At 63.2% G+C, this 109909-nt stretch carries 117 protein-coding genes and 3 tRNA genes (2 of these 120 cut by a window edge); 75 read left to right on the top strand and 45 right to left on the bottom strand.

Annotated features, from left to right (window positions below; all coding sequences use genetic code 11):
- The 10 genes from mlaD to hisD form a co-directional block, all read left to right on the top strand.
- Window positions 1-460, top strand: the 3' portion of a protein-coding gene (gene mlaD / locus LPA35_RS21300) for an outer membrane lipid asymmetry maintenance protein MlaD (protein WP_121507448.1). Its footprint begins 29 nt before the window's first position; the window shows 460 of its 489 coding nt (coding positions 30-489); its start codon lies off the left edge, out of view; its stop codon occupies window positions 458-460.
- A complete protein-coding gene (locus tag LPA35_RS21295) occupies window positions 457-1251 on the top strand; it encodes a VacJ family lipoprotein (RefSeq protein ID WP_228898795.1) in 795 nt (264 codons plus the stop codon). Before mlaD ends, LPA35_RS21295 begins: the two co-directional genes overlap by 4 nt.
- A 175-nt stretch (window positions 1252-1426) precedes the next feature.
- Window positions 1427-2071, top strand: a complete 645-nt coding sequence (locus LPA35_RS21290) for a phospholipid-binding protein MlaC (RefSeq protein ID WP_228898793.1) — start codon at window positions 1427-1429, stop codon at window positions 2069-2071.
- A gap of 9 nt (window positions 2072-2080) precedes the next feature.
- Window positions 2081-2353, top strand: a complete 273-nt coding sequence (locus LPA35_RS21285; protein WP_055399248.1) for an STAS domain-containing protein — start codon at window positions 2081-2083, stop codon at window positions 2351-2353.
- A gap of 58 nt (window positions 2354-2411) precedes the next feature.
- Window positions 2412-3350: an ABC transporter ATP-binding protein gene (locus tag LPA35_RS21280; protein WP_055399246.1), complete on the top strand. Its 939-nt coding sequence runs from the start codon at window positions 2412-2414 to the stop codon at window positions 3348-3350.
- The gene (locus LPA35_RS21275) at window positions 3347-4102 is read left to right on the top strand and encodes an ABC transporter permease (protein ID WP_228898792.1); all 756 of its coding nucleotides are present in this window, start codon (window positions 3347-3349) and stop codon (window positions 4100-4102) included. The genes LPA35_RS21280 and LPA35_RS21275 overlap by 4 nt, the downstream gene beginning before the upstream one ends.
- Window positions 4103-4115: 13 nt before the next feature.
- Window positions 4116-4358, top strand: coding sequence for a BolA family protein (locus LPA35_RS21270; RefSeq protein WP_015012677.1), 243 nt, complete (start codon window positions 4116-4118; stop codon window positions 4356-4358).
- A 97-nt stretch (window positions 4359-4455) separates the two neighbouring features.
- Window positions 4456-5730, top strand: coding sequence for a UDP-N-acetylglucosamine 1-carboxyvinyltransferase (murA, locus tag LPA35_RS21265; RefSeq protein WP_228898790.1), 1275 nt, complete (start codon window positions 4456-4458; stop codon window positions 5728-5730).
- Between the two features lie 2 nt (window positions 5731-5732).
- Complete coding sequence (gene hisG / locus LPA35_RS21260; protein ID WP_121508815.1) at window positions 5733-6380, top strand: ATP phosphoribosyltransferase; 648 nt, start codon at window positions 5733-5735, stop codon at window positions 6378-6380.
- 19 nt (window positions 6381-6399) lie between these two features.
- Window positions 6400-7782 (top strand): histidinol dehydrogenase, encoded by a 1383-nt coding sequence (gene hisD, locus LPA35_RS21255; RefSeq protein ID WP_228898788.1) that lies wholly within the window; start codon window positions 6400-6402, stop codon window positions 7780-7782.
- Here hisD and LPA35_RS21250 read toward each other — a convergent pair.
- Window positions 7769-8179 carry a DUF2917 domain-containing protein gene (locus LPA35_RS21250; protein WP_108497075.1) on the bottom strand — a complete coding sequence of 137 codons (411 nt, stop codon included), beginning with the start codon at window positions 8177-8179 and terminating at the stop codon, window positions 7769-7771. The two genes, hisD and LPA35_RS21250, sit on opposite strands and share 14 nt — an antisense overlap.
- 151 nt (window positions 8180-8330) lie before the next feature.
- Here LPA35_RS21250 and LPA35_RS21245 point away from each other — a divergent pair, with 151 nt between their 5' ends.
- The 9 genes from LPA35_RS21245 (at window position 8331) to LPA35_RS21205 (ending at window position 15321) form a co-directional block, all read left to right on the top strand.
- The gene (locus LPA35_RS21245; protein ID WP_108497076.1) at window positions 8331-9785 is read left to right on the top strand and encodes a PLP-dependent aminotransferase family protein; all 1455 of its coding nucleotides are present in this window, start codon (window positions 8331-8333) and stop codon (window positions 9783-9785) included.
- 60 nt (window positions 9786-9845) lie between these two features.
- A complete protein-coding gene (locus tag LPA35_RS21240; RefSeq protein ID WP_015012682.1) occupies window positions 9846-10070 on the top strand; it encodes a hypothetical protein in 225 nt (74 codons plus the stop codon).
- A gap of 14 nt (window positions 10071-10084) precedes the next feature.
- Window positions 10085-10537, top strand: a complete 453-nt coding sequence (locus LPA35_RS21235; RefSeq protein ID WP_142148205.1) for a PIN domain-containing protein — start codon at window positions 10085-10087, stop codon at window positions 10535-10537.
- Window positions 10534-11655, top strand: a complete 1122-nt coding sequence (gene hisC / locus LPA35_RS21230) for a histidinol-phosphate transaminase (RefSeq protein WP_121422433.1) — start codon at window positions 10534-10536, stop codon at window positions 11653-11655. Before LPA35_RS21235 ends, hisC begins: the two co-directional genes overlap by 4 nt.
- On the top strand, window positions 11652-12290 hold the full coding sequence (gene hisB / locus LPA35_RS21225) for an imidazoleglycerol-phosphate dehydratase HisB (protein WP_121422434.1): 639 nt from the start codon (window positions 11652-11654) through the stop codon (window positions 12288-12290). The genes hisC and hisB overlap by 4 nt, the downstream gene beginning before the upstream one ends.
- A gap of 51 nt (window positions 12291-12341) precedes the next feature.
- Window positions 12342-13019 (top strand): imidazole glycerol phosphate synthase subunit HisH, encoded by a 678-nt coding sequence (gene hisH / locus LPA35_RS21220; RefSeq protein ID WP_055399227.1) that lies wholly within the window; start codon window positions 12342-12344, stop codon window positions 13017-13019.
- Window positions 13020-13084: 65 nt separating this feature from the next.
- A complete protein-coding gene (gene hisA / locus LPA35_RS21215) occupies window positions 13085-13825 on the top strand; it encodes a 1-(5-phosphoribosyl)-5-[(5-phosphoribosylamino)methylideneamino]imidazole-4-carboxamide isomerase (RefSeq protein ID WP_121422435.1) in 741 nt (246 codons plus the stop codon).
- A 123-nt stretch (window positions 13826-13948) separates the two neighbouring features.
- Window positions 13949-14749, top strand: coding sequence for an imidazole glycerol phosphate synthase subunit HisF (hisF, locus tag LPA35_RS21210; protein ID WP_055399223.1), 801 nt, complete (start codon window positions 13949-13951; stop codon window positions 14747-14749).
- A complete protein-coding gene (locus LPA35_RS21205) occupies window positions 14746-15321 on the top strand; it encodes a hypothetical protein (protein WP_228898785.1) in 576 nt (191 codons plus the stop codon). The genes hisF and LPA35_RS21205 overlap by 4 nt, the downstream gene beginning before the upstream one ends.
- A gap of 8 nt (window positions 15322-15329) precedes the next feature.
- Here LPA35_RS21205 and LPA35_RS21200 read toward each other — a convergent pair whose 3' ends face one another.
- A complete protein-coding gene (locus tag LPA35_RS21200) occupies window positions 15330-15572 on the bottom strand; it encodes a hypothetical protein (protein ID WP_228898915.1) in 243 nt (80 codons plus the stop codon).
- Here LPA35_RS21200 and hisI point away from each other — a divergent pair.
- The 8 genes from hisI to tatC all read left to right on the top strand — a co-directional run bounded on the left by hisI (window position 15562) and on the right by tatC (window position 20027).
- On the top strand, window positions 15562-15960 hold the full coding sequence (gene hisI, locus LPA35_RS21195; RefSeq protein ID WP_176889144.1) for a phosphoribosyl-AMP cyclohydrolase: 399 nt from the start codon (window positions 15562-15564) through the stop codon (window positions 15958-15960). The genes LPA35_RS21200 and hisI overlap by 11 nt on opposite strands.
- Before the next feature lie 20 nt (window positions 15961-15980).
- Entirely contained in the window at window positions 15981-16355 is a 375-nt protein-coding gene (locus tag LPA35_RS21190; protein WP_055399375.1) for a phosphoribosyl-ATP diphosphatase, read from the top strand.
- On the top strand, window positions 16352-16738 hold the full coding sequence (locus LPA35_RS21185; protein ID WP_121422438.1) for a hypothetical protein: 387 nt from the start codon (window positions 16352-16354) through the stop codon (window positions 16736-16738). Before LPA35_RS21190 ends, LPA35_RS21185 begins: the two co-directional genes overlap by 4 nt.
- Window positions 16731-17795, top strand: a complete 1065-nt coding sequence (locus LPA35_RS21180) for a patatin-like phospholipase family protein (protein ID WP_228898783.1) — start codon at window positions 16731-16733, stop codon at window positions 17793-17795. The genes LPA35_RS21185 and LPA35_RS21180 overlap by 8 nt, the downstream gene beginning before the upstream one ends.
- 164 nt (window positions 17796-17959) lie before the next feature.
- Window positions 17960-18316: a histidine triad nucleotide-binding protein gene (locus LPA35_RS21175; protein WP_055399213.1), complete on the top strand. Its 357-nt coding sequence runs from the start codon at window positions 17960-17962 to the stop codon at window positions 18314-18316.
- A 106-nt stretch (window positions 18317-18422) separates the two neighbouring features.
- The gene (gene tatA, locus LPA35_RS21170; protein ID WP_055399211.1) at window positions 18423-18665 is read left to right on the top strand and encodes a Sec-independent protein translocase subunit TatA; all 243 of its coding nucleotides are present in this window, start codon (window positions 18423-18425) and stop codon (window positions 18663-18665) included.
- Window positions 18666-18708: 43 nt separating this feature from the next.
- Entirely contained in the window at window positions 18709-19170 is a 462-nt protein-coding gene (tatB, locus tag LPA35_RS21165) for a Sec-independent protein translocase protein TatB (RefSeq protein WP_055399209.1), read from the top strand.
- A gap of 62 nt (window positions 19171-19232) precedes the next feature.
- Window positions 19233-20027: a twin-arginine translocase subunit TatC gene (gene tatC, locus LPA35_RS21160; protein ID WP_121422440.1), complete on the top strand. Its 795-nt coding sequence runs from the start codon at window positions 19233-19235 to the stop codon at window positions 20025-20027.
- 224 nt (window positions 20028-20251) lie between these two features.
- Here the strand turns inward: tatC and LPA35_RS21155 are convergent, their stop codons facing one another.
- Complete coding sequence (locus LPA35_RS21155) at window positions 20252-21403, bottom strand: S1C family serine protease (RefSeq protein WP_055399373.1); 1152 nt, start codon at window positions 21401-21403, stop codon at window positions 20252-20254.
- 122 nt (window positions 21404-21525) lie between these two features.
- On the opposite strand from LPA35_RS21155, the gene LPA35_RS21150 reads away from it, so the two are divergent.
- The gene (locus LPA35_RS21150) at window positions 21526-22287 is read left to right on the top strand and encodes a Nif3-like dinuclear metal center hexameric protein (protein ID WP_228898781.1); all 762 of its coding nucleotides are present in this window, start codon (window positions 21526-21528) and stop codon (window positions 22285-22287) included.
- Window positions 22288-22382: 95 nt separating this feature from the next.
- Window positions 22383-23411: a 4-hydroxythreonine-4-phosphate dehydrogenase PdxA gene (pdxA, locus tag LPA35_RS21145; RefSeq protein ID WP_228898780.1), complete on the top strand. Its 1029-nt coding sequence runs from the start codon at window positions 22383-22385 to the stop codon at window positions 23409-23411.
- 182 nt (window positions 23412-23593) lie between these two features.
- Here pdxA and mscL read toward each other — a convergent pair whose 3' ends face one another.
- Window positions 23594-24025, bottom strand: a complete 432-nt coding sequence (gene mscL / locus LPA35_RS21140) for a large conductance mechanosensitive channel protein MscL (RefSeq protein ID WP_055399204.1) — start codon at window positions 24023-24025, stop codon at window positions 23594-23596.
- A gap of 145 nt (window positions 24026-24170) precedes the next feature.
- Here mscL and petA point away from each other — a divergent pair, with 145 nt between their 5' ends.
- The 6 genes from petA (at window position 24171) to LPA35_RS21110 (ending at window position 28417) form a co-directional block, all read left to right on the top strand.
- A complete protein-coding gene (petA, locus tag LPA35_RS21135; protein ID WP_055399203.1) occupies window positions 24171-24767 on the top strand; it encodes a ubiquinol-cytochrome c reductase iron-sulfur subunit in 597 nt (198 codons plus the stop codon).
- Window positions 24768-24778: 11 nt separating this feature from the next.
- The gene (locus tag LPA35_RS21130) at window positions 24779-26191 is read left to right on the top strand and encodes a cytochrome bc complex cytochrome b subunit (RefSeq protein WP_121422443.1); all 1413 of its coding nucleotides are present in this window, start codon (window positions 24779-24781) and stop codon (window positions 26189-26191) included.
- Window positions 26192-26210: 19 nt separating this feature from the next.
- On the top strand, window positions 26211-26969 hold the full coding sequence (locus LPA35_RS21125; protein WP_055399199.1) for a cytochrome c1: 759 nt from the start codon (window positions 26211-26213) through the stop codon (window positions 26967-26969).
- 109 nt (window positions 26970-27078) lie between these two features.
- Window positions 27079-27690, top strand: coding sequence for a glutathione S-transferase N-terminal domain-containing protein (locus tag LPA35_RS21120; protein ID WP_007854512.1), 612 nt, complete (start codon window positions 27079-27081; stop codon window positions 27688-27690).
- Between the two features lie 48 nt (window positions 27691-27738).
- Complete coding sequence (locus LPA35_RS21115; RefSeq protein WP_055399369.1) at window positions 27739-28290, top strand: ClpXP protease specificity-enhancing factor; 552 nt, start codon at window positions 27739-27741, stop codon at window positions 28288-28290.
- Window positions 28291-28341: 51 nt separating this feature from the next.
- A tRNA-Thr gene (locus tag LPA35_RS21110) sits at window positions 28342-28417 on the top strand.
- Window positions 28418-28463: 46 nt separating this feature from the next.
- On the opposite strand, the gene LPA35_RS21105 is transcribed toward LPA35_RS21110, so the two are convergent.
- Window positions 28464-28763 carry a hypothetical protein gene (locus LPA35_RS21105; RefSeq protein WP_055399197.1) on the bottom strand — a complete coding sequence of 100 codons (300 nt, stop codon included), beginning with the start codon at window positions 28761-28763 and terminating at the stop codon, window positions 28464-28466.
- A gap of 31 nt (window positions 28764-28794) precedes the next feature.
- On the opposite strand from LPA35_RS21105, the gene LPA35_RS21100 reads away from it, so the two are divergent.
- From LPA35_RS21100 to LPA35_RS21080, 5 genes are all read left to right on the top strand, one after another.
- Window positions 28795-29778: a M23 family metallopeptidase gene (locus tag LPA35_RS21100; RefSeq protein WP_228898777.1), complete on the top strand. Its 984-nt coding sequence runs from the start codon at window positions 28795-28797 to the stop codon at window positions 29776-29778.
- A 137-nt stretch (window positions 29779-29915) separates the two neighbouring features.
- Window positions 29916-32669 (top strand): preprotein translocase subunit SecA, encoded by a 2754-nt coding sequence (gene secA, locus LPA35_RS21095; RefSeq protein WP_228898765.1) that lies wholly within the window; start codon window positions 29916-29918, stop codon window positions 32667-32669.
- Between the two features lie 95 nt (window positions 32670-32764).
- Window positions 32765-33994: a bifunctional glutamate N-acetyltransferase/amino-acid acetyltransferase ArgJ gene (gene argJ, locus LPA35_RS21090; RefSeq protein ID WP_228898762.1), complete on the top strand. Its 1230-nt coding sequence runs from the start codon at window positions 32765-32767 to the stop codon at window positions 33992-33994.
- Between the two features lie 56 nt (window positions 33995-34050).
- On the top strand, window positions 34051-34923 hold the full coding sequence (locus LPA35_RS21085) for an ATP-binding protein (RefSeq protein WP_228898761.1): 873 nt from the start codon (window positions 34051-34053) through the stop codon (window positions 34921-34923).
- A complete protein-coding gene (locus LPA35_RS21080; RefSeq protein WP_121508813.1) occupies window positions 34916-35386 on the top strand; it encodes an NUDIX domain-containing protein in 471 nt (156 codons plus the stop codon). The genes LPA35_RS21085 and LPA35_RS21080 overlap by 8 nt, the downstream gene beginning before the upstream one ends.
- A 95-nt stretch (window positions 35387-35481) precedes the next feature.
- On the opposite strand, the gene LPA35_RS21075 is transcribed toward LPA35_RS21080, so the two are convergent.
- The 8 genes from LPA35_RS21075 to LPA35_RS21040 all read right to left on the bottom strand — a co-directional run bounded on the left by LPA35_RS21075 (window position 35482) and on the right by LPA35_RS21040 (window position 42249).
- On the bottom strand, window positions 35482-35700 hold the full coding sequence (locus tag LPA35_RS21075) for a DNA gyrase inhibitor YacG (RefSeq protein WP_228898759.1): 219 nt from the start codon (window positions 35698-35700) through the stop codon (window positions 35482-35484).
- 51 nt (window positions 35701-35751) lie between these two features.
- Complete coding sequence (gene zapD, locus LPA35_RS21070) at window positions 35752-36507, bottom strand: cell division protein ZapD (protein ID WP_055399185.1); 756 nt, start codon at window positions 36505-36507, stop codon at window positions 35752-35754.
- Between the two features lie 85 nt (window positions 36508-36592).
- Window positions 36593-37213: a dephospho-CoA kinase gene (gene coaE / locus LPA35_RS21065; RefSeq protein ID WP_228898758.1), complete on the bottom strand. Its 621-nt coding sequence runs from the start codon at window positions 37211-37213 to the stop codon at window positions 36593-36595.
- A gap of 3 nt (window positions 37214-37216) precedes the next feature.
- Window positions 37217-38095 (bottom strand): A24 family peptidase, encoded by an 879-nt coding sequence (locus LPA35_RS21060; RefSeq protein WP_228898757.1) that lies wholly within the window; start codon window positions 38093-38095, stop codon window positions 37217-37219.
- The gene (locus LPA35_RS21055; protein ID WP_228898753.1) at window positions 38095-39312 is read right to left on the bottom strand and encodes a type II secretion system F family protein; all 1218 of its coding nucleotides are present in this window, start codon (window positions 39310-39312) and stop codon (window positions 38095-38097) included. The genes LPA35_RS21060 and LPA35_RS21055 overlap by 1 nt, the downstream gene beginning before the upstream one ends.
- Window positions 39313-39329: 17 nt before the next feature.
- On the bottom strand, window positions 39330-41069 hold the full coding sequence (gene pilB / locus LPA35_RS21050; protein WP_228898751.1) for a type IV-A pilus assembly ATPase PilB: 1740 nt from the start codon (window positions 41067-41069) through the stop codon (window positions 39330-39332).
- A 133-nt stretch (window positions 41070-41202) separates the two neighbouring features.
- Window positions 41203-41279, bottom strand: a tRNA-Pro gene (locus tag LPA35_RS21045).
- Between the two features lie 40 nt (window positions 41280-41319).
- On the bottom strand, window positions 41320-42249 hold the full coding sequence (locus tag LPA35_RS21040; protein WP_228898900.1) for a polyprenyl synthetase family protein: 930 nt from the start codon (window positions 42247-42249) through the stop codon (window positions 41320-41322).
- Between the two features lie 226 nt (window positions 42250-42475).
- Here LPA35_RS21040 and rplU point away from each other — a divergent pair, with 226 nt between their 5' ends.
- A complete protein-coding gene (gene rplU / locus LPA35_RS21035) occupies window positions 42476-42787 on the top strand; it encodes a 50S ribosomal protein L21 (RefSeq protein ID WP_005794184.1) in 312 nt (103 codons plus the stop codon).
- Between the two features lie 15 nt (window positions 42788-42802).
- A complete protein-coding gene (gene rpmA, locus LPA35_RS21030) occupies window positions 42803-43060 on the top strand; it encodes a 50S ribosomal protein L27 (protein ID WP_008905145.1) in 258 nt (85 codons plus the stop codon).
- 3 nt (window positions 43061-43063) lie between these two features.
- On the opposite strand, the gene LPA35_RS21025 is transcribed toward rpmA, so the two are convergent.
- Entirely contained in the window at window positions 43064-43363 is a 300-nt protein-coding gene (locus LPA35_RS21025; RefSeq protein ID WP_228898913.1) for a hypothetical protein, read from the bottom strand.
- Here LPA35_RS21025 and cgtA point away from each other — a divergent pair.
- Both cgtA and proB read left to right on the top strand, forming a co-directional pair.
- The gene (cgtA, locus tag LPA35_RS21020; protein ID WP_228898899.1) at window positions 43292-44302 is read left to right on the top strand and encodes an Obg family GTPase CgtA; all 1011 of its coding nucleotides are present in this window, start codon (window positions 43292-43294) and stop codon (window positions 44300-44302) included. The genes LPA35_RS21025 and cgtA overlap by 72 nt on opposite strands.
- Window positions 44303-44395: 93 nt before the next feature.
- Window positions 44396-45535, top strand: a complete 1140-nt coding sequence (proB, locus tag LPA35_RS21015) for a glutamate 5-kinase (protein WP_121507427.1) — start codon at window positions 44396-44398, stop codon at window positions 45533-45535.
- 113 nt (window positions 45536-45648) lie between these two features.
- On the opposite strand, the gene LPA35_RS21010 is transcribed toward proB, so the two are convergent.
- On the bottom strand, window positions 45649-46317 hold the full coding sequence (locus LPA35_RS21010; protein WP_055399169.1) for an RNA pyrophosphohydrolase: 669 nt from the start codon (window positions 46315-46317) through the stop codon (window positions 45649-45651).
- Window positions 46318-46409: 92 nt separating this feature from the next.
- Between LPA35_RS21010 and LPA35_RS21005 the strand changes: the two genes are divergently transcribed.
- Both LPA35_RS21005 and LPA35_RS21000 read left to right on the top strand, forming a co-directional pair.
- Window positions 46410-48152, top strand: coding sequence for a proline--tRNA ligase (locus LPA35_RS21005; protein WP_121507426.1), 1743 nt, complete (start codon window positions 46410-46412; stop codon window positions 48150-48152).
- Window positions 48149-48850: a lytic transglycosylase domain-containing protein gene (locus LPA35_RS21000; RefSeq protein ID WP_218298702.1), complete on the top strand. Its 702-nt coding sequence runs from the start codon at window positions 48149-48151 to the stop codon at window positions 48848-48850. The genes LPA35_RS21005 and LPA35_RS21000 overlap by 4 nt, the downstream gene beginning before the upstream one ends.
- A gap of 135 nt (window positions 48851-48985) precedes the next feature.
- On the opposite strand, the gene LPA35_RS20995 is transcribed toward LPA35_RS21000, so the two are convergent.
- The 6 genes from LPA35_RS20995 to hemA all read right to left on the bottom strand — a co-directional run bounded on the left by LPA35_RS20995 (window position 48986) and on the right by hemA (window position 55511).
- Window positions 48986-50344, bottom strand: a complete 1359-nt coding sequence (locus LPA35_RS20995) for a hemolysin family protein (RefSeq protein ID WP_228898748.1) — start codon at window positions 50342-50344, stop codon at window positions 48986-48988.
- Window positions 50345-50515: 171 nt separating this feature from the next.
- A complete protein-coding gene (locus LPA35_RS20990; RefSeq protein ID WP_055399161.1) occupies window positions 50516-51523 on the bottom strand; it encodes an AAA family ATPase in 1008 nt (335 codons plus the stop codon).
- Between the two features lie 155 nt (window positions 51524-51678).
- Window positions 51679-52002, bottom strand: coding sequence for a Grx4 family monothiol glutaredoxin (gene grxD, locus LPA35_RS20985; RefSeq protein WP_055399159.1), 324 nt, complete (start codon window positions 52000-52002; stop codon window positions 51679-51681).
- A gap of 61 nt (window positions 52003-52063) precedes the next feature.
- Complete coding sequence (gene prmC, locus LPA35_RS20980) at window positions 52064-52915, bottom strand: peptide chain release factor N(5)-glutamine methyltransferase (protein ID WP_228898741.1); 852 nt, start codon at window positions 52913-52915, stop codon at window positions 52064-52066.
- Window positions 52916-52988: 73 nt separating this feature from the next.
- Entirely contained in the window at window positions 52989-54077 is a 1089-nt protein-coding gene (gene prfA / locus LPA35_RS20975; RefSeq protein ID WP_121507422.1) for a peptide chain release factor 1, read from the bottom strand.
- Window positions 54078-54191: 114 nt separating this feature from the next.
- Window positions 54192-55511: a glutamyl-tRNA reductase gene (gene hemA / locus LPA35_RS20970; RefSeq protein ID WP_228898739.1), complete on the bottom strand. Its 1320-nt coding sequence runs from the start codon at window positions 55509-55511 to the stop codon at window positions 54192-54194.
- A gap of 72 nt (window positions 55512-55583) precedes the next feature.
- On the opposite strand from hemA, the gene LPA35_RS20965 reads away from it, so the two are divergent.
- Together LPA35_RS20965 and LPA35_RS20960 are read left to right on the top strand one after the other, a co-directional pair.
- Window positions 55584-55862 carry a hypothetical protein gene (locus tag LPA35_RS20965; RefSeq protein ID WP_057228849.1) on the top strand — a complete coding sequence of 93 codons (279 nt, stop codon included), beginning with the start codon at window positions 55584-55586 and terminating at the stop codon, window positions 55860-55862.
- Between the two features lie 151 nt (window positions 55863-56013).
- Window positions 56014-56982, top strand: coding sequence for a tripartite tricarboxylate transporter substrate binding protein (locus tag LPA35_RS20960; protein WP_228898736.1), 969 nt, complete (start codon window positions 56014-56016; stop codon window positions 56980-56982).
- A gap of 111 nt (window positions 56983-57093) precedes the next feature.
- On the opposite strand, the gene ugpQ is transcribed toward LPA35_RS20960, so the two are convergent.
- The 6 genes from ugpQ to ugpB form a co-directional block, all read right to left on the bottom strand.
- Entirely contained in the window at window positions 57094-57879 is a 786-nt protein-coding gene (ugpQ, locus tag LPA35_RS20955; RefSeq protein WP_228898735.1) for a glycerophosphodiester phosphodiesterase, read from the bottom strand.
- On the bottom strand, window positions 57876-58244 hold the full coding sequence (locus LPA35_RS20950) for a VOC family protein (RefSeq protein WP_228898734.1): 369 nt from the start codon (window positions 58242-58244) through the stop codon (window positions 57876-57878). The genes ugpQ and LPA35_RS20950 overlap by 4 nt, the downstream gene beginning before the upstream one ends.
- Before the next feature lie 4 nt (window positions 58245-58248).
- Entirely contained in the window at window positions 58249-59259 is a 1011-nt protein-coding gene (locus LPA35_RS20945) for a sn-glycerol-3-phosphate import ATP-binding protein UgpC (protein WP_055399144.1), read from the bottom strand.
- 61 nt (window positions 59260-59320) lie between these two features.
- Window positions 59321-60172, bottom strand: a complete 852-nt coding sequence (gene ugpE / locus LPA35_RS20940) for a sn-glycerol-3-phosphate ABC transporter permease UgpE (protein ID WP_121422465.1) — start codon at window positions 60170-60172, stop codon at window positions 59321-59323.
- Window positions 60173-60174: 2 nt separating this feature from the next.
- Window positions 60175-61056: a sn-glycerol-3-phosphate ABC transporter permease UgpA gene (gene ugpA / locus LPA35_RS20935; RefSeq protein ID WP_228898733.1), complete on the bottom strand. Its 882-nt coding sequence runs from the start codon at window positions 61054-61056 to the stop codon at window positions 60175-60177.
- Window positions 61057-61176: 120 nt separating this feature from the next.
- A complete protein-coding gene (gene ugpB / locus LPA35_RS20930) occupies window positions 61177-62493 on the bottom strand; it encodes a sn-glycerol-3-phosphate ABC transporter substrate-binding protein UgpB (RefSeq protein ID WP_055399138.1) in 1317 nt (438 codons plus the stop codon).
- Window positions 62494-62790: 297 nt separating this feature from the next.
- Between ugpB and serA the strand changes: the two genes are divergently transcribed.
- The 14 genes from serA (at window position 62791) to nudB (ending at window position 79331) form a co-directional block, all read left to right on the top strand.
- Complete coding sequence (gene serA, locus LPA35_RS20925) at window positions 62791-64020, top strand: phosphoglycerate dehydrogenase (RefSeq protein ID WP_228898732.1); 1230 nt, start codon at window positions 62791-62793, stop codon at window positions 64018-64020.
- Between the two features lie 72 nt (window positions 64021-64092).
- On the top strand, window positions 64093-68019 hold the full coding sequence (locus LPA35_RS20920; protein WP_228898731.1) for an FAD/FMN-binding oxidoreductase: 3927 nt from the start codon (window positions 64093-64095) through the stop codon (window positions 68017-68019).
- A gap of 163 nt (window positions 68020-68182) precedes the next feature.
- Complete coding sequence (locus tag LPA35_RS20915) at window positions 68183-68614, top strand: HIT family protein (RefSeq protein WP_228898729.1); 432 nt, start codon at window positions 68183-68185, stop codon at window positions 68612-68614.
- 80 nt (window positions 68615-68694) lie between these two features.
- Window positions 68695-69117, top strand: a complete 423-nt coding sequence (locus LPA35_RS20910; protein WP_121507416.1) for a gamma-butyrobetaine hydroxylase-like domain-containing protein — start codon at window positions 68695-68697, stop codon at window positions 69115-69117.
- 214 nt (window positions 69118-69331) lie between these two features.
- Window positions 69332-70063: a bifunctional demethylmenaquinone methyltransferase/2-methoxy-6-polyprenyl-1,4-benzoquinol methylase UbiE gene (gene ubiE / locus LPA35_RS20905; RefSeq protein ID WP_228898726.1), complete on the top strand. Its 732-nt coding sequence runs from the start codon at window positions 69332-69334 to the stop codon at window positions 70061-70063.
- A 36-nt stretch (window positions 70064-70099) separates the two neighbouring features.
- Complete coding sequence (locus LPA35_RS20900; RefSeq protein ID WP_228898725.1) at window positions 70100-71113, top strand: Tim44 domain-containing protein; 1014 nt, start codon at window positions 70100-70102, stop codon at window positions 71111-71113.
- Between the two features lie 54 nt (window positions 71114-71167).
- Entirely contained in the window at window positions 71168-71779 is a 612-nt protein-coding gene (locus tag LPA35_RS20895; RefSeq protein ID WP_228898722.1) for an SCP2 domain-containing protein, read from the top strand.
- On the top strand, window positions 71776-73341 hold the full coding sequence (gene ubiB / locus LPA35_RS20890) for a ubiquinone biosynthesis regulatory protein kinase UbiB (protein ID WP_121507412.1): 1566 nt from the start codon (window positions 71776-71778) through the stop codon (window positions 73339-73341). The genes LPA35_RS20895 and ubiB overlap by 4 nt, the downstream gene beginning before the upstream one ends.
- Window positions 73342-73512: 171 nt before the next feature.
- Window positions 73513-74964 carry a sodium:solute symporter family protein gene (locus tag LPA35_RS20885; protein WP_121422475.1) on the top strand — a complete coding sequence of 484 codons (1452 nt, stop codon included), beginning with the start codon at window positions 73513-73515 and terminating at the stop codon, window positions 74962-74964.
- 89 nt (window positions 74965-75053) lie between these two features.
- The gene (locus tag LPA35_RS20880; RefSeq protein WP_228898720.1) at window positions 75054-75398 is read left to right on the top strand and encodes an FmdB family zinc ribbon protein; all 345 of its coding nucleotides are present in this window, start codon (window positions 75054-75056) and stop codon (window positions 75396-75398) included.
- A 9-nt stretch (window positions 75399-75407) separates the two neighbouring features.
- Entirely contained in the window at window positions 75408-76031 is a 624-nt protein-coding gene (locus LPA35_RS20875) for a DUF502 domain-containing protein (RefSeq protein WP_055399363.1), read from the top strand.
- Between the two features lie 40 nt (window positions 76032-76071).
- The gene (gene aspS / locus LPA35_RS20870) at window positions 76072-77874 is read left to right on the top strand and encodes an aspartate--tRNA ligase (RefSeq protein WP_121507410.1); all 1803 of its coding nucleotides are present in this window, start codon (window positions 76072-76074) and stop codon (window positions 77872-77874) included.
- Window positions 77875-78029: 155 nt separating this feature from the next.
- Window positions 78030-78845, top strand: a complete 816-nt coding sequence (locus LPA35_RS20865) for a CsgG/HfaB family protein (RefSeq protein WP_369801375.1) — start codon at window positions 78030-78032, stop codon at window positions 78843-78845.
- An 18-nt stretch (window positions 78846-78863) separates the two neighbouring features.
- Window positions 78864-79331: a dihydroneopterin triphosphate diphosphatase gene (nudB, locus tag LPA35_RS20860; RefSeq protein ID WP_228898719.1), complete on the top strand. Its 468-nt coding sequence runs from the start codon at window positions 78864-78866 to the stop codon at window positions 79329-79331.
- Window positions 79332-79378: 47 nt separating this feature from the next.
- Here the strand turns inward: nudB and LPA35_RS20855 are convergent, their stop codons facing one another.
- Window positions 79379-80227, bottom strand: coding sequence for a LysR family transcriptional regulator (locus LPA35_RS20855; RefSeq protein WP_228898898.1), 849 nt, complete (start codon window positions 80225-80227; stop codon window positions 79379-79381).
- 3 nt (window positions 80228-80230) lie between these two features.
- Here LPA35_RS20855 and LPA35_RS20850 point away from each other — a divergent pair, with 3 nt between their 5' ends.
- A complete protein-coding gene (locus tag LPA35_RS20850) occupies window positions 80231-80653 on the top strand; it encodes an aldolase/citrate lyase family protein (protein ID WP_370641485.1) in 423 nt (140 codons plus the stop codon).
- 32 nt (window positions 80654-80685) lie between these two features.
- Here LPA35_RS20850 and LPA35_RS20845 read toward each other — a convergent pair whose 3' ends face one another.
- Window positions 80686-82446 (bottom strand): tetratricopeptide repeat protein, encoded by a 1761-nt coding sequence (locus LPA35_RS20845; protein ID WP_121422485.1) that lies wholly within the window; start codon window positions 82444-82446, stop codon window positions 80686-80688.
- Window positions 82447-82622: 176 nt separating this feature from the next.
- On the opposite strand from LPA35_RS20845, the gene LPA35_RS20840 reads away from it, so the two are divergent.
- The 8 genes from LPA35_RS20840 to LPA35_RS20805 all read left to right on the top strand — a co-directional run bounded on the left by LPA35_RS20840 (window position 82623) and on the right by LPA35_RS20805 (window position 89168).
- Window positions 82623-83360, top strand: a complete 738-nt coding sequence (locus tag LPA35_RS20840; RefSeq protein ID WP_055399101.1) for an endonuclease/exonuclease/phosphatase family protein — start codon at window positions 82623-82625, stop codon at window positions 83358-83360.
- A 133-nt stretch (window positions 83361-83493) separates the two neighbouring features.
- The gene (gene clsB, locus LPA35_RS20835; RefSeq protein ID WP_228898715.1) at window positions 83494-84732 is read left to right on the top strand and encodes a cardiolipin synthase ClsB; all 1239 of its coding nucleotides are present in this window, start codon (window positions 83494-83496) and stop codon (window positions 84730-84732) included.
- 197 nt (window positions 84733-84929) lie between these two features.
- A complete protein-coding gene (folE, locus tag LPA35_RS20830) occupies window positions 84930-85658 on the top strand; it encodes a GTP cyclohydrolase I (protein WP_055399357.1) in 729 nt (242 codons plus the stop codon).
- Between the two features lie 2 nt (window positions 85659-85660).
- Window positions 85661-86083 (top strand): BLUF domain-containing protein, encoded by a 423-nt coding sequence (locus LPA35_RS20825; protein ID WP_055399097.1) that lies wholly within the window; start codon window positions 85661-85663, stop codon window positions 86081-86083.
- Between the two features lie 248 nt (window positions 86084-86331).
- Window positions 86332-87213: a DMT family transporter gene (locus tag LPA35_RS20820; RefSeq protein ID WP_228898714.1), complete on the top strand. Its 882-nt coding sequence runs from the start codon at window positions 86332-86334 to the stop codon at window positions 87211-87213.
- Complete coding sequence (locus tag LPA35_RS20815; protein WP_228898713.1) at window positions 87210-88058, top strand: DUF429 domain-containing protein; 849 nt, start codon at window positions 87210-87212, stop codon at window positions 88056-88058. Before LPA35_RS20820 ends, LPA35_RS20815 begins: the two co-directional genes overlap by 4 nt.
- An 86-nt stretch (window positions 88059-88144) precedes the next feature.
- Entirely contained in the window at window positions 88145-88363 is a 219-nt protein-coding gene (locus tag LPA35_RS20810; protein WP_228898712.1) for a hypothetical protein, read from the top strand.
- A gap of 133 nt (window positions 88364-88496) precedes the next feature.
- Complete coding sequence (locus LPA35_RS20805; RefSeq protein ID WP_110959857.1) at window positions 88497-89168, top strand: histidine phosphatase family protein; 672 nt, start codon at window positions 88497-88499, stop codon at window positions 89166-89168.
- Window positions 89169-89576: 408 nt separating this feature from the next.
- On the opposite strand, the gene LPA35_RS20800 is transcribed toward LPA35_RS20805, so the two are convergent.
- From LPA35_RS20800 to LPA35_RS20765, 8 genes are all read right to left on the bottom strand, one after another.
- Entirely contained in the window at window positions 89577-90923 is a 1347-nt protein-coding gene (locus LPA35_RS20800; protein WP_228898711.1) for a tetratricopeptide repeat protein, read from the bottom strand.
- Window positions 90924-90946: 23 nt separating this feature from the next.
- Window positions 90947-91555: a hypothetical protein gene (locus LPA35_RS20795; RefSeq protein WP_228898708.1), complete on the bottom strand. Its 609-nt coding sequence runs from the start codon at window positions 91553-91555 to the stop codon at window positions 90947-90949.
- A 103-nt stretch (window positions 91556-91658) separates the two neighbouring features.
- A complete protein-coding gene (locus tag LPA35_RS20790) occupies window positions 91659-93062 on the bottom strand; it encodes an amidase (RefSeq protein WP_228898706.1) in 1404 nt (467 codons plus the stop codon).
- Window positions 93063-93323: 261 nt separating this feature from the next.
- Window positions 93324-94814: an ABC transporter substrate-binding protein gene (locus LPA35_RS20785; protein ID WP_228898704.1), complete on the bottom strand. Its 1491-nt coding sequence runs from the start codon at window positions 94812-94814 to the stop codon at window positions 93324-93326.
- 102 nt (window positions 94815-94916) lie between these two features.
- Window positions 94917-95792, bottom strand: a complete 876-nt coding sequence (locus LPA35_RS20780; RefSeq protein WP_055399079.1) for an ATP-binding cassette domain-containing protein — start codon at window positions 95790-95792, stop codon at window positions 94917-94919.
- Window positions 95789-96829 (bottom strand): ABC transporter ATP-binding protein, encoded by a 1041-nt coding sequence (locus tag LPA35_RS20775; RefSeq protein ID WP_121423058.1) that lies wholly within the window; start codon window positions 96827-96829, stop codon window positions 95789-95791. The genes LPA35_RS20780 and LPA35_RS20775 overlap by 4 nt, the downstream gene beginning before the upstream one ends.
- 33 nt (window positions 96830-96862) lie before the next feature.
- Window positions 96863-97735, bottom strand: a complete 873-nt coding sequence (locus LPA35_RS20770; RefSeq protein ID WP_055399077.1) for an ABC transporter permease — start codon at window positions 97733-97735, stop codon at window positions 96863-96865.
- A 7-nt stretch (window positions 97736-97742) separates the two neighbouring features.
- Entirely contained in the window at window positions 97743-98705 is a 963-nt protein-coding gene (locus LPA35_RS20765; protein WP_055399075.1) for an ABC transporter permease, read from the bottom strand.
- Between the two features lie 208 nt (window positions 98706-98913).
- Here LPA35_RS20765 and LPA35_RS20760 point away from each other — a divergent pair, with 208 nt between their 5' ends.
- On the top strand, window positions 98914-99171 hold the full coding sequence (locus tag LPA35_RS20760) for a YfhL family 4Fe-4S dicluster ferredoxin (protein WP_055399073.1): 258 nt from the start codon (window positions 98914-98916) through the stop codon (window positions 99169-99171).
- Window positions 99172-99283: 112 nt separating this feature from the next.
- On the opposite strand, the gene pth is transcribed toward LPA35_RS20760, so the two are convergent.
- The 7 genes from pth to LPA35_RS20725 form a co-directional block, all read right to left on the bottom strand.
- Window positions 99284-99892, bottom strand: coding sequence for an aminoacyl-tRNA hydrolase (gene pth / locus LPA35_RS20755; RefSeq protein ID WP_055399071.1), 609 nt, complete (start codon window positions 99890-99892; stop codon window positions 99284-99286).
- A 157-nt stretch (window positions 99893-100049) separates the two neighbouring features.
- On the bottom strand, window positions 100050-100685 hold the full coding sequence (locus LPA35_RS20750; protein WP_055399069.1) for a 50S ribosomal protein L25/general stress protein Ctc: 636 nt from the start codon (window positions 100683-100685) through the stop codon (window positions 100050-100052).
- 171 nt (window positions 100686-100856) lie between these two features.
- The gene (locus tag LPA35_RS20745) at window positions 100857-101831 is read right to left on the bottom strand and encodes a ribose-phosphate pyrophosphokinase (protein ID WP_055399067.1); all 975 of its coding nucleotides are present in this window, start codon (window positions 101829-101831) and stop codon (window positions 100857-100859) included.
- 46 nt (window positions 101832-101877) lie between these two features.
- Window positions 101878-101954, bottom strand: a tRNA-Gln gene (locus LPA35_RS20740).
- Window positions 101955-101984: 30 nt separating this feature from the next.
- Window positions 101985-102842: a 4-(cytidine 5'-diphospho)-2-C-methyl-D-erythritol kinase gene (gene ispE, locus LPA35_RS20735; protein WP_228898703.1), complete on the bottom strand. Its 858-nt coding sequence runs from the start codon at window positions 102840-102842 to the stop codon at window positions 101985-101987.
- A gap of 30 nt (window positions 102843-102872) precedes the next feature.
- Window positions 102873-103364 (bottom strand): lipoprotein insertase outer membrane protein LolB, encoded by a 492-nt coding sequence (locus LPA35_RS20730; protein WP_228898702.1) that lies wholly within the window; start codon window positions 103362-103364, stop codon window positions 102873-102875.
- Between the two features lie 44 nt (window positions 103365-103408).
- Window positions 103409-105187 carry a tetratricopeptide repeat protein gene (locus LPA35_RS20725; protein WP_228898701.1) on the bottom strand — a complete coding sequence of 593 codons (1779 nt, stop codon included), beginning with the start codon at window positions 105185-105187 and terminating at the stop codon, window positions 103409-103411.
- A gap of 29 nt (window positions 105188-105216) precedes the next feature.
- On the opposite strand from LPA35_RS20725, the gene mutM reads away from it, so the two are divergent.
- From mutM to mutY, 3 genes are all read left to right on the top strand, one after another.
- Entirely contained in the window at window positions 105217-106032 is an 816-nt protein-coding gene (mutM, locus tag LPA35_RS20720) for a bifunctional DNA-formamidopyrimidine glycosylase/DNA-(apurinic or apyrimidinic site) lyase (protein WP_228898700.1), read from the top strand.
- A gap of 106 nt (window positions 106033-106138) precedes the next feature.
- Entirely contained in the window at window positions 106139-108100 is a 1962-nt protein-coding gene (locus LPA35_RS20715; protein ID WP_055399056.1) for a dynamin family protein, read from the top strand.
- The gene (gene mutY / locus LPA35_RS20710) at window positions 108097-109167 is read left to right on the top strand and encodes an A/G-specific adenine glycosylase (protein WP_228898699.1); all 1071 of its coding nucleotides are present in this window, start codon (window positions 108097-108099) and stop codon (window positions 109165-109167) included. Before LPA35_RS20715 ends, mutY begins: the two co-directional genes overlap by 4 nt.
- 27 nt (window positions 109168-109194) lie before the next feature.
- Here mutY and rapZ read toward each other — a convergent pair whose 3' ends face one another.
- A protein-coding gene (gene rapZ, locus LPA35_RS20705; protein WP_121422498.1) for an RNase adapter RapZ crosses the window boundary here: on the bottom strand, window positions 109195-109909 show its 3' portion. Its footprint extends 149 nt past the window's final position; 715 of the gene's 864 nt are visible here — the last part of the coding sequence; the start codon falls outside the window, past its right edge — the gene reads right to left on this strand; it ends in the stop codon at window positions 109195-109197.

The raw sequence follows: 109909 nt of genomic DNA, 5'->3' as shown, positions 1-109909 counted from the left end.
TGGGCTGTTCGTGATGCTGGGGGCCGTGGCGCTGGTGTTTCTGGCGCTCCAGTCCGCCAATTTGCTGAGCCTGAATTTCCAGTCCGGCTACCGCATCACGGCGCGTTTTGACAACATCGGCGGGCTCAAGCCCCAGGCTGCGGTGCGCGGTGCGGGCGTGGTGGTCGGGCGTGTGGAGTCCATCACGTTCGACGACAAGACCTACCAGGCGCGGGTGACGCTGGCGATGGAAAACCGCTACGCTTTCCCGAAGGACAGCTCCCTCAAGATTCTCACCAGCGGCCTGTTGGGTGAGCAGTACATCGGTATTGAGGCCGGGGCGGACGAGAAGAACCTTGTTGCGGGCGACATGGTCACCGCGACCCAGTCTGCCGTGGTGCTCGAAAACCTCATTGGACAGTTTCTCTACAGCAAAGCCGAAGACGGCGGTAAGCCCGCAGGGGCAGGTGACAAGAAATGAAGAACTTTGAAACAACCACCCTGCCCACCGGCTCCAAGCAGCAGGGCTTGCCACGTGCGCTGGGCGGTTCGGCGCTGCTGTTGGCCGGTGCGCTGCTTTCGGGCTGTGCCACCGTGGCCAATCCTGACCCGCGTGATCCGCTGGAATCCTACAACCGGAGCATGACCAACTTCAACGAGCAAGTTGATGCCATGGTGCTCAAGCCGGTAGCGATTGCCTACCAGGACATCGCGCCCGCCCCCGTGCGCACGGGGGTGAGCAACTTTTTCGCCAACATCGGCGATGTCTGGTCGTTTGTGAACAACGTGCTGCAACTGCGCGCGGAGGCTGCCGCCTCGACGTTCATGAGGGTCAATGTCAACACCTTCATGGGTCTCGGCGGGGTGCTCGATATCGCCAGTGAGCTGGGCATAGACCGCTACAAGCAGGACTTTGGCCTGACGCTGGGCCGATGGGGCGTGGGAACTGGCCCATACCTGGTGCTGCCGGTTCTCGGCCCGTCCACGGTGCGCGACACCTTTGCGCTCCCGGTGGACATGAAGGGCAACGTGGTGAGCTATGTGGACCCGGTCTCGGCCCGGAACACGCTGTATGCACTGCGGGTGGTGGACACGCGCGCCAATCTTTTGCGGGCAAGCTCCGTCCTCGACAGTGCCGCGCTGGACAAGTACAGCTTCACGCGGGACGTTTTCCTGCAGGTGCGCAGCCAGGCTGGTGAGCCCCAGAACAACAAGGACTCGGACGGCAAAGACGGCAACGACGGCGTATTGCCGCAAGAGCCTCCCCGTTGAGGTGATTTCCAGAGGGCTGCCCGCCGATGGCGGCCATAGCGCGGGCGATCGTGTTGCACTTGCTTGCACACCGCAACGCCCGCGACGCATGCGTTGTTTCTGCGGCCACCACAATGCAACACGGGCATGCCGGATGGCGGCTCATGACTGAATGAGAAAGTAGAGGATAGAGGACATGATGAACCGACGTTCCCTGGGCCACCTGGCACTGTGTGCTGCCGCCGTGGCAGCGCTGGGCTTGCCGCTGGCCGCTCTGGCGGCAGACGAAGCGCCGGACGCGATGATCAAGCGCCTGTCCACCGACGTGCTCAACACTGTGAAGTCCGACAAGGCGATTCAGGGCGGCGATCTGACCAAGGTGATCGCGCTGGTGGACAAGACCGTGATGCCCAACGTCAACTTTCGCCGCATGACCGCCGCTGCCGTGGGGCCAGGCTGGCGCCAAGCCACGCCCGAGCAGCAAAAACGCCTGCAGGACGAGTTCAAGATCTTGCTGGTGCGCACCTACGCGGGTGCGCTGGCGCAGGTCAACGACCAAAGCATCCAGGTCAAGCCCCTGCGCGCTGCGCCCGAAGACAAGGACGTGCTGGTGCGCACCGAAATCGTGGGCCGTGGCGACCCCATTCAGCTGGACTACCGCCTCGAAAAAACCCCTGGCGATGGCGCTGGCTGGAAGATCTACAACCTGAATGTGCTGGGTGTCTGGTTGGTGGAAACCTACCGGGGCCAGTTTGCCCAGGAGATCAACGCCAAGGGCATTGATGGCCTGATCGAGACCCTGGCTGCGCGCAACAAAGCCAACTCCACCGCCAAGGGCTGAGCCTCCTCCATGCTGGTTCTCCCCCCCGAGCTGACCCACCGCCAAGCCACAGCCTGCCTGCAGATGCTTCTGCAGGGGCTGCGCGTGCACCGTGAAAGTGGTGTGGTGGTGGATGCGAGCGCGATGACGGTGTTTGACAGCTCGGCCCTGGCCGTGCTGCTGGAATGCCGGCGTGAGGCGCTGTCCGTGGGCAAGACCTTTGCCGTGCAGGGGTTGCCCACGGCGCTGCGCGGCATGGCGGGCTTGTACGGCGTTGGCACCTTGCTCACGCCCGTGTCCTGAGGGTGCATACCCTCCGCCATAACGCAGTTCGGGGCAAGGCCGTAAAATCAGGGGCTTCATGCCCGCAGTCTCCTTCCAAGCAATCTCCAAGACCTTTGCCACGCCCAAAGGCCCTTTTCAGGCACTGAACCAGGTCAACCTGGACATTGAGGAGGGCGAGTTCTTCGGACTCCTCGGCCCCAACGGTGCCGGTAAAACCACCCTGATCAGCATCCTCGCGGGCCTGGCGCGCGCCAGCAGCGGCCGTGTGCTGGTGCAGGGCAGCGACGTGCAGGCCGACTTCGCCGAGGCGCGCCGCAAGCTCGGTGTGGTGCCGCAGGAACTGGTGTTCGACCCCTTCTTCAATGTGCGCGAATCGCTGCGCATCCAGTCCGGCTATTTCGGCGTGAAGAACAACGACGCCTGGATCGACGAGCTGCTGGAGAACCTGGGCCTTACCGACAAGGCCAACGCCAACATGCGGCAACTCTCGGGCGGTATGAAGCGCCGCGTGCTCGTGGCGCAGGCGCTGGTGCACAAGCCGCCCATCATCGTGCTCGACGAACCCACGGCCGGCGTGGACGTGGAGCTGCGCCAGACGCTGTGGCACTTTGTCGCGCGCCTGAACAAGGAAGGCCACACGGTGTTGCTGACCACGCATTACCTGGAAGAAGCCGAAGCCCTGTGTGGCCGCATTGCCATGCTCAAGTCCGGCCAGATCGTGGCGCTGAACCGCACCAGCGAACTGCTGCAGGCGGCTTCAGGCAGCATCCTGCAGTTCAAGACCGATGCGGCTTTGCCACCCGCCCTGGCGATGGCGGCGCGTGTCACCGGTCGTATCGTGCAACTGCCCGCGCACGACGCCGCAGAGATCGAAAGCCACCTGGCAGCGCTGCGCGTAGCGGGCGTGGAGGTGCATGACATGGAGATCCGCAGGCCGGACCTGGAGGATGTGTTCTTGCAGGTGATGTCCGGTACATCTGCGTCCAACATCCCACTCGAAGGTGTCGCGCTATGACCGGCTGGCAGACCCTGTTCTACAAGGAAGTCCTGCGGTTCTGGAAGGTCAGCTTCCAGACCGTTGCCGCGCCGGTGCTCACGGCCGTGTTGTACCTGCTGATCTTCGGCCACGTGCTCGAAGACCATGTGAAGGTCTACGACCGCATCAGCTACACCGCCTTTCTGGTGCCCGGCCTCGTGATGATGAGCGTGCTGCAAAACGCCTTTGCCAACAGCTCGTCGAGCCTGATCCAGAGCAAGATCATGGGCAGTCTGGTGTTTGTGCTGCTCACGCCGCTGTCGCACTGGGCCTGGTTTGTGGCCTATGTGGGCTCGTCCATGGTGCGCGGGCTGGTGGTGGGGCTGGGTGTGTTCATCGTCACGCTGGCTTTTGCGCGGCCAGAGTTTGCGGCGCCGCTGTGGATACTGGTGTTTGCGTTGCTGGGCGCGGGCCTGCTGGCCACGTTGGGGCTGATTGCGGGGCTGTGGGCCGACAAGTTTGATCAGCTCGCCGCGTTCCAGAACTTCGTGGTCGTGCCCATGACGTTCCTCTCGGGTGTGTTCTATTCCATCCAGTCGCTGCCCCCGTTCTGGCAGACCGTGAGCCACCTGAACCCGTTTTTCTACATGATCGATGGTTTTCGCTATGGCTTCTTCGGCCAGAGCGACACCTCGCCCTGGCTCAGCCTCAGCATCGTGGGCATCGCCTGGCTGGCCGTGAGCTTTCTCGCCGTCCACCTGCTGCGCACCGGCTACAAAATTCGCAACTGATTCCGAGCCCAACATGACCGCTGACCAACTCAAAGACATCATCACCGCTGGCCTGGCCTGCGAACACATCACGCTGGAGGGCGATGGGCGCCACTGGTACGCCACCATCGTCTCGGCCGAGTTCGAGGGCAAGCGCGCCATCCAACGCCACCAGCGCGTGTACGCCACGCTGGGCGCGAAAATGCATACGGATGAAGTTCACGCGCTGTCGATGAAGACCTTCACCCCCGCCGAGTGGGCGGCGCAAGCGCAGTGACGCTGCCTGCCTGGGTACTCATTTATTGATAGCTGTTAACGCTTGATAGATAAGCGCTAAGGGCCATTTTCATTCATATTTTGGTTGTTAGATAGAGATGGACAAACTCCTGATTCGCGGCGGACGCACCTTGCAAGGCGAGGTGCTGGTCTCTGGCGCCAAGAACGCCGCCTTGCCGGAGTTGTGTGCCGCGCTGCTCACCGCCGACCCGGTGACCCTGCTCAACGTGCCCCAGCTGCAGGATGTGAGCACCATGCTCAAGCTCATCCGCAATATGGGCGTGACCGCAGAGCGCGCCGACGACGGCACGGTGCGCATCGACGCCAGTGCGCTCAACACGCCCGAGGCGCCGTACGAGTTGGTCAAGACCATGCGCGCCTCGGTGCTGGCGCTGGGCCCGCTGCTGGCCCGCTTTGGCGAGGCCACGGTGTCGCTGCCCGGCGGTTGTGCCATCGGTTCGCGCCCTGTGGACCAGCACATCAAGGGCCTGGCCGCCATGGGTGCCGAGATCGTGGTCGAGCACGGCTACATGATCGCCAAGCTGCCTGCGGGTTGGACGCGTTTGAAGGGCGCGCGCATCACCACCGACATGGTCACCGTGACCGGCACCGAGAACTTCCTCATGGCCGCTGCGCTCGCTGAGGGCGAGACAGTGCTGGAAAACGCCGCACAAGAGCCCGAAATTTCGGACCTGGCCGAGATGCTGATCGCCATGGGCGCGAAGATCGAAGGCCACGGCACCAGCCGCATCCGCATCGAGGGCGTGGACCAACTGCACGGCTGCACCCACCGCGTGGTGGCCGACCGCATCGAGGCTGGCACCTTCCTCTGCGCTGTGGCAGCCACGGGCGGTGATGTGATGCTGCGCCATGGCCGCGCCGACCACCTGGATGCGGTGATCGAAAAGCTGCGTGAGGCCGGTGCCACCGTGCAAGCGGTCGAGGGCGGTATCCGCGTGCAAAGCGCGGGCGGCGCCACGCTCAAGGCCCAGGGCTTTCGCACCACCGAGTACCCCGGTTTCCCCACCGACATGCAGGCCCAGTTCATGGCGCTCAACTGCATTGCGCAGGGCACGGCCACGGTGACCGAGACAATTTTTGAAAACCGCTTCATGCATGTCAATGAGCTGGTGCGGCTGGGTGCCAAGATCCAGACCGATGGCAAGGTGGCGGTCATCGAAGGCGTGCCCCGCCTGTCCGGCGCCACCGTGATGGCCACCGACCTGCGTGCATCGGCCAGCCTCGTCATTGCCGGCCTGGTGGCTGATGGCGAAACCGTGGTGGACCGCATCTACCACCTGGACCGTGGCTACGACTGCATGGAATCCAAACTGCGCGGCATTGGCGCCGACATTGAAAGAGTGAAAGCATGACGATGATCACCCTGGCGCTTTCCAAGGGCCGCATCTTTGACGAAACCCTGCCGCTTTTGGCCGCCGCAGGCATCGAGGTGCTGGAAGACCCCGAAAAATCGCGCAAGCTCATCCTGCCCACGAACCAGCCCAACGTGCGCGTGGTGCTGGTGCGCGCCACCGACGTTCCCACGTATGTGGAATACGGCGGCGCCGACATCGGCGTGACCGGCAAGGACACCCTGATCGAACACGGTGGCCAGGGGCTGTACCAGCCGCTGGACCTGCAGATTGCCAAGTGCCGCGTGAGCGTTGCCGTGCGCAACGACTTCGACTACGAACGGGCCGTCAAGCAGGGCTCGCGCCTGAAGGTCGCCACCAAGTACACGTCGATTGCGCGTGACTTCTTTGCCACCAAGGGCGTGCATGTCGACATGGTCAAGCTTTACGGCAGCATGGAACTGGCGCCGCTCATCGGCCTGGCCGATGCCATCGTCGACCTGGTGTCCACCGGCAACACGCTCAAGGCCAACCACCTGGTGGAGGTGGAGCGCATCATGGACATCAGCTCCTACCTCGTTGTGAACCAGGCCGCGCTCAAGCTCAAGCAGGCACCGCTGCGCCGCATCATTGATGCGTTTGCCTCGGCCATCCCTGCCCCCAAGAACTGAACCAACCTTTGAACGCACTATGACTTTGGTAGCTGCTCCCGCCCGTCTGTCCACCGCTGCGGCCACTTTTGAGGCTGATTTTGCAGCCCGCCTGCATTGGTCTGCCGACACCGACGCGGCCATCGAGCAGCGCGTGGCCGACATCCTGGCCGACGTGCAAAAGCGCGGCGATGCGGCGGTGCTGGAATACACCGCCCGCTTCGACGGCCTCTCGGCACCGAACATGGCCGCGCTGGAGCTGACCCAGGCCGACTTCAAGGCCGCGTTTGACGCCATCCCCCAGGCCCAGCGCGACGCGCTGCAGGCAGCCGCCAAGCGCGTGCGCAGCTACCACGAGGCGCAGAAGAAGGCGTCGGGAGAGAGCTGGAGCTACCGCGACGAGGACGGCACGCTGTTGGGCCAGAAGGTCACGCCGCTGGACCGCGTGGGCATCTACGTGCCCGGCGGCAAGGCCGCCTACCCGTCGAGCCTGCTGATGAACGCCATCCCGGCCCACGTAGCGGGAGTGCAGGAAATCATCATGGTCGTGCCCACCCCCGTGCGTGGCAGCGTGGCGACCGGCGGAACGGGCGAGGGCACCTCGACGAAGGGCGAGCGCAACGAGCTGGTGCTGGCCGCCGCCTACGTGGCCGGTGTGACCCGCGCCTTCACCATCGGCGGCGCACAGGCCGTGGCCGCGCTGGCCTACGGCACGGCCACCGTGCCCAAGGTGGACAAGATCACCGGCCCCGGCAACGCCTACGTGGCCAGCGCCAAGAAGCGCGTGTTCGGCACCGTGGGCATCGACATGATCGCAGGCCCGAGCGAGATTCTGGTGCTGGCCGATGGCACCACGCCGCCCGACTGGGTGGCGATGGATCTCTTCAGCCAGGCCGAGCACGACGAGCTGGCCCAGAGCATCCTGCTGTGCCCCGACGCCGCCTACCTCGATGCCGTGCAGGGCGAGATCGACCGCCTGCTGCCCACCATGCCGCGCGCCGAGATCATCGCCAAGAGCCTCACCGGCCGGGGCGCACTGATCCTGACGAAGGACATGGAAGAAGCCTGCGCGATCAGCAACCGCATCGCACCGGAACACTTGGAAGTGAGCAGCACCGACCCACACCGCTGGGAGCCTTTGCTGCGCCACGCGGGCGCGATCTTTCTGGGCGCCTACACCTCCGAAAGCCTGGGCGACTACTGCGCAGGCCCCAACCACGTGCTGCCCACCAGCGGCACGGCACGCTTCTCCTCCCCGCTGGGCGTGTACGACTTCCAGAAGCGCAGCAGCATCATCGAGGTGAGCGAAGCTGGTGCCCAGGTGCTGGGCACCATCGCCGCCGAGCTGGCCTACGGCGAGGGCTTGCAGGCCCACGCGCAGGCGGCCGAGATGCGGCTCAAGGCTGGAGTCAAGCCGCGCTGATCGCCCCCCGGGGCAGGGCACCCTGTGTGGGTGCCGACGCCTTGGGCTGAGATGCGGCGGGTGCAGGCGGACAGGCGGCTCCTGCCACCGCCCGGTGTTGTGCCCAGTTCAGCCGCGCGGGCCGGTGGCCTTCGGCACTGACCCGCAGTCGCACGGGTCCGGTGAAGGACAGGCGCTGGCCGGCCTCCAGAAAGTAATCCTCCAGTAGACCATCACAGGTCACCCAGACGCGGCCTTGTTCGACTTCGAGCAGGGCAATGTCGCCTGCGCGGAAGTCCAGCACCTGGACAGCCTGCAAGGGCGGCAGCGGCTGGCGCTTCCATTGCAGCGTGAGAGGAACCGCAGGCTGGCTGGGCAGTGCGGGCGACGGTGGGGTGGGGGTGTGCAGCGTGTTCATGCCTTCACTGTGCGGCCACCTGCGATGCGCCACCAGCCACAGGCCTGCACAATCTGGGCCAGTACAGAACAGCAAACCAACCCATCTGTACTGGTCGTACTGGGATGCCTCTGTACTGTCTATCGACCAGAGGGCCAGTACAGAATGCAGCATGGCCACCGATGACGCACCCCCGCTGTACCTTCAAATCGCCGAACAGCTCGCGCAGCTGATCCGCAATGGCACGCTCGCGCGCGGCGAAAAGCTGCCGTCGGTGCGTGAGCTGGCGCGCCAGCACGGCGTGGCGCAGACCACGGTGGTGCAGGCCTACCACTGGCTCGAAGATGCGCGCCTGATCACCGCGCGCCCGCGCTCAGGCTTTTTTGTGGCGGCGCGGCCGGTGAGCCTGCCCGAGCCCAGCACACCGCGCCCGATGCGCCGCCCGCGCGAGGTGTCGGTGGACTGGCTGGGCCAGCGTATCCTGGGGCGCAACCAGCCGGTGGACATGATCTCGTACAGCAGCGGCACGCCCGGCCCCGAGCTGTTCAACCCCGACCGCGTGCGCCGCGCCGTGGTGCGCGCCGCGCAGCGCCACCGCAACCTGCTGTGCACTTACCCCGGTTCGTCGGGCCATGAGGACGCGCGCCGCGCCCTGGCGCGCTATGCCGTCAGCCTGGGCTGCAGCCTGGACCCCGAGAACATCGTGATCACCGGCGGCTGCATGGACTCCATTGCGCTGTGCCTGCGCGCGGTGACGCAGCCGGGCGACGTGGTGGCGCTGGAGTCACCCACGCATTTTTCGTTTCTGGAGGTGCTGCAGGGCCTGCACCTCAAGGCGCTGGAGATTCCCACCCACCCGCGCAACGGACTGTCTCTTGATGCGCTGCAGCTCGCGCTGGACACCCAGCCCGTCAAGGCCGTGATGGTGGTGCCCACGCTCAGCAACCCGCTGGGCAGCTGCATGCCCCAGGCCGAGCGCAGGCGCCTGGTGCAGATGGCGGCGCGGCACGACATGGCGGTCATCGAGGACGCGATCTACAACGATCTGGTCGAGGTGGACGAGATGCGCCGCACCGTCAAGTCGTACGACACCACAGGCCATGTGATGTTGTGCGACTCGTTCTCCAAGACGCTGGCGCCGGGCCTGCGCCTGGGCTGGCTGGAGGCCGGCCGCTGGGCCGACAAGCTGCGCGCCATCAAGGACCTGCAGGCGGGTGGCCAGTCCGCCGTGCTGGAGCTGGCCCTGGCCGACCTCATCACTCAGACGGGCCACGCCGCCGCCATGCGCCAGCTGCGTGCGGCCGTGGCGGCGCGCATGGATGAGGTGCGCCACGTGATTGCCGCGCACTTCCCGCAGGGTACGCGCGTGAGTGACCCGCCCGGCGGCCTGCTGCTGTGGCTGGAGCTGCCTCGCGCGCTCGATTCCGTGCAACTGCACGAGGCCTGCCTGGCCCGGCAGATCCTGATCGCACCCGGCACGGTGTTCAGCGCCAGCGGGCGGTTCCGCAACTGCCTGCGCATTGGCGTGGGCGGCGACTGGTCGCCTGCCCATCTGGAGGCGCTGCGCACCGTGGGTGACATGGCGTGCCAGATGCTGCAGGGCGGGGCACAGCGCAAGGCGGCTTGATTGTGGTGTTTTAATCAACACGAAATTCGTGGTACACGAAGTTCGTGTAATATTTAGTCCATGAAAAACATCACCGTGACCATGGACGACACCGTTGCCGAATGGGTCCGCGTGGAAGCCGCCAAGCGCGGCAGCAGCGTCTCGCGCCTGCTCGGTGAATGGCTGGCCGAAAAGATGCGCCAAGAAGACGCCTACGCACAGGCCATGCGCGAGGCACTTGGGTTTGAATCCTGGGGCGCGTCCAGCGGGCCCTATGTGCCGCGCGAAACCCTGTTTCTGCGCTAAACCGGGCAAAACGCATGGCCACCGTCCCCATCTTTGTCGATACCGAAATCCTGCTCGCCAGCGTGGACGACCGCGATGCCGGGCGCCAGGCGCGGGCGCGTGAATGGATCAGCTTTTGCTGGCAGACGCGCAGCGGCCGCATCAGCTCGCAGGTGCTCAACGAGCTGTACAACCAGGCCATCCAGCGTTTTGATGGCCCCCACGTGCTGCAGCAGGTGCGCGCCCAGGTGCGCCGCCTGCGCGTGTGGCTGCCGCCGCACCTCGACTCCTACACGGTGGACGGCGCCTGGGACCTGCAGGACCGCTACCGCCTGGGCTACTGGGATGCGCTCATCCTCTCGTCCGCCCATCAGCAGGGCTGCCGCTACCTGCTCACCGAAGCGTTGCCACACGACCAGCCGATGGACGCCGTGCGGCCGATCAACCCTTTTCTTGTCACCCCCAACGAACTGGACACCACCGAATGACTACTCCTGCGTCGTCTCCTCTCCAAGCCCTGGCCCGTATCCGCCCCGACGTGCGCGCCATGCACGCTTACGGCGTGCAGCCCTCCACCGGCATGCTCAAGATGGACGCGATGGAGAACCCGTTCCGCCTGCCCGCGCACCTCCAGGCCGCGCTGGGCCAGCGCCTGGGCGCGGTGGCGCTCAACCGCTATCCCGGCGACCGCCTGCTGGACCTCAAGGCCGCCCTCGCCAAATATGCAGGCATGCCCGAGGGCTACGGCGTGGTGCTGGGCAACGGGTCGGACGAACTCATCACCCTGCTGGCCCTGGCCTGCGCCCAACCCGGCACGGGCCAGCGCGCCACCATGCTCGCGCCCATGCCGGGTTTTGTGATGTACCCGCTGTCCGCGCAGCTGCAGGGTCTGGACTTCGTTGGCGTGCCGCTCACGCCCGACTTTGAGCTGGATGAGCCCGCCATGCTGGCGGCCATCGCCCAGCACAACCCCGCCATCACCTACATCGCCTACCCCAACAACCCCACGGCCACACTGTGGGACGAGGGCGCGGTGCAGCGCATCATCGACGCCGCGGGCGCACAGGGCGGTATCGTGGTCATGGACGAGGCCTACCAGCCCTTTGCCAGCCGCACCTGGATCGACCGCATGCGCGCTGAGCCCGCGCGCAACGCGCACGTGCTGCTCATGCGCACGCTCAGCAAGTTTGGCCTCGCAGGCGTGCGGCTGGGCTACCTCATCGGGCCCTCGGCGTTCGTGAGCGAGATCGACAAGGTGCGCCCGCCCTACAACGTGAGCGTGCTCAACTGCGAAGCCGCCCTGTTTGCTCTGGAACACGCCGAAGTTTTCGCCGCCCAGGCGGCGGAAATCCGTGCCGAACGCACCACGCTCATCGCAGCCCTGCGCCAGATGCCGGGTGTCGAAAAGTGCTGGGACAGCGAGGCCAACATGGTGCTGATCCGTGTGGCGGATTCCGCCAAGGCCTACGAGGGTATGAAAAACCGCAAGGTGCTCGTCAAGAACGTTTCTACAATGCACCCATTGCTGGCCAACTGCCTGCGCCTGACGGTAGGCAATGCCGAAGACAACGCGCAGATGCTGGCCGCACTCCAAGCCTCCCTATGACTTCCTCCGCACTCGTACCTTCCGCCCCATCGGCCGACCCGATGGCCGACCGCATCGCCGAGGTCAGCCGCAACACCGCCGAAACGCGCATCAGTGTGCGCATCAACCTCGACGGCACCGGCCAGGCGAAGCTGCACACCGGCATCGGCTTCTTCGACCACATGCTCGACCAGATCGCCCGCCATGGGCTGATCGACCTCGACATCGACTGCGAGGGTGACCTGCACATCGACGGCCACCACACCGTGGAAGACGTGGGCATCACGCTGGGCCAGGCTTTTGCGCGCGCCGTGGGCGACAAGAAAGGCATCCGCCGCTACGGGCATGCCTATGTGCCGCTGGACGAAGCGCTATCGCGTGTGGTGGTGGATTTCTCGGGCCGCCCCGGGCTGCACATGGATGTGAAGTTCACCTCCGGGAGCATCGGCCAGCTCGACACGCAACTGGTGTTCGAGTTCTTCCAGGGCTTTGTGAACCACGCGGGCGTCACGCTGCACATCGACAACCTCAAGGGCGTCAACGCACACCACCAGTGCGAGACCATCTTCAAGGCGTTCGGGCGCACGCTGCGCGCGGCGCTGGAGCGCGACCCGCGCTCGGCCGGTGTCATCCCCTCCACCAAGGGTTCGTTGTGAAATTTTGGGTTAAATCAGGCGCTATCGCTTGATGGATAAGCGCTAGTAGCTATGAATATGGAAGCAAAAACAGTGGCGGTCGTGGACTACGGCATGGGCAACCTGCGCTCAGTGTCGCAGGCCGTGCAGGCCGCCGCCGAGGGCACGGGCTGGACCGTGGTCGTCACCCAGCGCCCCGAAGACGTGCGTGCCGCCCAGCGCATCGTGCTGCCAGGGCAGGGCGCCATGCCCGACTGCATGCGCGAGCTGCGCGAGTCCGGCCTGCAGGAATCGGTGCTCGAAGCCGCTGCCTCCAAGCCAATGTTCGGCGTGTGCGTGGGCATGCAGATGCTGCTGGACCATAGCGCCGAGGGGGATACGCCGGGCCTGGGCCTCATCCCTGGCGATGTGCTCAAGTTTGACCTGGCAGGCCGCACCCAGCCCGACGGCAGCCGCTTCAAGGTGCCCCAGATGGGCTGGAACCAGGTGCGGCAGATGCCCCACGCCCACCACGGCGGCGGCGTGCACCCGGTGTGGGCTGGCGTGCCGGACAGCAGCTACTTTTACTTTGTGCACAGTTTCTACGCCGTGCCGCAAAATCCTGCCCACTGCGCAGGCCAAACGGACTACGGCGGTTTGTTCGCCGCCGCCATTGCACGCGATAATATTTTTGCGACCCAGTTTCACCCGGAGAAAAGCGCGGAGCATGGCTTGGCCCTGTACCGCAATTTTCTGCACTGGAATCCCTGATCCCTTAACCGCCACCCGTTCGGGCCGAGCTGCGTCTCGCCCTTTTTCACCCGAACTCCACCACCATGCTGCTCATCCCCGCCATCGACCTCAAAGACGGCCACTGCGTACGCCTCAAACAAGGCGATATGGACCAATCCACCACCTTTGGTGAAGACCCCGCCGCCATGGCGCGCAAATGGGTGGATGCCGGTGCACGCCGCCTGCACCTGGTGGACTTGAACGGTGCGTTTGCGGGCGTGCCCAAGAACTACAGCGCCATCAAGTCCATTCTGAAAGAGGTGGGCGACGACATTCCCGTGCAGTTGGGCGGCGGTATCCGCGACCTGGACACCATCGAGAAATACATCGACGGCGGCCTGCGCTACGTGATCATCGGCACGGCTGCGGTCAAGAACCCCGGTTTTCTGAAGGACGCCTGCAGCGCCTTCGGGGGCCACATCATCGTGGGGCTCGACGCCAAGGACGGCAAGGTCGCTACCGACGGCTGGAGCAAGCTCACCGGCCACGAGGTCGTGGACCTGGCCAAGAAGTTCGAGGACTGGGGCGTCGAATCCATCATCTACACCGACATCGGCCGCGACGGCATGCTCTCGGGCATCAACATCGACGCCACGGTGAAGCTGGCCCAGGCTTTGAGCATCCCCGTGATCGCCTCGGGCGGCCTGTCGAACATGACCGATATCGAGCAGCTGTGCGCGGTGGAGAGCGAAGGCGTCGAAGGTGTGATCTGCGGCCGCGCCATCTACAGCGGCGACCTCGACTTTGCTGCGGCGCAAGCGCGTGCCGACGAACTGAACGGCTGAAACCGATCACCCCCTGAGCGGCTTCGCCGCTTCCCCCAGGGGACGACGCCAGTGGCCTGGCGAAGTCAGTTCCACGGCGTCTGCTGGCCTCGGTAGCGCCTAATCAACGAATCGCTCACTGACATGCTCGCAAAACGAATCATTCCCTGTCTTGACGTCACCGGAGGCCGTGTGGTCAAGGGCGTCAATTTCGTCGAGCTGCGCGACGCAGGCGACCCGGTCGAAATTGCCGCGCGCTACAACGCGCAGGGCGCTGACGAGCTCACCTTCCTCGATATCACCGCCACCAGCGATGGCCGTGACCTCATCCTGCACATCATCGAGGCCGTGGCCAGCCAGGTGTTCATTCCACTCACCGTGGGTGGCGGCGTGCGCACTGTGGAAGACGTGCGCAGGCTGCTCAATGCGGGTGCCGACAAGACCAGTTTCAACTCGGCCGCGATTGCCAACCCTGACGTCATCAACGCCGTGTCTGCCAAGTACGGTGCTCAATGCATCGTGGTGGCCATCGACGCCAAGCGCCGCTCGGCCGAGGATGCGCAGCGCCTGGGCGCCAACGGTCAGCCCGTGGGTGCGGGCTGGGACGTGTACAGCCACGGGGGGCGCAAGAACACCGGCCTGGACGCCATTGCCTGGGCCACTGAGATGGCGCGGCGCGGTGCGGGCGAAATCCTGCTGACCAGCATGGACCGCGACGGCACCAAGGCAGGCTTTGACCTGGAGCTGACCCGCGCAGTGAGCGATGCGGTGAGCGTGCCCGTGATCGCCTCGGGCGGGGTGGGTAACCTGGACCACCTGGCCGACGGCATCCAGACCGGTGGTGCCGACGCGGTGCTGGCCGCCAGCATCTTCCATTACGGCGAATACACCGTGGGCCAGGCCAAGGCCCGCATGGCCGAGCGCGGCATTCCGGTGCGTCTGTGACGACGCCATTCGCGGGCGCGCGTTGGGCGCTGGTGGTGGCCTTGGCGGCCACGGCACTGCCCGCTGCGGCGCAGCAGGTGCCGCCCCCGTCGTATGCGAGTTTTTCCGAGCGCCTGCCCTGTGTGCACCGCATTGGCCGCTGCTTTGACGCGACCATCGGCGGCAAGCCGGTGGAGGTGATTGCCGACAAGGCCGAATTCGAGAAGCTCCAGGCCCTGCTCCAGACGCTGAACAGCAATGTGCGTGACGTGCACTGGATCGTGCGCGAACCCGTGTTGGGCACGCTCGCGCTGGACGTGGAAACCCGCGCCAACACGCTGGGTTTGCCGCTGGTGGGCGATGAGAAGGAAGAGCCCGATGTCACCATCTATGCCCTCGACGGCCAAGATCTGGAGAGCGAATCGGAGCTGGTAGCACAGCAAAGCGTGCGCGTGAATGGCCAGCCCGTGATGACGCAGCAGGAAACCCTCACGCAGGATTTTCTGCCCCCGGGGCGCTATGCGTTTGCCATCAAGTACCTGGGCCGCAAGAACTGGGATCGCAAGTGGGTGTTTTTGACCGTGGCAAAGTAAATCTTCGATCAAAAGTGGTTCTGGCGCTGAGTGTGAAAGCGCTGATAGCTATTGTTTTTGTAGTCAGATTTACGCGCTGCGCAGTGCTGCAATTGGCTGCAAGCTGCCCGACGATGCATCTGTTTTTTCATTGAACTCTCATTTTGATAGCTGCTAGCGCTTGATGGATAAGCGCTAGAGGCAAAAATGACCTCAAAACCGCTCGCCCGGCAGGCGGGCTGGTCATTCAAATCACCGACAATCCCGCCCATGAACTGGCTCAACGAAGTGAAATGGGACGCGCAGGGCCTGGTGCCCGTGATTGCGCAGGAGCAGGGCACGGGCGACGTGCTGATGTTTGCCTGGATGAACCGCGAGGCCCTTGCCAAGACGGCAGAACTCGGCCGCGCCGTGTACTTCAGCCGCTCGCGCAAGAAGCTGTGGTTCAAGGGCGAAGAGTCCGGCCACGTGCAGACCGTGCACGAGATCCGCCTGGACTGCGACAACGATGTGGTGCTGCTCAAGGTCACCCAGCTCGGCCACGAGCCTGGTATCGCCTGCCACACAGGCCGCCACAGTTGCTTTTTCAGCGTGCTCAAGGACGGAGCCTGGCACGCGGTCGATCCGGTCTTGAAAGACCCTGAATCCATCTACAAGTAATGGCAATGGACGACAAGACCATGAGTTCCAACGATTCCCTCGCACGCCTTGCCGATGTGATTGAAAGCCGCAAGCCTGCCAACGGCGGCGATCCCGACAAGAGCTATGTCTCGCGCCTGCTGCACAAGGGGCCGGATGCGTTCTTGAAGAAGATCGGCGAGGAGGCCACCGAAGTCGTCATGGCGGCCAAGGATGTGGACCACGGCGCCGACAAGTCCAAGCTGGTTTACGAAGTGGCCGACCTCTGGTTCCACTCCATGGTGGCCCTGGCCCACTATGGCCTCACGCCTGCCGATGTACTGACCGAGCTGGAGCGCCGCGAGGGCACCAGCGGCATCGAGGAAAAAGCCTTGCGCAAGGTGGTTGCGCGCACTGCCGAAGAAGGGGCCCCATGAACGACATCATCGACGTGCAAAGCAATGAGCAAAAGGCCCAGGGCCTGAAGAACATCGGCTGGGTCAGCTATGTGCTGCACCTCATCGTGGCCGTGGGGGCTGTGCTGCCAGGCGCGCAGGCCAGTGCGCTGTTGCTGGTCATTGCGCTGGTGATTGACTTGGTCAAGCGCAGCGATGCCGAGGGCACCTGGCAGGCCAATCATTTCTCCTGGCGCATCCGCTCGACGATCTGGGCTGGTGTTCTGTATGTGGTGACCGCGCCCCTGTGGCTGCTGCTGATTGCGCCGGGCTGGATTGCCTGGGGGCTGATCTCGCTGTGGTTCCTGTACCGCATCGTGCGCGGCATGCTGGCCATGAGCAAGAACCAGGCGGTGGATGCCTGAACCGACGGCGTCCCTGTCGCACCTGTCATCCCTGCCACGGCTGAACCTGGCCCTGCAGGGTGGGGGCTCCCACGGTGCGCTCACCTGGGGTGTGCTGGATGCCTTGCTGGAGGATGGCCAGTGGCAGTTTGATGGCGTGAGCGGCACCAGTGCTGGCGCGATGAATGCCGTGGCCATGGCGCACGGCTTTGCCAAAGCCGCACAGGAGCACAAAGACCCCCACGAAGCGCACCTGGCTGGTTGCGTCCAGGCGCGTGAAACGCTTGCCCGGCTGTGGGAGGGCGTGGGCACGCTGGGCAGCCTGATGTGGGGCTCGCCCCTGTCGGCCGCCAACCCCATGATGGGGCTGATGCGCCAGTGGCTCTCGCCCTACCAGACCAATCCGCTCGACATCAACCCGCTGCGCCGCCTGCTGGAGCGCGAGGTGGACTTTGACCTGCTGTGCACTGTGCGCCGCGCCAGCGCTGCGGCGGGCGGGCCCAAGGTGTTTGTGTGCGCCACCAACGTGCGCACCGGGCGCGGCGAAATCTTCTCTGGCCCCCGGCTGAGCGCGGATGCCGTGATGGCGTCGGCCTGCTTGCCAGCGCTGTTCAAGGCCGTGGAAATCGACGGTGAGCATTACTGGGACGGCGGCTATTCGGGCAACCCTGCGTTGCACCCGCTGATCTATCAGACCGAGACCTCCGACATCCTGCTCGTGCAGATCAACCCCATCGAACATCTGGATCTGCCCCACTCAGGCCAGGAAATCATGGAGCGCATGAACGAAGTCACCTTCAATGCCAGCCTGCTGGCCGAGTTGCGCGCCATCGAGTTCGTGCGCCGTCTGCTGGCCGAGGGCAAGCTGGATGCGCGCCGCTACAAAAGCGTGCGCATGCACCGCATCGACGGCGGCGCCGTGCTGGCGCCCTTTGGCGCAGACAGCAAGGCCCGTGCGGACATGGCCTTTGTGCGCAAGCTTTTCGCCCTCGGCCGCACGGCCGGGCAGGAATGGCTGCACGCGCACCGCAAGGATGTGGGTGTGCGGCCCACCATCAATATCGCTGAAAATACATGAAGCCCCCCTGTGCCGCCTACGGCGCCTTCCCCCTTGGGGGACGCCACCCGTGGCCTGGCAAAGCCAGTTCCACGGTGGCACTGGCTTCGCGCGCGCCGGTTGCGACCGCTTTGGATGGCGAGCAGCGCCTGGTGACCTGTTAATTTTGTACTGACATTTTCCTCATGCACGATCCGAACTGCCTCTTCTGCAAAATCATCGCAGGCCAGATTCCTTCGAAAAAGGTCTATGAAGACGAAGAAATTTTCGCCTTCCACGACATCCACCCCTGGGCGCCGGTGCACTTTCTGATGGTGCCCAAGCTGCATATCCCTTCGATGGCGCAGGTCACCGAGGAACACGCGGGTGTGCTGGGGCGCATGATGGCGCTGGCGCCGAAGCTGGCAATGGAGCAGGGCTGCAACCCGTACCCGGAGGGTGGCTTTCGCGTCGTGGTAAACACGGGGCTTGAAGGTGGGCAGGAAATCCACCACCTCCATATCCATGTGATGGGCGGTCCCCGTCCGTGGCTCAAAGGCTGAACCAGGCTGACGGGTCGTGCAGGGAGATTCCCGCAGTTCTGCTTGGGCGGTGAACTCCTGTCACGCCCCCCGTCTAAAATGATTGCAATTCGTTAGGAGATATTCCATGGGCTCTTTTTCCATCTGGCACTGGCTGATCGTGCTGCTGATCGTCGTCATGGTGTTCGGCACCAAGAAGCTCAAGAACATGGGCTCCGATCTCGGGGGCGCCGTCAAGGGCTTCAAGGACGGCATGAAAGACGGTTCGGCCGACGCGGCTGCCACCACCACCCCACCCGCGGGCCAGGTTGCCAACAACCCTGCGACCGACAAGACCACCATCGATGTCGAAGCCAAGCAAAAGAGCTGAGCGGGCTGTTCCCGCTGGCACCCGCACGCTTTGCGCTTGATCCATGATTGATATTGGCCTGTCCAAGATGGCGCTGATCGGCGCGGTGGCTCTTATAGTCATCGGGCCCGAGAAGCTCCCCCGTGTGGCCCGCACGGTGGGCACCCTGCTGGGCAAGGCCCAGCGTTACGTGTCCGATGTGAAGGCCGAGGTCAACCGGTCCATGGAGCTCGACGAGCTCAAGAAAATGAAGGACACGGTGGAGAACGCCGCACGCGATGTGCACAACTCCATCCAGACCAGCGCCAGCGAGTTCGAAAAGGACTGGGCCGAGGCTACCGACACCGCCAGCTCGGCGTTGCAGGACCAGACCGCCGTCGTGCCGGCTTACAAACACCCCGGCAAGAACTGGCGCCTCAAGCGGGGTGCGGTGCCCCAGTGGTACAAGGCCCGAAGCGGTGTGCGCACCAAGGCACAGTCCGGCGCGGCCCGTGTGGCGCGTTTCCGTCCCCGTAAATTCCATTGATGCAGCAGCCACCAGCGCACCGCGCGCTGCATGGGCGGCCCTGACGCCCACGAAAACCCAACATGTCCGAAACCCCTTCCAAAGAAGACGAGCTGGCCGGTACCGAGCAGCCGTTTGTGCAGCACCTGATGGAGCTGCGCGACCGGATGGTCAAGGCCATCATTGCCATCGCGATTGCGGCGGCGATTTTGTTCTTCTTCCCTGGCCCCGGCGCGCTGTATGACTTTCTGGCGGCGCCGCTGGTGGCCCACCTTCCCAAGGGCGCCACGCTGATCGCCACGTCGGTGATCTCGCCGTTCATGGTGCCGCTCAAGATCTTGTTGATGTCGGCCTTTTTGCTGGCACTGCCGTTTGTGCTGTGGCAGGTGTGGGCCTTTGTGGCGCCTGGCCTGTATTCGCACGAAAAGAAGCTGGTGCTGCCGCTCGTGATCTCCAGCACGCTGCTGTTCTTCATCGGGGTGGCGTTTTGCTACTACCTGGTGTTTGGCCAGGTGTTTGCGTTTATCCAGAGCTTTGCGCCCAAGAGCATCACCGCCGCGCCAGACATCGAGGCCTACCTGAGCTTTGTGCTGTCGATGTTCCTGGCGTTTGGCTTGTCCTTCGAGGTGCCGATTGCCGTGGTGGTGCTGGCCCGCATGGGCATCGTGAGCGTGCAGAAGCTGCGGGAGTTTCGTGGCTATTTCATCGTGATCGCCTTTGTGATCGCTGCCATCGTCACGCCGCCCGATGTGGTGTCGCAGCTGTCGCTGGCGATCCCCATGTGTCTGCTGTACGAGGTGGGCATCTGGGCGGCGCAGATCTTCATCAAGCACACCAAAGCCCCGGAAGAGGGTAGCGAGCCCGCCTCCAACGCCTGAAGGTTGAGTTTCTCGTGAAAATTGGCTCTAGCGCTTGTTGGATAAGCGCTCCAAGCTATATTTTTAATAGCTGACGGGTTACATCAGCGGCCATGTCGCAGTGTTCTGCGCGCAGCCCCTAAAAACTGGCGCGTGCCCAATACCAGTGCCACCGCGGAACCGGCTTTGCGAGGCCGCTGGAGGCGTCTCCCTTTGGGGAAAAAGCGCAGCGGCTCAGAGGGGGCTTACCGCCTCACATTGCGCTGAGGCTTGGGGCGCACGCCGGGGTTGATGCTCAGTTCCACCATCTTGTCGCCACGCTGCACGTTGAATGGTGCCGCAGTGCCGGGCTTGAGCCCCGCCACGGCGGTCAGCAACTCGGACACATTGCTCACCTTCCTACCTTCAACCCGCACGATCACATCGCCGGGCCGCATGCCCGCCTGGGCGGCGGGGCCGTCCTGCAGCACGCCGGTGATGATCACGCCCTCGGTGGCTTTCACGCCGAAGGTTTCTGCCAGTTCGGGTGAGAGTTCGTTGGGCTCCACGCCAATCCAGCCGCGTGTGACCTGGCCGTCCTGCACGATGCCATCCAGCACCATGCGGGCCGTAGACACAGGGATTGCAAAGCCGATGCCCATGCTGCCGCCCGAGCGCGAGTAGATGGCCGTGTTGATGCCCATGAGGTTGCCATTCACGTCCACGAGAGCGCCGCCCGAGTTGCCAGGGTTGATGGCCGCATCGGTCTGGATGAAGTTCTCGAAGGTGTTGATCCCGAGCTGTGTGCGGCCCAGCGCGCTCACGATGCCGCTGGTCACCGTCTGCCCCACGCCAAACGGGTTTCCGATGGCCAGCACCTGGTCGCCCACGGCGAGTACGTCCGAGTTGCCCAGCACGATGACGGGAAGCTTGTCGAGTTCGATCTTGAGGATGGCCAGGTCGGTGTCGGGGTCGGTGCCGATCACGCGGGCGCGGGCGCGGCGGCTGTCGGTCAGTGTCACTTCGATCTCGTCGGCGCCCTCCACCACGTGGTTGTTGGTCAGGATGTAGCCGTCGGGGCTCACGATCACCCCGCTGCCCAGCCCGGCCTGCGCCTGGGCACCCTGGTCGCCAAAGAAGAACTGGAACCAGGGGTCGTTGCTGCGCGGATGGCGCACGGCTTTGCTGGTGTTGATGCTGACCACCGCCGGCGCCGCCTGGCGCGCCGCAGCGCTGAAGCTGCCCGCCGCAGGTTGCGCATTGGCCGGGGCAGGGGGTGCTTCGAGCAGCGCAATGCCCGCGCCGGAGCGTGTGGTGGCGCCCCGGCCCAGCCAGCTCGGCTGCAGGGTGGCGACAACGAAGTAGGCCGCAACGAACACCGTGACGGCCTGCGAGAACAACAGCCAGATGCGTTTCATGAAATTCTGTACAGGTGATGGGCTGGAGAAGGGGCGGCGGGCGGTGTGCATGCCACGGCTGCCTCCCGGAGAAAAGCATTGTCCCCCATGTGTGGGCGTGGGCCACGCGCGACAATAGCTGCATGAGCATTTCCCGCACCGAACTTTTGCAGGCGTTTGACAGCCTGCTGCAACCCGAGCGCTTCAAGGACTATGGCCCCAACGGCTTGCAGGTGGAGGGCAAGGCCGAGATCAGCCGCATCGTCAGCGGCGTGACGGCCAGCCGCGCCCTGATCGACGCGGCCATTGCTGCCCAAGCGGATGCCATCTTCGTGCACCATGGCCTGTTCTGGCGCGGGCAAGACGGCCGGGTGACGGGCTGGATGAAGCAGCGTTTGCAGTTGCTGCTCGCGCATGACATCAACCTGTTTGCCTACCACCTGCCGCTGGATGCCCACCCGGAACTGGGCAACAACGCCCAGCTAGGCCGGGTGCTGGGGCTCGTGGCCGACGCGCGGTTTGGCGAGAACGATCTGGGCTTTGCCGGGCCTGCCGCGTTTGCCGATGGGCAGGCCCTGGCCGACCATGTCGCGCAGGCCCTGGGCCGTCCCGTCACCTGGGTGCCGCCGGAAGGCGCTGCTGCGCAGCGGCCAGTCTGCCGCGTGGCCTGGTGCACAGGAGGCGCGCAGGGCTATTTCGAGGCGGCGATTGCGGCTGGGGCCGACGTGTTCATCACCGGCGAGATTTCCGAGCCCCAGGCACATCTGGCCCGCGAGATGGGGGTGGGTTTTATCGCCGCAGGGCACCACGCGACCGAGCGTTATGGGGCGCCTGCGGTGGCGGCGCAGGTTGCAGGGCGGTGGGGTCTGGGCCACCAATTCATCGAGATCGACAATCCTGCCTGATCGCTGGTAGCCTGGGTTTTTAGCTATAAAAATAATAGCTATTTGCGCTTATCAATAAAGCGTTAGGGTCACTTTTTATCTGAAATCAAACTTCCATGAAGCCTCTCGCCATTACCCAGGGTGATCCTGCCGGCATCGGCCCCGAAATCGTGGCCAAGGCCTTTCGCGATGCTTCGGCCGATATGCACGGCTGTTTTGTGGTGGGCGATGTCGCCACCTTGCGGCGTGCGGCCCAGGCCATCGTGCGGCCCGGCGTGCCCATGGTACCCGTGGCACAGATTGCTGAGCCCGCCGACGTGCTGGACGTGCCGCCCCGCTGTGTTCCGGTGTTGCAGTTGCCAGGCATTCCTGGCCCGCAGCCCTGGGGGCAGGTTAGCGCCGCCGCTGGCCGTGCCGCCGCAGACAGCGTGGTCTGGGCCGTCCGCGCGGCGCTGCGGGGCGAGGTGGCGGGGCTGGTCACGGCGCCCTTGCACAAGGAGGCCTTGGCGGCAGCGGGCGTGGCATTTCCGGGCCACACTGAGCTGCTGCAGGCCGAGGCCGCCGCGCACCAGGGGGTATCGCTGGCGCAAATGCCCGTGCGCATGATGCTCGCCAGCGACGAGCTGCGCACGGTGCTGGTCAGCATCCACATGTCGCTGCGCGATGCCATTGCGGCGGTCACCACGGACAACGTCCTGCAGACGTTGCAAATCACGCACGCTGCCCTGGTGCGCAGCCTGGGGCGGGCGCCGCGCATCGCGGTGGCGGGGCTCAATCCCCACGCGGGCGAGGGCGGGCTGTTCGGTAGCGAGGAAGCCGAGGTAATTGCGCCGGCCATCGCCGCTGCGCGCGCGCAGGGGCTGGATGTGCAGGGCCCCTTCGCTCCTGACACGGTGTTCATGCGCGCGCGCAGTACGCCCCATCGCGCTGGAGAGTTCGACGTGGTCATTGCCATGTACCACGACCAGGGGCTTATCCCGGTGAAGTACCTCGGGGTGGACAAGGGGGTGAACGTGACCCTGGGCTTGCCCCTGGTGCGTACCAGCCCCGACCACGGCACCGCGTTTGACATAGCGGGGCAAGGTATTGCCGATGCTGCAAGCCTCATCGAGGCCGTGCGCATGGCGCGGACCCTTTGTGGATGAAACAGTCCCATGGCGCTGTGGCTAAGCGCAAAAACAAAAAACTATCGATTCGATAGCGGATTGTTGAGGGATGGGGCTTCAAACTGGCGCGCCCCGAGCCAGCAGCCACCGCGCATGGGCCACTCCGCCCCGCTGGCGGCGTCCCCCTTCAGGGGGAAGGCGCGTAGCGACTCAAAGGGGCGTTATTTTTTCAAGCTATCTCTGATCTCGCGCAACAGGACGATGTCTTCGGCGGGCGCGGCTGGGGCTTCGGGGGCTGGCGCAGGGGCTTCGCGCTTGAGGCGATTGATCTGCTTGATCATCATGAAGATGATGAACGCCAGAATGATGAAGTTGACGGCCACGGTCAGGAAGTTGCCATAGGCAAACACCGGCACGCCCGCCTTCTTGAGGGCATCGAGCGTCATGGCCGTGCCCGGTGGCACGGACCCCAGCACCACGAAGAGGTTGGAAAAGTCGAGTTTGCCGAACACCAGTCCCACCACCGGCATGATCAGGTCGGACACGACCGAATCCACGATCTTGCCGAACGCCCCTCCAATGATCACGCCGACGGCAAGGTCGATCACATTGCCCTTGACCGCAAACTCCCTGAACTCCTGCATCATCCCCATGGTGTGCTCCTTGTTTGAATGGTGATGCCGGAGTATTGCCCGGCGCGGTGCCCTGTCAAGACAGTCACCCACTTTGAAATAACCATTTTCACTCCGCTACAATTCGCGGTTGACCCAACAATAGCGATGTTTACCGAGGATCCCCATGAGTGACACACCAGTCGACACCAGTAAAAGGACGTGGCTGATTGCGTCCGGATGTGCCGGTGCCGCTGGCGGAGTGGCAGTTGCAGTGCCTTTCGTCAGTAGTTTTCAGCCTTCGGAAAAAGCCAGAGCGGCCGGTGCCGCTGTAGAGGTGGACATCTCCGCCCTTCAGCCCGGCGAAAAGCTGACCGTTGAATGGCGTGGCAAGCCCGTGTGGATCCTGAAGCGCACTCCCCAGCAGCTGGAGTCTCTCGCTCAGACGGAATCGCAGCTGGCCGATCCCAAGTCGGATCGCAAGACGTACCCCACCCCCGAGTACGCCAAGAACCAGCACCGTTCGATCAAGCCGGAAGTGTTTGTGGGCGTGGGCATCTGCACCCACCTGGGTTGCTCGCCCGGAGACAAGTTCCAGACCGGCCCACAGCCCTCGCTGCCAGACGACTGGCACGGTGGCTTCCTGTGCGCCTGCCACGGCTCTACGTTCGACGTGGCTGGCCGGGTCTTCAAAAACAAGCCGGCGCCTGACAACCTGGAAGTGCCGCCGCACATGTACCTGTCCGACACGCTGCTGTTGATCGGCGAAGACAAGAAGGCCTGAGGTAAATCGACATGGCTGAATTCAAGGAAATCTCCCCCAACGCCTCGGCAGGCGCCAAGGTCACGAACTGGTTCGAGAACCGCTTCCCGACCGCTTTTGACGCCTACAAGGTGCACATGTCGGAGTACTACGCTCCGAAGAACTTCAACTTCTGGTACATCTTCGGCTCACTGGCCCTCGTTGTGCTGGTGATCCAGATCGTGACCGGCATCTTCCTGGTCATGCACTACAAGCCCGACGCCAGCCTGGCGTTTGCTTCGGTCGAGTACATCATGCGCGATGTGCCCTGGGGCTGGCTGATCCGCTACATGCACTCCACAGGCGCCTCAGCGTTCTTTGTGGTGGTGTACCTGCACATGTTCCGTGGCCTTATCTACGGCAGCTACCGCAAGCCGCGCGAACTGGTCTGGATCTTCGGCTGCGCCATCTTCCTGTGCCTGATGGCCGAGGCCTTCATGGGCTACCTGCTGCCCTGGGGCCAGATGTCGTACTGGGGCGCCCAGGTGATCGTGAACCTGTTCGCTGCCATTCCCTTCATCGGCCCTGACCTGGCGCTGCTGATCCGTGGCGACTTTGTGGTGGGCGATGCGACGCTGAACCGCTTCTTCAGCTTCCATGTGATCGCTGTCCCGCTGGTGCTGCTCGGCTTGGTGGTGGCCCACTTGCTGGCGTTGCACGACGTGGGTTCCAACAACCCCGATGGCGTGGAAATCAAGGGCCCCAAGGCGCCCAAGGATGCCAATGGCAAGCCGCTCGATGGTGTGCCTTTCCATCCCTACTACACGGTGCACGACATCTTCGCGCTGAGCATGTTCCTGATGGCGTTCACGGCCGTGGTGTTCTTTGCGCCTGAGTTTGGTGGCTACTTCCTGGAGTACAACAACTTCATCCCGGCCGATCCGCTGGTGACGCCGTTGCACATCGCGCCGGTCTGGTACTTCACACCGTTCTACTCGATGCTGCGTGCCATCACGACCGAGATGATGTACGTTCTGGTGCTGTGTGTGCTTGCGGGTGCTGCCTTTGGTGTGTTCAAGGCCAAGTTGCCAAGTTTCATCAAGGCCGGCATCGCCGGTGCCGCCGTCGTGGCGGTGGTGCTGATGCTGTCGATCGACGCCAAGTTCTGGGGTGTGGTGGTGATGGGTGGTGCCGTGATCATCCTGTTCTTCCTGCCCTGGCTGGACCACAGCCCGGTGAAGTCGATCCGCTACCGTCCCGACTGGCACAAGTACCTGTATGGCGTGTTCGTGATCATCTTCCTGATCCTGGGCTACCTGGGTGTGCAACCCCCTTCGCCCATTGGCGAGCGTGTGTCGCAGGTGGGTACGCTGTTCTACTTTGGGTTCTTCCTGCTGATGCCCTGGTGGAGTCGTATTGGCGAGGCCAAGGCCGTGCCCGACCGCGTGACCTTTGTGGCGCACTGAGCCCCAGGAGATAACAACAATGAAGAAAATCATCCTCACGCTGGTGGCCGCCCTGGGTCTGGCTGCTGGCTCTGCACTGGCTGCGGGCGGTGGCATTCCGCTGGACAAGGCCCCCGTCAAGACGAACGATCTGGCCTCGCTGCAAAATGGCGCCAAGGTTTTCGTCAACTATTGCCTGAATTGCCACTCTGCAGCGTTCATGCGGTTCAATCGCCTGAAAGACATCGGTTTGACCGATCAGCAGGTCAAGGACAACCTGCTGTTCACTACGGACAAGGTCGGCGAAACCATGAAGGCGGCGATTGATCCCAAGCAGGCCAAGGCCTGGTTTGGTGCCAATCCCCCCGATCTGACCGTGATCGCCCGTTCGCGTGCTGGCGCCGGTGGTTCGGGTGCGGATTACCTGTACACCTACCTGCGTACTTACTACCGCGACGAAACCAAGCCGACCGGCTGGAACAATCTCGTGTTCCCCAACGTGGGCATGCCCCACGTGTTGTGGGAGCTGCAGGGTGATCGCCGCCCAGTGTTTGAAGAGCACGAAAGCCATGGCCACAAGACCCAGGTTTTCAAGGGTTGGGAGCAGGTCAGGCCTGGTCTGATGACCCCACTGCAGTACGACCAGACCGTGGGTGACCTGGTGAACTACATGCAATGGATGGCAGAACCCGCGCAAAACACCCGCAAGCGCGTGGGTGTCTGGGTGCTGATTTTCCTGGGTGTGTTCACGGTGATTGCCTGGAGGCTCAACGCAGCCTTCTGGAAAGATGTGAAGTAACGCGCGCAGCAGTCATATCCATTGAAAGCACCCTTCGGGGTGCCTTGGTTTTTTTGCAGAGTGGGCGCTTTTGGCGTCCCACTCTTTTGATTTTTAGGAGCCTCCCACCATGATGGTGCTTTACTCGGGTACGACCTGTCCCTTCTCCCACCGCTGCCGTTTTGTCCTGTTCGAAAAGGGCATGGACTTTGAAATCCGCGATGTGGACCTGTACAACAAGCCCGAAGACATCAGCGTGATGAACCCCTACGGCCAGGTTCCCATTCTGGTCGAGCGCGATCTGATCCTGTACGAGTCGAACATCATCAACGAGTACATCGACGAGCGCTTCCCCCATCCCCAGCTGATGCCCGGCGACCCCGTGGACCGCGCCCGTGTGCGCCTGTTCCTGCTCAACTTCGAGAAGGAGCTGTTCGTGCACGTGAACATCCTGGAGTCGCGCGCGACCAAGGGCAACGAAAAGGCGCTGGAAAAGGCGCGTGCGCACATCCGTGACCGCCTGACGCAGCTGGCTCCTGTGTTCCTCAAGAACAAGTACATGCTGGGCGACAACTTCTCCATGCTCGACGTGGCCATTGCCCCGCTGCTGTGGCGCCTCGACTACTATGGCATCGACCTCAGCAAGAATGCAGCTCCGCTGCTCAAGTATGCAGAACGCATCTTCTCGCGCCCTGCGTACATCGAGGCGTTGACCCCATCCGAGAAGGTCATGCGCAAGTAACTTGCGGCCTGCCCCGTTCCCTATTCACAGCAGTTGCCTTTCACCTTCATGACCGCACAGGAATCCACGTCCACACGCCCGTACCTCATTCGTGCCTTGTACGAGTGGTGCACCGACAACGGGCTGACGCCGTATGTGGCGGTGCGTGTCGATGACTCGGTGCAGGTGCCTCGTGAATACGTGAAGGATGGTGAGATCGTCCTGAACATCAGTTTTGATGCGACGAGCGCCTTGCAACTGGGCAACGATTTCATCGAGTTCAAGGCCCGGTTTGGCGGCAAGCCGCGTGAGATCCTCGTGCCGGTGGGGCGGGTGATCGCCATCTATGCCCGTGAAAACGGGCAGGGTATGGCGTTTCCGCCCCCGGTGGATGTGCTGGCTGGTGGTGCGGCTGCTGCCGGGGCCATCGCGCCCATGCTGGCAGAAGCGGTGTCTTCCGAAGATGCTACTGCTGCAAGTGGAGCGCAAACTTCCGAGGACCGCGTGGTGCAGTTGGTGTCTGCGGATGACGGCAGGAAAGATGGCGACGAAGGGGGTGACGCACCGCGACCACCTCCGGCTGCGGGTGGTGCTCGGCCATCGCTCAAGCGGGTGAAATAACCGCCCCTTGTTTTTTTGAGGCTGCTTTTTCCACGATAAAATGCAGCCTTCGCCGGTTTAGCTCAGTTGGTAGAGCACCCGCCTTGTAAGCGGTAGGTCGTCAGTTCGATTCCGACAACCGGCACCAGTTTTCTCCTGTTCCTCACCGCATTCCCTGATCCTGGCGTTGACCGTCAGGTTTGAACTTTCAGGCGAATCGCGTTAACCTCCCACCCCCGGCTGCGCAAATGCGCCTGCAAAGCAGGCAGCAGTTGGCGTATTTTTGCCGCGGCGGCATTGCTTTTGACCAGCAGGCACCAGGAGTCTCCATCAATGGGGCCGGCCTGGATCGCTGGGCGCAGCGCCGCAGGAATCAGCATTTCAATGGCCTTGAGCCGATCACTGGAGTCGCGTGTCAGCGCTGTGAGCTTGGCCAGCGTGGGAGAGTCCTCGCTGGCTTGCTGCAGGGTGACGGCGTAGTGGCGGCGGTTCATGGTGTGCGTCTTCGGGCGTGGAGAATTCGTAGTGCATCTGATTATCACGGACGCCAGGCTGGCGCGCAGCCGGGCCATTCATTTGTCGGGCACCCGCCTGATCCTGGCAGGGCTATTGCTGTCGCTGTGCCTCATGCTGGTGGCTGCGACGCTGTACCACTGGGTGTTTCTCAAGGGCGCGCGTGAAGGCTGGCCGATTGTGGGGTCATTGGTACGGCTGGTCGTCAAGGACGAGTTTGCAGAGCGGGACCGTTTTATGCGTGCCAATCTGGATGCCATGGCCCGCCGCGTTGGCGAGATGCAGGCCCGCATGGTGCAGCTGGAATCCTTGGGCGACCGCGTGCTGGGCCTTGCAGGCATGGCGCCGGCCGATGTCCAGAAGTCCGATGGGCGTGGAGGGGTGTTGGTCAGTGCACGCAATCTCTCCATGGAGGAACTGCAATCCACCCTTGACGAGCTGGAGCGCCTGACCAACCAGCGTGTGGATTTGATGACCGTGCTCGAATCGCGCCTTTTTGACCAGCACATCCGCAAGAAGATGATTCCTACCCATGCACCTGTCACCGGTCGGGTGCCGGGCTCGGCGTTTGGCTGGCGCGTAGACCCAATCACCGGCCAGTCGGCCTTGCACACGGGCCTGGATTTTCAGGCAGATACCGGAACACCGATCCTGGCAGCTGCGGGGGGGGTAGTCGTTACGCAGGAATACCATCCGGCTTACGGCAACATGATCGAGGTGGACCACGGCAACCAGCTGGTCACGCGCTACGCCCATGCATCGCGCACCTTGGTCAAGCAGGGCGACATCGTGCGCCGTGGCCAGAAGATTGCCGAAGTGGGAACCACAGGGCGTTCCACCGGTCCCCACCTTCACTTTGAGGTGCTGGTGCAAGGGGTTTTCCAGGACCCACAGAAGTTTCTCAGCGCTGGTGGCACGGCTGCGGGCGCGCAGGTTGCGGCGATCCAGCCGCACGCATCGCCCGGCCAGCCGGCCACACCTGCAGCGGGCAGGTAAAATCGCGGGTCCGGTGTTCACGGCCCGGGATTGCAGTGCTTGCAATCCCTGGTGATGGACCCACCTGAACTCAATTCATCTTAGGGATTTCGGTCGCTTGACGCGCTGCTTGCAGCGGGGCAGGCGGTCCTGTTCGCATGGCCACCAACTTCCTCACCAAACTATTCGGCAGCCGCAACGACCGGCTCCTCAAGCAGTACCGCAAGACGGTGACCCGCATCAACGCGATGGAGCCCGACTACGAGAAACTGTCGGACGAGCAGCTCAAGGCCAAGACGCAGGAGTTCAAGGAGCGCGTGGCCAAGGGCGAATCGCTGGATGACATCCTGCCCGAAGCCTTTGCCGTGGTGCGCGAGGGCTCCAAGCGCATCATGAAGATGCGGCACTTTGATGTGCAGCTGCTGGGAGGCATGGCACTGCACTTTGGCAAGATCTCCGAAATGCGGACGGGCGAGGGCAAGACCCTCACCGCTACCTTGCCCGTGTACCTCAATGCCCTGTCGGGCAAGGGTGTGCACGTGGTGACCGTGAACGACTACCTCGCGAACCGCGATGCGCAGTGGATGGGGCGGCTGTACAACTTCCTGGGCCTCACGGTGGGCATCAACCTGCCCAACATGCCGCGCGAGCAAAAGCAGGAAGCCTACCGCGCTGACATCACTTACGGTACCAACAACGAATACGGCTTTGACTACCTGCGCGACAACATGGTCTACGAAGCGCAGGACCGCGTGCAGCAAGGCCTGAACTTCGCCATCGTCGATGAGGTGGACTCGATCCTGATCGACGAAGCCCGCACACCGCTGATCATCAGCGGCCAGGCCGAAGACCATACGGCGATGTACATCGCCATGAACAAGGTGGTGCCCCTGCTGGTGCGCCAGGAAGGCGAAGCCGACCCGCGCACGGGTGAAGGCGTGACCAAGCCTGGCGACTTCACGCTGGACGAGAAGACGCACCAGGTGTTCCTGACAGAACAGGGCCACGAGAGCGCTGAGCGCATCCTGGCCAGCCAGGGCCTGATTGCCGAGGGGGCCTCGGTGTACGACCCGGCCAACATCACGCTGATGCACCACCTGTATGCCGCGCTGCGTGCCAACCACCTGTATCACCGCGACCAGCACTATGTGGTGCAAAACGGTGAGATCGTGATCGTGGACGAGTTCACCGGCCGCCTGATGTCGGGTCGCCGCTGGAGCGAAGGCCTGCACCAGGCCGTGGAAGCCAAGGAAGGCGTGAACATCCAGGCCGAGAACCAGACGCTGGCCTCGATCACTTTCCAGAACTATTTCCGCCTGTACAACAAGCTCGCCGGCATGACCGGCACGGCCGATACCGAGGCTTACGAGTTCCAGGAAATCTACGGCCTGGAAACCGTGGTCATCCCGCCGAACCGCCCCAGCCGCCGCGACGACCAGCTGGACCGCGTTTACAAGACCACGCGCGAGAAGTACGAAGCCGCCATCAAGGACATCCGTGAATGCCACGAGCGCGGCCAGCCCGTTCTGGTGGGCACCACGTCGATCGAGAACTCTGAAATCATCGACCAGCTCCTGAACAAGGAAGGCCTGCCGCACCAGGTGCTGAACGCCAAGCAGCATGCACGGGAAGCGGACATCGTGGCCCAGGCAGGCCGTGCGGGCATGATCACCATCGCGACCAACATGGCAGGTCGCGGGACCGACATCGTGTTGGGCGGCAACATTGAAAAGGATGTGGCGGCCATCGAGGCCGACGAGTCCCTGTCTGAAACAGAGCGCGCTGCCAAGGTGGCGGCGTTGCGCGAGCAGTGGAAGATCGATCACGAGAAGGTCAAGGAACTGGGTGGCTTGCGCATCATTGCGACCGAGCGCCATGAGTCCCGCCGCATCGACAACCAGCTGCGCGGCCGCTCGGGCCGTCAGGGCGACCCGGGCTCGTCGCGTTTCTACCTGAGCCTGGACGATTCCCTGATGCGCATCTTCGCGGGCGACCGCGTCAAGGCCATCATGGACCGCCTGAAGATGCCCGATGGCGAAGCCATCGAAGCCGGCATCGTGACGCGCAGCATCGAGTCGGCCCAGCGCAAGGTGGAAGCCCGCAACTTCGACATCCGCAAACAGCTGCTGGAATACGACGATGTATCCAACGACCAGCGCAAGGTGATCTATCAGCAGCGCAACGACATTCTGGATGCTGCCGACCTGTCGGACGTGATCGCTGCCATGCGCGAAGACTGCATGACCGATCTGGTGCGCCAGTATGTGCCCGCCGAATCGGTGGAAGAGCAGTGGGACCTCGCCGCGCTGGAAAAGGTGCTGGCTGAAGAATGGCAGGTGTCGATTGCCTTGCAGCAGGTGGTGCAGGGCGCCAGCGCCATCACCGACGATGAAATCCTGGAGAAGGTGCTGGCCGCTGCCCATGCCTCGTTTGACGCCAAGGTGGCGCAGGTTGGGCGCGAGAACTTCACGCAGTTCGAGCGCATGGTGCTGCTGCAGAGCTTCGACTCCAACTGGCGCGACCACCTCTCCGCACTGGACTATCTGCGCCAGGGCATTCACCTGCGTGGCTATGCGCAGAAGCAACCCAAGCAGGAATACAAGCGCGAGGCCTTCGAGCTGTTCCGCCAGCTGATCGACCAGGTCAAGAACGAAGTCACCAAGATTCTCATGACCGTGCAGGTGCAATCGCAGGAGCAGCTGGACCAGGCGGCGCAAGAGATGGAAAACCGTGGCGAAAGCATTGCCAACGTGACCTATACCGCGCCGACCGAAACGGGCGAGGTCGAAACCACGGTGGATGTGCAGGCGCAGGACTTGGCGCTGCCGGAGGGCATGCGTGTGGGCCGCAACGATCCTTGCCCTTGTGGCAGCGGCAAGAAGTACAAGCAGTGCCACGGCAAGCTCGCCTGATTTCCTGATCCACACAACACGGGCTTCGGCCCGTGTTTTCATTGGCGTGCCACGGTTTTCCGGATAATCGGCCGCAGTTTTTCAGAAGGACCCCCATGCCCGTCAATCTCGTTGCCCCCGTTGCCGCTGATCTGCACCCGATTGCTGGAGTGCGCATTGGCGTTGCCGAAGCCGGTGTGCGCAAAGCCAACCGCAAGGATCTCACCGTGTTCCTGCTGGATGCGGGCGCCAGCGTGGCGGGCGTGTTCACGCAGAACCGTTTTTGTGCGGCGCCGGTGCAGATCAGCCGCGACCACCTTGCCAGCGGGCAGCCCATCCGCGCCATGCTGATCAACACCGGCAATGCCAACGCTGGCACGGGCGCTGATGGCCTGGCGCGTGCGCGCGCCACCTGCGTTGCCCTCGCGCGCCAGCTCAGCGTAGCGCCCGAGCAGATATTGCCGTTTTCCACCGGTGTGATCATGGAGCCGCTGCCCAATGACCGCATCGAGGCAGGCCTGCCCGCCGCCATTGCCGACGCGCAGCCGGGCCACTGGGCGCGCGCTGCAGAAGGCATCATGACCACGGACACCTTGCCCAAGGCCTTTTCTGCCCAAGTGCAGATTGGTGGTGCCACCGTGTCCATCACCGGCATCAGCAAGGGCGCGGGCATGATCCGGCCCAACATGGCCACCATGCTCGGCTTCATGGCCACGGACGCTTGCGTGGCCCCTGTGGTCATGCAGCAGCTGGCTCGCGAACTGGCCGATGGCTCGTTCAACCGCGTCACCATCGATGGCGACACCTCCACCAACGATTCGTTTGTGGTGGTGGCGACCAACAAGGCCGCGCATGCGCCCATCACTTCTCTGGCAAGCGCCGAGGGCCAAGCCCTCAAGGCCGCCATGCTGGCGGTATCGCAAAAGCTCGCCCAGGCCATTGTGCGCGACGGCGAAGGCGCTACCAAGTTCATCACCGTGCAGGTAGAAGGTGGCAAGACCGGCGAAGAGTGCCGCAAGGTGGCCTACGCCATCGCCCATTCGCCCTTGGTCAAAACCGCGTTCTATGCCAGCGACCCAAACCTGGGCCGCATCCTCGCGGCCGTGGGCTACGCGGGCATTGACGACCTCGACCAGACCGGTATCGATCTCTACCTGGACGACGTACACGTAGCCATTCAGGGCGGACGCAACCCCGCCTACCGCGAGGAAGACGGCCAGCGCGTGATGAAGCAAAGCGAGATCACAGTGCGCGTGCTGCTGGGCCGGGGCGAGGCCTCCGACACGGTGTGGACCTGCGATTTCAGCCACGAATACGTCACCATCAATGCGGACTATCGTTCGTAAAGAATGCTCCTATTTTGATAGCTTTTGGCGCTTGATAGATAAGCGCTAGGCCCGAAATGAATCAAAAATTTGAACATCTGATCGAGCGGGTCGAGCAACTGATCGCCCGCATCGAGTCTGTGCTGCCCCAGCCCCTCGGAGCGCCGGACTGGTCTTTGTCCATCGCCTGGCGTTACCGCAAGCGCAGCAGTGGCCACGGCACCCTGGAGCCCGTGCGCCATGTGGCCGCGATGCATTTGGCGGATCTCAAAGAGATCGACGGGCAAAAGGAAAAGATCCAGCGCAATACCGAGCAGTTTGTGTTGGGCAAGCCCGCCAACAACGTGCTGCTGACCGGTGCGCGTGGAACCGGCAAGTCGTCGCTCATCAAGGCCTGTCTGAATGCGTACGCTGGGCAGGGCCTGCGCCTGATCGAGGTGGACAAGGCGGACCTGGTCGACCTGCCGGATATCGTGGATGTGGTGGCCGACCGGCCCGAGAAATTCATCATCTTTTGCGATGACCTGAGCTTTGAAGACGGCGAGCCCGGCTACAAGGCGCTCAAGTCGATCCTGGATGGATCGGTGGCCGCCTCCACGCCCAATGTGCTGATCTACGCCACCAGCAACCGGCGCCACCTGTTGCCCGAATACATGGCTGAAAACCTCACGTACACCCACACTGCTGATGGCGAAGTGCATCCCGGCGAAGTGGTGGAGGAGAAGATTTCGCTGTCAGAGCGGTTTGGCCTGTGGGTGAGCTTCTACCCCTTCAGCCAGGAGGAGTACCTGACCATCGTCGCCCAGTGGCTGGCCTCCTTCGGGGTCTCTGGCGCCGCGATTGCTGCGGCCCGGCCCGAGGCGCTGGTCTGGGCGCTGGAGCGCGGCTCGCGCAGTGGCCGTGTGGCCTACCAGTTTGCGCGTGACTATGCGGGGCGCCACGATGGTTGATTCTGTTGCCGGATCCGCTGCTGCGCCTGCAACACCGGCCGCGACCACGGCGCGCAAGCACACCGAGGTGGCTGTCGGTATCCTCTTGCGGGCCGATGGCGCGATGTTGCTCTCCACACGCCCGCCGGGAAAGCCTTATGCCGGGTATTGGGAGTTTCCGGGCGGCAAGGTCGAAGCGGGCGAAACTGTGGAGCAGGCGCTGCGCAGAGAGCTGGTGGAAGAGCTGGGCGTGACCATCGGGGCTGCCAGTGTCTGGAAAGTCACGGAACACGACTACCCCCATGCCCTGGTGCGCTTGCACTGGTGCAAGGTCTGGGAATGGTCGGGCGAATTCGAAATGCGCGAAGGGCAGACCATGGAGTGGCAGCAGATGCCACTGACGGTGTCACCGGTGCTGCCCGGTGCCTACCCTGTGCTGCAGTGGCTCGCTGAAGAGCGTGGCCTGGAATATTCGCCGGAGTGACTTTCGTTTGCTGCTGAATTGATAGCTGCTAGCGCCTCACTGGTAAGCGCTAGAGCCCAATTTTGTTTGAAATCCTGGGCAATTCCCAGTCGAGGTCAGTGCTGCAGGCGAGGATCGCCATAAGTTTCGTCGGCGGGTGGAGCCTCTGCAGGCATGCGGAAGTCCTCGCTGGCCCAGGCGCCGAGGTCGATCTGCTTGCACCGCTCGCTGCAGAATGGGCGGTACACGTTGGCGGGGCTGTAGACACTGTCGCCGCCACAACTGGGGCAGGTGACGATGCGTGCTCGTGGTTGGGTGTGCGTAGAGTTGGCCATGCTCGTCGTCGTTCTCAATGTCCTTGCCTGCTACCTATCCGGCGCCGCAGCTTACGCGCACAGGGTCAGCTCGAAGGCCGCATCTTCATTGCTGGCATGCAGGCGCCCATCACTTTCCAGCCGCATGAGCCGCACCGAGACGATCAGGCGGTTGCCGCTGATCTCGGGAATCAGGTTCAGGGCCGGGTCAATGCGCAGACGCAGCAACTGGAATGTGCGGCCCTGCGGCAGGTTCTGCTGAAATTGACCGCGCTCTGCTGCCACCTTCTGGGGAACGCCAGAGTCGCGCAGCAGCTTGAGCAACACATAGATGGATTCGGCCAGCGGGGCCAGGGTCGATGCCCACTCTTCGAGGGCCTGCTGGCGCACACCCGGTTCATGGTGCTGCCACGCGTAATACGCAGGCAAATCGAACCCGCAGGTGCCACCGGGAATGCCCACCCGGCTGCGGATGCTCATCAGCCAGTCGTTTTCGGTGAGCAAGTGTCCGGACTTGCCTGATTGGGTGTTGAGAGCTGTGAAACAACGGTCGAGCTGGGCAATGACTGCGTCAAGGGCCGCTTCGGAGATCGAGGGATTGCCACGGTAGCTATCGAGCTGGTGCTTGTGCTTCTCGATGTCCTTGAGCACATCCGACTTGAGGTCGGCCCGTGCCGCCACATCCATGATTTCGAAGATGGTTACCAGCGCAAAGTGGTGGTCGAGCGCGTGGGAGCGGGGAATCAGTTCTCCCAACCGGCGGAACAACTGCTCAAGCCGCAGATAGGTTCTGAGACGCTCGTTAAAGGGATATTCGTAAAGGATCACGCTGGCGGGTTCCTGGGGGCTCAGGGAGTATTCTGACGCCGGTGGCGCACGGCATGGGGTGAAAGCACAAACGGTTTCGTTCGCATCATAGCCCGAACAGCGTGGCCATTTGCCGGGTCTGCAGGCGCAGGTCCTCTAGCGAGCAATCCATGTCGTTGGCAATCACCGCATCTGCCACGGCGCGGCGCGCCGTGCGGCTTGCCTGCGAGGCGATGATGCCTTGCACCACCTCTCGCGCCAGGCCGCTGCGTTGCATGACCCGCTGGATCTGCGTTTCTGCAGAGCAATCCACCACCACGACAGCATCGAGCCTGCGGGCCCACCGGCCGGACTCCGCCAGCAACGGGATGTCAAACACGATCAGGGCATGGCCTTGGTCCGCAGCCTGCTGGGCCTTCGCGTTGCTATGCAGGGTAACCAGAGGGTGCACGATCCCTTCGAGCTGGGCGCGTGCCTCGGGGTGGCTGAAGACCAGAGCACGCATTCGCGCACGGTCCAGTGCGCCGGAGGCATCCACGAAGTCTGCCCCGAAAGTGGCTCTGATTGCGTCCATGGCCGCTCCTTGCGGGCCTGTCACGTCGCGAGCCAGCTGGTCTGCATCGATCAGGCTGCCTCCCAGCGCGGCGAACATGCCGCCCACTGTGCTCTTTCCGCTGCCAATGCCCCCGGTCAAGCCAAGGCGCAAGGGGCGCCTGCGCGGATTCATCGTTTATAGGCCCAGAAGGTTCAAGACAGCGTTAAGGATTGCGTTGGGGCCAAACACCATGGCGGTAAAACCAGCGCCGACCAGGAAGGGGCCGAAAGGGATGTAGCCGCCTTCACGCAGGCTGCTGAAGACTTTCATCCCGATACCGATGACGGCACCGATGACTGAGGACATCAGGATGATGGGGATCAGGGCCTGCCAGCCAAACCAAGCACCCAATGCGGCAAACAGCTTGAAATCCCCATAGCCCATGCCTTCCTTGCCCGTAGCAAGCTTGAATCCCCAGTAAACCAGCCAGAGCGAAAGATACCCCGCTGCCGCGCCGAGCACGGAGGCATACAAGGGCACCTCAATCCACTGCAGTGCGGAAGCGAGCAGGCCAGCCCACAGCAACGGCAAGGTGATGTCGTCCGGGAGCAGGGTGGTATCCCAGTCGATGAACGCCAAGGCGACCAAGGCTGCCGAGAACCCGCACCAGACGAACCCTGTGGGCGTCATTCCCCAGCGCTGGATGCACAGGAAAAAAAGGGCCCCCGTCGCCATCTCGATCAAGGGATAGCGTACCGAGATCCGCGCCTTGCAGGCGGAGCAGCGCCCGCGCAGAAAAAGGTAGCTCAAAACTGGGATGTTCTCGTACCACTGGACCATGTGCCCACACGATGGGCACCGGGAACGGGGAACCATGAGGTTGAAACGCTCCTGTTCAGGAGGTGCGGCACCGGCATCTCCTTGCGCGCTCTGCACCTGCGCTGCCTGGATTTCCTCAGCCCACTGGCGTTCCATGATTTTGGGAAGCCGGTAGATGACCACATTGAGAAAGCTACCGATCAGAAGCCCCAATATCCCGCCCAAACTTGCATTCCACCAAACGGGCATCTCCATTACACGACTTGGCCGAGTTTGAAGATTGGGAGGTACATGGAGACGACGATGCCGCCAATCAGCGTACCCAGGAACACGATGATGATGGGCTCCATCAGACTGGACAATCCAGCCACCATTTCGTCCACTTCGGCCTCATAGAAATCCGCAGCCTTGCCCAGCATGTGGTCAATGGAACCTGATTCTTCCCCGATGGCGCACATCTGAAGGACCATGGAAGGAAAAATATTTGCGTTGCCCATGGCTGCGGTCAGGCTGGTGCCGGTAGAGACTTCCTGCTGGATTTTTTCAGTTGCCATGGAATACACCGAATTGCCCGAAGCACCACCGACGGAGTCCAGAGCTTCAACCAGTGGCACCCCCGCAGCAAACATCGTGGACAGAGTACGTGTCCATCGCGCAACACAGGATTTATCAATCAAGGCTCCAAAGATCGGAATCTTCAATAGCACGCGGTCCATGAACATCTGCATTTTTTCATTTCTTTTCCAGGCCTGCATGAAAAAGAAAAAGCCTCCACCAATCACACCGAAGATCAACCACCACCACTTTACAAAAATTTCGCTAATACCCATCACAAAAAGTGTAGGAGCAGGCAAATCGGCACCAAATGATGAAAAAACTTCCTTGAATGCAGGGATCACAAAAATCATGATGATCGTAACCACCACAAAGGCAACGATGATCACGGAAATGGGATACATCAAAGCAGATTTGATTTTTGATTTGATGGCTTCCGTTTTTTCCATGTAGGTGGCCAAACGGTCCAGCAGGGCTTCCAAAATACCGGCTGCTTCGCCTGCTTCCACGAGGTTGCAGTAGAGGCTGTCGAAATACATGGGATGCTTGCGGAATGCAGCATTCAGGGAAGTGCCTGTTTCGACATCGGAGCGGATGTCGTTGAGTAGTTTGGTAACACTTGCATTGGTATTCCCTCGTCCCACAATATCAAACGATTGCAGAAGTGGAACGCCTGCTTTCATCATGGTGGCAAGCTGACGCGTGAACAATGCGATGTCTTTGGGTTTGATCTTTTTGCCAGAGCGCATCCGGCGTTTCTTGATCTTTGTGGGAAAAACGCCCTGGCGGCGGAGCGTGGCTTGCACCTGGTTCTCGCCAGACGCACGCACCTCGCCCCGCACTACCTTGCCGTGGCGATCTTTGCCTTCCCATTCAAAAACAAAATCCTTGATATCCCGTGATGCAGCGGTTGCCATGCTGGACCCTCTAGTCGTTATTCGTTGGTGACGGCAAGCACTTCTTCCAGTGAAGTGAAGCCAAGTCTTGCCTTGTGCAGGCCGGATTCGCGGAGCGAGCGCACGCCTTCTGCTCTCGCCTGTTCGGCGATTTCTAGTGCACTCCCGTCGCGCAGGATGATACGTTGGATGTCCTCAGAGATCGGCATGACTTGGTAGATGCCGACCCGTCCCTTATATCCGTTGTTACAAGCGGAGCAGCCTACGGGGCGGTACGTGACCCAGCTTCCATCAATTTCTTCTTCTTTGTACCCTGCTTCGAGCAGCGATTCATGCGGTATATCGGCCGGCGCTTTGCAGGTGGGGCACAACCTGCGGGCCAAGCGCTGCGCTGTGATGAGAATAACGCTGGAAGCAATATTGAACGGGGCGATCCCCATATTGCGCATGCGCGTCAAAGTGGTGGGGGCATCATTGGTGTGAAGCGTTGATAACACCAAATGCCCCGTTTGTGCTGCCTTGATGGAAATGTCCGCAGTTTCCAGATCACGGATCTCGCCGACCATGATAATGTCAGGATCTTGCCGCAGAAAGGATTTGAGGGCTACTGCAAAGGTTAGCCCAGCCTTTTCATTCACATTAACCTGGTTAACGCCTGGAAGATTGATTTCGGATGGGTCTTCCGCTGTGGCAATATTGACGCCTGGCTTGTTGAGAAGATTCAAGCAGGTATAAAGGGAAACGGTTTTGCCGGAGCCCGTGGGTCCCGTGACCAAGATCATTCCATAGGGCCGCCCAATGGCTTCGAGCAGGCGCTCTTTCTCCTGGGGTTCATAGCCCAATGCATCAATACCCAGCTTGGCGCTGCTGGGGTCCAGAATACGGATAACAATCTTTTCCCCAAACAAGGTCGGGAGGGTGCTGACCCGGAAATCAATGACTCTGTCCGGGCCCACCTTGAGTTTCATGCGTCCGTCTTGCGGTACCCGCTTTTCAGAAATATCCAGGCGAGAAATCACCTTGATACGAGATGCCAGCTTGTCCTTGATGGCTATTGGTGGGGACGCGATTTCTCGCAATTCACCATCAATCCGAAATCTCACGCGGTATTGATGCTCATAGGGTTCAAAATGCAAATCCGATGCACGCATATTGAATGCGTCCAGCAGCATTTTGTGCAAGAATTTGACGATGGGAGCATCTTCTACATCAGTAGCTCCGGCATCGTTATTGTCTGGCGCCTCTTCGATGGGTGAGTCGTCAAATTCAAAATCACCACCACCACCCGTCAGTGTTTCCAAAGATTCACTGGCCGATTTGGTGGTGGTTTCTACCAGGCGGCTGAGCTTGTCATACTCCGCAATAATCCAATCCACCCCCATCTGGGTGGTGAATTTTATTTTCTCGGCTGCTTCCTGGTCCGTAGGGTCTGCAGTCGCAACAATCAGGCGATTATTGCGTTTGCTGAGCACAACAACCCGATATGCTTGGCATATCTTGCCGTCGAGCAGTTCTTTCGGAAGCCGTAACGGATCAATCGCATCCAGATCGAGTAGGGGTGCACCAAACACAGCCGACACGGTATGGGCCAAGTCGGCAGCTGACACCGCGCCAGAACCGGTCAGTTCGGCAATAAAGCTGGTCCGGCTAGTTTGTGATTTTTTGTAAATGTCCTCTGCTGCCTTTTGGGTCAGCTTGCCAGCAGACATCAGGGCCCTGCCCAATCCGGGGAGGGCCACTGCGGAGGCTTCTTTAGGGGCAGTATCGACAGCGGCCATGTAACCGGAAATATGTTAGGTGTGGAAAAGAAACCATCCTATCATCACCGATCATCTGAAGGCTGTACAGAGATTCGAGATTGGCAACAGCACCACAAAAAGGGCGCTATTGCTGAAAATGCACTGGTATTTATGGTCGGGGTGAGAGGATTCGAACCTCCGGCCTCTACGTCCCGAACGTAGCGCTCTACCAGGCTAAGCTACACCCCGTATGCCGCGATTGCGCTCAGAAGCTGATGCAATGGGCAGATCAGTTGCGTCTTGTTAGCAACTGTGCGGCCAATTCTAGCAAAGCTGCTGAATATGCATTGGTGGGTAATTGCTCTGCAGCCGCCATGGCCCGGCGGGCCTCGCCAAAGGCGGCGGCCCGTGTGACTTCCAGTGCGCCGGTCTCGCGGACGATTTGCACGATGTCTGCCAGTTGGTCGGTCGAGCCTTGTTCAATGGCTTGGCGCACGACCTGCGCCTGAATTTCGGTGCCGCGCTCCATGGCAGCGATGAGGGGGAGTGTGGACTTGCCTTCGCGCAGATCGTCCCCCAGGTTTTTCCCCATCTCAGTCGCATCCCCGTCGTAGTCGAGGACGTCGTCAATGATCTGGAAAGCGGTGCCCAACGCTTGTCCGTAGGTTGCGCAAGCTTCCTCAATCTCAGGCGAGCTCTCGGCGAGTACTGCGCCGAGGCGTGCGCTGGCTTCAAACAGTTTGGCGGTTTTAGAGCGAATGACGCGCAGGTAACCCGCTTCGTCGAGCGATGCGTCATGCATGTTCATCAGCTGCAACACCTCACCCTCGGCGATCACGTTGGTGGCCTCCGAGAGTATCTCCATGATCCGCATGCTGCCTGCCTCGACCATCATCTGGAAGGAGCGGGTGTGCAGAAAATCGCCAACAAGCACGCTGGCGGGGTTGCCAAAGGTTTCGTTCGCCGTAGGGCGGCCTCTGCGCAGGGTGGATGCGTCCACGACATCGTCGTGCAGCAGTGTGGCGGTGTGGATCAGTTCCACAACGGCCGCGAGGCCGTGCCGATGTGCGCCCCGATACCCCAGGGCGCCGCAGACCATCAGCAGCAGTGCCGGTCGCAGGCGTTTTCCGCCAGCGGCAATGATGTACTGCGATATCTGGGCCACCAGAGGGACGCTGGACGTCAGGCGCTGACCAATGACCTTGTCGACCTCGTGCATGTCTTGTGCAACGAGCAAGAGAGGGGATGCTGCGGGGGCGGTGTGGTCAGTCAAGATGGTGGTCACAGAAAGAGACCGGATTATAGGAAGCCCCGGAGGCGCTTCGTTGCGACCATCGAGGCGGCGATGCTGTCGCTGAAAGCGGGGGTGGTGTGTTGTATGGCAATGCGCTATACTTTTGGGCTCTGCGGAAATTCGTCTGCAGAACTCATATCAAGAGGTCAACATGTACGCGGTCATAAAAACCGGCGGCAAGCAGTATCGCGTTGCTTCCGGCGAAAAAATTAAAGTAGAACAGATTGCTGCGGACGTAGGCCAGGAAATTGTGATCGACCAGGTTCTGGCTGTCGGCAACGGCGCTGAACTGAAGGTTGGTACGCCCCTGGTGTCCGGCGCAACCGTGAAAGCCACTGTCGTGGCCCACGGCAAGCACGACAAAGTGCACATCTTCAAGATGCGCCGTCGCAAGCACTATCAAAAACGCCAAGGCCATCGCCAGCAGTTCACTGAGCTGCAAATCGGTGCGATTGCTGCTTAATCGAAGGAGCTAGTCATGGCACAGAAAAAAGGCGGCGGCTCTACGCGAAACGGACGTGACTCCAAGCCAAAGATGCTGGGTGTCAAGGCGTTCGGTGGTGAACTGATCAGCGCTGGCTCGATCATCGTGCGCCAGCGTGGCACACGTTTCCACCCCGGCAACAATGTCGGCGTGGGCAAGGATCACACCTTGTTCGCCCTGGTGGATGGCCACGTGTCGTTCGGTACCAAGGGTGCGTTGTCCAAGTCCACGGTCAATGTGACTCCTGCCTGAGGTTCATTCCTCCGGTAGCCATCGAAGCCCCGCTTTGCCGGGGCTTTGTTGTTTGGTCTGTACGATGGCGCTCAAGTCGTCGGCAGACGGCGCCTGCAAGGCGTTCCGCAGTTCCGACAGAATCAGGCAGTCTGCTGCCGGCGCTGCGCCCTTTTGTAAACTGGATATCCCATGAAGTTCGTCGATGAAGCCTTTATTGACATTGCCGCCGGTGATGGTGGCAATGGCTGCGTGTCTTTTCGGCACGAAAAGTACAAGGAATTCGGCGGTCCCAACGGCGGGGACGGTGGTCGCGGCGGGCATGTTTTTGCCGTGGCTGATCCGAACCTGAACACCCTGGTGGACTTTCGCTATTCGCGCAGGCACGAGGCCAAGCGGGGCGAGCATGGCATGGGATCGGATATGTTTGGTGCGGCTGGTGCCGACATCACCCTCAAGATGCCGGTCGGCACCATCATCACAGACGCCGAAACGGGCGAGGTGCTCTACGAGCTGCTGAACCCGGGCGAGGTCATCACCATTGCAAAGGGTGGTGATGGCGGCTTTGGCAATATGCGCTTCAAGAGCGCTATCAACCGGGCCCCGCGCCAGAAGACACCAGGCTGGCCCGGCGAGAAGAAGAACCTGAAGCTGGAGTTGAAGGTGCTGGCCGACGTGGGCCTGCTGGGCATGCCCAATGCGGGTAAATCCACCTTCATCACCGCGGTGTCCAACGCCCGCCCCAAGATTGCAGACTACCCCTTTACGACGCTGCATCCCAACTTGGGTGTGGTTCGCGTGGGGCCGGAGCAGAGTTTTGTGGTGGCTGATATTCCCGGTCTCATCGAAGGCGCTTCGGACGGTGCGGGCCTCGGGCACCAGTTTCTGCGCCATCTGCAGCGCACCCGCCTGCTGCTGCACATTGTGGATCTGGCGCCTTTCGACGATGCGGTGGACCCGGTGGCTCAGGCCAAAGCCATCGTCAACGAGCTCAAGAAGTATGACCAGCAGTTGTACAACAAGCCGCGCTGGCTGGTGCTGAACAAGCTGGACATGGTGCCCACCGAAGAGCGGGAAGCCCGTGTGAAGGATTTCGTCAAGCGCTTCAAGTGGAAGGGGCCGGTGTTTGAGATTTCTGCCCTCACGCGTGAAGGCTGCGAGCCGCTGATCCATGCCATCTTCCGCCATGTGCAATCCGAACAGCGGGTGGAGAACGAGCCAGTGGAAATTGATCCACGTTTTGCAGGGGATGCGCCAGCCTGATTTGCAGTCACGGTCTGCATTCTCATTTGCTATATTAATAATAGCTATTGGCGCTTTTTGGATAAGCGCTAGCGGCCAAAAAAACTTAAAAAAATGGTTTCCAGCGTATTGCGTGACGCCCGCCGCATCGTGGTCAAGGTGGGCTCCAGTCTTGTGACCAACGAGGGCCGTGGCCTCGACGAAACCGCCATTGGCGAGTGGAGTCGTCAGCTGGCGGCTCTGGTGCGTGGCGATGGCGGGCTGCCGCGCGAGGTTGTGATGGTGTCCAGTGGCGCCATTGCCGAAGGCATGAAGCGCCTGGGCTGGACCACGCGGCCGAATGAAGTTCACGAGCTGCAGGCCGCCGCTGCCGTTGGGCAGATGGGGTTGGCGCAGATGTACGAAACCAAGCTGCGCGAGCAAGGCATGGGCAGCGCACAGGTGTTGCTCACCCATGCTGACCTTGCCGACCGCGAGCGCTACCTGAATGCGCGCTCGACCCTGCTGACGCTCTTGCGCCTGGGTGTGGTGCCGGTGATCAATGAGAACGACACCGTCGTCAACGACGAAATCAAGTTCGGCGACAACGACACCCTGGGCGCCCTGGTGGCGAACCTGGTCGAGGCCGACGCGCTGATCATCCTCACCGACCAGAAGGGCCTGTACACGGCCGACCCGCGCCGCGATGCGTCCGCGCAGTTTGTGCACGAAGCCAAGGCCGGCGACCCAGCGCTGGAGGCCATGGCCGGTGGTGCGGGTTCCAGCATTGGCAAGGGCGGCATGATCACCAAGATCCTCGCGGCCAAGCGTGCTGCTGGTTCTGGGGCCTCCACGGTCATTGCTTGGGGGCGCGAATCCGATGTGCTGGTTCGCCTCGTTCAAGGGGAGGCGCTGGGTACGCTCCTTGTGGCCCAGACGCAAAAAAAGCAAGCCCGCAAACAGTGGATGGCCGACCACCTTCAATTGCGCGGCTCGGTGGTGGTGGACGCGGGGGCTGCGGCCAAGGTGCGTGATGAAGGCAAGAGTCTGCTGCCTATCGGTATGACGGCTGTGGAGGGTGACTTTTCGCGCGGCGACGTGATTGCCGTGCGCGACGCATCCGGCACCGAAATTGCCCGTGGCCTGGCCAACTATGCTGCGGCCGAAGCCAGAATGTTGTGCCGCAAGCCTTCGACCGAATTCGAAAAGCTTCTGGGTTACGTTGCCGAGCCAGAGATGGTGCATCGAGACAACATGGTGCTGGCCGCCAGCTGACGGCGAAAGCCAGCAGCCAACGTAGCTTCTCAAAGACACCATTAGTCCACCAACAAAAACGCCTGCGATTTGCAGGCGTTTTTCATGGGACTGGCGATCACCTCGCCAATGAATTAACGCGGCGTGGTGACCGCAGGCAGTCCGTCTAGCTCTCCGGGCACACTGTTCTGCGGATCTGGATCGAAACTGGCCCCCGGTGGAAGCTCCATGCCCGGATTGATCAGCATGGAGCCCGTGCGGAACATCGTGCCCGCGTGTTCGCCCTCGCGCGTGCGCATGCCACTGCGCAGGTAGCGGTTGCGCTGCTCGTGGCGAGGCAGGAAGCGGGCCAGTTCCGTCAGCGCCATTTCATAGACGCCACGCTTGAATTCGACCACGACATCCAGCGGGACCCAGTAGTCGTTCCAGCGCCAGGCGTCGAATTCCGGATGGTTGGTGGCACGCAGGTTCAGGTCCCAGTCGTGACCTACCAGTTGAAGCAGATACCAGATTTGTTTCTGGCCCTTGTAGTGTCCGCGTGCATCGCGGCGGATGTACCGGTCAGGCACCTCATAGCGCAACCAGTCCCGGGTGCGGGCCACCACGCGTACGTGGTTGGGCAATAAGCCCACTTCTTCATGCAGCTCACGGAACATGGCTTGCTCGGGGGTTTCTCCCCGGTCAATGCCACCCTGCGGAAACTGCCAGCTGTGGGTGCGTATACGCTTGCCCCAGAACACCTGGTTTTTCTGGTTGAGCAGGATGATGCCGACGTTCGGCCGAAAGCCGTCCCGGTCAAGCATAATCAAACCCCAAATTTTTAAACTGTGTCCATTATGCACGGCGCCTAGCGCGCAGCAAGTGGACTGCCCCGTTCTGCCTGCAATCGATTCCGATGAAAGCCTCCCAATTCTTTATTTCCACCCTCAAGGAAGCTCCGGCGGATGCCGAAGTGGTCAGCCACAAACTCATGACGCGGGCGGGGCTGATCAAGAAGCTGGGCGCTGGCATCTATAACTACATGCCCATGGGGCTGCGGGTGATCCGCAAGGTAGAGGCCATCGTGCGCGAGGAAATGAACCGTGCAGGCGCCGTGGAACTGACCATGCCTGTGGTGCAGCCCGCCGAGCTGTGGCAGGAAACGGGTCGCTTTGAAAAGATGGGCCCCGAGTTGCTTCGCATCCAGGACCGCCACGGGCGCGACTTCGTGGTGCAGCCCACCAGCGAAGAAGTGATCACTGACATTGCGCGCCAGGAGCTCAAGAGCTACAAGCAGCTGCCGAAGAACTTCTATCAGATCCAGACCAAGTTCCGCGACGAGCGCCGTCCGCGCTTCGGCCTGATGCGCGGACGCGAGTTCATCATGAAGGATGCTTACAGCTTCGACCGTGACCAAGCCTCGGCCAAGGCCAGCTACCAGGTCATGGCGCAGGCTTACCGCCGCATTTTTGACCGCTTTGGCCTGACCTACCGCGCCGTGGCGGCCGACAGTGGTGCCATCGGTGGCGACCTCTCCGAAGAGTTCCAGGTGATCGCTGCCACGGGCGAAGACGCCATCGTCTACTGCCCACAGAGCGACTACGCCGCCAACATGGAAAAAGCCGAAGCGCTGGCCCCTGCCGGCCCACGCGGCGCAGCCACTCAGGAGTTGACCAAAACGGCCACGCCTGGCAAGAGCACTTGCGCCGATGTGGCAGAACTGCTCGGCGTGCCTCTGAACACTACAGTCAAGTCGCTCGTGCTGGCTACAGACGAAACCAACGAAGCCGGCGAAATTGTCAAGACCCAGGTCTGGCTGCTGCTGCTGCGCGGCGACCACGACATGAACGAGATCAAGGTGGGCAAGGTGCCGGGGCTGGCGGGTTTCCGTTTTGCCACGGTGGGCGAAATCGAAGACCATTTCGGCTGCAAGCCCGGTTACCTGGGCCCCATCGGCCTGAAGAAGCCTTTGAAGATCGTGGCCGACCGCGAAGTCGCCCTGATGGCTGACTGGATCTGCGGCGCCAATGAGGTGGACTTCCACATCACCGGCGTCAACTGGGGCCGCGACCTGCCCGAGCCCGACGCCGTGGCCGACCTGCGCAATGTGGTGGCGGGCGACCGCTCGCCCGACGGCAAGGGCGAGCTGGCGATTGAGCGCGGTATTGAAGTGGGTCATGTGTTCTACCTGGGCACCAAATACAGCAAGGACATGAACGCCACCTTCCTTGGTGACGACGGCAGGCCCGCATTTTTTGAAATGGGCTGCTACGGCATTGGCGTCACGCGCTTGCCCGCTGCGGCCATCGAGCAAAACCACGACGAGCGCGGCATCATCTGGCCCGACGCGATTGCCCCTTTCACCGTGGTGGTCTGCCCCGTGGGCATGGACCGCAGCGAAGCCGTCAAGGCCACGGCCGAGCAGCTCTATGCCGATCTGCTGGCTGCGGGTGTGGACGTGATCCTGGATGACCGGGGTGAGCGCCCCGGTGCCATGTTTGCCGACTGGGAACTGATCGGTGTGCCCCACCGCGTGACCATTGGCGACAAGAGCCTCAAAGACGGTGTGGTCGAGTACCAGCACCGCCGCGACCCTGCGGCCACCAAGGTGGCGGTGGCAGACATCCTGGCCCACGTGAAGGGCCGCATGGCGGTATGAACGCGGCGCGGCTGGTTTCTGCGGCGGGCAGAGCTCCCGATGATGGGGGCTGTGTCTCCCGGCGCGTGTGCCTGACGGCGCTGTCGGCTCTGTCTGCACCTGCGGCTTGGCTGGCGGCGCCCTCGCTGGCCCATGCGGGCGGGCAGCTGGAAGAGCCCCTGATGGACTCTGTGCGCACCGCCCTCAGTTCGGCCATTGCCAACCAGGCACCGCCAGAGCCCCATTTTTTCACCACCGAAGCCCGCATTCACTACGTGCGCTGGCTCGCCGCCATGAGCGACCGCCTGCGCCGCCGCAAGCCCGAATGGGAGGTCCGTCGCGACTTCCTGCAGACCGCCTGGTACGAATCCAAGCGTGCCGGGCTGGATGTGTCCCTGGTGCTGGGCCTGATCCAGGTGGAGAGTGCGTTCCGCAAATACGCGGTGTCCAGCGTGGGCGCACGTGGTTACATGCAGGTCATGCCCTTCTGGACACGGGTGATTGGGGATGGTGACCCGGGCAAGTTGTTTCACATGCAGACCAATCTGCGCTTTGGTTGTGTGATCTTGCGGCACTACATCGACCGGGAGCGGGGCGACCTGTTCATGGCGCTGGGGCGCTATAACGGCAGCCGCGGGCGTTCACCATATCCGGACGCCGTGTTTCGCGCACAGCGCAACTGGTTGTTCGCCGAGGGTTCACAGCTGCCCGCTGCCTAATTTGCTATTGTTTATATAGCTGCTTGCGCTTGTCCATCAAGCGCTAGATCCCAATTTGGCTGATTGTCTGAAACTCTGCAAGCGGCAACAGGAGTCAGCTCCCGAAAAGCCGATGGAGCCCGTTCGCCCACAGGCCTAGGTCGAAGTCGGCGCAGCGCTGTCTGCTGGGGAGGCCGGGATGGTCTGGCCGGAACCTGCTGACTGGGCGGTACCGAGGCGAGACACCATGACCTGGTCGATGCGGTAGCTGTCCACGTCCAGCACCTCGAACTTGTAGCCACCCCAGCTCACGCTGTCCGTCCGGCGCGGAACGCGCCGCAGCATCACCATCAGGAACCCGGCCAGGGTTTCGTAGTCGCCCGCGTGGGGCAGCTCGTCCAGCGACAGTGCGCGCAGCACGTCCTCGACCGGTGTGACGCCGTCGATGAGCCACGAGTTTTCATCGCGCCGCACGATCTGCTCTTCATCAGCCGGGCCGACCAGGTCGCCCATCACGGTGCTCATCACGTCGTTCAGCGTGACCACGCCCACCACCAGGCTGTATTCGTTGACGATGACGGCAAAGTCTTCGTGCACCTGGCGGAACTGCTCCAGCACCTCCGACAGCGTGAGCCGGTCTGGGACGATCAGCACCTTGCGCACCAGACTGTCATCGGCCAGCGAAATGGGCTGGTTGTTCAGCACGCGCTGGAACAGGTCCTTGGCATCCACATAGCCCACCACATGGTCGATGTCCCCCTCGCACACGGGGTAGGTGGAGAAAGGCTCGGCAGCAATGCGCAGGCGGATCACGGAGTCCGGCTCGTCGCGCAAGAAGAAGGCCACACGGTCGCGGGGGGACATGGCGCTGGACACCATGCGCGTGTCCAGCTCGAACACATTCGTGATGACCTGCTGCTCGCGGGCGGCCAGCACGCCGGCACGCGCACCCGCTTCCATCATCGCCAGGATGTCGTCCGAGGTGATGCGGTCGTCCCGCAACGACGACATGCCCAGCACCCGGAACAGCGCATCCGCCCCCCGGCTGTAGAACCACACCACAGGGCGCAGCAGCGCCATGCACCAGGCCATGGGCTGCACCAGCCGCACCACCAGCCGCTCGGGATCGGCCATGCCCAGGCGTTTTGGGAACAGGTCGGCAAACAGGATGAAAAGGGAGGTGATGACCAGGAACGAGGCGAGAAAGCCCGCCTTCTGCGCGGCTGATTCCGACAGCCACAGGCCGAACAGCGTGGTGAAGTGGGGGCTCAGCGCACCTTCGCCCACGATACCGCCCAGGATGGCCACGGCGTTCTGCCCCACCTGCACCACGGTGAAGTAGTCGCCCGGCTGCTCCTGCATGCGCAGCACCTGGTCCGCCCTGGCATCCCCTTCGTCGGCCATCTGCCGCAGGCGCAGGCGGCGCGCTGCGGCGAGCGAGATCTCGGCCATGGAGAAAAAGGCGCTGGCTGCAATCAGCAGCCCGATGACAAAGAGGCTTTGGGAGAGGGTCATGAATGGCGACGGAGCGTGGCGCTGCGGCACACCGGATGACTGAGTGTATCTGGGCGTTCCGCAGGCACCTACCCCAGGTGTGCACACACCGGGGGGGCTGGTGGGCCTTCGGGGTTGGGGCCCCGAAGGCCAGTCCTGCGGGCGAGCGCAGGACTGGCGGCGGGGGCCTTGTTATTGCACGAAACCGATGCGGCTGCGCCCTGACGCCGCCTTGGGCAGATCAGCAATCTCCACGGTGGACCGGCGGTCCAGCCGCGCATTGCCAAAGCCCGTCATCAGCGCACGCCGCATCTCACGGGGGGGCATCTGTGCCAGGTGGTCCAGCACGTCGTCCGTCGGCTCCGGATCCAGCAGGCGGCCCCAGTCGTGCCCTGCGCGGATGCCCTGGTACAGGTTGCGGGCAATGGTGCGCGCCTGCTCCAGCGTGGGCGCCTCCACCTCGAACACGTTCATGCGGTTCAGGATGGGGTCGGGGATGCCGCGCGTGTCGTTGGCGGTGGTGATCCAGATCACCTGGCTGGCGTCGATGGCCACCTCCGCAAACTCATCGGTAAAGCTCTGGGCGGTGTCGTACTCCAGCAAGCTGTACAGCGCGCCCAGCGGGTCGTACTGTGCATCGCTGCTGGCCTTGTCGATCTCGTCCACCACGATCACGGGGTTGGCGTATTCGCCCTCCACCAGCGCCTCGAACACCTTGCCCGGGCGTGCGCCTTTCCATTGTGCGGACGAGCCCGACAGCAGCCAGCCTGCGGTCATGGAGCTCATGGGCAAGAGGTTCATGCCCGTGCCCAGCAGCTCGGCCAGGTGGCGCGCAAAGTGGGTCTTGCCGATGCCGGGCGGGCCCAGCAGCAGCATGGGCGTGACCTCCAGGCCATCGCTGCTGTCCTGCGCCAGTGCCACGTGGCGCTTGACGTCGTCCAGCACCTCGGTGAAGTTGGGCAACTGCTCATACAGGCTGGCCATGTCGGGGATGCCCGAGGGCTTGACCTGAAAGCGCTCCGGACCACGCTCCAGCATGCGTTCGTACACGGTGCGCAGGGTTTCGTATTCGCGCTGGTTGCCCGACTCCTGCAACCGTGCGAGCTTGCGCTCGACGTCACCGGGGTGGAACACATTGCGCATCTGGGCCACCGGCAAGCGCAGGGCGGGTGGCTGGGGAACAAGGCTATGGCTGGTCATTGCATGCTCCTGTGATGGTTACGTCACGCAACCATTCAAGCACACAACATGCCCGCTTCAGTACCGGAAAAGCCCCTGATTGGTGCCACTGTTGCGGGCAAACAAAAAGGCCGCCCGAAGGCGGCCTGGTTTGCACGGGGCAGTGGCCGCGTCGATCAGCCTTCGGTGCCCAGCACCTGCTTGAGTTCGCCCGACTCGTACATCTCCATCATGATGTCCGAGCCGCCGATGAACTCGCCCTTCACGTACAGCTGGGGGATCGTGGGCCAGTTGCTGTATTCCTTGATGCCCTGGCGGATTTCGTCGTCTTCGAGCACGTTGACGGTCACCACGCTCTTGGGGTCCACGCCGCAGGCCTTGAGGATCTGGATTGCGCGGCCCGAGAAGCCACACATGGGGAAGCTGGCGTTGCCCTTCATGAACAGCAGGATGTCGCTGGATTTGACGAGGGTGTCGATGCGTTGTTGGGTGTCGCTCATGGGAATACTCCTTGAAAGGGGCTGGCGGGCGTGGGGTTTTGAAAGCCCGCAATGGGGTGGATTATTTCACTGTCTGCGCCAGCGGCCACTGCCCGCCCGAGCAACGCGCAATGCCCGCGAGGTCATTGCGGCTTTGTACCAAGGCAAAACCCTGGGTGGCGAGCAGGGCCTGCACGGCTTCGGCCTGGTCGTAGCCATGCTCCAGCAGCAGCCAGCCGCCCGGCTGCAGGTGCGCGGGCGCCTGGGCGACGATGGTGCGGATGTCTTCGAGGCCGTCTGCGCCGCTGGCCAGGGCCTGCAGGGGTTCGTGCGTCAGCGCGGCCAGGTGGGGGTCGGCACTGGGGATGTAGGGGGGGTTGGAGATGATCGCGTCAAAAAAACCATCCACGCCTCGCAGCCAATCACTGCGCTGAAACCGCGCCGGCAAACCCAGCCGCTGTGCATTGGCCTGGGCCACGGCCAATGCATCGGCACTCGCGTCCACCGCCAGTACCTTGGCGTCAGCGCGCTGGCTTTGCAGCGCCAACGCAATGGCGCCGCTGCCAGTGCCCAGGTCCACCACGCGCGGCGATGTCAGCGGGGCGATCACTTCCAGGGCCCAGTCCACCAGGGTTTCGGTGTCGGGGCGTGGGTCCAGCACGCGGGCGTCCACCTGCAGCGGCAGGCCGTAGAACTCCTTGCGTCCGGTGAGGTAGGCCACTGGCTCGCCCGCCAAGCGGCGCTGGCACAGGGCGATGAACTGGGCATGTGCTGCCTCTTCCATCGCATCCGTGTCGTGCGCCAGCAGCCAGGCGCGGCCTGCGTCGTGGCGCGCCAGGGTGTGCAGCAGCAGCAGTTGCGCGTCGATGCGCGCCAGTCCCAGGGTGTGGGCTTGGTTCAGGGCCTGGGCGAGGGTGGGGGATGTGTTGGTCACTATTGATTTAATAGCGGCTAGCGCATGACAGATAAGCGCTAGAGGCCAATATTGTTCAAATTCTGAATATGGTTCAGCTTGCGGTACCCATCTCCAGCTCTTCGAGCTGTTCGGCCTCGCGGGCGTGGGCCAGGGCCTGCAGCACATCGCCCAGGTCGCCTTCCATCACCTGCAGCAGCTTGTACAGCGTGAGGTTGATGCGGTGGTCGGTGAGGCGCCCTTGCGGGAAGTTGTAGGTGCGGATGCGGTCGCTGCGGTCGCCGCTGCCGATCAGGCCCTTGCGCAGCGCGGCCTCCTTGGCGGCGCGCTCGCTGCGCTCCTTTTCCTGGATACGTGCCTGCAGCACTTGCAGCGCCTTGGCCTTGTTGCTGTGCTGGCTGCGGCCGTCTTGGCATTCGGCCACGATGCCGGTGGGCAAGTGCACCACGCGCACGGCCGAATCGGTCTTGTTGATGTGCTGGCCGCCAGCGCCGCTGGCGCGGAAGGTGTCGATGCGCAGGTCTGCCGGGTTGAGCTTGATGGCCTCGTGCTCGTCGGGCTCGGGCATCACGGCCACGGTGCAGGCGCTGGTGTGGATGCGGCCCTGGGTTTCGGTGGCGGGCACGCGCTGCACGCGGTGGCCGCCGGATTCGAATTTGAGAGCCCCGTAAACATGGTCACCCTCTATGCGCAGCACGATTTCCTTGTAGCCACCCAACTCGGCCGCGTTCTCGCTCACCACCTCCACCTTCCACCCTACGTTGGCGGCGTAGCGGGTGTACATGCGCGTGAGGTCGCCCGCGAACAGGGCCGACTCGTCGCCGCCCGTGCCCGCGCGGATTTCGACGAACGCGTTGCGCGCGTCGTCGGGGTCCTTGGGCAGCAGCAGGCGCTGCAGTTCGTCTTCCAGCTGCAGCAGCTCGGCCTCGGCGCTGGTGATTTCTTCCTGCGCCATCTCGGCCATGTCGGGGTCGGCCAGCATCTCGCGCGCGCCGGCCAGATCGGCCTCACGCTGCTGGTAGCGGGCGTAGCGGCCGGCGACCTGCGTGACTTCGGCATGCTCGACGGAGATGCGCCGGTACTGCGCCATGTCGCTCATGATGTCTTCGCGCGAGAGCAGGAAGTCGAGTTCGCCCAGGCGCTGTGCGTAGCGCTCCAGCTGGCTTCGGAGAAAGGGTTTCATGGAATTCTGGAAAAATGGTTTGCTACATATTTGGTAGCTTGTGGCGCTTGTGTATCAAGCGCTAGGGGCCGATTTTGATGAAAACCGGGGCGGCTGCGGAGCGGGCGAGCGCCGCTACAGGCCGTTGTTGTTGGGCGTCTTGCTTTGCGAGCGCAGGAACAGACGCGAGACGGTCTGGGCCGTCTGGGCGCGCATCTCGGCGTCGCCCGCGCGCAGCTCGGCCAGGGTGCCGTGCAGCATCTTCTGCGTGAGGCCGCGCGACAGGGCTTCGAGCACGGCGTCCACGTCCTCGCCCTTGGCCAGCAGCTTCTTGGCACGGGCGATTTCCAGCGCGCGCCACTCGTCCGTCTGGGCGTTGAGCTGCTGGATCAGCGGCACCACGCCACCCTCGGCGGCTGCGGGGCTGCGCAGCTCCATCCAGTGCATGAAGCTTTGCACGCCCGCGTCGATGATGGCCTCGGCCTGGGCCACGGCGGCCTGGCGGTTGGCCTGCGCGGTTTGCACCACGCTGGCCAGGTCGTCCACGGTGTAGAGGTACACGTCGCCCAGGGCCTTGACCTCGGGCTCGATGTCGCGCGGCACGGCCAGATCGACCATGAACATGGGGCGGTGGCGGCGCTTCTTGAGGGCGCGCTCCACGGCACCCAGGCCGATGATGGGCAGGCTGCTCGCGGTGCAGCTGATGACGGCGTCGAACTCGTGCAGGCGCTCGGGCAGGTCGGCCAGGCGCATCACCTCGCCGCCAAACCGGGTGGCTAGCTTTTCGCCGCGCTCCAGGGTGCGGTTGGCAATGGCGATGGCCTTGGGGTTCTTGGCGGCGAAGTGCGTGGCACACAGCTCGATCATCTCGCCCGCGCCGACGAACAAAATCTTGGTCTCGGAGATGTCTTCAAACAGCTGGCCCGCCAGACGCACTGCGGCGGCGGCCATGCTGATGCTGTGCGCGCCAATCTCGGTGCTGCTGCGCACTTCCTTGGCCACGGCAAAGCTGCGCTGGAACAGCTGGTTGAGCGTGGTGCCCAGGGCGCCAGCGGTTTCGGCAGCGCGCACGGCGTCTTTCATCTGGCCGAGGATCTGGGCCTCGCCCAGCACCATCGAATCGAGCCCGCTGGCCACGCGGAAGGCGTGGCGTGCGACGAGGCTGTCTTCCAAGGTGTACGAGTGCGAGCGCAGCAGCGCGGGGCTGACGCCGCCGCTCTGGGCCAGCCAGCCCAGCGTATGGTCCATGGCTGCCTGCTCGCCCGCGCAGTAAATTTCGGTGCGGTTGCAGGTGGAGATGATGGCTGTTTCCACCCCGGGGTGGCGGCTGGTGGTGCCCAGCGACTGGCGCAAACCGTGCAACGTGGGGGCAATCTGGTCGAGCGCGAACGCGAACCGGCCACGCAGATCGAGCGGCGCGGTGGTGTGGTTGATGCCGAGGGCCCAGACTGCCATAGTCACCGATTATAAAATTGTTGGCCCGAACAGGCGGCCTTGCTTGTTCAAGCCTTGATTTGGGTCAATTCCATGGGTCCTCTGGACGTTTTCAACCACCTGCTCAATTTTGCGGCACCTGCCGCCGCCATGGCGCTGCTGCTGGTGCTTTCAAGGCGTTTCATCCACTCCAAGGCGCCCGCAACGCTCTCGGGGTGGCTGCATGCCGCTGTTGTTTTTGGGGTCGGGCTGGCCACGCTGCTGGCAGGGCTTGTGGTGTGGGGGCGTGACGGCAAGATGCTGACCTACGCTGCCCTGGTCGTGGTCTGTGCAACCTGCCAGTGGGTTCTGGTGCGGGGCTGGAAGGCCTGAGCGCCTGCCCTCCTGAGGGTTTGCGAGGGCCGGGGGACGGGGTTCTGGCGCCCTGGTGTCTGCTAGCCTTGGTGCCTCTTCAGCGGCGTCGCCCCATGGTCCGCCGCTGAAGGACGCACACCCATAACACTGACTGCTGGAGACACCCCCCATGAAGCTGATGCGTACCTGGATCGCCCTTGCCGCAGGTCTTGCCCTGTCTGCCGCCGCGCAGGCCCAGGCCTTCCCTTCCAAACCCATTCGCATCGTGGTGGGGTTTCCGGCGGGCGGTCCGCTGGACCAGCATGCCCGTTTGCTTACCGATAAGCTGCAGGCCGTGCTCGGCCAGCCGGTGGTGCTGGACTACAAGGCCGGTGCCGGTGGCACCGTGGGCGCGCAGGACGTGATGAAAGCACCGCCCGACGGCCACACCATCATGCTGGCCAACACGGGTGTGATGGTGATCAACCCGGGGCTCTACAGCCGGTTGCCGTATTCGACTCTCAAGGACTTTGTGCCGATTGCGCGCACCGCCATGCAGCCACTGGCGCTGCTGGTGAACCCCAACGTGCCTGCCAAGAGCCTCAAGGAGTTCATGGACTACGCCCGGGCCAAGCCGGGCCAGGTCAACTTTGGCTCGGCGGGCAATGGTGGCATCAGCCACCTGGTGCCCGAGATGTTCAAGACCGCCACGGGTCTGTTCATGGTGCACATCCCCTACCGGGGTAGTGCCCCGGCGTTCACCGACCTCATGGGCGGGCAGGTGCAGTTCATGGCCGAGAGCATTCCGCAGGCCGCCGCGTACCACAAACAGGGCAAGGTGCGCGCCCTGGCGGTGACCAGCAAGGAGCGCAACCCCGCACTGCCCGATGTGCCCACGGTGATCGAGAGCGGCATCAAGGGATTCGAGGTGGTGGGTTTCTATGGCTTTCTGGCCCCGGCCGGCACGCCCAAGGAGGCTGTGAACAAGCTCAGCGAGGCCTTCGGCCAGGTGCTGCAGATGCCCGATGTGCGCAACCGCATGGTGAGCCAGGGGGCCGACCCGGCGTTTCTGGGCTCTGAGGACTTCGCGAAATTCCTGGCGTCCGAGATGCCACGCTGGGCCGAGGCGGTGAAAAAGTCGGGCGCGAAGCTGGACTGACCCCCTGAGGCGCTGCGCGCCTTCCCCCTGAAGGGGGACGCCACCCCTGGCCCGGCGAAGCCGGTTCCACGGTGGCACTGGCTTGGGGCGTGGATGGTTTGAAGGCGCGCCCTATGGCGTGGCGGGCGAAAAGAAGTCCACGCGGTCGGTGATGATGCCGTCCGTGCCCAGGGCGATGAGCCGCTGTGCGGCCCAGTCGTCGTTCACCGTGTAGCTCAGCGCGCGCAGGCCGTCGCCGTGGACGCGCGCAACCAGCGCCGCATCCCACAGCGCGTGGTTGCAGACGATGGCCACGCAGCCCAGCTCGCGGGCCGTGTTGTGCCAGCCGTCCCACAGCGTGTCCAGCAACAGGGCGCGGGGGATGTGGGGTGCCGTGGCGCGGGCGCCAACCAGCGCTTCGGGTCGGAATGACGAGAACAGGGGCAACACCGCCTGGCCGTGCCACAGCCGCGCCGCATGCTCGCCCACTACCTGGCCAGTCTTTTCCTCCACGCCGGGTGTTGGCTTGATCTCGATGTTCAGCAAGAACCCGTTGGCGATGCAGTAGTGCGCAATGTTCTCCAGCGTGGGGAGCGGCTCGCCGGCGTAGCTGCGTGAATGCCAGGCGCCAGCATCCAGCTGTGACAGGGCCGCCCAGGGGTGATCGCCCCCGACCGCGCTCGCTACCGAGCCCAGTGCCGGCGCGCCATTGGTCGTGCGGTCCAGCGTGGCATCGTGCATCAGAAACGGTACGCCGTCGGCACTCAGCTTGGCATCGCACTCGAACATGCGATAGCCATACTGTGCTCCCAGCCGGAAGGCGGCCAGCGTGTTTTCAGGGGCGAGCTTGCCGGCGCCGCGGTGGGCGATCCAGCGGGGGTAGGGCCAGGGGGCGAGGGGGGACGAGGGTGCGCTCATGCGGGTTCACCAAATTTCAGCAGGTTGCCGTGGGGGTCGATGACGAACATCTCCTTCATGCCCCAGGGCTGGACAACAGGTGGCGCCATCTGCAGGCCGCGCGCCGTGAAATCCGCGTGCAGCGCTTCTGTGTCGGCACGCACATAACACGAGGTGTTCTCTGCAACGTGGCGCTCGGTGCAGGGCCAGAAGTGCAGCTCGCAGCCATCGCGCTGCAGGATCAGGTAGTTGTCCATCTCCAGCAGCGGATCAAAGCCCAGGTGCCTGGTGTAGAACCGCAGGGTTTCTGCAAGGTCCAGAGACGCCAGCACCGGGACTGTGGCCTGAACCTTGCCCCCGGCACTGGCAGCTGGCTTGGGTGGCATCGGCTCAGGCCGCGATGCGCTTGCCGGTGGTGGCATCGAACGCGTGCAGGCGATCTGCGCGGGGCTGAACATGGATCACGGAATCGGGCGCAGGGGAGTGCGTGCCTTCTTCAACGCGCACGATGATCTGCTCGCCATTGATGCGGCCATAGATCAGGCGCTCGGCGCCCAGCAGCTCCACCGTCTCGACCGTGACCGCCCAGCCTTCGCTGCGCACATCCAGGTGCTCGGGGCGAATGCCCAGGATGGTGCCGGGGGCGGCACTCGGCGCGTTCTTGAGCAGGTTCATGGGCGGCGAGCCGATGAAGCTGGCCACGAAGGTGGAGGCGGGCGTGTGGTAGACCTCTTCGGGCGTGCCGAACTGTTCCATGTTGCCGGCGTTCATCACGATCATGCGTTCAGCCAATGTCATGGCCTCGACCTGGTCGTGTGTGACGAACAGGCTGGTGATGCCCAGCTCGCGGTGCAGCTTCTGGATCTCCAGGCGGGTCTGGGCGCGCAGCTTGGCGTCCAGGTTGGACAGCGGCTCGTCGAACAGAAACACCTGGGGCTGGCGCACGATGGCGCGGCCCATGGCCACGCGCTGGCGCTGGCCGCCCGAGAGTTCGCGCGGCTTGCGCTCCAGCAGGTGGCCCAGTTCGAGGATCTTGGCGGCCTTGTCCACGCGCGCCTTGATCTCGTCCTTGGGCACCTTGGCGATCTTCAGGCCATACGCCATGTTGTCGAAGTTCGTCATGTGCGGGTACAGCGCGTAGTTCTGGAACACCATCGCGATGTCGCGCTGGGCAGGTTCCAGGTTGTTCACCACGCGGTCGCCGATGCGCAGTTCGCCGCCAGAGATTTCTTCCAGGCCTGCCACCATGCGCAGCAGGGTGGATTTGCCGCAGCCCGAGGGGCCGACGATCACGATGAATTCACCGTCCTTGACCTCGGCGTTCACGCCGTGGATGACCTGGTTGGCCTTGGGGCCGTGCCCGTAGCGCTTGATGATGTTGCGAAGAGAGATGGATGCCATTTTGCTATTAAATATGTAGCTGCTAGCGCAGATGTATGAAGCGGTAGGGCCCGTTTTATCTTTATTTTTCAGTGTCCACCAGGCCCTTGACGAACCAGCGCTGCATGACCACCACCACAAAGGCAGGTGGCAGCATGGCCAGCAGGGCCGTGGCCATCACGATGTTCCACTCGTTGCCTGCGTCGCCGCCGGCCAGCATGCGCTTGATGCCGATCACCACGGGGTACATGTCTTCGGACGTGGTCACCAACAGGGGCCACAGATACTGGTTCCAGCCATAGATGAACTGGATCACGAACAGCGCGGCAATCGAGGTGCGCGACAGTGGCACCAGGATGTCCTTGAAAAAGCGCATCGGACCGGCGCCATCCACACGCGCGGCTTCGACCAGTTCATCGGGCACCGTGAGGAAGAACTGCCGGAACAGGAACGTGGCCGTGGCCGAGGCGATCAGCGGCACTGTGAGGCCCGCATAGGTGTTGAGCATGCCCAGGTCCGATACCACCTGGTAGGTGGGCCCGATACGCACTTCCACGGGCAGCATCAGCGTGATGAAGATCAGCCAGAAGCAGATGCCCTTGAAAGGGAAGCGGAAGTACACGATGGCAAACGCCGACAACAGCGAGATGGCGATCTTGCCCAGCGTGATGACCATGGCGGTGACAAAACTCACCCACATCATGTGCGCCACGGGTGCGGTAGAGCCCGCGCCGGTTCCGCCGCCGAACAAGGCGTCGTGGTAGGTCTGCCAGAAGTTGCCGCCGGGCACCATGGGCATGGGCACCTGCACGATGTCCTGCGCCGTATGGGTGGAGGCCACGAAGGCCAGGTACAGCGGGAAGCCGACGATGATCACGCCCAGCACCATGATGAGGTGCGAGAACGCTGTGAGGTAGGGGCTACGTTCGACCATTTTTAGTATTGAACCTTTTTCTCGACGTAGCGGAATTGGATGACGGTGAGCACAACAACGATGGCCATCAGCACCACCGACTGCGCGGCCGAGCCGCCCATGTCCATGGCCTTGAAGCCATCGTGGTAGACCTTGTAGACCAGGATGGACGTGTCGCGGCCCGGGCCGCCCTGCGTGGTGGCGTCCACGATGGCGAAGGTGTCGAAGAACGCATACACCACATTGATCACCAGCAGGAAGAACGTGGTGGGCGACAGCAGCGGGAACTGGATGCTCCAGAAGCGGCGCCATGGGCCTGCACCGTCAATCGCGGCCGCCTCGATGAGCGACTTGGGGATGGACTGCAAGCCCGCCAGGAAGAACAGGAAGTTGTAGGAGATCTGCTTCCACACCGCCGCAATCACGATCAGCGCCATCGCGTGGTCGGAGTTGAGCATGTGGTTCCAGTCGAAACCCGACTGGCGCAGCATGTAGGCCACCACGCCCAGCGAGGGCGAGAACATGAACATCCACAGCACGCCCGCCACCGCAGGCGCCACGGCGTAGGGCAGCAGCAGCGCGGTCTTGTAGATCATGGCGCCCTTGATGATGCGGTCGGCAAAGATCGCGAGGAACAGCGACAGCGTGATGCCGCTCACCGCCACCAGGATCGAGAAGAAGGCCGTGGTCTTGAACGATGCCAGGTAACCCGGGTCCTGGAACAGGTCCCGGAAATTGTCGAAACCGACCCATTCCTTCGAAAACCCGAAGGAGTCCTGCATCTGGAACGACTGCACCAGGGCTTGGCCGGCTGGCCAGAAAAAGAAGACGCTGATGATGGCCAGTTGGGGTGCCAGAAGCACCCATGGCAGCCATGCAGAGCGGAATAAAACGCGTTTTTCCATGTCGAAACTCTCAAAAAGAAAACCCCGCCGCCCCGTGAACCAATAGGGTTGACGGGGCGGCGGGCTTTCGATGCCACCCGGCAGTGCTGCTGGGCGGTATCGGCAGATGTTCGGCAGTGTTTATTTGTTGGCGCGGGCGAAGCGGCCCAGTTGCTCGTTGCCACGGGTCACGGCGGTGTCCAGTGCTTCCTTGGGCGACTTCTTGCCCGACCAGATCTGCTCGGTTTCCTCGTCGATGATGGCGCGGATCTGCACGAAGTTGCCCAGGCGGATGCCGCGCGACTTGTCCGTGGCCTTCTTGATCATCTGCGTCACGGCCACGTCGGTGCCGGGGTTCTTGGTGTAGAAGCCCGACGCCTCAGTCAGCTGGTAGGCGCCCATGGTCACAGGCAGGTAGCCGGTGCGCTGGTGGCTCGCAGCTTGCACCTTGGTGTCGTTCAGGAAGTTCAGGAAATCGGCCACGCCCTTGTATTCCTCGGCCTTCTTGCCAGACATCACCCACAGGCTGGCACCACCGATGGCAGTGTTCTGGGGAGCACCCTTTACATCAGGGTAGTAGGGCAGGGCCGAGATGCCGTAGGCAAACTTGGCTTCCTTGGCCACGCGGGCGTACAGGCCCGAGGAGCCCGTCATCATGGCGCACTCGCCCGATGGGAAGGATGCGTCCGGCACGTTGCCACGGCCCTTGTAGACGAAGCTGCCGTCCTTGGAGGCCTTGGCCAGGTTCTCGAAGTGGCGCACGTGCAATGGCGAGTTGACCTGCAGCTGGGCGTCGTTGCCGTCAAAGCCGTTGTTCTTGGACGCGAACAGCGTGTTGTGCCACAGCGAGAAGCTTTCAAGCTGCGTCCAGCTGATCCAGCTGGTGGTGAACGGGCAGCTGTGGCCGCTGGCCTTGAGCTTGGACGCGGCGGCAAACACTTCGGGCCAGGTCTTGGGCGGCTTGTCGGCGTCCAGGCCGGCCTTCTTGAAGGCATCCTTGTTGTAATAGAACACCGTCGTGGAGCTGTTGAGCGGGTAGCTCAGCATCTGGCCATTGGGCGCGGTGTAGTAGCCAGCCACAGCTGACACGTACTGGGTGGGGTCGAACTTGAAGCCGCCGTCGTTCAATACCTTGGCGACGGGAACGATGGCGCCCTTGCTGGCCATCATGGTGGCGGTGCCCACTTCAAACACCTGCAGGATGTGGGGGGCGTTGCCCGCACGGAAGGCGGCGATGGCGCCTGTCATGGATTCGTCATAAGTGCCCTTGTAAGTGGGCACGACCTTGTACTTGGTCTGGCTGGCGTTGTACTGCTTGGCCAGGTCATTGACCCAGTCGCCCAGCGCTGCGCTCATCGAATGCCACCACTGAATCTCAACTTGCTGCGCCTGGGCTTGCGCAGGTGCGCAGACCGACAGGGCGATGGCAGCGCAGACCGCCAGATGCTTCGTTTGCATGAATATTTCCTCCGAGGATGACGAAAAGCACAAAGGCTGGATGCTATGCAGCCGATGTGACATTGATATGTCGTTGTCGCATGACCCCAGCGCTTGCAACAACCGGGAAACCCCTTGGGTAACCCGCAAGGGGAGCGATTGTGACTCTTTTGTGACAAGGTGTGGCGCATTTGCCGAGGCTTGCAAGGTTTTGTGCAATGCACCATGCTGGTGACTGTTCGCTGGTCCCTGTCGCACCGGTTCGTTCGCGCCGCAGCGCGCCGGTTTCTTTTCTCCATCTCCCTCTTTCTTATTGCCATGGCCACCAATTCGCTGGACAAGAACAAGATCAAATTTCTGCTGCTCGAAGGCATTCACTCCTCTGCGGTGGATGTGATCCGCGCGGCGGGCTATACGCAGATCGAGACGGTGTCTGGCGCACTGCCCGACGATGAGCTCAAGCGCAAGATCGCGGATGTGCACTTTGTGGGCATCCGCTCGCGCACGCAGCTCACCGAGGAAGTGTTTGCCCAGGCCCACAAGCTCGTGGCCGTGGGCTGCTTTTGCATTGGCACCAACCAGGTGGATCTGAACGCAGCGCGCGAGCGTGGCGTTGCGGTGTTCAACGCGCCGTACTCCAACACCCGCTCGGTGGCCGAGCTGGTGCTGGCGGAAGCCATCCTGCTGCTGCGCGGTATCCCCGAGAAGAACGCGGTGGCGCACCGGGGCGGCTGGCTCAAGTCGGCCGACAACGCGTATGAAATCCGGGGCAAGACCCTGGGCATCGTGGGCTACGGCTCCATCGGCACCCAGCTGTCGGTGCTGGCCGAGGCCATGGGCATGCACGTGGCCTTCTTTGATGTGGTCAACAAGCTGCCCCTGGGCAATGCCCGCCAGGTGCAGCACCTGCACGACCTGCTGGGCCAGAGCGACATCGTGAGCCTGCACGTGCCCGAGTTGCCGTCCACCGAGGGAATGATCGGCGCCGCCGAGATCGCGGCCATGAAGCCAGGTGGCATCCTCATCAACGCCGCGCGGGGCACGGTGGTGGATATTGAAGCGCTGGCCGCAGCGCTCAAGGCCAAGAAGCTGCTGGGTGCAGCCATCGACGTGTTCCCGGTCGAGCCACGCACCAACAAGGACGAGTTCCAGTCCCCCCTGCGTGGCCTGGACAACGTGATCCTGACTCCCCACATCGGCGGCTCCACCATGGAGGCACAGGCCAACATCGGCCTCGAAGTGGCGGAAAAGTTGGTGAAATACAGCGACAACGGCACCAGCACCTCGTCGGTGAACTTTCCAGAGGTCGCGCTGCCCGCCCACCCCGGCAAGCACCGCCTGCTGCACATTCACCGCAACGTGCCGGGTGTGTTGTCCGAAATCAACCGCATCTTCTCGGACAACCAGATCAACATCTCGGCCCAGTACCTGCAGACCAACGAGAAGATCGGCTATGTGGTGATCGACATCGACGCCGCCTCGTCGGATCTGGCATTGGACAAGCTTGCGCAGGTCGGCGGAACCCTGCGCAGCCGCGTGCTGTTCTGAGCGCCAGAGTGGGGGCCGACGCGGGGAGGGCACCGTGGCATAAAATCACGCCCCCACCCCAGGTAGACCCCCATGAATGTTCCGATCGCGTTGGCGGCCTTGCAGACGCAGGCCGCCGAGCCTGCCCGTCTGCGAGAAATTCCTTATAACTACACCTCGTTCTCCGACCGGGAGATCGTGATCCGCCTGCTGGGGTCTTCATCCTGGGAGGTGCTGGACCAATTGCGCAAAGAGCGCCGCACCGGCCGCTCGGCCCGCATGCTGTATGAAGTGCTGGGCGATATCTGGGTCGTGCAGCGCAACCCCTACCTGCAGGACGACCTGCTGGACAACCCCAACCGCCGCAAGCTGCTAGTCGATGCCCTTCAGCACCGCCTGGGCGAGATCGAAAAGCGCCGCACCCCTGCCGATGACGCCGGACGCGACCGCCTGGTGGGTGAACTGGTCGTCGCTGCGCGCCGCGCAGTGGCCGAATTCAACGCCACCTTCGAGCAGGCCGCGCAGCTGCGCCGCCAGATCCAGAAGACGCTGGGCCGCCTGACAGCCAAGGACAACATCAAGTTCGACGGCCTCTCGCGCGTGAGCCATGTGACCGATGCGACCGACTGGCGCGTCGAGTACCCGTTCGTGGTGCTGACCCCCGACACCGAGGTCGAGATGGTGGGCCTGGTCAAGGGCTGCATCGAGCTGGGTCTGACCATCATCCCGCGTGGGGGCGGCACCGGCTACACCGGCGGCGCGATCCCGCTGACCTGGAAGTCGGTGGTCATCAACACCGAAAAGCTTGAAGCCATGACCGAGGTGGAAATGCGCCGCCTGCCGGGCATGGACCGCGAGGTGGGCACGGTGTGGACCGAAGCCGGCGTGGTCACCCAGCGCGTGGCCGATGCGGCCGAGCGTGCAGGTTTTGTGTTTGCGGTGGACCCGACCAGTGCCGAGGCTTCCTGCATTGGCGGCAACATCGCCATGAACGCGGGCGGCAAGAAGGCCGTGCTGTGGGGCACGGCGCTGGACAATCTGGCCAGCTGGCGCATGGTCACGCCCGACGCCCAGTGGCTCGAAGTGACGCGCCTGGACCACAACATGGGCAAGATCCATGACGTGGAAGTGGCCACTTTCGAGCTGCAGTATTTCGAGGCCGATGGCAAGACGCCCGTGCGCACCGAGCGCCTGAGCATCCCGGGCAAGACTTTCCGCAAGGAAGGCCTGGGCAAGGACGTGACGGACAAGTTCCTGGCGGGCCTGCCCGGCATCCAGAAGGAAGGCTGCGACGGCCTGATCACCAGCGCACGCTGGGTGGTGCACCGCATGCCCGAGCACACGCGCACCGTGTGCCTGGAGTTCTTTGGCAACGCCAAGGACGCCGTGCCCAGCATCGTCGAGATCAAGGACTTCATGTTCGCCGAGCAAAAGCGCAGTGGCGTGCTGCTGGCGGGCCTGGAACACCTGGATGACCGCTATCTGAAGGCAGTGGGCTACGCCACCAAAAGCAAGAAGGGCAACGGCGGCCTGCCCAAGATGGTGCTGATTGGCGACATCGCGGGCGACAACGCCGACGACGTGGCCCGCGTGACCAGCGAGGTCGTGCGCCTGGCCAACACCCGCAGCGGCGAAGGCTTTGTGGCCATCACGGCCGATGCGCGCAAGAAGTTCTGGGCGGACCGCAAGAAGACGGCGGCCATCAGCCGCCACACCAACGCCTTCAAGATCAACGAAGACGTGGTGATCCCGCTGCCGCGCATGGCCGAGTACACCGACGGCATCGAGCGCATCAACATCGAGCTGAGCCTGCGCAACAAGCTCAAGCTGTGCGACGCGCTGACCGAGTTCTTCGAGCGCGGCAACCTGCCCCTGGGCAAGCACGACGCCGACGACGAAGTGCCCTCGCCCGAACTGCTGCAAGACCGCGTGGCCCAGGCCATCGCACTGGTGGAAGAGGTGCGCGCCCTGTGGCAGGGCTGGCTGCACGATGTGGAAACGCTGTTCCCCCAGCTGCAGGACCACACGCTGCGTGCGAGCTGGAAGACCCAGCTGCGGGCGCCGCTGCAAGGCATCTTCACCGGCGCGGCGTTCAAGCCCATCCTGGACGAGGCTGTGGCCATCCACAAGCGCGTGCTCAAGGGCCGGGTGTGGGTGGCGCTGCACATGCATGCGGGCGACGGCAATGTGCACACCAACCTGCCCGTCAACAGCGACGACTATGAGATGCTGCAGACCGCGCACGAGGCCGTGGCGCGCATCATGGTGCTGGCGCGCAGCCTGGACGGCGTGATCTCGGGCGAACACGGCATTGGCATCACCAAGCTGGAGTTTCTGACCGACGAAGAGCTGCGCCCCTTTGCCGAGTACAAGCGCAAGGTGGACCCGGAAGGTCGTTTCAACAAGGGTAAGTTGCTCCGAAATCAGGAGCTTCCAGCGATTGATGGACAAGCGCTGCAGGCCAAAAATGCTTCGAATGCTTCAAACGCTGCGTTGATGCACGCCGATTTGACGAATGCCTACACGCCCAGCTTCGGGCTGATGGGCCACGAGTCGCTGATCATGCAGCAGAGCGACATCGGCGCGATTGCCGACAGCGTCAAGGACTGCCTGCGCTGCGGCAAGTGCAAGCCCGTGTGCTCCACGCACGTGCCACGCGCCAATTTGCTCTACAGCCCGCGCAACAAGATCCTGGCCACCTCGCTGCTGGTCGAGGCGTTTTTGTACGAAGAGCAGACCCGCCGGGGTGTGAGCATCAAGCACTGGCAGGAGTTCGAGGACGTGGCCGACCATTGCACGGTGTGCCACAAGTGCGAAAGCCCCTGCCCGGTGAAGATCGACTTCGGCGACGTCACCATGAACATGCGCAACCTGCTGCGCAAGATGGGCAAGAAGACGTTCCGGCCTGGGAACGCGCTGGCGATGACCATGCTCAACGCCACCAACCCGGACACCATCAAGTTCATGCGTTCGGCCATGGTGGATGTGGGCTTCAAGGCTCAGCGCCTGGCCGTGGACCTGCTGCGCAAGGTGGGCCGCAAGCAGACGGCCAAGCCGCCTGCGACGGTGGGCACCGCTCCGATCAAGGAGCAGGTGATCCATTTCATCAACAAGAAGCTGCCGGGCGGCCTGCCCAAGAAGACGGCGCGCGCGCTGCTCGACATCGAGGACAAGGACTACGTGCCGATCATCCGCAACCCGCAGGCCACCACCGCCGAGACGGAGGCGGTGTTCTACTTCCCCGGTTGCGGGTCGGAGCGGCTGTTCTCGCAAGTGGGCTTGGCCACGCAGGCCATGCTGTGGCACGCCGGTGTGCAGACCGTGCTGCCGCCCGGGTACCTGTGCTGCGGCTACCCGCAGCGCGGCTCGGGTCAGTTCGACAAGGCGGAGAAGATGATCACGGACAACCGTGTGCTCTTCCACCGCGTGGCGAACACGCTCAACTACCTCGATATCAAGACCGTGGTGGTGAGTTGCGGCACCTGCTACGACCAGCTGCAGGGCTACGAGTTTGACAAGATCTTCCCGGGCAGCCGCATCATTGACATCCACGAGTACCTGCTGGAAAAGGGCATTCAGCTGCAAGGCAAGGGCGCCTACCTGTACCACGAGCCCTGCCACAATCCCATGAAGCTGCAGGACTCGATGAAGACCGTGAAGGCGCTGGTGGGCGAGCAGGTCTTGAAGAGTGAGCGTTGCTGCGGCGAATCGGGCACGCTGGGTGTGACCCGGCCCGACGTGTCCACGCAGGTGCGCTTCCGCAAGGAAGAAGAGATCAAAAAGGGCGAAGCCCAGCTGCGTGCCAGCGGTGCTGTCGGCGCGCAGGACAACGTGAAGATCCTCACCAGCTGCCCCAGTTGCCTGCAGGGCCTGAACCGCTACGAAGGCGATCTGAACAACGGCCTGCTCGAAGCCGACTACATCGTGGTCGAGATGGCGCGCGAGATTCTGGGCGAGAACTGGATGCCCGACTACGTACAGCGTGCCAACAACGGCGGCATCGAGCGGGTGCTGGTCTAGAAATGAAGCTCCCCCTGAGTCGCTTCGCGCCTTCCCCCTCTCTCGCTGCGCGGGAGGGGGACGACACCCTCGCTGCGGGGCGGCCCTTGCTCGGTGTCCCTGGCTTGGCGCCGCGCCGGTTTCAATCGATGCGGATGGCAGGCAGCGCCATGGAGTCGTGCCAATGAGTTGCCCACTGTGCGCTGAAGATGGCGGTGCGCTAGTCTGGCGTGGTGAGCGCCTGCGTGTCATCCGTGCGCAGGAGGCGGGGTTTCCTGCCTTCTATCGCGTGGTGTGGAATGCACATGTGGCCGAGTTCTCGGACCTGGCTGCCGTTGATCGTGTGCACTGCATGGAGGCAGTGGCCCTGGTGGAGCAGGCCCTGCGCCAGCACCTGTCGCCCACCAAGGTCAACATCGCGGCGCTGGGCAACATGGTGCCGCACCTGCACTGGCATCTGATTGCGCGGTTTGACTGGGACAGTCACTTTCCATCGCCCGTGTGGGCGGCGGCGCAGCGGCCCAGCCCGGCGGCGCAAGAGGCCGGCGTACGGACCCTGCTGCCCGCGCTGGAGGCGCAGTTGCAATCGCGGCTGGCGCAGTTGCCTACCCGGTAACCCTGTTTGCGGTGTGCCCCGGAGCGGGTGGGACAATCGCGGAGGTCGTTTCTGACAACAGTTTTCTCACAGGTGAATCCATGGCAGGTTTGAAAGCGGGTGCGCCCACGCCGCAGGCAATCACGGTGCATGAGGCATCGCGGGTGCTCGAAGTAGGGTTCTCCGATGGCACCACGTTCCGCATTCCGTTCGAGCTGATGCGTGTGTATTCACCGTCGGCCGAAGTGCAGGGCCACGGCCCAGGCCAGGAAGTGCTGCAGACGGGCAAGCGGGAGGTCACGCTGGTCAACCTGGAACCCGTGGGCAACTATGCGGTCAAGCCCACGTTTTCTGACGGGCATGACAGCGGCATCTTCACCTGGGACTACCTCTACGAACTGGGCGACAAGCAAGACGCGCTGTGGACCCAGTACACCGAGCGGCTGGCCGCTGCGGGGGCGGACCGCGATGCGCCGATGGCGCCTCAGGGTGGTGCCGGTGGCCATGCCTGTGGCAGTCATTGAGGCTGCGGGCCGGGTGTTTTTCTGGAGGAGCACAGAACTCGGCGGAAGCCCTTGTCTGTCAAGGTGCTATTGAAATAATAGCTGTTGGTGCAATATAGAAAGGCGCTGGCGGCTGATTTCTTTTCAATAGCGTTGTCCAAATTGCGACAGATGCCCCATTTCAGTGCGGGGTTGTCGCTGTACCTCTGGCGTTCACGCGCCTAGCATGAATCTTATGAGCACCACGCATTTCGGTTTTCAGTCGGTGGACGAGCAGGAAAAAGCACGCCGCGTGCGCGGCGTGTTCGACTCCGTGGCCTCCAGGTACGACGTGATGAACGACCTCATGTCGGCGGGCCTGCACCGTGCCTGGAAGGCCTACACCGTGATGGTGGCCAACCTCAGCGAAGGCAGCCAGGTGCTCGATATTGCAGGGGGCACGGGCGACCTGGCGCTGGCGTTCTCCAAGAAGGTGGGCGCCACCGGCCGTGTGGTGCACACCGACATCAACGAAGCCATGCTGCGCGTGGGGCGCGACCGCCTGATTGATGCGGGTGTGGTGTTGCCGACACTGGTCTGCGATGCCGAGAAGCTGCCGTTCCCCGACGCACATTTCGATGTGGTGAGCGTTGCTTTTGGCCTGCGCAACATGACGCACAAGGACCAGGCGATTGCCGAAATGTGCCGCGTGCTCAAGCCCGGCGGCAAGCTGCTGGTGCTGGAGTTTTCAAAGGTCGCAAAGCCACTCGAAAAGGTGTACGACTGGTATTCGTTCAAGGTGCTGCCCCAGTTGGGCAAGCTGGTGGCGGGCGACGACGCCAGCTACCGCTACCTGGCCGAGTCCATCCGCATGCACCCCGGGCAGGAAGAGCTCAAAAGCCTCATGCAAAAAAATGGCTTTGGGCATGTGGACTATCACAACATGACTGGGGGCATTGTGGCCTTGCATGTTGGAATCAAGTGCTGAGCGTTTCGCTCAGTCATTAACGGAGACGGAGAAGTCATGATGAAACTGTGGTCTGTGGTGTTGGTTGCGATGCTGGCGTTTGCGCACGCCGATGCCGACGCCCGGCGACTGGGCGGTGGTAAATCGACGGGGCAGCAATCGAGCAACGTTACGCAGCGTGAGTCGGCAGCGCCGGGTGCGCCCGCCCAGAATGCGACCAATGCGGCGGCTGCCAAGCCGCCTGCTGCGGGTGCAGCTCCGGCCGCTGCTGCGGCCAAGAAGCCTTGGGGCGCGATGCTGGGTGGCCTGGCCGCTGGCCTGGGCTTGGCCTGGCTGGCCAGCTCGTTGGGGCTGGGTGCAGGGTTTGCCAACATTCTGATGATTGCGTTGCTGGCCGTGGCCGCGTTTGCCATCTTCAAGATGGTGATGCGCGCACGCAGTGGCGGTGGCAACGGTGGCGCTTCTGCCGGTGGTGCGCCGTTCGCGTTCCAGGGCGCGGGTGCTGCCACGCCCGCCGCAGCGCAGGTGCCTCCGCAGTACAGCCCCAACAACGTGGGCAACGACGCCTCGGCGCGCCCCTGGGAGCGCAGCAGCATGGCGTTTGATGCCTCGCGCACTGCACAAGGCGGTGCGGGTTCGGGCGTGGTGATCGGCTCGGGCCTGTCCGGGTCGCAGAACTGGGGGATTCCTGAAGGCTTCGATACCGAGGGCTTCCTGACTGCCGCCAAGCGCAACTTCGTCACCTTGCAAGCGGCCTGGGACCGTTCGGACATCGCCACCCTGCGCTCCATGATGACCGACAGCATGCTCGGCGAGATTCGCACCCAGCTCACGGAGCGCGAAGACCACCGTGGCATGCAGCCCAACCACACCGACGTGGTCATGATCGAAGCCCAGTTGCTGGGCATTGAAGACCTGGGCGACGGCTACATGGCCAGCGTCGAGTTCTCCGGCATGATCCGCGAAGAGCCTTCGGCGGGCCCGAGCCCCTTCCGTGAGGTCTGGAACATGACCAAACCCAAGGCCGGCAGCAGCGGCTGGCTGGTGGCGGGTGTGCAGGCCCTGCAGTAATAAAGGAAATGCCCCGCAGTGGGGCTATCCCAGTTCAGGGAATAATCGGGGACTATGGCAACACCACAGTCCCCTTTTTCGTTTCTGGACGGCCTCTTTGAGCGCGTGGCCGCCGGCCCCCAGCCCCCCCAATGGCTCGTGCACGAGATGCAGCAGCGGATCGTGCTGTTCCTCAACCACGTGCTGATGCAGGAAAAAGAGGCGATGGACCGTCTGGTGCGCCAGAAGGGCCGCATCGCCCGCGTGCAGTGGCGTGCGTATTCGATGGCCCTGGTCATCACGCCCGCTGGGCTGTTCAACCTGGCGCACGAAACTGCCGCGCCCGATCTGCAGCTTCACGTCACCGAGACATCTCCCTTTGCGCTGGCCCAGATGGCCCTGCGGGGTGACAAGCCCGCCATCCGCATTGAGGGCGATGTGCAACTGGCCGCCGAAATCAACTGGCTGGTCGATCACGTGCGCTGGGATGTTGAGGAGGACCTGGCGCGTGTGATCGGTGACGCCCCCGCACACACTGTGGCGCAGGTAGCGAGCCGCGCTGCGCAAGCGCTGCGCCAGTTCGTGGGCACGCGCGTTGCACCAACGTCTTCAGCCGTCGCGCCCATGCCATCCGGACCCTCCACGCCTTCCGCGCCAAACAGCGGTTCCGACCGGGCTGGCGCATGAAGCAGTTCCTGAGGGGCGGCGCCATCCTGTGGGTGGTGTTCCGGTACGGCCTGGACGCCATGGTGCTGGACAGTTTCCAGAAGCCCTGGCTGCGATCGGTATCGCGCGTCCTGTCGTTCGGACGCAACCTGGATGCACCGCGCGGCCAGCGGCTGCGTTTGGCGCTGGAGCGCCTGGGGCCCATCTTCGTCAAGTTTGGTCAGGTGCTTTCGACACGCCGCGACCTGCTGCCGCCCGATGTGGCCGACGAGCTGGCCCGGCTGCAGGACCGCGTGCCGCCGTTCGACCCGGAAATCGCCATCGCCACGATCGAGCGGGCATTCCGGCGGCCGGTGGATGAGGTTTTCACATTCTTCGATCGCGTGCCGGTGGCCAGTGCCTCCATTGCGCAGGTGCATTTCGCCACGCTGCGGGACCGCCATGGCATCGAGCGCGAGGTGGCGGTCAAGGTGCTGCGCCCGGGCATGTTGCCCGTGATCGAGAAAGACCTGAGTCTCATGCGCATGATGGCCGGGTGGGTGGAGAGCCTGTCGGCCGACGGCAAGCGCCTCAAGCCCCGCGAGGTGGTGGCCGAGTTCGACAACTATCTGCACGACGAACTGGATCTGGTGCGGGAGGCCGCCAACGCCGCGCAGCTGCGCCGCAACATGCAGGGGCTGGACCTGGTGCTGATCCCCGAGATTTTCTGGGACTTCTGCCACCCCGAGGTCATGGTGATGCAGCGCATGAACGGTGTGCCCATCAGCCAGATCGAGCGCCTGCGGGATGCCGGGGTCGACATCCCCAAACTCGCGCGCGACGGCGTCACCATCTTTTTCACCCAGGTGTTCCGTGACGGCTTCTTTCATGCCGACATGCATCCCGGCAACATCCAGGTGAGCCTGGATCCGGCCACCTTTGGGCGCTATATCTCGCTGGATTTCGGCATCGTGGGCACGCTCACCGAGTCTGACAAGGAGTACCTGGCGCAGAACTTCGTGGCGTTCTTCCGACGCGACTACAAGCGCGTGGCGGAGCTGCACATCGAAAGTGGCTGGGTGCCGCCCGAGACACGGGTGAACGACCTCGAATCGGCCATCCGCGCCGTGTGCGAGCCGTACTTTGATCGCCCGCTCAAGGAGATCTCATTGGGCATGGTGCTGATGCGCCTGTTCCAGACCTCGCGCCGCTTCCACGTCGAGATTCAGCCCCAGCTGGTGCTGCTGCAAAAGACCCTGCTCAATATCGAAGGCCTAGGCCGCGAGCTGGACCCGGAGCTGGACCTGTGGAGCACCGCCAAGCCCTTCCTGGAAAAGTGGATGCTGGAGCAGATGGGGCCGCAGCGCCTGTGGCGGGAGCTGCGGGCCGAGGCGCCCCACTATGCCAAGCTGATTCCCGAGCTGCCGCGCCTGCTGCACGACGCCTTGCGGCAGCGCCCGGCGGACCAGCAGCAAGCCTTGCGCGAACTGCTGGAAGTCCAGCACCGTACCAACCGGCTGCTCCAGTCCATTATTTATGGCGGCGTCGGTTTTGTGCTGGGCCTTCTGGCGATGCAGTTGTTTGTGCGGATGCGGATTTTCTGAAACGGCGCGAACGGCACGAAAGTTGCCTTCATAATCCGCTGCAACTTTTGTTACGAATTTTGTAGCAAAGTGGTCACCCCTGGATCTGCAGGGGCCTCGGCGTGTCGGCCCACGGCACGCCGGGCGAACACCTGCTTTTTGTAACCTTCCTTGGAGTTTCGGAGCGGCGCCATGCTGATCACATTCATCGTTCTGTACCTGCTGGTCTCGATTGGTATCGGCCTGTATGCCGCCACGCGCGTGCACAACACGGCCGACTATGCGGTGGCGGGCCGCAGCCTGCCCCTGGCTGTGGTGATAGCCACGACCTTTGCGACCTGGTTTGGATCGGAAACCGTTCTCGGCGTGTCAGCCCGGTTTGTGGATGGTGGGCTGGGTGCGGTGGTGGAGGACCCATTTGGCGCCTCCATGTGCCTGGTTCTTGTGGGGCTGTTTTTTGCCTACAAGCTTTATAAGAAGAACCTCATCACCCTGGGTGACTACTACCGCCAGCGATACGGGCGTGTGATCGAGGTGGCTTGTTCAGCCATCATCATGTTCAGCTACCTGGGCTGGGTGGCAGCGCAGATCACGGCTCTGGGGCTGGTGTTCAACCTGCTGACGCAGGGGTATGTGTCCGTCACCATGGGCATGGTCATCGGTACGGTCATCGTTCTGGTCTACACCCTGTATGGCGGCATGTGGTCGGTGGCCATGACCGACTTTGTCCAGATGATTGTGATCGCCGTGGGGCTGCTGGCCATCGCCTGGTACGCGGCGGACCTGGCCGGAGGGGCGGGCAAGGTCGTGGAATATGCTGCGCGTGAAGGCAAGTTCCAGTTCTTCCCCACAGGTGGGCTCAAGGAGTGGACCTTCTTCTTTGCCGCCGCGATCACGATGATGCTGGGCTCCATACCCCAGCAGGATGTTTTTCAGCGCGTGATGTCGTCCAACAGCGCCGAGACAGCGCGCACCGGCCCGGTCATCGGAGGGGTGCTGTACCTGCTGTTTGCCTTCATCCCCATGTTTGTCGTTACGGCCGCCGTGTTGGTCATGCCCGAAACTGCCCAGGCGCTGCTCAAGGACGACCCCCAGAAAGTGCTGCCCACGCTGGTGATGGAACGCATGCCGCTGATTCTTCAGATCGCCTTCTTTGGCGCGCTGCTCTCGGCCATCATGTCCACCGCCTCTGCCACGTTGCTCGCACCGTCCACCACCTTTGTGGAGAACATCCTGCACAACCTGCGGCCTGGCATGACCGATGCCCAGACACTGAAGGCCATGCGCATTTCGGTGCTCGTGTTTACCGCCTGCGTGCTCACTTACGCGATCACCATGCAGGGCACGTCGATCTATGAACTGGTGTCGGGCGCTTACCAGGTACCGCTGGTGGGGGCTTTTGTCCCCCTGGTGTTCGGCCTGTACTGGAAGCGCGCGACCACCCAGGGCGCCATCCTGGCGGTGGCCATGGGCCTGGGTGTGTGGCTGCTGTTTGTGGCCAGCCCCATGCTGTCCGAAGCGTTCCCGCAGCAACTGGCTGGGGTGCTGGCGGCATTGGTCGGCATGATCGGGGGCTCGCTGGCGCCGCAGTGGATCGACGACCACAAAGGCCACGTCACCCACTACGAGGGCAGCGCCAGCTGATTGCATCGCCCCATGCCCAGTGCGTGGGGCTTGAGGATGGGCATGCCGCCTATAATTGAGGGTTTTGCACTTTCCCTCAACACACTGACATGCCTATTTACGCCTACAAATGCGGCTCCTGCGGCCATGCCAAGGATGTGCTGCAAAAAATCTCTGATGCGCCCCTCACGGTGTGCCCCGCCTGCGGCGCGGAAGCATTTTCCAAGCAGGTCACAGCGGCCGGCTTCCAGCTCAAGGGCTCGGGCTGGTATGTGACCGATTTTCGCGGTGGCAGCGGTGGCAGTTCTGCCCCTGCGACGGACAGCAAGACGGAACCGAAAACCGAGACCGCGGCGCCGGCAAGTTCTGGTGATGCTCCTAAAAAAGAAGCATCTGGTGCAGCAGCATCAAGCGCTGGTGGCAGTTCTACCACTTCCACCTCCTCTGCGAGCTGAGTGACCCTCATGGCTGCCTTGCGCAAGTGGCTGTTGACCGGCCTTCTGGTGATCGTGCCGGGGGTTATCACGGCCTGGGTGCTCAACTGGATCGTGAGCACGCTGGACCAGACCCTCCAAATCCTGCCTGTTGCATGGCATCCCGACAAGCTGCTGGGCTTTCACGTCCCGGGCTTTGGAGTGGTTCTCACGCTGCTGATCCTGTTGGTGGTCGGTGCCGTCGCCAGCAACTTCGCGGGCCGCAAGCTCGTGCAGTGGGGTGATGCGGTGGTGCACCGCATCCCGGTGGTGCGTTCGATCTATTCCAGCGTCAAGCAGGTGTCCGACACGCTTTTTTCCGAAAGCGGCAATGCCTTTCGCAAGGCCGTGCTGGTGCAGTGGCCGCGCGAGGGCGTCTGGACCGTGGCCTTCGTCACTGGCGCGCCCAATGGCGAGGTGGCGGCATACCTGCGCGATGAATTCGTGAGCGTGTATGTGCCCACCACGCCTAACCCCACTGGCGGGTATTTTGTGATGCTGCGCAAGAGCGACTGCGTCGAGCTCGACATGAGCGTGGACGCCGCCCTCAAATACATTGTTTCGATGGGCGTGGTCGCTCCGGCTGACCCCACGCTTGTTTCCCACAGTAAGTAAATCCCTTTAACGCGCCCCTTGGGCGCCGGAAGTTTCTGCCATGGCCATGCGTTCCCACTATTGCGGTCTTGTGACCGAAGCCCTGATGGGCCAAACCGTTACCCTGTCTGGCTGGGTGAACCGTCGTCGTGACCATGGCGGCGTGATCTTCATCGACCTGCGCGACCGCGAAGGCTACGTGCAGGTGGTGTGCGACCCCGACCGTGCCGAGATGTTCAAGACTGCCGAAGACGTGCGCAACGAGTTCTGCGTGCAGGTGGTGGGCCTGGTGCGCCCCCGCCCTGACGGCACGACCAACGACAAGCTCAAGAGCGGCCAGATCGAAGTGCTGTGCCATGAGCTGAACGTGCTCAACCCCTCGGTCACGCCTCCGTTCCAGATGGACGACGAGAACCTGTCGGAAACCACGCGCCTCACGCACCGTGTGATGGACCTGCGCCGCCCGCACATGCAGCGCAACATGATGCTGCGCTACAAGACCTCCATCCAGGTGCGCAACTTCCTGGACAAGGAAGGCTTCATCGACATCGAGACGCCCATGCTGGGCAAAAGCACGCCCGAAGGCGCGCGCGACTACCTGGTGCCCAGCCGCGTGCACGACGGCCAGTTCTTCGCGCTGCCCCAGTCGCCCCAGCTCTACAAGCAGATGCTGATGGTGGCTGGCTACGACCGCTACTACCAGATCACCAAGTGCTTCCGCGACGAAGACCTGCGCGCCGACCGCCAGCCCGAATTCACGCAGATCGACTGCGAGACGTCGTTCCTGGGCGAAGAAGAAATCCGTGCGATCTTCCAGCGCATGATCACCGAGGTGTTCCAGCAGCAACTGGGCGTGGACCTGGGCGAATTCCCGATCATGACTTACCAGGAAGCGGCTTTCCGCTTTGGCTCGGACAAGCCCGACCTGCGCGTAAAGCTCGAATTCACCGAGCTGACCGAAGTGATGAAGGACGTGGACTTCAAGGTCTTCTCTGCTCCCGCCACCACCAAGGGCGGCCGTGTGGTTGCCCTGCGCGTGCCCGGCGGCGCACAGATCTCGCGCGGTGAGATCGATGCCTACACCGAGTTCGTGAAGATCTACGGCGCCAAGGGCCTGGCCTGGATCAAGGTCAACGAAGTGGCCCAGGGCCGCGAAGGGCTGCAGTCGCCCATCGTGAAGAACCTGCATGACGCGGCCATCGCAGAAATCCTCAAGCGCACGGGTGCGCAGGACGGTGACCTGCTGTTCTTCGGTGCCGACAAGGAAAAGATCGTCAACGATTCCATCGGCGCGCTGCGACTGAAGATCGGCCACAGCGAGTTCGGCAAGAAGAGCGGTCTCTTTGAAAACCGCTGGGCGCCGCTGTGGGTGGTGGACTTTCCCATGTTCGAGCACGACGAGGAAGAAGACCGTTGGACGGCCGTGCACCACCCCTTCACCAGCCCCAAGGACGGCCATGAAGAGTTCATGGCCACTGATCCCGGCAAGTGCATCGCCAAGGCCTACGACATGGTGCTCAACGGCTGGGAGCTGGGCGGTGGCTCGGTGCGTATCCACCGCGCCGATGTGCAAAAGAAGGTGTTCGATGCGCTCAAGATCACACCCGAAGACGCACAGGCCAAGTTCGGCTACCTGCTGGATGCCCTGCAGTACGGCGCGCCCCCACACGGTGGCCTGGCCTTCGGTCTGGACCGCCTCATCACGCTGATGACCGGTGCGGAATCGATCCGTGACGTGATCGCTTTCCCCAAGACCCAGCGCGCTCAGGATCTGCTCACGCAGGCGCCTTCGCCCGTGGACGAAAAGCAGTTGCGCGAGCTTCACATCCGCCTGCGCAACATCGACGCTGTCAAGGCAGCCTGATCCGGGGCTTTCCCCGAACCCGGCGCGGATCCACTCTCGTGGCATCGCACGACAAAGCGGCAAGGGCTTGGCAGCCTGCGCCGCTTTTTTTCTTGGCCAGCCCATGCCCACGACGATGTGGCGCTGGCACTGAAAGGACACTTTCCATGCGTTCAATGACGACCCGGGCTTTGTGGATGGGCGCCGTGCTGCTTGCCCTGGCTGGTTGCGGCGAAAAGAAGACCGAACTGGGCCAGGGCGGTTCCGTGGTCACTGGCTCGGCAGGGCCGGCGGGGGCCAGCAACGCTGCGCGCGAACTGGTGCGCTGCGAGGCGCCCGTGGCCACGCTGGCGCTGGCAGAAAACCCCAGCGGCTACACCATGGGTTCGGGCTACAGCCTCCCGCCATCCCCCGTGCCCCTGGTCAAGCTGCTGGCCCAGCAAAGTGGCTGCTTTCGTGTGGTGGACCGGTCGGCCGGGCTGCGCGGAACCATCCAGGAGCAGGACCTCAAGGACTCCGGCGTGCTGCGCAAGAACAACTCCACCGTGGCAAAGGGCAAGGGCTACGAGGCGCAGTACACGCTCACACCCAGCCTCACGTTCAGTGAGCAGGACGCGGGACGGGGCCTGGCGGGCGTGATTGCCATGATTCCGGTGCTGCGCGACATCGCGGGCCTGGCCGGCATGGTGGAGCAGGTCAAATTCAAGGAGGCGCAAACGGCACTGCTGCTGTCCGACAACGAAACCACCGAGCAGGTTGCCGCCGCCACCGGGTCTGCACGCACCACTGACCTGGGCGTGGGCGGGCTCGTGTTCGGCAAGCTCGGGGGCGCAGCGGGTGCGGGCTGGAGCAATACCAACGAGGGCAAGGTCATTGCCGCCGCCTTCCTGGACGCGCACAACCAGTTGGTGGTGCAGGTCAGGGCGCTGCAGGCCAAGGAGCTGCCGCCGCCCGTTCCCACCACTTCAGCCCCGCGTTCCAAGGCCGGGTAAAGAGGGAAGGTGTCGCCCATGGTGCCGACAGCGCAGCACAGGCCCTACAAGCTTCCAGAGTCGGTGCTGGTGGTCATCCACACGCCCGCCCTGGAGGTGCTGCTGATCCGCCGCACGGGCGGTGATGGGCACTGGCAATCTGTCACCGGGAGCAAAGACCGCCTTGATGAGCCTTTTGAGGAAACCGCCCGCCGCGAAGTGGCCGAGGAGACCGGCATTGACGCGCGGGCGCCCGGCTGCCTGCTGACCGACTGGGCCTTGGAGAACGTCTACGACATCTGGCCGCAATGGCTGCACCGATATGCACCGGGGGTGGTGCGCAATCGCGAGCGGGTGTTTGGCTTGTGCGTGCCAGCAGCTACGCCCGTGGTGCTGAGTCCTCGTGAACACGATGCTTTCAAATGGTTGCCGTGGCAGCGCGCGGCCGAGCGCTGCTTCTCGGCCTCCAATGCCGAGGCCTGCTTACTGCTTCCTCGTTTTGTGTAGGCAGACGTTGGTGCGCGCCCCGCACTGCGCGCGGCGGCGCCGGCAGCTCACCTGCGCTGGGCGAGGATGCGGATCAGGTGGTCTGCGAAGCCCTCCGCTGCAGGCGAGGTGGCCCGCCGTGCGGGGCTATAGAGGCACACGTAGCGCATTACTTCGGGCGACAGGATGCGGCGGCGCACCAGTCCGAGTGGCTTGGCCAGTGCGCCCACATAGTCGGGCGCCAGCGTAGCGGCCACATCGGCGGCAGCCAGGCCCATGGCGGTGGAGATGTTGTCCACGATCTCTACGGGGGTCACACGCTGCTCGCTGGGCAGCCCGGTGTGCATCTGCGCCACGCTGCGTTCGTGATCCCGCCCGGCAGCCACCAGCGGGTAGGCGTGCAGCTGCGCCCAGGTCACGTTGCGTTTGTGGGCCAGGGGATGGGTGGGCGCACACCACAACACCCAGGGGCTCTCGAACAGCTGGGTACGCACGATGTCATCGCCACAGGCGCGATCCGGACCCAGGGCCAGATCGGCGTCGCCGCTGGCAACCGCATCGACGAGTTTTTCCACCGGCACGTCGCGAATGCGGATGTGCACCTTGGGCCTGGTTTGTGTATAGGCCTTGATGGCTTTGGGCAGGATCACGCTGGCGACGACCAGTGGTGCTGCGATTCGCACGATGCCCGCTGCGCGGTTGCGGACATCGCTGGCGGCCGACTGCGCTATGCGCAGGTGCTTGAGCACGGACTCTGCCGAGGCCAGAAACTCCCGCCCCGCGCTGGTGATGTCAACCCTGCGCGTGCTGCGCTCAAACAGTTTGAAGCCGAGTGCGTCTTCCAACTCGCTCACGAGTTGGCTTACTGCAGACGGTGTAAGGGCCAAACGCTCTGCGGTGGCCGCGAAGCTGCGCAGTGGATGCGCTACCCGGGCTACCTCACGGAGGCCAATGCTCAGGTCTGTCTGCTGGTGCAGGCCGAGAGCACGCTGGCCATTCAGAACCTGGATGCGATCGCCGCCACGCCGGGGGTGGATGGCGTCTTCTTTGGCCCGGCGGATCTGTCAGCCAGCATGGGTCACGTTGGCAATCCAGGCCATCCTGATGTGCAGGCCGTGATCGAAGACGGAATACGCCGCGTGCTGGCAGCGGGTAAGGCCCCGGGCATTCTGATGGCCGACGAGAAGCTGGCACGCCGCTATCTGGAGCTGGGCGCCGTCTTCGTCGCTGTGGGGGTGGACACCAGCGTTCTGGTGGCGGCTACGCGGGACCTGGCGGCACGCTACGGCAGGCCGGTGAGCCTGGCTCCCTCCCGCAATGCACGATCGGTGGCCGTGTACTGATCTTGGCAGGCGCAGGGCCAGCGACCGGGGGCCTACCCTGGTGGCCGCAGCCGAAGCTTGTCCGCTGGATTGTCTGGCGCAGCGCTGGCAGCGCTGGCAGGGGCCCTGGGATCGTCGCCCAGCGGCGGCCGGGCCGCTGAAGCTGGCTCGGCGGCGTTGCGCGAGCGGATGGCCACGCCCCCTGGGTGCCGCTCGCTGTCCTGCCCCAGGATAGCCCGTGCCGGGGTGGAGCCCACGCGGGCGCGCAGCGTGTCAATGGCCTCCTGCAATGGCTCGGGCGAGGCCATGCGTGCCCGGTGGCGCAGCAGCACCTGCTGGGACATGTCCACCAGCTTGGAGTTGAGCGTTCGCTCGGCCTCTGCCAGCAGATGATGGACGGCACCGGTCGGGTCTCCGTGCAGGCTTTGCGCGATGGCGGCCTCGGCGGTTTTGTTGATGTGGACCAGGCATTCGCGCACAAGGTCGCCATACGGCGTGTGCAGGTTGCAGGCGTTGGCCAGAAGCTCGGTCAGGCCGCGCGTGTTGGCATAGCGCATGCCCAGCGCACGCACCCAGCCTTCGCCGTCGGCCAGATCAATCGACGTGACGGCCAGCACCGCCAGCAGGCTGCCCAGGTTGCAAGCGGCCTCGAAATCAAAGCTGCTGGCCGTGATCTCGCGTGCCATGCTGCGCACCGACTCCACTGCTTGCGAGAACTGCCGCTGCTGGATGAGCTGCAGCGTGCGGGCCACCTCGGCAAAACGCTGCACGCGGGCGCTGCCTTGGTGGCGCTCCAGAATGCGGCCAAAGTCGGCCATACAGCGTTCGATGCCCTTGCGGTCGTTCTCGGCAAAGTACGAGAAGGTGAGCAGCACCAGCGACTGGAAGTCAAACAGCTTGGAGTCGATGCCCAGGATGGCAGCCCGCGCCAGCACCTTGGTGGCGGTTTCGCGGTCGCCCATGTAGTACGACATCATCCCCAGCTTCTGCAGCCGCACCACCGAATCCGGCGTCAGGCCGCTGGCCGTGCGGTAGGTTTCGATGGCCTGCGAGAAATTGCCCAGCTCCACCTGCGCCCGGCCCAGCACGTCGTAGGCATCGGCAAACGAGGCGTCTTCGCCAATCAGCTCCTGCAAGGTGGTCACGGCGCGCGCCGCCTGACCCGACTCGATCTGCGCACGTGCCACGCCCAGTTTGGCCCAGGGCAGGGCGCGCGCGGCAATAACGGCTTCAAACAGCGTGCGGGCCTCGTCGTGACGACCCAGGCGCAGCAGCAACTCGGAGCCAATGCGCGCCGCATACAGCCAATAGGGTTGGCGAGACTCAAATCGCTCCACACACAGTTGGGCGGCACGCTCAAAATCTTCGGCTTCGATGGCGTCAAAAATGGGTCGCAGATGGATCTTGCGCAGCCGCGCCAGGCTGAGACGCTCAAACAGTGCGCTGGGGGTGAAGGGCTTGAGCAGATACCCGTCCAGTGCCGACTCGGCGGCCTCGGCCACGGCGGCATACGACGCCTCGGCCGTGACCATGAAAAACACGGTGGAAAACGGCAGCAGCTGCGCGCGCCGCAGATCGTCCAGCAAGGTCTGGCCCGAGTAGCCGCTTTCGCCAAAGTATTGTTCGCACAGCACGTAGTCAAACACGGTGTGCTCCAGCCGGTTGCGTGCGTCCTGCACACGGCTGCATTGCACGATGCGGGTCACGCCGTACTCACGCAGCTGCCCCACCAGAATGCTGCGTGATGTGGCATTGCTGTCAACAATCAAGGCCAGCACCTGGGGTGGGGCGGATTGTTCTTTCTCGGTTGCCATCGGTGGTGTGTACCGGCCCTGCTGCTGGCGTGGATAGGGGAAGCCCCCAGTGTAAGGGCGACCCGCACGGCGCAAATGCCGGGCAAACCCGCTGCGTGCGCGGCTTGCGACACAATCCCCCATCGCAGGCCCGGCATGGGGACTGGCAAGCGCGCTCAACTACTCCGATGAGGCTCATGGAACACGACGACATTCTGCGGGTGGCCACCTACAACATCCACAAGGGCGTACAAGGCATTGGCCCGGCGCGCCGGCTGGAGATCCACAACCTGGGGCTGGCGGTGGAGCAGCTCGACGCCGACATCGTCTGCCTGCAGGAGGTGCGCAAACTTCACCGGCGGGAACAGGCGTATTTCCAGCGCTGGCCCGAGTTGCCCCAGGCCGAGTTCCTGGCCCCCGAGGGCTACGAGGCGGTGTACCGCACCAACGCCATCACCAAACACGGCGAGCACGGGAATGCCCTGCTATCGCGCTGGCCCGTGATCGGCCACCAGCACGAAGACATCTCTGACCACCGCTTCGAGCAGCGGGGGCTGCTGCATGTGGAGGTGGACGCCCATGGCCGCCGCGTGCATGTGATCGTGGTGCACCTGGGGCTCATCCCTGGCAGCCGCATCCGCCAGATTGAACGCTTGCAGCGTTTTATCGAACGCGAGGTGCCCGGTGGCGCCCCGTTGGTGGTGGCCGGAGACTTCAACGACTGGGGCCAGCAGATCAAGCGCATGCTCGCGGGCTATTTTCTGTACGAGTTTGATGCACCGCGCACCTTCACCTACCCGGCTCGGCTGCCGCTGGCGCAACTGGACCATGTCTATGTGCGGGGCCTGACGCCGCTGTCCCTGCACGTGCCCAAGGGCCGCATCTGGTGGCGCATGTCCGACCATTTGCCGCTGATTGCCGAGTTCAGGCTGTGATGCTCCCCCCCTGTGTCGCCTTCGGCGCCTTCCCCCTGAGGGGGACGACACCCACGCTGCGGGGCGGCCCTTGCTTGGTGTCCCGCGCCTTGGCCGCGCCAGTTTCGCCGCGAGTTGGTGGCGGCCTGCAGAGATGAGAAGAAAGTCTTCCGCCACGCTGCGTGGATTCGAGTTTGCCGATGACCACCAGGTGCGCCTGCTGCAGGGGGCGGAGGAGCTGTTCCCTGCCTTGATCGAGGCCATGGATGCGGCCTTGTCGGACATCCAGTTCGAGACCTACATTTTTGACTTCACCGGCGCAGGCGCTGCAGTGGCCGAGGCGCTGATGCGGGCTGCCGCGCGCGGCGTGCGCACCCAGCTGGTGGTGGACGGCGTGGGCACCGGCGCCTTGCCGCACGACTGGGCGCAGCGCCTGCAGGCGGCCGGCGTTCAATACCGCGTGTACTCGCCACTCGGCCCGCTGGGGCTGCTGCTGCCGCACCGCTGGCGCAGGCTGCACCGCAAGCTGTGTGTGGTCGATGGGCGCATGCTGTTTTGCGGCGGCATCAACGTGCTGGATGATTTTCACGACCCCAACTACGGCACGCTGGATGCGCCGCGTTTCGACTTTGCGGTGCTGGCCACGGGCAGCCTGGTGGCGTCGGCCAGCGAGACCATGGACCAGCTGTGGTGGCGCATGCAGGCAGTGCGCGACGCGCGCCAGCGCCGTCTGCCCGAGGCCTTGCAGGCCCTGCGCGCGGCCAGCGCCGCCCAGCACGCAGCCCGGGTCGCCGAGGCAGGCCCGCCCATGCGGGCTGCGCTGGTGCTGCGCGACAACGTGCGCAACCGCAGCCGCATCGAGAAGGCCTACCGCAAGGCCATTGGCGCGGCGCGGCACGAAGTGATCATCGCCAACGCGTATTTCATGCCCGGCGGCAAGCTGCGCCGTGCGCTGGTGATGGCTGCGCGCCGGGGCGTGCGCGTGCGCCTGCTACTGCAGGGGCGTTATGAATACTTCATGCAGTACCACGCGGCCCGGCCGGTGTATGGCGCGCTGCTGGAGGCGGGGGTGGAGATTCATGAATACGCGCCCAGCTTTTTGCACGCCAAGGTGGCTGTCATCGACGCGCTGGGCGACAAACCCTGGGCTACCGTGGGCTCGTCCAACCTCGACCCCCTGAGCCTGCTGCTGGCGCGCGAGGCCAACGTGGTGGTGGAAGACGCCGCCTTTGCCACCGACCTGCGCCAGCGCCTGGTGCATGCCATGCAGCATGCTGGCCGGCGCATGGACCCGGCCCGGTACGCAGGCCGCCCCCTGCGCCAGCGCGTGCTCGACCGCGTTGCCTTTGGCCTCATGCGGCTGGCGTTGTGGGTTACCGGAAACAGGTATTGAGCAGGCCCCCATGGGGCGCTGCGCGCCCCGGACGCGCCATTTGCCTGCGCCTGGGCCGTGGGCAGGTGGCATGAACGACGGAATCCTGCAAGGCATTGTGCTATTGTTTTGGTAGCTATTTGCGCTTGTCTATCAAGCGCTGGATGCCTAAAACCCTTGAAATCCATGCGCCAGCGTTCGCTGTTACGATTCTGGCCATGTCTAGCCAACCCGCCGCCGATATGACGCCCACCCCGCCGGATGATGAAGGCACGCCTGTCTCCGTGAAGATTCGCGAACGCCTTGCCGCCGCCCGCAAGCGCTTTCACGCCAATGACAACATTGCCGAATTCATCGAGCCCGGCGAGCTGGAAAAGCTGCTCGACGAGGTCGAAGTCAAGATGCAGGGCGTGCTCGACAGCCTGGTGATCAACACCCAGGGCGACCACAACACCAACAACACCGCGCGCCGCGTGGCCAAGATGTACCTCAACGAGGTGTTCAAGGGCCGCTACGTGGCGCAGCCGCCCATCACCGAGTTCCCCAACGCCGAGCACCTGAACGAGCTGATGATTGTGGGCCCGCTCACCGTGCGCAGCGCCTGCAGCCACCACTTCTGCCCCGTCATCGGCAAGATCTGGATCGGCGTGATGCCCAACGAGCACACCAACGTGATCGGCCTGAGCAAATACGCACGCCTGGTGGACTGGATCATGGGCCGCCCCCAGATCCAGGAAGAAGCCGTGGTGCAACTGGCCGACCTGATCATGGAAAAGACCCAGCCCGACGGCCTGGCCATCGTCATGGAAGCCAGCCACTTCTGCATGTCCTGGCGCGGTGTGCGGGACAACGACAGCCGGATGATCAACTCGGTCATGCGCGGCGTGTTCCTCAAGGACAGCGCTTTGCGCCGTGAATTTTTGTCCCTCATTCCTGGAAAGAACTGACCATGCTGGTACGCCTGCTTTACGCCAGTCGCGCGGTCGATACCTCGCCCGCCGCCATCGAAGCCATCCTGACGCAGTCGCGCCAGCACAACCCAGGCTCCGGCATCACCGGCGTGCTGTGCTACGGCGGCGGCGTGTTTCTGCAAGCCATCGAGGGCGGACGCTCTGCGGTGAGCGAGCTGTATGGCCACATCCAGAAGGACCCGCGCCACAAGAACGTGGAACTGCTGCACTACGAAGAAATTGCCGAGCGCCGCTTTGGTGGCTGGACCATGGGACAGGTCAACCTGTCCAAGATCAACCACTCGATCCTGCTGAAATACTCCGAAAAGCCCGAACTGGACCCGTATGCGGTGTCGGGCAAGGTGTCGTTTGCGCTGCTCGAAGAGTTGATGGCCACGGCCTCCATCATCGGAAGAGCTTAGAGATCACCCCCCTGAGGCGCTGCGCGCCTTCCCCCCGCTCTCGCACCGCTGGGCGGTGCGGGCAGGGGGACGCCACCAGTGCGGCGGGGCGGCCCTTGCACGGTGGCTCCCGGCTTGGGTCGCGCCAGTTGCAGATGCCTTGAGCGATATTCAGCCCTTCAATCGATCGACCCTTTCGCGCCCTCCAAGCCGCAGCCGCTACAGCGCTGCGGCTTTTTGCATTCAAAAGCCCTCTCTCTTTCTGAACCGTGACCTTCACCGCCTTCGCCCTCATCATCCTCGCCGGCCTCATCCACGCGTGCTGGAACATCGTGGCCAAGAAGGCCGGGGGGGACTCGCGGTTCGCGTTCTTCACCTCGGTGATCATGATGGTCGTCTGGGCGCCGCTGGGCTGGTACCTGGGGCGCGACGCCGTGCCGCAGTGGGGTGCGGTGGAGTGGGGTTTTGTCGCCGCCAGCGGGCTGCTGCATGTGGCGTATTTCGTCATCCTGCTGCGCGGCTACCGTGTGGCGGACCTCACCGTGGTCTACCCGCTGGCGCGCGGCTCGGGGCCGCTGTTGTCGTCGCTGGTGGCCATCACGCTGTTGGGCGAGCAGATCTCCGCGCTGGGCGCTTTGGGCATCGTGGGTGTGGTCGGGGGCGTGTTTCTGATCGCGGGTGGCCCGGGCCTGCTGCGCGCCGCCCACGACCCCGCTGCGCGGGCTCGGGTGCACAAGGGCATGTTGTATGGCTTGCTTACGGGCGCTTTCATTGCCAGCTACACGGTGGTCGATGGCTATGCCGTCAAGTTCTTGCTCATGTCGCCCATCCTGGTGGACTACATGGGCAACTTTGTGCGTGTGGGCCTGCTCGCACCCGTGGTGCTGCGCGACCTGCCCACGGCCCGCACGCTCTGGCTGGCGCAGTGGCGTTTTGCGCTGCTGGTGGCGGTAGTGAGCCCGGTGGCCTATGTGCTGGTGCTGTACGCCATGCAGCAGGCGCCCCTGTCGCATGTGGCCCCGGCGCGCGAGGTCTCCATGCTGTTTGCGGCGCTGATTGGCGGCCATCTGCTGGGCGAGGGTGACCGCGTGGCGCGCATCTTCGGGGCGCTGTGCATTGCAGCTGGCGTCACGGCGCTGGCACTGGGATGACGGCCGCCGCACCACAATCCCTGCTGCTGGGCTGCGACTTCTCCAGCAGCCCCACGCGGCGCAAACCCATCGTGCTGGCGCTGGGCCAGCGCGAGGGCGCGCGCGTGTCGCTCACCACGCTGCAGCCGTTCGACACCCTGGCCGCGTTCGGCCAGTGGCTGGCCCAGCCCGGCGACTGGGTGGGTGGCTTTGACCTGCCCTTTGGCCTGCCGCGCGAGCTGGTGCAGGCGCTGGGGTGGCCCACCGACTGGCATGCCTGCATGCTGCACTACCGCAGCCTCAGCCGCGAGCAGATCCGCGCGCAGTTTGCGGCGTTCTGCGATGCGCGCCCCGTGGGCGGCAAGTTTGCCCACCGCGCCACCGACGGGCCTGCAGGCTCCAGCCCCTCGATGAAATGGGTGAATCCGCCCGTGGCCTACATGCTGCACGCAGGTCTGCCGCTCCTGCTGGATGCCGGGGTGCACCTGCCCGGCCTGCACCCTGGCGCCCCTCACCGCGTGGCGCTGGAGGCCTACCCCGGCCTGCTTGCGCGCGAGGTGCTGCAGCGGCGCAGCTACAAAAGCGACGACCGCGCCAAGCAGACGCCGGACCGACTCATTGCCCGCAAGGACTTGATCAATGCATTGGAACTGGGTCAGACCCGCCTGGGCCTGCGCCTCAAGCTCAGCCACGCCCAGCGCGATGCGCTGGTGCAGGACGCCAGCGGCGACAGCCTGGACGCCGTGCTGTGCCTGCTGCAGGCCGCCTGGGCCGAGCAGCGCCATGCCGAGGGCGATGCGCTCTATGGCCTGCCCCCAGGGCTCGACCCGCTCGAAGGCTGGATCGTGACGGCTGAAAAGCCGTGACCGGCCATTCCACCGCTTTTCCTGGCATTGATGCGGCGCGGCCTGCGTAGCATGGAGGGACATTGCCAGATGCATTGTTTGCGCCCATGTCTTTAGTCCCCCGCCGCTTGCTAGTCCTGGCTCTGCTGGCCCCGCTGCTGGTACAGGCCACCCCCGCGCCCTGGTATTACTGGCGCAGCCTGGTCGATGGCCAGCGCGTGTGCGCGCAAACCTCGCCCGGCCCTGGCTGGGAACAGGACAGCGCCGCCTACGAAGGCCCCGGCTGCCAGCCGCGCCGCAAAGTGCTCATCGTGCCCATGCGGTAGCTGTGGCTGGCTGCCAATGGCTTCTGGTGATTGCGGTGCTTGTTATAAAAATAATAGCTACTAGCGCTTGCTGGATAAGCGCTAGAGGCCAAAATTGCTTGCATTAGTGTGTGTACATTCGATAATGGCACGCATGACTGAATTGATCCTGATCCGCCACGGCGAGACCGACTGGAACCGCGAGCTGCGCTTTCAGGGCCACGTGGATGTGCCCCTCAACGCCACCGGCCACGAACAGGCCCGCCGCCTGGCCGAGCGCCTGGCTGCAGAGCGCCCCGTGGTGCACCACCTCATCTGCAGCGACCTCATCCGCACCCAGCAGACGGCCACGCCCAGCCTGCAGGTGCTCTTTCCGCAGGCCCGCATCGACACCCTCACCGACAGCGCCCTGCGTGAGCAAAACTTTGGCGTGGTGGACGGCAAGCGCGTGGATGACGTCAAGCTGGAGCACGCCGACGCATGGAACCAGTGGCTGCGCTTTGAAGCCGACTACGGCATGCCCGGCGGCGAGACCACCCGCCAGTTCCACACCCGCGTGATGGACGCTGTCTACCGCATCGCGCAGCAGCACAGCGGCCAGACGGTGATGGTGGTCACCCATGGCGGCGTGCTCGACATGATCTGGCGCACTGCGCGTGGCACCGGGCTGGACGGCCCGCGCCAGAGCGACATTCCCAACGCGGGGCTCAACCGCGTGCGGGTGAGTGGCGAGGCGGTGGAGGTGCTGGACTGGGCCGACGTGCGGCATCTCGCGGATTTGCCGGAGCAGCCGGTGTATGACCAGACGAAGTTGGTGGTGCGGTGACCGGTGAGATCAGTGCCGCGAGCGGCGGGGCTGTTTAAGCATTGCGGTAGACAATCTTTCTGTCTTCCGATCACCTTGGTTGGAAGCACCTTCTTCCCCACGGAGGAAGCGCCCCACCAATAGCAGGCCTAAGCCTACCCAGGCCCCGCAAGCGAAAAACCGATACCAGAACCTAAGCTCTGACGGAGGGCCTTTGATAGCTCCGTAGCCAAGACCGCGTGCGGCGCGGACGACAGGCTCTGGTACGTCGGGGTAAATGGCGACTAGGTAAAAGGGAACAACGAAGTAGACCAATACGAAGCACAAGGCCAACCAGCCGCGAAAGAACAGAAGCAAGAATCTCATTGGTCGAAATAGATAGCTACGGATCGCAGGTGGTCGATCGATCCACTTGACGAACTGCGCGGCTTATCTGGCCGGCAATCCCAACACCCCATTCACCACCCCCACCTGCCGCGCTAGCCTCTTCGATTCCGGCTGCCCATTCACCAACGGCTGCAACAAATTCTGCACCGCCGCCCACTGCCCATTGCGCTGCAGTGCATCCAGCCAGATCTGGTGAAACAAATCCCGCTGTGCATGGCTACCGCCAATCTCCACCAGCCGGGGCAGGGCCACGCCCAGCTTCTCCACCGCCGTGGCCCAGTCGCCCTGTGCATGTGCCAGAAGGCCGTGCGCTGCAGGCACACACACCTGTTGCCACACGGTGCGCTCGTGCGCCTCGGTGCGGGTGGCGGCGTGGGCTGCGATGTTGTTGTGCAGCGTGCGCGCGGCCTCCATGCGCCCGGCGCGGGCCAGGCCGTAGAGGTATTGCAGGTCCAGGAAGGGCAACACATGGTCGGCCAGGCGCAGTGCCAGGTGGTCGGCCACATCGGCCCAGCGGTTGCCCACGTCTACGCCCGCCAGTTCCAGCCGAGCGAGCAGTGACACGGCGCCGATCTGGTCCTGCGTGTATTCCTTGACCACCCCCCAGACTTGGCTGTCATACAGCGCCAGCACTTCGGCGTGCCGGTCCTGCTCCAGCAGAAAGAGCGCCTGGTGCCACCAGTTGTGCGTGACCATGAAGGAGTTCAGGCCCGTCCAGGTGTCGCTCATGCTGGCCATGAAGTCGCCTCCTTCGCGGATGCGTCCCTGCGTCAGCATCACGTGGGCCAGGGCGTGGTGGGCCCAGGGCTCCTTGCGGCAAAGGGCGATGGCGTGGCGGGCGGAGGCCTCGGCGCGGTCGAGCAAATGGCATTGCTCCCAGCCAAAGGCCAGCATGCCGTGCAGGTAGGGCACATCGGCGGCGGCAGGCACAGCCTGCAGCGCCAGGCGCAGCATGCCGGGCGAGTCGCCCCGGTTGAACAAATGGTATTGACCGAGCTTGAGCGATGCCAGGTCGCGTGGAAACAGGCGTGCCTGCTCCTCATGCAGAGCAATCGCACGGGGCAGGTCGCCATCCACCCAGGCAGCCACGGCGGCGACAAAGCGTTGCTCGCGGTCACTGGCTTGTGGGGCGTTGGCCAGCGCCTGGTTGATGAAGGGGCGCGCGTTGCGCGGTGCGTCGGCCGATTCGGCAAACATGTGCAGCGCCGCGCAACTGGCCTGCACGATGGGGCTGGTGTCTGCGGCTGCGTTCAGCACATTCACCGCGCGGGCTTCGCAGGCGATGAAGCCTTCGACAAAGTCATTCAAGGCCGCCGCGCTGGCGGTGTCCTGCAAGGTGACGGGGTTGCCCAGGCTATCGGTCGTGCGGGTGTGCGTGGAGGATGGCATGGGGCATTGTTAGGGGTGGTGGATCAGCCGCCCTTGATCAGGGTCAGATAGGCTTTGCGGGTGTCGGCCGATACAGAGGCCACGAGCTGCTCGTGCGGCGTTTGGTGGCGCGCCAGCATGCGGGCGGTGGCAATGGTCTTGGATTTGCAGAACCAGTGGCAGGTGTGCTGCATGAGGAACAGTTCGGCCGTCATCATGAAGGCACGGTCCTTGGGCGCAAGGTGGCTGGTGTTCTGCACCACGTGCGCGATGCCGCGCGCGTGGATGGCCAGGGCCTTGCGCATGTCGAAGGTGAAGCTGGGCAATATCTTCTCGGCAAAGGGGATCGCCATTGCCAGGCGGCTGACGCGTGTGGTGGCCTCGGGCTCCTTGGCAAAGTCGGCGGCAAACCGGCTGAATTGCTCGGTGAGTTGCGCCTCGGTGGTGCTCAGCAGGCTCCAGATCTGCTGGCGGCGCTCGTCCGTGCTTTCGCCCAGGGCGCGCAGGTAGCCGTCGGTCAGGGCTTCCATGAGCTTTTCGATCTGGTAGTTGGCCAGGTGGCTGCCCAGCAGCGCAATGCGCTTGCGCTGCTCTTTGACGTTGAGCATGTAGGTGCCGGTGGCGATCAGGATCGCCAGGATGAGGATGTCCATGCGGTGTGGTGCGTTCGTACAGGGGGTGGGAGAGTGGTGGCCCCGGGTGGCCCGGTGTCTGCCAACAAACCCCCAAGGTTACCAACAACCTCCGGCCATGCTTTCAGCCCGCTGGCGGCTGGGGCCATGCCCGCTGGGGTTCACGGATCAGCTCGAACGCGTGTGCCACCTGCAGCACGCCCAGGTCGTCAAAACGTGCACCCGCAATCTGCAGGCCAATGGGCAGGCCGCTTGTGGTGTAGCCGCAGTTGACCGACGCGGCGGGCTGCTCGGACATGTTGAAGGGTACGGTAAACCCGATGTGCTCCAGCGGGCGCAGCGGGTCGTTGGTGGGCGAGGGCAGTTCGGCCTGGAAGGCGGGCATGGGCGCCACGGGGGAGATCACATAGTCAAAGGCACTGCAGGCCTTCACGGTGTTGACCCGCGTCAGGTGGAACTGGTGGCTGGCGTTGAAGACTTCGGTGCCACTCATGCCCGCTGCGCTGTCGGCCCAGGTGCGGATGTAGGGCAGCACCTTGTCGCGCCGCGCGGCGGGCAGGGCCTGCAGGTCGATGTGCGAGCGCATGCGCCAGAAATGGTCCATGCCGTCGAGCATGGCCTGGGTCATGAAAGGCGCCATGGGCACGATGGTGGCGCCCGCGGCCTCCATGAGTTTTGCTGCGCGTTCTACGGCGGCTTTCACCTCGGGCTCCACCGGCAGGCCGCATCCGGCGTCCAGCAGCAAACCAATGCGCAGGCCGCGCAAGCGTTCGGCGCCCTTGTTGAACTGGCTCCACGCGATGTCCTGGTAGGGCAGGCTCATGCTGTCGCGCGCGTCGGGCTGGCTCAGCACCTGCATCATCAGCGCGGCGTCGGCCACGGTGCGGGTCATGGGGCCTGCTGCGCGGCCGGTGTAGGGTGGATCGATCGGAATGCGGCCCAGGCTGGGCTTCAGGCTGAAGATGCCGCACCAGCTGGCGGGCAGGCGCAGCGAGCCGCCGATGTCGGTGCCGATGTGCAGCGGGCCGTAGCCTGCGGCTGCGGCAGCGCCACCGCCGGCGCTGGAGCCGCCGGGGCCCTTGCGGGTGTCCCACGGGTTGCGCGACAGGGGGTGAAAGGTGGACAGGCCCGAGGACAACATGCCGTAGTCAGGCATGGTGGTCTTGGCCACGATGACGGCGCCCGCCTCGCGCATGCGGGCGGCGGGTGGCGCATCGGCTGCGGCGGGCACCAGCTCGACGGCGGCCGTGCCCAGGGGCGTTGGATCGCCTTCGGTGGCGATGTTTTCCTTGATGGTGCTGGGCACGCCATCCAGCGCGCCCTTGGGCTCACCACGCAGCCAGCGGGCTTCTGATTCGCGGGCTTGCGCCAGGGCCATCTCAGGGCGCAGCAGGTAGGTGGCGCGGATGTGGGGCTCCCACCGCTCAATGTGGGCCAGCAAGGCCTGCGTGACCTCGACGGGGGACAGCGTGCGCTGGCGGTAGGCGGCAAGGAGGTCGTGGGCGGGCAGGTCGTGCAGGGCTGTCATGGCGGGATGTGGGGAGTTTTATCAATAAAAAAGGCTGCTAGCGCTTATTGGTAAAGCGCTGGCAGCTATTATTTTGGGAGCTGTCTGCTTCTGCGGGCTTCAGCTATTCATTGCGTTGTGCGCTGCCCGCGAAACTGGCGCGGCCCAGGCGCGGACACCCTAGCAAGGGCCGCCCCGCAGCGAGGGCTGCGTCCCCTGCCCGCATTGCGCAGCAATGCGAGAGCGGGGGGAAGGCCCGAAGGGCCACAGGGGGGGCCCATCTCAAGACCAGGACAGCGCGGAGATGTCGTTCACGAACACAGGCATGTCTTTCCACAAGCCCTTGAGGTTCTTGTTGGCCACCGTGATCCATTGGTTGGAGTACAGGAAGGCGTGCACCGCATCGTTGGCCAGCAGGCGCTGCGCATCGCCCAGCAGCTTGGCGCGGTCGGCGGGGCGTGCTGCGTTCTTGATCTGGGTGAACAGGTCGTTGAACTTGGGCGAGTTGTAGGCCCAGTAGTAGTCGGGCTTGGCAAAGTTGCCCAGGTCGAAGGGCTCCACGTGGCTGATGATGGTCAGGTCGTAGTTCTTGCTGCCGTAGGTGCCGCTGAGCCACTGCGCCCATTCCACGTTCTGGATCTTGGCGACGATGCCGACCTTGGCCAGCTGGGCAGCCACCACCTCGCCGCCCTGGCGGGCGTAAGGCGTGGGGGGCAGCGTCATGGTCAGCTCCAGCGGCGTCTTGATGCCGGCTTCGGCCAGCAGCTTCTTAGCCTTCTCGGGGTCGTAGGGGTTCACGCCCGTGGTGTCCACATAGCCAAAGGCGCCAGGCACGTAGTGGCTGCCAATGGGCGCACCGTAGCCGTCGCCCGCGCCTTCGATCACGGCCTTGCGGTCGATGGCTGCGGCAATGGCGCGGCGCACGCGTACATCGTCCAGCGGCTTCTTGCCGTTGTTGATGGCCAGAATGGTCTTGGCGCGCGAGCCTGCCACGATCACCTGGTACTTCGGGTTGGCCTTGAACTGTGCCACGCTGCGCGGTGTGACGCGCGGGAAGGCGTCCACGTCACCGGCCAGCAGGGCGGCCACCTGGGCGGCGGGGTCGGAGATGAAGCGGAAGGTGGCGCGCTTGATCTTGAGCGACTTGGCGTCGCGATAGCCGTCCCACGCGGTCAGCACCACGGACGAGCCCTTGTTCCAGGCCTGCAGCTGGTAGGGGCCGGTGCCCACGGGCTTGTTCGCGTTGGTGTCGGCGCTCTTGGGCTCCACGATGATGGAGGTGGCCTGGCCGAGGATGAACAACAGGTCGGGGTCGATCTCCTTGTTGAGCAGCACCACGGTGTAGTCGTCCACCACCTGGGTGGTGATGCCTGCAAAGGTGCGCTTGTCCTTGTTGGTGCTCTTCTCACCGCCCGCGCGGTCGTACGAGAACTTGACGGCCGCAGCGGTGAAGGGCTCGCCGTTCTGGAACTTCACGCCACGGCGCAGCTTGAAGGTGTAGGTCTTGAGGTCGGGCGAGACCTCCCAGCTTTCGGCCAGCAGGGGCGACACGCTGCCGTCGGGGTTGATCTTGGTGAGCGTCTCGAAGATGTTGTACTGCACGATCTCGGCGATGGCAGATGCCGCACCGGCGGTGGGGTCCAGGCCTGGGGGCTCCAGCGTCATCGCCAGCGTCACCGCATCTTTGCGGCTTTGCGCCAGGGCGCCAAGCGAGGTGGTCAAGGGCACAGCGGCGATGGCGCCAGTGGCAAGGACGGTACGGCGGTTCAGCATGTTCGGACTCTCCAGACAAAAAACCAGACGAAGACCCCGGCGCCTTTGCAATGGGTTACCGGGGAGCACAAAAGCTTTTTACACCATCACATCGGTATTTGGTTACACGATTTTTGCTGCGGCCGCAGCTGCGGCACGGCGCGCCCTTGCACGGCCCGGCAGCACCTGCGGCACCGCACCCACCAGCGATTGCGTGTACGGGTGCTGCGCGTTGCGGAACAGCTCTCCGGGAGAGCCCCGCTCTACGATGCGGCCCTGGTAGAGCACCACCACCTCATCACACAGGTGATTCACCACCGCGAGGTCATGGCTTATGAGCATGTAGGTGATGCCGAACTGCTGCTGCAGGTCTTGCATCAGGTTCAGCACCTGGGCCTGTACCGACACGTCGAGTGCGCTCACGGGTTCGTCCGCCACGATGAGGCGCGGCCGGGTGATGAGGGCGCGTGCAATGGCGATGCGCTGGCGCTGGCCGCCAGAAAATTCGTGCGGGTACTTGCCCAGGTCGTTGGTGCGCAGGCCCACCTGGGCCAGCACCTGGGCGGCCTGCTCGCGCTGCTCGGCGCGCGTGGTCTGTCCTTGCGCCTGCAGTGGCTCGGTCACGATGCGCTCGACCGTCTGGCGCGGGTCCAGTGATCCATATGGGTCCTGGAACACCATCTGAAAGTCGCGCCGCGCCTGGCGCAGCTGCTCGGCGGGCAACTGGTGCAGGTTGCGGCCCAGCAGCTCGACCGTGCCGGAGGTGGGGGTATCGAGCGCCATTACCAGCCGTGCCAGGGTGGACTTGCCCGAGCCCGATTCGCCGACGATGCCGAGGCTGCGGCCAGAGGCAATCGAGAAGTTCACGCCGTTGAGGGCATGCACCTTGCCGGGTGGCTTGAACAGATGGTCGCGCGGCAGCGTGTATTCACGCACCAGGTCTTTGACCTGCAGCAGCGGCGTTTCTGCGGGATGGGTGCTGTGCAGCGCCTGGGTCATGCGGCCACCTCGACGATGTTTACCACCTGGGCACTCTGGGCTTCGGCAATGGCCTCGCGCCGCAGGCAGCGCACCTCGTGGTCGCCATCGGCATCGGTGGCCACGAGCGTGGCCTCGGGCTGGTTGTGGTGGCAGGCATCCACCGTGTAGCTGCAGCGGCCCGCAAAAGGGCAACCTGAAGGCAGGTCGACCAGCTCAGGCACCGTGCCGGGGATGGTGGACAGGCGAGGTCGCTGGCCGGGCGCGTGCACGGCGCCCAGGTGAGGCCGGGCGGCAAACAGGCCGCGTGTGTAGGGGTGGGCCATGGCCGAGAAGACCGAGGCGGTGGAGCCGCTTTCGACCACGCTGCCGCCGTACATCACCATCATGCGGTCCACGTTCTGCGAGATCACGCCCAGGTCGTGCGAGATCAGGATGAGCGCCATGTTGCGCTCGGCCACCAGATCGCTGATGAGGTCCAGGATCTGCTGCTGGATCGTCACATCGAGCGCCGTGGTGGGCTCGTCGGCAATCAGCAGGTCGGGCCCGCAGGCCAGCGCCATCGCGATGGTGATGCGCTGGCGTTGCCCGCCGGAGAACTGGTGCGGATAGGCGTCAAAGCGCTGCGCGGCGTTGGGAATGCCCACGCGGTCCAGCAGGGCAATGGCTTCGGTGCGTGCGGCTGCCGCATTCATGCCCCGGTGCAGGCGCAGCGGCTCTGCCACCTGGCGGCCTATGGTGTGCACGGGGTTGAGCGCGGTCATGGGCTCCTGGAACACCATGCCAATGCGGTTGCCGCGCATCTGGCACATCTGTGCATCGGTGCGGCCCACCAGCTCTTGGCCATCAAAGCGAATGCTGCCGGTGACCTGCGCGCTGTCAGGCAGCAGCCCCATGAGCGACATGGCGGTGATGGATTTGCCACAGCCCGATTCACCAATCAGGCCCAGGGTTTCACCGCGCGCCAGCGAAAAGCTCACGCCGCGCACGGCATCGGCCGGGCCCCGGTGCGTCTGCAGGCGGATGCGGAGGTTGGAGACTTCGAGCAGGAAAGACATGGAGAACAGTTCGTGCAAGGTTCGGCGGAGGTTTCAGCGCTTGCGCGACAAGCGTGGGTCCAGCAGGTCGCGCAGACCATCGCCCAGCAGGTTCAGCCCCAGCACGGCCAGCGCAATCGCCACACCAGGCCAGACGGCCAGCAGCGGGGCCTGGAACATCAGCGTCTGTGCTTCGCTGAGCATGCGGCCCCAGGAGGGTTGGGGCGGCTGGGTGCCCAGGCCCAAATAGGAGAGGGCGGCTTCGGCCAGGATGGCAATGGCGAACTGGATGGTGGCCTGCACGATGAGCACCGACAGGATGTTGGGCAGCACATGCTCCAGCGTGATGCGCAAGCTGCCCTTGCCGCAGGCGCGCGACGCCAGGATGTACTCACGCGACCACACCGCGTTGGCCGATGCACGGGTGACGCGCGCAAACGTCGGGATGTTGAAGATGCCGATGGCAATGATGGAGTTGACGATGCCCGCGCCGAACACAGCGGTGAGCATGATGGCGGACAGGATGGCCGGGAAGGCAAACGTAAAGTCGGCCAGCCGCATGATGAGTTCTTCGACCCAGCCGCGCTTGGCCGCTGCCAGCAGGCCCAGCGCCGTGCCAACGGTCAGCCCGATGCCCACGGCGATCACGCCCACCAGAATGGAATTGCGCGCACCCACCAGCAACAGCGACGCCACATCACGCCCAAAGGCATCGGTGCCCAGCCAGTGTGTGCCGGTGGGCGGCTGCAGCTTGGAGGCCAGGTCCATCTCGTAGGGCGACCAGGGTGTCCAGACCAGCGACAGTGCAGCGGCCAGCAGGAGCAGCAGCGACAGAACGGCGCCGATCACGAAGCTGCGGTGGCGCAGCGCGCGGTGCAGCCAGCTGGGGGCAGAGGTGACAGAAGGCGAAGGAATGACAGCGTTCATGGGGGGGTCAGATGTCGGAGGCCTTCACGCGCGGGTCGATCACGGCGTAAAGGATGTCCACCACGAAATTCACGATGACCACCATGGCGGCGAGCAGCATCACGCAGTTGCGCACCACGATCAGGTCGCGGTTGGAGATGGACTGGAAGATCAGGCGCCCCAGGCCGGGCAGGTAGAACACGTTCTCCACCACGATGGTGCCCGCCAGCAGGTTGGCAAATTGCAGCCCCATCACGGTGATCACCGGGATCATGGCGTTGCGCAGCACATGGCCCCAGAGCGCCGCGCGCTGCGACAGGCCCTTGGCGCGGGCAGTGCGCACAAAGTCTTCGCGCAGCACCTCCAGCACGGCCGAGCGCGTGATGCGCGCGAGGATGGCGGCCTGCACCACGGCCAGCGCAATGGCGGGCAGCAGCAGGGCCTTGAGGGCTTCGAGTGGACTACCGCCAGCGTCTTCGGTCCAGCCGGGGAAGCCACCGGCCGAGAACCACTGCAGTTTCACGGAGAACAGCAGGATCAGCAGAATGGCGAACCAGAAATTGGGGATGGCAATTCCGATCTGTGCCAGCCCCATCACGCCGACATCACCGATCTTGTTGTGGCGCGATGCTGCATACACACCTGCCACCAGGGCCAGCACGGTGGTGATGACCATGGCCATCAGGGCCAGGGGCACCGTGAGGGCCAGGCGTTCCAGCACCAGGTCGAGCACGGGTGAGCTGTAGGCATAGCTGTCGCCCATGTTGCCGACCACTAGCCCGCTCACCCATTGCCAGTAGCGCAGGCTGGCGGGCTGGTCCAACCCCAGCTTGCTGGCCAGCGCAGCCACGGCTTCGGGCGAGGCGTCGGGTCCCATGAGCATCTGGGCGGCGTTGCCCGGTAGGATCTCCAGCACCAGAAACACAACAATGGACGCGCCGATCAGCGTGGCCAGGAGGGTAATAAACCGCTTGAGAAAAAACAGGCCCATGGGTGAGGTGGGTGAGGAGAGGGTTAGGGCGCGCGGGCGTCAAAATTAATGTGTATACACAGCATAACGGTAAAAACATCCCCGTCAGCGGTGGTGGGTTGCAGTGTGGCATGCAAGGCACATGCCACCAGCGCGGGATAATACGGAGCATGAACCGCGCCGCGTACCCTGTCTCCATTGTTTTTGGCCCTGTGCCCAGGGAGGCCGTATGGCGCTGATGATCACCGACGAGTGCATCAACTGTGATGTGTGCGAGCCCGAATGCCCTAACCAGGCCATCTATCTGGGGCAGGAGATCTACGAGATCGACCCGAACAAGTGCACGGAATGTGTGGGGCACTTTGACGAGCCCCAATGTGTGCAGGTCTGCCCCGTCGCCTGCATCCCCGTGAACCCGCAGCACGTCGAGAACCGCGAAACCCTGTGGCAGAAGTTCCAGCGGTTGCAGGCGCCAGCTTCGAGTTAGTTTGAAGTGTTTTTGGGCTCTGGCGCTTATCCATCAAGCGCAAGAAGCTATAAAAATAATAGCTATTGACCGAAGGGGATGCGACGGACCGTCGTTACCCCTGCCGTGCCGCTCAGTCTTCTGCAGGGCGGGGGGGCTTGGGGCGCGGCGGTTTGGTGGTGTGGATGAGCAAGGTGGCCTTGTCCATCTCGCCTGCCAGCATGGCCGGGTAGGCCTTCAGCGAATGGACGATGCTGTCTTCGATCAGCGTGCGCTGGTCGGGGGAGGGCTTTTTGAGCACCCAGTTGGCGACTTCGCTTTTCACGCCCGGGTGGCCGATGCCCACGCGCAGGCGCCAATAGTCAGGGGAGCCGAGCTGGCCATGGATGTCCCGCAGGCCGTTGTGCCCTGCATGGCTGCCGCCGCGCTTGAGCTTGACCTGCCCTGGCGGAATGTCCAGTTCGTCATGCACCACCAGGATTTCTTCGGGCTGGATCTTGAAGAAGCGCGCCAGCGAAGCCACCGACTTGCCCGAGAGATTCATGAAGGTCTGTGGCTGCAGCAGCCAGACGCTTTGCCCATGCACCGTCGTGCGCGCTACCAGCCCGTGGTAGCTGCGCTCGGGCACCAGCGTGGCCTTGAGTTCGCGCGCCAGCGCATCAATCCACCAGAAACCGGCGTTGTGGCGGGTGGCTTCGTAGTCTGGCCCGGGGTTTCCAAGGCCTACAAACAGCTTGATCATTGGCGGGATTATCGGTGGGTGTGGGGTGGTTAGAGCCAGACGGTTTGCAGATGCGAATGGCTTTGCGCCAATGAAAACGGCCCACACAAGGTGGGCCGTTGGGGGTCAACGCCGCAGGGCGGGCTGACCGGGTGAAGTCATCGAGGTCGTTGACCGATTACTTCTTGCCCTTGCCCTTGCCCTTGGCATCGGCAGCAGGAGCGGCTTCGGCAGGGGTCTCAACGACCACCACTGGAGGCACCACGGACACCAGCACGGGGTTGTTGTTCTGACCGCCACGGATCTTGGCCGTCACGCCCTTGGGCAGCTTGATGTCCTTCAGGTGCAGGGATGCGCCCTTTTCCAGCTTGGACAGGTCCACAGCGATGAACTCAGGCAGGTCCGAAGGCATGCAGGTCACGTCCAGCTCATTCACGATCGGGTTGACCATGCACTTGTCGACCTTGACGGCGTTGGACTCGTCAGCACCGCTGTAGTGCAGTGGCACCTTCATGTGCAGCTTGGTCTTTTCGTCCACGCGCTGGAAGTCGATGTGCAGCACGAGTTGCTTGTAGGGGTGGTATTGCACGTCACGCAGCAGAACCTTGGAGGTCGTGCCGGCAACTTCCATGTCCAGCACGCTGGAGTGGAAAGCTTCCTTCTTGAGGGCGTGCCACAGTGCATTGTGGTCCACCTCGATGAGTTGGGGTTCGGCGGTGCCACCGTAGACGATGCCAGGCGTCTTGCCCGAATTGCGCAGACGGCGGCTCGCACCCGTACCTTGCTTGGCGCGCTCAAAAGCGACGAAGTTCATAACTAGCTCCTGAAAAGGACAGACCGCGACCAGTCTTGCCCTGTTTTAAAAAGGCCCGCGATAGCAGGCCACACTTCGTTCCCGAACCAACAGACAAGCCTCCCGAAGGAGGCTTGGTGTCCTGTTCAACCGTCTTTCCAAGCCGAAGGCCTCTTGCGAGCCCCGCGTTTGTCAGAACAGGTTGTCTTGGTCCGAGAACAGACTCATCACCGACTCACCCTTGGCAATGCGCTGGATCGTCTCTGCGATCAGCGGGGCCACGGAAAGTTGGCGAATCTTGGCGCATCCCCGGGCGTTGTCGCTCAGCGGGATGGTGTTGGTCACCACCACTTCATCGAGGGCCGAGCCCTTGGCGATGCGTTCGATGGCAGGACCCGAAAAAATAGGGTGCGTACAGTAGGCGTACACCTTCTTGGCGCCACGCTCCTTGAGCACTTCAGCGGCCTTTACCAGCGTGCCGGCGGTGTCGATCATGTCGTCCATGATCACGCAGTTGCGGCCTTCGATTTCGCCGATCACGTGCATGACTTCGGACACGTTGGCTTTGGGGCGGCGCTTGTCGATGATGGCCAGGTCGCAGTTGAGCTGCTTGGCCAGTGCACGGGCGCGCACCACGCCACCCACGTCGGGCGAGACCACAATCAGGTCTTCATAGTTCTTCTGACGCAGGTCGCCCAGCAGCACGGGCGACGCGTAGATGTTGTCCACCGGGATGTCGAAAAAGCCCTGGATCTGGTCGGCATGCAAGTCCATGGTCAGCACGCGTGCCACGCCCACGGCTTGCAGCATGTTGGCCACCACCTTGGCGGTGATAGGCACGCGCGTCGAACGCGGGCGGCGGTCCTGGCGGGCATAGCCGAAGTAGGGGATCACGGCGCTGATGCGCTCAGCCGATGCACGCTTGAGCGCATCAACCATGATCAGCAGTTCCATGAGGTTTTCGTTGGTGGGGGCGCAGGTGGACTGCACCACGAAAACATCGCGTGCACGCACGTTTTGCTTGATTTCAACGGTGACTTCACCGTCGGAGAATCGACCCACGTCAGCCGCACCGAGGGTGGTGCCGAGGTGTTGGGCAATTTCAGCTGCCATGCCTGGATTGGCATTGCCGGTGAAAACCATGAAGTCGGGGTGGTTGGCTTGCATGAGCGTCCCAGCAGTCTGAAATAAAAGCCCGTACGCGGAAAGCGTTTGGCAGGGGAAGAAGGATTCGAACCTTCGCATGCCGGAATCAAAATCCGGTGCCTTAACCAGCTTGGCGACTCCCCTACACAGGTCAACTACCGAAGGCAGCTAACCTTAATTCTTGCCTGATGCCCAACCTGCCAGAGGATGGACCATCAGATTTTCACATTCCTTAACTTGCCAGCCCTGTGGGGCTCCACTCAAGTCAACTGCATGTGACATATGCGCAAACACTGCACTTCCAGAGCCTGTCATCCTGCCTTGCAATCCTAGGACATCGAGCCATTCAATGGCTTCGGTAACCTCGGGGCAAAGTGCCTGGGCAACTGGCTGCAAGTCGTTTCGACCGAAGTCAAAGTGTGCTGCAGCAAAGCCTAAGATTGTAGCACTATCTGAATCGCGTTTCAAACTTGGTGACGAAAAAATTGCTTTTGTCTCCAAGCCTGCAGCGGGCTTCACGATGGCAAAGCGCGCTTGCGGTAGTTGCTGTGCTTTCTCAAGCGGCGTGATTGTCTCACCAATTCCTTCGACCCAAGCGTTGTGACCGCGTAAAAAAAATGGAATGTCTGCACCGAGCTTCAGACCAATAGCTTCCAGTGCCGATTGCGACAGGTTCAGACCCCACAACCTGTTAAGGGCAAGCAAGGTGCTGGCTGCATCGGAAGAGCCACCACCCATGCCCGCCTGCGAGGGGATGTTTTTCACGACGCCAATGTGTGCACCCTGGGTGCAGCCGGTGGCTCGCTGCAGTGCAAGCGCGGCCTTGATCGTCAGGTCTAGCTCTGGCAGTGCTGTGCCCAGGTCTTCGCGTGTGATAGCGCCACCGGCGCGGCGCTCGAAATGGAGGGCGTCGCACCAGTCGATCAACATGAAGACCGACTGCAGCAGGTGGTACCCGTCCGCGCGTTGGCCTGTGATGTGAAGGAAAAGGTTGAGCTTTGCCGGAGCCGGCACGTCATACAGGGATTGCATGGCAACGAATTGGGCGCGTGAGGAGGGCGGCTAGCGGGTCAGTGCGATGCGCAAAGTGGCCTGGGGGGCGGGGTCGTCGCGGTGTGCCACCAGTCGCCCCTGTTCCAGGGCCGAAAGATCGGCCCTCCAACCTGGCACAGTGGTTTGTACACCCTTGAGCCAGGCGAACAGGGCGGCCACGGGGATGCGCGTGCCCGTCACATCCTGCAGCAGTGCGTCGAGCGAATCAGAGGTCCGCGATTCCTGCGCGCTGGTCAGCTGTGCATGGCCATCTTTCCATTCCAGCTGTGCGATGCGGCTGCCGAGCGGGCTGATCAGTGCAAGCCCCCCGGTCTGTGCATTGCCCCGCAGTTCAAATATTGCAGAGAACGACTGCGATGCCTGTCCTTCCACCTGCAGGGCGATACGCCCATTCCAGGCATCTTCTTCGCCTGCAGGTACCTGTGGCGGCTGCGTGCAGCCGACCAGCCACAGTGCGCAGGCCACCCACAACAGCAGCCCGGCGAGACGGGGGCCGACCATGAGGCGCGCAACGTGTTGAAAAGGAGTTCTTGAACCTCCGTACATCAAAGGCTCACCCCAAGGCGCTTCAGCGTTTCTTTCAGCGTTTCATTGTCAGGGCTTGTCCGCGCGCCTTCTTTCCAGACCTTGAGAGCAGCTTCCTTGTCACCCAGGCTCCAAAGCACCTCACCGAGATGCGCTGCGATTTCTACATCCGGGCGAGCTTGGTAGGCGGTTTCCAGGTGCCGCTTGGCCTCTGCCTTGTTGCCCATGCGAAATTCCACCCAGCCTAAGCTGTCGGTAATGAAGGGATCGGAGGGGGCGAACTCCATAGCTTTCAGAATCAGCTGTTTGGCTTCGTCCAAGCGCACGCCCCGGTCTGCCAATGAATAACCGAGGGCGTTGTAAGCATGGTGGTATTGAGGCTTCTGGGAAATCACCTGCCTCAGCAGTTTCTCCATAGTCTCCGGGTGACCCGCTTTTTCGGCCAGCATGGCTTGGTCATACACCAGTTCGGCGTCATCAGGTGCGAGCGCCACAAGCTCGCTCTGGACTTGGTAGGCTTCCTGGTAAAGCCGCAGGTCACGCAGTAGCTGCACCTCGGCCAGCAGCTTCATGCGTTTGTCGTCAGCAGAGGTTCCTGGCAGGTTTCGCAGCAGTTCCCGCGCCTGGGCCACTTTGCCCTGCCGTGCCAGCAGGGACGCGCGGCGGCTTTGCGCACTGAAGGCTTCGTCCACGTTGTCGATGCGGTTGAGCCACGCCTCTGCAGCGGCAAAATCGCCCTTCTTCTCTGCGAGCTGTGCGGACAGCAAATAGGCTTGCGTAAGCCCTTTCTGACGCACTTCAGGATCGGTCGCGGCGGAGGTGAGCTCCATGAAGCGCTGCAGCGCACTCTTTGCAGCGGAGAGCCTGTTGTCTTGCAACTGCAGGGTGGCCAGCACCAGCCAGGCCTCTACCAAGTCCGGTTTCTCTTTGGTGACGTATTCCAGTTGGCGGGCGGCATCGGGATAGCGCTGCAAGCCCAAAAGAACCCGCGCATAGCCCATTCGCAACTCTGGCACGGGTTGTTTGGCAAGTGCTTGTGTTACCAGTGGTTCGGCCTCGGGGGTGTTCTCTTCCATCAGCTCCAGCGCCAGCCTAGCGGCCCCCTCGTTAGCGTCGTCAAGAGCCTGCGCGCGCCGAGCGGCATCCAGTGCCCCCGATTTATCGCCCGCCGCGAGGCGAAGGCGACCCAGGGATACCCAGGCCACAGGGCCGGTGGCAGGGTGGGAAAGCTCGTCCACGAGGGCGGCTTCCACCACCTTCGCTGCCAGCGCCTTGTCGCTGGCACGCCCATACATCTGGGGCAGTGCAGACAGGGTCGAAGCCTTTGCGCGGGGGGATGATTGGGCGAGTTCCTGGCGCAGCAGATCGGGTGTTTCGCCAATACGGTTCAGTGCAACAAGAATTTGCAGCACATAGCGATTCGCCTCGCGCGACTGTGGCAGGGCCTCTTTCCATGCCTTCGCCGCTGCCAGTGCATATTCACCCGATCGTGACTGCAAGGCGATATCTGCGGCCCTTTGGTAGAGTTGGCCATCTGCGCTGCGGCGTGCAGCCTCCAGCATGAAGGCATAACCAGCACCGGGGTCGCCTGTCCGGGCGCTGATTTCGCCCAGGAAAATCTCGTAGAACAATTCAGCATCCAGTGCCGGGTTGGATACCACTGGAGATTCATCTGTGGCGGGGCGGCTGTCACTGCCGGTCTGTTGTGCCCATGCTGAGTGGGCGGATACCGCGATCAAGGTCGTCAATGCGGCAATCCGAAAGCTGTGAAATAGCACCATCGGGTCATAATAATCCATGCCTGTTAACCCATTGCCGGGGTCTTTGTATGCCTGAGTTGCCCGAAGTGGAAGTGACCCGCCGCAGTTTGGTTCAGGCCATCACTGGCGCCCGCATTGAGGCGGTCACCCTCGGCAAATCCTTGCGCTGGCCTCTGGGGTGCGCGCCACAGACTTTGGTGGGGCAGCAGGTGATGGGCCTGCGCCGCCGCGGAAAATATTTGCTGGCCGATACCAGTCGAGGAGTTCTGCTCGTGCATCTTGGGATGTCGGGCAGCCTGCGCTTCAGCCAGGGGTTACCGGCGGCCGGAGTCCACGATCACTTTGACATGCTGACCAGCCAGGGGACGCTGCGGCTGCACGATCCGCGCCGATTCGGTGCCGTGGTGTACGTTCATGGGGAACAAGACCCTGTTGCGACCAAGCTTCTGGGCGGGCTGGGAATGGAGCCGCTGTCTGACGGATTCTCTCTTGCTGTTTTCCAGGCTGGTCTGAAAAAGAGCCAGATGCCCATCAAACAGTTGCTCTTGGCTGGCCGGCTGGTGGTGGGGGTTGGCAATATCTATGCGTCAGAAGTGCTTTTTCTGGCTGGAATCCGTCCCACGACGAGTGCGTCGCGTATCGGGCCTGCGCGGGTGCTCAAATTGCACGCTGCCATTCGGTCTGTATTGGCGCGGGCCGTGGATATGGGGGGCAGCACGCTGCGCGATTTTTCCAATGCAGATGGAATGGCAGGCCACTTTCAGACCCAGACCAACGTTTATGGACGCGATGGAGCGCCATGCCATGTTTGTGGCACTTCGATAAAGGTGCTGCGCCAGGGGCAGCGGAGCAGCTATTTTTGCCCGATGTGCCAGCGGCCTTGAATCAGGTCAAGTACCAATTCGCCGTGGCATGACGGCCCGCGAGCGGTCGATGCTATATTTTGTGTATGCCTGCCCTGCAGGCCATTCTTAGATCTCTGGGAGCAAAGTGGGACCTTCATTCAACGAACAGTTCGACCAGCATGGTGCCTGGCGGCGTGAGTTCGCCCAGCAACTCAAGCGGCTGGCCGAGTGGATGTCCTCGCACGAACTCATGGACGCAGCCGTCCAGGAGCGGCTGCAACGCCTGGAGGAGCAGGTTCGCAGCGACAAGGTCATGGTGGCGTTTGTTGCCGAATTTTCGCGCGGCAAATCTGAGTTGATCAACGCGATCTTCTTTGCAGACTATGGCCGCCGCATCATGCCTGCGAGTGCAGGGCGCACCACCATGTGCCCCACCGAACTTGGGTACGACGCCAGCGTGGCGCCCAGCCTTCGTCTGCTGCCCATTGAAACCCGACTGCAGATGCAGAGCCTGGCGGAGTGGAGGGTTAAAACGGACCGGTGGCAGGAGATCCCCCTGGATGTCGGAAACGCGGACCAGATTGCCAAGGCGCTCGAAAAGGTGGCCGAAGTACGAAAGGTCAGCCTGGACAACGCGCGGGCATTGGGCTTTTGGCACGATGATCTGACCGATGAAAACCCTGTGCCTGATGCCCAGGGCTTGGTGGAGGTGCCCATGTGGCGCCACGCCCTCATCAATATTCCCCATCCTTTGCTGAAACAGGGGCTGGTGATTCTGGACACGCCAGGGCTGAATGCCGTGGGCGCTGAGCCTGAACTTACCGTCAACCTGATTCCGCAGGCGCATGCGGTGGTCTTCATTCTGAGCGCTGATACCGGAGTTACCCGCTCTGATTTGTCCATCTGGCGCGAGCACTTGGCCATTTCGGCGGACAGCATGGATGCCCGGCTGGTGGTGCTCAACAAGATAGACACCTTGTGGGACACGCTCAATTCTGCCGAGCAGGTGCAGGCGCAGATGGAGCGCCAGTGCAGTACGTCTGCAGAAATGCTGGGTGTTCCGTTGGACAGGGTTGTGCCCGTGTCTGCGCAGAAAGGGCTGGTTGCCAAGATCACTGCTGATGATCTGCTGCTGGAGACCAGCGGCCTGCCTGTTCTGGAAGAGGCGCTGGCCAAAGGAATCATGGGGCGGCGGCAGTCTATTTTGCGGGCGGCTGTGGCCAACGGCGTGGCCAGTTTGCGCACTGAGACTTCTCGGGTCATCAATATCCGGCGCCGAGATCTTGACGACCAGATGGCCGAATTGCGAAGCCTGCGCGGCAAGAATGCGTCTGTGATCGAATCGATGCGGCATCGCATTGAGCAGGAACAGCGGGAGTTTGACCTGAGCACTTCCAAAATCCAGGCGGTGCGTGCAGTCCACCTGAAGCTGCTTCGAGATGTATTTCAGCAGTTGGGTGCCAAGGCGCTCAAAGTCGAGCTTTCGGAATTGGCGCAGACCCTGCAGCAAAAAGGGCTCAAGCTGGGGGTGAAGAAAATCTATCTTCAGACTTTCGACAAGTTGCGCGGTACGCTGGACAAAGCACAAGCGTCAGGCACTGAGATTCAGGCCATGTTGGGTGGCACCTTCAGGCAACTCAATGCCGAGTTCGGCTTTTCTCTGCAGGTCCCCTCGCCTCCGCAGCTGGAGCACTTTACGCACGATCTGAATCAGATCGAACAGAGCCATCTCCAATACCTCGGCATGGGGAACGCGCTCAAGCTGGCCCAGCCCGAGTTTGCGGAACGTCTGGTCCGGGCTCTTGCCATGCGTTTGCGCACCGTGTATGAATCGGCCGCGAACGATCTTGAACTGTGGAGCAAATCTGCTACAGCCCAACTGGATGCGCAGCTGCGTGAGCGTCGCCGTAGTTTTGCGCGTCGTATCGAGGCTGTGGATCGCATCCAGCAGGCTGCCAGCGGTTTGGTGGAGCGCATTGCGGAAATTGAAGCGAGTGAGGATGAGTTGGTCCAACTGGAGCAAAGGCTGCAGGAGTTGACCTCCCAGCTTGTTGCTCTGCCCGGTCTTGACTCCGTGACCTCGGGTAGCCATCTGGTATCTGCATGAGCGACGGTGGGCGGGAGGATGTGGCTGGGCTCGTGGTCGCATGGCAGGCGTCTCATGGCCGCAATCACCTGCCTTGGCAACAGACGCGCGATCCGTACCGGGTCTGGCTGTCCGAGATCATGCTGCAGCAAACGCAGGTTACTACGGTGCTTGACTACTACGCGCGCTTTCTGGAGCGTTTTCCCGACGTAGTGGCCCTGTCGCAGGCAGAGCAGGATGAAGTGATGGGCCTCTGGAGCGGGCTGGGCTACTACACCCGGGCCCGTAACCTGCATCGCTGCGCCCAGCAGGTTGTGGCAGAGCACGGAGGCTCCTTTCCTCGCACCGCCGAGATGCTGGCTACCTTGCCGGGGATTGGTCGCTCCACCGCTGGAGCGATTGCCGCATTCTGTTTCTCTGAACGCGTGCCTATTCTTGATGCCAACGTGCGCAGGGTTTTGACGCGTTTGCTCGGCTTTGAAAAGGACCTCGCGTCGGCGGGAAACGAGCGTCTGCTCTGGAAGGAGGCGGAGTCACTGCTGCCGCAGAAAAATCTGCTTACGGCCATGCCCCGCTATACCCAGGGACTCATGGATCTGGGAGCGTCGATTTGTACGCCACGATTGCCACGTTGCGACCGGTGTCCTTTGGCGGGCCGCTGCGTGGCATTCAAAGACGGAGATCCACAACGCTACCCCGTCAAGACACGCAAGCTGGCACGCCGGTCTGAGTCTTGGCAGCTTCTGGTACTTCGAAATTCTGCTGGCCAGGTGTGGTTGCAACGTCGCCCCTCTGCTGGGATATGGGCTGGCATGCATTGTGTGCCGGTCTTCGCCGACGGCGCCTCTTTGAACGGATATGTCAAATTCCTAGGTGATGCTTCTCGCATTGCCTGCAACGAGCTCCAGCCTTTTCTCCATGTGCTGACACACAGGGATTTGCATCTTCACCCCGTGTTGGTCACGGGGGAGGTTCCGGATCAGCCCACTGAAGAAGGGGCGTGGTTTGGGGTCAATGAGTGGCCCTCTATCGGCCTGCCTGCCCCCATCCGCAAGTTGCTTGATTCGACCCAAGCTCAGTTGTGGTGAGCGTACCCGGGTTTTGTTGCGTAGATATCAGCGTCCGTCCAGCTCTCGGTGTCTCTTCAGGGTTGCCCAGCGGCTGCTCAAAACATCGGCTAGTCGTTCCACCAAGTAGACCGAGCGGTGCTGGCCGCCAGTGCAGCCTACCGCGACCGTGACATAACTGCGGTGGTTCCGGTCAAGCATTTCCAGCCAGTGCGCGAGAAATTGCTCGATATGCGCCTGCATCAGCGACACATCGGGTTGCTGGCGCAGGAAATGGGCGACAGGTTCGTCCAGCCCCGTCAGATCCCGCAGCGCAGGTTCATAGTGTGGGTTCGGCAACATTCGCACATCAAAGACGTAGTCAGCGTCCATCGGTATACCACGCTTGAATGCAAAAGACTGGAATACCAGGGTCATCTGTCCCCGGGTGGTGACAAGCAAACTCTTCACGTAGCTTTGGAGCTGTGAAGCCCGTATGGTGCTTGTGTCGATCACATGCGACTGTTCTCGCAGTTCCGCCAGCAGCTCGCGCTCCAGCTCGATAATCTGCACGAGCGCTTTTCGACCCTGTTGGAGATCGTCGTGCGACAGCGGGTGGCGCCTGCGTGTTTCTGAGAAACGCCTGACAAGCGTATCGATGGTGGCGTCGAGGAAAACCGATTGCACCGAAACGCCCTCGCTCCTGAGCCGACTCAGCTCCTGTGGAACCTGATGCAATGAGGTGGCACTTCGAACGTCCATCGCGATAGCAACGCGGTTGCCG

It is taken from the genome of Acidovorax sp. Leaf73, from assembly GCF_916855635.1.
In the GTDB taxonomy this organism is placed as follows: Bacteria; Pseudomonadota; Gammaproteobacteria; order Burkholderiales; family Burkholderiaceae_C; genus Acidovorax; species Acidovorax facilis.
The sequence above is the reverse complement of the archived record's forward strand: the minus strand, read 5'-3'. Positions and strand labels throughout refer to the sequence as shown.

Coding starts and splice junctions, on each gene's coding strand:
- LPA35_RS21295 (WP_228898795.1), top strand. CDS start 457: ATGAAGAACTTTGAAACAACCACCCTGCCCACCGGCTCCAAGCAGCAG.
- LPA35_RS21290 (WP_228898793.1), top strand. CDS start 1,427: ATGATGAACCGACGTTCCCTGGGCCACCTGGCACTGTGTGCTGCCGCC.
- LPA35_RS21285 (WP_055399248.1), top strand. CDS start 2,081: ATGCTGGTTCTCCCCCCCGAGCTGACCCACCGCCAAGCCACAGCCTGC.
- LPA35_RS21280 (WP_055399246.1), top strand. CDS start 2,412: ATGCCCGCAGTCTCCTTCCAAGCAATCTCCAAGACCTTTGCCACGCCC.
- LPA35_RS21275 (WP_228898792.1), top strand. CDS start 3,347: ATGACCGGCTGGCAGACCCTGTTCTACAAGGAAGTCCTGCGGTTCTGG.
- LPA35_RS21270 (WP_015012677.1), top strand. CDS start 4,116: ATGACCGCTGACCAACTCAAAGACATCATCACCGCTGGCCTGGCCTGC.
- murA (WP_228898790.1), top strand. CDS start 4,456: ATGGACAAACTCCTGATTCGCGGCGGACGCACCTTGCAAGGCGAGGTG.
- hisG (WP_121508815.1), top strand. CDS start 5,733: ATGATCACCCTGGCGCTTTCCAAGGGCCGCATCTTTGACGAAACCCTG.
- hisD (WP_228898788.1), top strand. CDS start 6,400: ATGACTTTGGTAGCTGCTCCCGCCCGTCTGTCCACCGCTGCGGCCACT.
- LPA35_RS21250 (WP_108497075.1), bottom strand. CDS start 8,179: ATGAACACGCTGCACACCCCCACCCCACCGTCGCCCGCACTGCCCAGC.
- LPA35_RS21245 (WP_108497076.1), top strand. CDS start 8,331: ATGGCCACCGATGACGCACCCCCGCTGTACCTTCAAATCGCCGAACAG.
- LPA35_RS21240 (WP_015012682.1), top strand. CDS start 9,846: ATGAAAAACATCACCGTGACCATGGACGACACCGTTGCCGAATGGGTC.
- LPA35_RS21235 (WP_142148205.1), top strand. CDS start 10,085: ATGGCCACCGTCCCCATCTTTGTCGATACCGAAATCCTGCTCGCCAGC.
- hisC (WP_121422433.1), top strand. CDS start 10,534: ATGACTACTCCTGCGTCGTCTCCTCTCCAAGCCCTGGCCCGTATCCGC.
- hisB (WP_121422434.1), top strand. CDS start 11,652: ATGACTTCCTCCGCACTCGTACCTTCCGCCCCATCGGCCGACCCGATG.
- hisH (WP_055399227.1), top strand. CDS start 12,342: ATGAATATGGAAGCAAAAACAGTGGCGGTCGTGGACTACGGCATGGGC.
- hisA (WP_121422435.1), top strand. CDS start 13,085: ATGCTGCTCATCCCCGCCATCGACCTCAAAGACGGCCACTGCGTACGC.
- hisF (WP_055399223.1), top strand. CDS start 13,949: ATGCTCGCAAAACGAATCATTCCCTGTCTTGACGTCACCGGAGGCCGT.
- LPA35_RS21200 (WP_228898915.1), bottom strand. CDS start 15,572: ATGGGCGGGATTGTCGGTGATTTGAATGACCAGCCCGCCTGCCGGGCG.
- LPA35_RS21190 (WP_055399375.1), top strand. CDS start 15,981: ATGAGTTCCAACGATTCCCTCGCACGCCTTGCCGATGTGATTGAAAGC.
- LPA35_RS21185 (WP_121422438.1), top strand. CDS start 16,352: ATGAACGACATCATCGACGTGCAAAGCAATGAGCAAAAGGCCCAGGGC.
- LPA35_RS21180 (WP_228898783.1), top strand. CDS start 16,731: ATGCCTGAACCGACGGCGTCCCTGTCGCACCTGTCATCCCTGCCACGG.
- LPA35_RS21175 (WP_055399213.1), top strand. CDS start 17,960: ATGCACGATCCGAACTGCCTCTTCTGCAAAATCATCGCAGGCCAGATT.
- tatA (WP_055399211.1), top strand. CDS start 18,423: ATGGGCTCTTTTTCCATCTGGCACTGGCTGATCGTGCTGCTGATCGTC.
- tatB (WP_055399209.1), top strand. CDS start 18,709: ATGATTGATATTGGCCTGTCCAAGATGGCGCTGATCGGCGCGGTGGCT.
- tatC (WP_121422440.1), top strand. CDS start 19,233: ATGTCCGAAACCCCTTCCAAAGAAGACGAGCTGGCCGGTACCGAGCAG.
- LPA35_RS21155 (WP_055399373.1), bottom strand. CDS start 21,403: ATGAAACGCATCTGGCTGTTGTTCTCGCAGGCCGTCACGGTGTTCGTT.
- LPA35_RS21150 (WP_228898781.1), top strand. CDS start 21,526: ATGAGCATTTCCCGCACCGAACTTTTGCAGGCGTTTGACAGCCTGCTG.
- pdxA (WP_228898780.1), top strand. CDS start 22,383: ATGAAGCCTCTCGCCATTACCCAGGGTGATCCTGCCGGCATCGGCCCC.
- mscL (WP_055399204.1), bottom strand. CDS start 24,025: ATGGGGATGATGCAGGAGTTCAGGGAGTTTGCGGTCAAGGGCAATGTG.
- petA (WP_055399203.1), top strand. CDS start 24,171: ATGAGTGACACACCAGTCGACACCAGTAAAAGGACGTGGCTGATTGCG.
- LPA35_RS21130 (WP_121422443.1), top strand. CDS start 24,779: ATGGCTGAATTCAAGGAAATCTCCCCCAACGCCTCGGCAGGCGCCAAG.
- LPA35_RS21125 (WP_055399199.1), top strand. CDS start 26,211: ATGAAGAAAATCATCCTCACGCTGGTGGCCGCCCTGGGTCTGGCTGCT.
- LPA35_RS21120 (WP_007854512.1), top strand. CDS start 27,079: ATGATGGTGCTTTACTCGGGTACGACCTGTCCCTTCTCCCACCGCTGC.
- LPA35_RS21115 (WP_055399369.1), top strand. CDS start 27,739: ATGACCGCACAGGAATCCACGTCCACACGCCCGTACCTCATTCGTGCC.
- LPA35_RS21105 (WP_055399197.1), bottom strand. CDS start 28,763: ATGAACCGCCGCCACTACGCCGTCACCCTGCAGCAAGCCAGCGAGGAC.
- secA (WP_228898765.1), top strand. CDS start 29,916: ATGGCCACCAACTTCCTCACCAAACTATTCGGCAGCCGCAACGACCGG.
- argJ (WP_228898762.1), top strand. CDS start 32,765: ATGCCCGTCAATCTCGTTGCCCCCGTTGCCGCTGATCTGCACCCGATT.
- LPA35_RS21085 (WP_228898761.1), top strand. CDS start 34,051: ATGAATCAAAAATTTGAACATCTGATCGAGCGGGTCGAGCAACTGATC.
- LPA35_RS21080 (WP_121508813.1), top strand. CDS start 34,916: ATGGTTGATTCTGTTGCCGGATCCGCTGCTGCGCCTGCAACACCGGCC.
- LPA35_RS21075 (WP_228898759.1), bottom strand. CDS start 35,700: ATGGCCAACTCTACGCACACCCAACCACGAGCACGCATCGTCACCTGC.
- coaE (WP_228898758.1), bottom strand. CDS start 37,213: ATGAATCCGCGCAGGCGCCCCTTGCGCCTTGGCTTGACCGGGGGCATT.
- LPA35_RS21060 (WP_228898757.1), bottom strand. CDS start 38,095: ATGGAGATGCCCGTTTGGTGGAATGCAAGTTTGGGCGGGATATTGGGG.
- LPA35_RS21055 (WP_228898753.1), bottom strand. CDS start 39,312: ATGGCAACCGCTGCATCACGGGATATCAAGGATTTTGTTTTTGAATGG.
- pilB (WP_228898751.1), bottom strand. CDS start 41,069: ATGGCCGCTGTCGATACTGCCCCTAAAGAAGCCTCCGCAGTGGCCCTC.
- LPA35_RS21040 (WP_228898900.1), bottom strand. CDS start 42,249: ATGCACGAGGTCGACAAGGTCATTGGTCAGCGCCTGACGTCCAGCGTC.
- rplU (WP_005794184.1), top strand. CDS start 42,476: ATGTACGCGGTCATAAAAACCGGCGGCAAGCAGTATCGCGTTGCTTCC.
- rpmA (WP_008905145.1), top strand. CDS start 42,803: ATGGCACAGAAAAAAGGCGGCGGCTCTACGCGAAACGGACGTGACTCC.
- LPA35_RS21025 (WP_228898913.1), bottom strand. CDS start 43,363: ATGCCCGCCGCGACCACCGTCCCCGCCGTTGGGACCGCCGAATTCCTT.
- proB (WP_121507427.1), top strand. CDS start 44,396: ATGGTTTCCAGCGTATTGCGTGACGCCCGCCGCATCGTGGTCAAGGTG.
- LPA35_RS21010 (WP_055399169.1), bottom strand. CDS start 46,317: ATGCTTGACCGGGACGGCTTTCGGCCGAACGTCGGCATCATCCTGCTC.
- LPA35_RS21005 (WP_121507426.1), top strand. CDS start 46,410: ATGAAAGCCTCCCAATTCTTTATTTCCACCCTCAAGGAAGCTCCGGCG.
- LPA35_RS21000 (WP_218298702.1), top strand. CDS start 48,149: ATGAACGCGGCGCGGCTGGTTTCTGCGGCGGGCAGAGCTCCCGATGAT.
- LPA35_RS20995 (WP_228898748.1), bottom strand. CDS start 50,344: ATGACCCTCTCCCAAAGCCTCTTTGTCATCGGGCTGCTGATTGCAGCC.
- LPA35_RS20990 (WP_055399161.1), bottom strand. CDS start 51,523: ATGACCAGCCATAGCCTTGTTCCCCAGCCACCCGCCCTGCGCTTGCCG.
- grxD (WP_055399159.1), bottom strand. CDS start 52,002: ATGAGCGACACCCAACAACGCATCGACACCCTCGTCAAATCCAGCGAC.
- prfA (WP_121507422.1), bottom strand. CDS start 54,077: ATGAAACCCTTTCTCCGAAGCCAGCTGGAGCGCTACGCACAGCGCCTG.
- hemA (WP_228898739.1), bottom strand. CDS start 55,511: ATGGCAGTCTGGGCCCTCGGCATCAACCACACCACCGCGCCGCTCGAT.
- LPA35_RS20965 (WP_057228849.1), top strand. CDS start 55,584: ATGGGTCCTCTGGACGTTTTCAACCACCTGCTCAATTTTGCGGCACCT.
- LPA35_RS20960 (WP_228898736.1), top strand. CDS start 56,014: ATGAAGCTGATGCGTACCTGGATCGCCCTTGCCGCAGGTCTTGCCCTG.
- ugpQ (WP_228898735.1), bottom strand. CDS start 57,879: ATGAGCGCACCCTCGTCCCCCCTCGCCCCCTGGCCCTACCCCCGCTGG.
- LPA35_RS20950 (WP_228898734.1), bottom strand. CDS start 58,244: ATGCCACCCAAGCCAGCTGCCAGTGCCGGGGGCAAGGTTCAGGCCACA.
- LPA35_RS20945 (WP_055399144.1), bottom strand. CDS start 59,259: ATGGCATCCATCTCTCTTCGCAACATCATCAAGCGCTACGGGCACGGC.
- ugpE (WP_121422465.1), bottom strand. CDS start 60,172: ATGGTCGAACGTAGCCCCTACCTCACAGCGTTCTCGCACCTCATCATG.
- ugpA (WP_228898733.1), bottom strand. CDS start 61,056: ATGGAAAAACGCGTTTTATTCCGCTCTGCATGGCTGCCATGGGTGCTT.
- ugpB (WP_055399138.1), bottom strand. CDS start 62,493: ATGCAAACGAAGCATCTGGCGGTCTGCGCTGCCATCGCCCTGTCGGTC.
- serA (WP_228898732.1), top strand. CDS start 62,791: ATGGCCACCAATTCGCTGGACAAGAACAAGATCAAATTTCTGCTGCTC.
- LPA35_RS20920 (WP_228898731.1), top strand. CDS start 64,093: ATGAATGTTCCGATCGCGTTGGCGGCCTTGCAGACGCAGGCCGCCGAG.
- LPA35_RS20915 (WP_228898729.1), top strand. CDS start 68,183: ATGAGTTGCCCACTGTGCGCTGAAGATGGCGGTGCGCTAGTCTGGCGT.
- LPA35_RS20910 (WP_121507416.1), top strand. CDS start 68,695: ATGGCAGGTTTGAAAGCGGGTGCGCCCACGCCGCAGGCAATCACGGTG.
- ubiE (WP_228898726.1), top strand. CDS start 69,332: ATGAGCACCACGCATTTCGGTTTTCAGTCGGTGGACGAGCAGGAAAAA.
- LPA35_RS20900 (WP_228898725.1), top strand. CDS start 70,100: ATGATGAAACTGTGGTCTGTGGTGTTGGTTGCGATGCTGGCGTTTGCG.
- LPA35_RS20895 (WP_228898722.1), top strand. CDS start 71,168: ATGGCAACACCACAGTCCCCTTTTTCGTTTCTGGACGGCCTCTTTGAG.
- ubiB (WP_121507412.1), top strand. CDS start 71,776: ATGAAGCAGTTCCTGAGGGGCGGCGCCATCCTGTGGGTGGTGTTCCGG.
- LPA35_RS20885 (WP_121422475.1), top strand. CDS start 73,513: ATGCTGATCACATTCATCGTTCTGTACCTGCTGGTCTCGATTGGTATC.
- LPA35_RS20880 (WP_228898720.1), top strand. CDS start 75,054: ATGCCTATTTACGCCTACAAATGCGGCTCCTGCGGCCATGCCAAGGAT.
- LPA35_RS20875 (WP_055399363.1), top strand. CDS start 75,408: ATGGCTGCCTTGCGCAAGTGGCTGTTGACCGGCCTTCTGGTGATCGTG.
- aspS (WP_121507410.1), top strand. CDS start 76,072: ATGGCCATGCGTTCCCACTATTGCGGTCTTGTGACCGAAGCCCTGATG.
- LPA35_RS20865 (WP_369801375.1), top strand. CDS start 78,030: ATGACGACCCGGGCTTTGTGGATGGGCGCCGTGCTGCTTGCCCTGGCT.
- nudB (WP_228898719.1), top strand. CDS start 78,864: ATGGTGCCGACAGCGCAGCACAGGCCCTACAAGCTTCCAGAGTCGGTG.
- LPA35_RS20850 (WP_370641485.1), top strand. CDS start 80,231: ATGCGCTACCCGGGCTACCTCACGGAGGCCAATGCTCAGGTCTGTCTG.
- LPA35_RS20845 (WP_121422485.1), bottom strand. CDS start 82,446: ATGGCAACCGAGAAAGAACAATCCGCCCCACCCCAGGTGCTGGCCTTG.
- LPA35_RS20840 (WP_055399101.1), top strand. CDS start 82,623: ATGGAACACGACGACATTCTGCGGGTGGCCACCTACAACATCCACAAG.
- clsB (WP_228898715.1), top strand. CDS start 83,494: ATGAGAAGAAAGTCTTCCGCCACGCTGCGTGGATTCGAGTTTGCCGAT.
- folE (WP_055399357.1), top strand. CDS start 84,930: ATGTCTAGCCAACCCGCCGCCGATATGACGCCCACCCCGCCGGATGAT.
- LPA35_RS20825 (WP_055399097.1), top strand. CDS start 85,661: ATGCTGGTACGCCTGCTTTACGCCAGTCGCGCGGTCGATACCTCGCCC.
- LPA35_RS20815 (WP_228898713.1), top strand. CDS start 87,210: ATGACGGCCGCCGCACCACAATCCCTGCTGCTGGGCTGCGACTTCTCC.
- LPA35_RS20810 (WP_228898712.1), top strand. CDS start 88,145: ATGTCTTTAGTCCCCCGCCGCTTGCTAGTCCTGGCTCTGCTGGCCCCG.
- LPA35_RS20805 (WP_110959857.1), top strand. CDS start 88,497: ATGACTGAATTGATCCTGATCCGCCACGGCGAGACCGACTGGAACCGC.
- LPA35_RS20800 (WP_228898711.1), bottom strand. CDS start 90,923: ATGCCATCCTCCACGCACACCCGCACGACCGATAGCCTGGGCAACCCC.
- LPA35_RS20795 (WP_228898708.1), bottom strand. CDS start 91,555: ATGGACATCCTCATCCTGGCGATCCTGATCGCCACCGGCACCTACATG.
- LPA35_RS20790 (WP_228898706.1), bottom strand. CDS start 93,062: ATGACAGCCCTGCACGACCTGCCCGCCCACGACCTCCTTGCCGCCTAC.
- LPA35_RS20785 (WP_228898704.1), bottom strand. CDS start 94,814: ATGCTGAACCGCCGTACCGTCCTTGCCACTGGCGCCATCGCCGCTGTG.
- LPA35_RS20780 (WP_055399079.1), bottom strand. CDS start 95,792: ATGACCCAGGCGCTGCACAGCACCCATCCCGCAGAAACGCCGCTGCTG.
- LPA35_RS20775 (WP_121423058.1), bottom strand. CDS start 96,829: ATGTCTTTCCTGCTCGAAGTCTCCAACCTCCGCATCCGCCTGCAGACG.
- LPA35_RS20770 (WP_055399077.1), bottom strand. CDS start 97,735: ATGAACGCTGTCATTCCTTCGCCTTCTGTCACCTCTGCCCCCAGCTGG.
- LPA35_RS20765 (WP_055399075.1), bottom strand. CDS start 98,705: ATGGGCCTGTTTTTTCTCAAGCGGTTTATTACCCTCCTGGCCACGCTG.
- LPA35_RS20760 (WP_055399073.1), top strand. CDS start 98,914: ATGGCGCTGATGATCACCGACGAGTGCATCAACTGTGATGTGTGCGAG.
- pth (WP_055399071.1), bottom strand. CDS start 99,892: ATGATCAAGCTGTTTGTAGGCCTTGGAAACCCCGGGCCAGACTACGAA.
- LPA35_RS20750 (WP_055399069.1), bottom strand. CDS start 100,685: ATGAACTTCGTCGCTTTTGAGCGCGCCAAGCAAGGTACGGGTGCGAGC.
- LPA35_RS20745 (WP_055399067.1), bottom strand. CDS start 101,831: ATGCAAGCCAACCACCCCGACTTCATGGTTTTCACCGGCAATGCCAAT.
- ispE (WP_228898703.1), bottom strand. CDS start 102,842: ATGCAATCCCTGTATGACGTGCCGGCTCCGGCAAAGCTCAACCTTTTC.
- LPA35_RS20730 (WP_228898702.1), bottom strand. CDS start 103,364: ATGGTCGGCCCCCGTCTCGCCGGGCTGCTGTTGTGGGTGGCCTGCGCA.
- LPA35_RS20725 (WP_228898701.1), bottom strand. CDS start 105,187: ATGGATTATTATGACCCGATGGTGCTATTTCACAGCTTTCGGATTGCC.
- mutM (WP_228898700.1), top strand. CDS start 105,217: ATGCCTGAGTTGCCCGAAGTGGAAGTGACCCGCCGCAGTTTGGTTCAG.
- mutY (WP_228898699.1), top strand. CDS start 108,097: ATGAGCGACGGTGGGCGGGAGGATGTGGCTGGGCTCGTGGTCGCATGG.